We start from the raw sequence: 109,409 nt of genomic DNA, 5'->3' as shown, positions 1-109,409 counted from the left end.
CGGATCCAGACAGGGATCTCACGGATGTCTCCCGGTCGGGCGGCGCCCGCTCGAAAACGGGGGCGCTCGACCCGGAACCGAACGGAAGGCCGACAGCGAGACCGTTTGCCGCCCACGCACGGGAGCCCGGGCATCGACCGCCTCCGGCACGACCTTCATCCGGGGAACCGGTGCCCGGTCCCGCGGTCGCCGTGTCTCCCGTCGTGCCGCCGGCCGGCGCCCGCCGGGAGGCGTCACACCAGGTTGACCGCCACCCCGGTCTCCGGCAGTTCGGTGCCGAAGCAGCGCTGGTAGTATTCGGCCACCGTCGGCCGCTCCACCTCGTCGCACTTGTTGAGGAAGGTGATGCGGAAGGCGAAGGCGACGTCGCCGAAGATGTCGGCGTTCTCGGCCCAGGTGATCACCGTGCGCGGGCTCATCACCGTCGAGATGTCGCCGTTGACGAAGCCCTGGCGCGTCATGTCGGCCAGGCGCACCATGGCGCTCACCGTGTCGCGCCGCTCCGGCGTGTCGTAGGACGGCGCCTTGGCCAGGATGATCTCCACCTCCTCGCGGTGCGGCAGGTAGTTGAGCGTCGCCACGATGTTCCAGCGGTCCATCTGGCCCTGGTTGATCTGCTGGGTGCCGTGGTAGAGGCCGGTGGTGTCGCCCAGGCCGACGGTGTTGGCGGTGGCGAACAGCCGGAAGGCCGGGTGCGGCCGGATCACCCGGTTCTGGTCGAGCAGGGTCAGCTTGCCCTCGACCTCCAGCACGCGCTGGATGACGAACATGACGTCGGGGCGGCCGGCGTCGTACTCGTCGAAGACCAGGGCGCAGGCGTGCTGCAGCGCCCAGGGCAGGATGCCTTCGCGGTATTCGGTCACCTGCAGGCCGTCGCGCAGGACGATGGCGTCCTTGCCCATCAGGTCGATGCGGCTGATGTGGCTGTCCAGGTTGACGCGGATGCACGGCCAGTTGAGGCGGGCCGCCACCTGCTCGATGTGCGTCGACTTGCCGGTGCCGTGGTAGCCCTGCACCATGACGCGCCGGTTGTGGGCGAAGCCGGCGAGGATGGCCAGCGTCGTCTCGCGGTCGAAGCGGTAGGCGTCGTCGACGTCGGGGACATGGTCGGTGCGCTGGCTGAAGGCCGGCACCTGCATGTCGGACTCGATGCCGAAGGTCTGGCGCACCGACACCTTGATGTCCGGCACGTGATCGAACAGGGCCGAAGCGGCCGGCGTAGCTCCTTGGGATGGCATGAGGCGATCTTGTTCGTTGCAGCGAGAGGTCCGGTCCCCGGCCGGCGGCGAAGGCCGCCGGCGGCTGTCAGGTCCTACACACCATAACAGCCTTTCAGCGTGTTGTAGGCCTGATTGATGACTTTCAGCTTTTCTTCCGCATCGCGGTTTCCGCCGTTGGCGTCGGGATGGTGGATCTTGACCAGTTCCCGGTACCGCGCCTTGATGCGGGCGAAGTCGACCGGCGGCGTCAGGTCGAGGACGATCAGCGCGTCCTCCTCCGGAGTGCGGGCGGCCTGGCGGCGCTGGGGCTGTTCCTCGCCGGGATTGCGGCCGAACTCGAAGCCGAAGCCGCGGGCGGCGCGGTCGCGCAGGAACTTCTCCTGGGCCTGCCAGTAGCCGAGCGGCCAGCTCGGCCGTTGCCACGTGGTGTCGCGCCGGGTCTCCGCCTCGATCTGCTCCGACGTCATGCCGGCGTAATAGTCCCAGGACGCGTTGTAGGCGCGCACATGGTCGAGACAGAACCAGAAATACTCGTTGAGCCGGTCCCGGCCCTTGGGCGCACGATGCTCCCCTTCCGCGGTACATCCCGGGTGTTCGCACACCCGCAGGGCCGGGCGGCGCGGTTCCTCGTACAAGCGGGTGGACGTTCGTGCACGATTGCGTTGCATCGGCAAAGTATGGGGAGATGCGGGGCCGCTGGCAAGCACGCCGGGCCGGCGCCGGGCCGGGTTCCGCACGCATATCGGCCTTGACAGGACGGCCGCGCGGCGCCCACGTGGAGCCCGCCCGCTACCCCTTCGCGCCCACCCCTTCGAGGAGTGCCCGATGACATACGCCGAACGCATCCGCCGGAAGCTCACCGACGGCCTCGCCCCGACCCGGCTGGAGGTGGTCGACGAATCCGGCCGCCACGCCGGGCACGCCGGCGCCCGTCCCGAGGGCGAGACCCACTTCAACGTCACCGTCGTCTCGCCGGCCTTCGCGGGCAAGTCGCGGGTCGAGCGGCAGCGCATGGTCTACGCCCTGCTCGCCGACGAGCTGGCCGAGCGGGTGCATGCCCTGGCGCTCACCACCGCCGCCCCGGACGAGGGGCGCTGATCCGCCCGCGCCCGACCGGGGTGCATACGAATGTGTGCAACTATTGCGGGATAAAATGAGCCAAACTTGGCATCATCTGCGCAGCGCGGGTTGCATTTCGCGCCATATTTAGTACATTGCGCGTTATGCAACCGATGCCCTGCCCGGCCCGGCCGTTCCGCCGCCCGGGCCGGGCGGAGAAAGGGCCGCCGATGCCGAAGCGAGGGCCAAAGCGCAAGACCGCGTCCGCTCTGGGGGTCGAGCCCTTGCGGAGCCAGAACGTCATGGTCCGCGGCCACCGCACGAGCATGCGGCTGGAGCCGTCCATGTGGGACGCGCTGGAGGAGATCGCCCGGCGCGAAAGCTACGGCGTCAACGACCTGTGCACCCGCATCAAGGACCGCATCGACGAGCAGGCGCGCCAGCGCGGCCTCGCCCCCGAGGAGAGCGACGTCACCCTGACCTCGGCGGTCCGCGTCTTCATCGCCGCCTATTTCCGCCGCGCCTGCACCGAGGACGGCCACTCCCGCGCCCGCCACGGCGAGGGCGATCCGTTCTCCGGGACGCCGTTCGACCTCAAGACGCCGGACGAGGAGCCGCCGCCCTCGACCGGCACGCCGGGCGTCCGGGCGGGCGGCCAGGCGGCGCTGCCGGCGCCGCGCAAGCCGACCGGCTTCGGCGGCGTCCCCGCCGCCGGCCGGCCGGGCGCCGAGGCCTGACGCGGAGTCCGTGGCGGCGCGCGCCCGTCAGTCCGCGGCGTCGGCCGGCCGGTCCCCGGTGTAATGGTCGGGCCACCGCGTGCGCGCCACCTCGCCGTCGCTGGCGAAGATGTGGCACATGTTGAGCAGCACCGGCCGCTGCCGCGGCGCCTCCGGCGCCGTGCCCTCCTCCCTGGCCCGGCGCTCGCGCTCCCGGGTGAGAACGGGATAGATGGTCTGGAAGGCGGTGGTGCCGAGCGGTCCCAGCAGCTCCACCAGATGGGTGCAGCCGTGGACTCCCCCCAGCCGCTCCTTGACCGCCCGCGTCCATCCCTTGGCGACGCTGAGGCCGACCAGCTTCTGGAAGGCGCCGACGATGGCGCCGCAGCCGCCATAGGGGCTCTTGTCGGTGACCGCCTCGACGGCGAGCACCGTCAGGCTGTCGTCGACCGTCAGGCGCAGCCACATCTCGTGGATGGGGTCGCCGGGTTCGAGGCGGCCGCGTTCCTCGGTCGTGAAGGCGTAGGCCTTCACGTCCGTCAGGTGGCCTTCGATGTCCCACAGCCCGTCGGCGCGCCGGTACCCGTTCAACGTCAGGGTCCGGGTGTGGATCGGCTCGCGCGGGGACGGGTCGGTCAGCGGCATGTCCGTGTCTTCACTCGCTGCGGTGCACAGCGAATATCGGCGACCGCCGCGCCGCGGTCAACCCGCCCCCGTCTTTGCGTCCCCGTCTTTGCGCCCCCCGGCCGGCGGCGCCGGGGCGGGCGTCCGGTCACGGCGACTGGACGGAGAACTGCGAGCCGAAGATGAACGCTTCGCGCTCCTTGATCTCCTCTTCCAGATGGTGGCGCACCTCGCTGTAGAGGTCGCGCACCGACACGATGCCGACCACGTTGCCGTCCTGCACCACCGGCAGGTGGCGGTAGCGGTGGCGCTCCATCAGGTCGAGCGCCTCGCTGGCCGGGGCGTCGGGGCCGAGCGTGTCGGGATCGGCGGTCATCACCGCCGACAGCGGCGTGGCGGCGGCGTCCCGGCCGGCGGCGACGACGCGCACGGTGAGGTCGCGCTCGGTGAAGATCCCCTTGAGCACGGTGCCCTCGGTGACCAGCACCGCGGCGATCCGGTGCTGCGCCATCCGCTGCACCGCCTCGCCGACGGAGGCGTCGGGCGGCAGGCACACCAGCGTCTGGTCCTTGATCACGTCGGGAATGATCTTGCGCGTCGGCATCCGTCCCTCCTCGCGTCCCTGTCCGATCGCGGCGGTCTCTCTCAACCATGGGCCGTGCCGGCCTTCTGCCGCTCGCCTACACTGTGCGGGATGCCGGGTTGCCGTTCAAGTCGCTTCCGGCGGCGAGGGGGGAGGGGCGGCGGGAACCGGCGGAGGTGCCGGCGCGGCGGCGGACGCCGGCTTGACGAAGGGCCGCCGCAGCTCCGGCGGCGGCACGACGCGCAGCACCGTGATCTGATGGCGCTGCCGGCGCAGGATCTCGAAGCGGAAGCCGTAGAAGGTGAAGACCTGGCCGACCTCGGGAATGCGGCGGGCCTCGTTGAGCACCAGGCCGGCGATGGTCGAGGCCTTGTCGTCGGGCAGGCGCCATTCGAACTGGCGGTTGAGGTCGCGCAGGGTCACCCAGCCGTCGACGATGTAGGCGCCGTTGGGCTGCGGGCGCACGCCGGCGACCTGCGCGTCCAGCTCGTCGGAGATGTCGCCGACGATCTCCTCCAGGATGTCCTCGAGCGTCACCACGCCCATCAGGCTGCCGTACTCGTCGACCACCAGGGCGAAGTGCTCGCGCCGCTGGCGGAAGGCCTGGAGCTGGTCGAACAGGGTGGTGGTGTCGGGGATGAACCAGGGCCGGGCGGCGATCAGGGCGACGTCCAGGTCGTCCAGGTTGGCGCCGCGCGCCCGCACCTCGCGCAGCAGCGCCTTGGCGTGCAGCACGCCGACGATGTTGTCGGTCTCGTCCTTCCACAGCGGCAGCCGGGTGAAGGGGCTGGCCAGCACCTCGTCGGCGATCCGCGCCGGCGGCTGGCTGGCGTCGATCATCACCACGTTGCGGCGGTGGGTCATGATCTCGCTGACCTCCACCTCGGCGAGGTCGAGGATCGAGCGCAGCATGGCCCGCTCGTGGCGGGTGCCCTCGTCCTCCTGCTCCGCCGAATCCTCGCCGCGGTGCAGCTCGATGGCGCCGCGCAGCTCCTCGGCCGAGCTGCCGACGGCGACGCGCTGGATGTCGGCGCCGAACAGGCGGAACAGCGAGGCGACGATCCAGCCGACCGCCGCCGTCACCGGGCCGAACAGCCAGACCACCGCGGCGATCGGCCGCGCCACCGCCAGGGCCGAACGGTCGGCGTGGTTGAGGGTGTAGGTCTTCGGCATCACCTCGGAGAAGACGACGACCAGCGCCGTCATGCCGAGCGTGGCGTAGGCGACGCCGCGGTCGCCGAACAGGCTGATCAGCACGCTGGTCGCCAGCGACGACGCCAGGATGTTGACCATGTTGTTGCCGAGCAGGATGGCGCCGATCACCCGCTCCTTGCGTTCGCGCAGCCGGTTGACCAGGCCGGCGCGGACGCTGCCCTCCTGCTCGAGCTGGTGCATGCGCGGGCGCGACGCCGCGGTCAGCGCCGTCTCCGCCCCGGAGAAGAAGGCCGACAGCATCAGCAGCACCAGGATGGCGGCGAGCGACAGCCAGAGGGTCAGGTCCATGATCGAGCGGGCCCCACGTCAGCGTCGCACCGCGTCCTCCAGCAGCGCGCGCACCGCATCGGCGGCGACGTCGCGCTGGGTGAAGGCGTGGCCGATGCCGCGGGCCAGCACGAAGGTGACGCGGCCGTCCTTCACCTTCTTGTCCTTGGCCATGTGGCCGATCAGCTCGTCCACGTCCCACTCCACGCCGGGCACCTCGGCCGGGCTCACCGGCAGGCCGACCGCCGCCAGGTGCGCCCGGGCGCGGGCGGCGTCGCCGGCCGGGCAGAGGCCGAGGCGCACCGACAGGTCGAAGGCCAGCACCATGCCGATCGCCACCGCCTCGCCGTGCAGCAGGCGGGCGCCGAAGCCGGTGGCCGCCTCCAGCGCATGGCCGAAGGTGTGGCCGAGGTTGAGCAGCGCCCGCTCGCCGCTCTCGCGCTCGTCGGCGCCGACGATCGCCGCCTTGGCGCGGCAGCTCGCCGTCACCGCGTGGCGGCGGGCGTCGGCGTCGCCGGCCACCACGCGGCCGCCGTGCTCCTCCAGCCAGGCGAAGAAGTCGGGCAGGCGGATCAGCCCGTACTTCGCCACCTCGGCGTAGCCGGCCAGCACCTCGCGCCGCGGCAGGGTGTCGAGGGTGGCGGTGTCGGCGATCACCAGGCGCGGCTGGTGGAAGGCCCCCACCAGGTTCTTGCCGTGGCGGGTGTTGATGCCGGTCTTGCCGCCCACCGAGCTGTCGACCTGCGCGAGCAGCGTCGTCGGCACCTGGACGAAGTCGATGCCGCGCAGGGCGATGGCGGCGGCGAAGCCGGTGATGTCGCCGATCACCCCGCCGCCCAGCGCCACCAGCACCGCGGCGCGCTCGATGCGGCGGCCGATGATGGCGTCCATCAGCCGCTCGAGGTGGGCGAAGTCCTTGGTCTTCTCGCCGGCCGGCAGGACGATCGGCTCCCCCGGCTCCAGTCCGGCGGCGGCGAGGGCGCCGTGCAGGGTGGCGAGGTGCAGCGACGCCACCGTCTCGTCGGTGACGACGATGGGGGGCCGCCCGCCGGTGACGGCGGCGATGCGGTCGCCGGCCCGGCCCAGGATGCCGTCGCCCACCAGGATGTCGTAGCTGCGGGGGCCGAGGTCGACCCGCACGGTGTCGGTCATCGATGCTTCTCCTCCTGATCGCCGGCCGGGCGCAGCGCCAGGCGGAAATGGTCCTCCAGCGCGCCGACGACCCGGTCGACGGTGTGCTCGAGCGGCTGCTCGTCGCTGACCACGGTCAGGTCGGCGTCGGCGTAGACGGGATAGCGCACGGCGATCAGCCGCTCCAGGATCTCCCGCGGGTTGCCCTGCTTGAGCAGCGGCCGGTTGCTGCGCCGCGCCGTGCGGGCCAGCAGGACGTCGAGGTCGGCCTTCAGCCACACCGACACGGCGCGCTCGTGCACGAGCGCCCGGGTCTGCGGGTCCATGAAGGCGCCGCCGCCGGTCGCCAGCACGTGCACCGGGCCCTCGGCCAGCAGCCGGGCGATCACCTTGCGCTCGCCGGTGCGGAAGGCCGCCTCGCCGTCCCGGGCGAAGATCTCCTCGACGGTGCAGCCGGCCGCCTTCTCGATCTCCGTGTCGGCGTCGCGGAAGGGCAGCCCGAGCCGCGCCGCCAGACGGCGGCCGATGGCGCTCTTGCCGGCCCCCATCAGCCCCACCAGCACCACCGTCCGCGGCAGCGCCGGCACCGGCTGCGGCGGGTGCGGGCGTCCGGCGACGGCGGTGGGGGAACGGTCGGTCTTGGGCACGCTGGTCTCCTGGTCACAAACCTGTCCCGCGGGCGCTGTTGCGTCGCGGGAGCCGCTCGGGATAAAGTGGTAACTCCATACGGGCGTCGGCTGGCCGCCGGAGTCGCGGTCGTCAGTGCGTCTTAGCACGAAGTGCGTCCTTGTCCCATCCCGTACGGATAGTCGCCGTGGCACGTTCCCGCTATCGCTCCACCTCCTCCAACTCCCCGGGTTCCATGAGCCGTCTCCTGTCGGTCATCGTCGTCCTCCTGCTGGTCGTGCTCGGCGGCGGCATGGCGGTTCTCGCCACCTGGGACATGCCGGCCCCGTCGAAGACGGTGGAGAAGGTCATTCCGGATGCGCGCTTCCCGCACTGACGCCGGCCCGGCGCCGCCGGGCTGAGGGGAGAGGCGCCCATGGCCCGCCGGGGCAGACCCTGCAAGCCACGCCCGCTGACCCGGTCGCCGCACGTCGACGCCTTCCTCGACATGCTGCTGGCCGAGCGCGGCGCGGCCGCCAACACGCGCGAGGCCTACGACCGCGACCTCGCCGACGTCGCCCTGTGGCTGGCCCAGCGCGGCACGCCGCTGGAGGACGCGTCGAGCGAGGACCTGCGCGCCTATCTCGACCACCTCGTGCGCTCCGGCGCGGCGCCGGCGCCGCGCACGGTGGCGCGCCGGCTGTCGGCGCTGCGCCAGTTCTTCCGCTTCCTGGTGTCGGAGGGGCGGCGCAGCGACGACCCCTCGTCGGTGCTCGACAGCCCGCGCCAGGGCCGGCCGCTGCCGAAGATCCTCAGCGAGGCCGAGGTGCTGGCGCTGATCGACGCGGCGCACCGGCGCGGCGGCCCGGAGGGCATGCGGCTGGTGGCGCTGCTGGAGATCCTCTACGCCACCGGGCTGCGCGTCTCGGAGCTGGTGGGGCTACCGCTGTCGGCGCTGCTGCGCGACGGCCGCGGCCTGATCGTGCGCGGCAAGGGCGGCAAGGAGCGCATGGTGCCGCTGTCGGACCCGGCGCGCGCGGCGATAGCCGCCTACCTGCCGCTGCGCCCCGCCTTCCTGGTGGCGGGCCGCGAGGGCCGGCAGGCGGGCTTCCTGTTCCCCTCGCGCAGTTCGGCGGGCGGCCATCTGACGCGCCAGCGCTTCGCGCAGATCCTCAAGGACCTGACGGTGGAGGCCGGCATCGACCCCGACAAGGTCAGCCCGCACGTGCTGCGCCACGCCTTCGCCACCCACCTGCTGGACCGCGGCGCCGATCTCCGCTCGGTGCAGAAGATGCTGGGCCACGCCGACATCGCCACCACCCAGATCTACACCCACGTGGTCTCCGACCGGCTGCGCCGGGTGGTGGTGGAGAACCATCCGCTGGCGCAGCGCCCGGTGCCCGGCAAGGCGGGCGCGGAGTAGCGCCCTTCCCCCAGCGACATGGCGCGCCTTGGGGCCCCGCCCCCGCCTGTGCTATACGCGCAGACAAAAGGGGCCGCGCCGCGGCGGCGGCCCGACGAACACGGGGGACACGCGATGGCGACCATGATTTCCGGGCTCGAGGTCCGCGGGCCGGTGCGGCCGGGCGACGAACGCCTTCTGACGCCCGACGCGATGGCCCTCCTGGCCGAGCTGGAAGGGCGCTTCGGGCCGGAGCGGCAGCGCCTCATGGAGGTGCGCCGGAGGCGCCAGGCGCTGGTCGACGCCGGCGAGCGACCCGGCGTCCTGCCCGAGACCCGGGCGGTGCGCGAGGCCGACTGGACCGTCGCCACCCCGCCCCACCGCCTGCCGGACGGCCCGGTCGCGGTCGTCGGCCCGGCCGGGCGCGCGGCGATCGGCGCCGCGCTCGACACCGGCGCCCGGGTGGTGGTGGCCGACGTCGAGGACGGGACGGTGCCGACCTGGGCCAACCTGCTGGACGGCCAGGCCGACCTGCGCGACGCGGTGCGCCGGACGACCGCCCTCCCCGCCCCCGCCGTGCTGGCGCTGCGCCCGCGCGGCTGGCCGCGCGAGGAGGGCCACGTGCGCATGGACGGCGTGCCGGTGTCCGCGGCGCTGTTCGACGTCGCCCTCCACCTCGCCGACGACGCGCACCGGCTGCTGGAGCGGGGCGCCGGCCCCTGCCTCTGGCTGCCGAAGCTGGAGAGCCACTTCGAGGCGCGCCTGTGGAACGAGGCGCTGACGGTGGCCGAGGAGTACCTGCGGCTGCCCCACGGCGCCATCCGGACGATCGTGGCCGTCGAGACGATCCACGCCGCCTTCGAGCTGGACGAGATCCTCTACGAGCTGCGCGACCGCGCCGCCGGCCTGACCTGCGGGCACCGGAACCGCATCGTCAGCTTCATCAAGACGTTCGGCAACGACCCCGCCGCCGTCCTGCCGGACCTCGCCGCGGTGACCGGGGCGAGCCCGTTCCTGCGCTCCTGCGCCGTCCTGGCGGTGCGCACCGCACACCGCCGCGGGGTGCCGGTCACCGGCGCCGCCGCGGCCGACGGCGGTGACGGCGCGGTCGCCGCGGCCGATCCGCTGGCCGTCCCCGACGGCCCGCGCAGCGACGCCGGGCTGCGCCAAGCCGTCGCCGTCGGCCTCGGCCGCCTCGAGGCGTGGCTGCGCGGGGTCGGCGCGGTGGATCTGTTCGACCGGACGGAGGACACCGCCAGCGCCGAGGTCAGCCGCGCCCTCGTCTGGCAGTGGCTGCGTCACGGCGCGCTCCTCGACGACGGGAGCCCGGTGACCCGGGGGCTGGTCGAGCGGACCGTCGCCGAGGAGCTGACGGCGTGGCGGCAGCGGGTCGGCGACGCCGCGGCCGACGCCGGCCGCTGGGACGACGCGGCGGCGCTGTTCCTCCGTCTGGCGACGGCGCCGGCGTTCGAGGAGGTCCCGGCGCCGGCCGGTGACGACCGGCCGGCCGGCCGCGAGGCGTGAACGGCAAACCGCGGCCGCGTCCTACGTGTTCTCGTCGATGTAGGCCAGCAGGGCGTCCCAGTCGCCGCGGTGCTCGGCCGCCCGCTTGCCCGTCAGGTCGAACAGGCTGAGGCCGCCGGCCGCCGCCTCGGCGTAGATCTGGCTGTCGCGCAGGCGCGCCACCACGGCGTGGCCGAGGCCGCCGAGGAAGACGTCGAGGCGCTCCGACGCCCGGGTGCGCGCCTTCATGCGGTTGCCCACCACCGCCACCGCCTTCTTGTTCTTGGCGATCGGCTTCAGCTCCTCCAGCTTCTTGAGGAAGCGCTGGGTGGCCTGCTCGTCGAAGGCGCCGGGCAGCACCGGCAGGACGACGATGTCGGCCATCCGCACCAGTTCCTCCACCTGCTTGGCCTTCAGCGCCGCCGGCGCGTCGATGACGAGGCGCTGGGTGCCGCGCGGCGGGTCGCCGAACGCCTTGGCCCAGTCCAGGCCGACCAGGGCCCCGGCGGTGGCCGGGCGGCGCTCCACCCAGCCGAGCGACGAGCGCTGGCGGTCGAGGTCGGCCAGCACGGTGGCGTGCCCGGCGCACGCGTAGGCCGCGGCGAGGTGGGTGGCGATGGTGGTCTTGCCACACCCGCCCTTGATGTTGGCGACGAGGATTGTGCGCATGGTCCGAAGAGGTTACGCCGTCCGGGGCGGCCTTGACCAGAAGGGTTTCGCCGCGGCGAAGCCCTCCCAGGATCGCTGGAGGTGGGGTTCGAGGGCGGTGATGCCGCGGGCGTGCCAGCCGATGACGAGGCCGGCGGCCCGCGCCTCGCCGGGTGCCACGGGGCTGCCGTCCTCGTGCAGCCCGTGCATCAGCCGGGTCGCCGTCGCCACGTCGTTCAGGTGGCCCAGGGAGTCCTGGAAGGCCGACAGCTCCTGGGTGTAGCGCCGCGCCGCCTTGTCGTCGTAGAGGGTGCGGAAGAACTCGGTGGCGTAGCGCAGCTTCTTCAGCGCGATGCGCAGCTGGTGGCGCTCGTCGACCGACAGGTCCTCGAAGCCGCGGCCGGCCTTGCGGGCCTTGCGGTGGCGCTTGGCCAGCAGCTCGTCGGCGAGGTCGACCACCGGGCGGAACAGCCGGGCCGACCGTTCGCTGACCGGCTGGGCGCGCCAGCCCTGGGATTCCAGCCACGCCGCCAGGCGGAGCTGGAAGGCGGAGTAGCGGTCGGACAGGATCGCCTCGCGCACCCCGGCGTAGGCCGTCTCCCGCTTCGCCCGCACCGCCGCCTCCAGCACGTCGAGGTCGGCGAGGAGCGGCTGGCCGTGGCCGTTCGCGTCGGCGAAGCCGTCGCGCACCGGGGCGAACAGCTCGGTCAGGAAGACGTCCCAGTCGCGGGCCGGGCCGAGCACCGAGCCCAGCCACTTCACCTCGCCCACCAGCCAGTCGTACTGGTCGGCCGGCAGGAACGGCCGGAACAGCGCCAGCGCCGAGCGCAGGCGGCGCAGCGCCACCCGCATCTGGTGCACCCCCTCGGGATCGTCGCCGCGCAGGGTGCACGCCTCGTTGACGGCGACGTGGTTGAGGCAGCTGCGCACGATGCGGCCCAGCGCCCCCTCGACCGTGACCTCGCGGTCGAGCTCCACCTTCTCCGCCTTCACCGGCCCGTCCGCCGTGCCGTCGGCCAGGGCGAAGCCGCGCGCCGCCTTGGTGCGCGTCTCCAGCCGCAGCGGCGCCACCTTGGCCAGCTCGCCCGCCAGCTCGAACAGGACGGCGCTGTCGCCGCCCTTCAGCTCCAGCTCCACCTCGGCCACCGCCAGGGACGGGCCGCCGGGCACGCGGATCTCGCCCTCGTCGAAGGCGACCTCGACCCGCGCCGGCGATCCGCCCGCGCCGTTCAGCACGCGCGCGGTGCGCCGGATGTGCGCCTCGAACACCGGGACCAGCGCCGCCGGGTCGATGCCCTCCAGCTGCGCCAGCGCCTCGCCGTCGACGAAGCGCGACAGGTCGAGGCCGGGGCCGTCGACCGGCACCTCCCACTCGCCGCGGGTCAGCCCCGATTCGGGCGACGGCGCCGACTTCACGGTCTGCACGTAGGCGTCGCCCTGCTTGCGCACGCGCAGGCTCACCCGGCGCTTCGACAGGGCGCGGTCGGGCGTGTCGAAATAGACGCTCTCCAGCGCCTGGGTCGTGGCCCGGCCGCGGCCGCGGCCGGACAGGGCCGGAGCGCGGCGCAACGCCTCCAGGTCCCCCGGGCGGACGCTCAGCTTGAGTTCGGTTTCGCGGTTGGTGTCGGCTTGGTCGGTCATGATGGTTCCGGTCGGCGCCCTGAAACGATGTCTCGTGGGAAGGGAATGCGGTCACCGGGTCTGCGGTTCCGCCGGCCGACGTCTGTGGTGGGCGCCGGAGGGCAGCCGGCGCGCAAGGAATGTTTCAGTAATATGACAGTTATGTTACAGCCCTGATCGCGGCGAGGATTTCGCCGACGGACGATTCCATCACGAAGCGCCGGTCTTGGCAAGAACGATCACTTTCGACAGAAAGGCCAGCTCGCACGACCGCACCGTCAGGCCGGCCGCGGCGAACAGCGCCGGCAGGTCGCCGGCCGCGTAGTCCGCGAAGTAGGGCTCGTGGAAGGCCAGCGGGAACAGGCGCAGCAGCCCGTCCATGGCCGGGTCGTCGCCGGTCTGCAGGCTGTCGACGAAGACGGCGATGCCGTCGGGCTTGAGGACGCGGGCGATCTCCGCCGCCACCGCGGCGCGCACCCGGCGCGGCAGCTCGTGGAACAGGTAGACGCAGGTCACCACGTCCTGGCTGGAATCGGGCAGCGGCATGGCCTCGGCCAGGGCCTGCACCACCCGGGTGCTGCGCGCCCACGGCGCCAGCCGGCGCCGCGCCTCGGCCAGATAGGCGTGCGAGAGGTCCAGCGCGGTGGCGTCCAGGCGCGGATGGTTGTCCTTTACGAAGGTGAGGAAGCGCCCCGTGCCGGCGGCCACGTCGAGCAGCCGGCAGTCGGCCTGCCGGCGCTCCCTCAGGTGCTGGTGGATCGGCACCAGGGCCTGGCGGCGCATGGCGTCGGCGCCGCCGCCGAACAGCACCTCGACCTGATGGTCGTAGAGGCGCGCACTCTCGGCCGAGAGATAGCCGTCGGTCTGGAAATGGAAGTTCTGGCGGTAGTAGGCCGGCAGCCGCTCCGACCCCGGCGGCGGCGCCGCGCGCACCTCGCGGCCGATCCGGCCGCGCCGGCGCCGCGCCACCGCCGGCAGGTCGGCGAAGAAGGCGGCCGCGTCGGCCAGCACCCGGCGCGGCCCCGGCAGCAGGTCGTGGGGCATGCGGTAATAGCCCGCCTCGATGTTGGCGAGGTCGCGCGCCAGCAGCGCCCGCAGCCCCCGGAGGATGGCGCCGCGGTCGGGCACCGTGACGCCGGCCGGCCGGCGGGCGGCCGGCAGCGCCGGCCCGCTGAGCCGTGCCGCCAGCGCGTACTGCCCGAAGAACCACGCCACCCGCGCCGCCTGCCCGGCGGTGTAGGCGATCCGCCCGGCCGGGCCGAGCCAGTTCGAGTCCGTCATGACCATCAAGATGGTGCGGCCGAGCCGGCCCTCAATCGCCACCTTCAGGCGCCGGCCTTCAGGCGCCGGCCCTCAATCGCCGGACGGCAGCAGCCGCTTCTTGTAGGCCACGGGGTTCATGTCGCGGACGTCGACGCTGATGCTGGTGACGTCCGGCAGGATGCCCGCCAGCGCCGCCCGCAGGCGCACGGCGAGGTCCTCCTTCTGGGCGTCGCTGCGGCCCTCCAGCAGGAAGGCGCCGACGTGCAGGAACGTCTCGCCGGGGCGGGGCAGCCGGTAATGGTCGAAGGGGATCGCCCGGATCTTGATGTCGTCCGGGTTCATGATGCCGCTGCCGGCGGCGGCGTGGAACACCGTCTCCATCACCGCCGCCGGGTCGGCCATGGCTTCCACCGGCCGGGCGTACTCGATCACGAAATGGGGCATGGCGCGCGCTCCTGGAACGGCCGATCAGAACAGGGAGAAATACTCGCGCTCCTCCCACTCCGACACGGTGGTGAGGTAGCGCTGCCACTCCGCCCGCTTGATGGTCGCGAGGTAGTCGACGAAGGTGTCGCCCAGCACCCGCCGGTAGAAGCCGCCGCCCTGGAAGGCGTCGAGCGCCTCGACCAGGCTGCGCGGCAGCACCTCGGCGTCGCTGTCGTAGGGGCGTTCCACCGGCGGCGGCGGCTCCAGGCCGCGCTCGAGGCCGTCGAGGCCGCTGAGGACCTGGGAGGCGAAGTAGAGATAGGGGTTGGCCGCCGGCTCGCCGATCCGGTTCTCGATGCGGCTGCCGGCGTCGCCGGCGCCGGCCAGCGAGCGGATCATGGCGCCGCGGTTGTCGCGGCCCCACTGGATGCGGTCGGGCGCCAGGGTGAAGGGACGGTAGCGCTTGTAGCCGTTGATGGTGGGCGTCGACAGCAGGCAGCTCTCCCGGGCGTGCGCCAGGATGCCGGCGATCCAGCGCCGCCCCACCGCGGAGATCGGCTCGTCGCCGTCGGGCATGAACAGGTTGGCGCCGCTCCCGGCGTCGACCAGGGACTGGTGCAGGTGCCAGCCGCTCGCCATGGAGTCGGGGAAGCGCGGCCGGCACATGAAGGTGGCGTGCAGCCCGGCGCGCCGGCACACCTGCTTCACCATGGAGCGGAACAGCACCATGTTGTCGGCCTGCGCCATGCCGTCGGCGGGGTCGAAGGTGACCTCGCACTGGCTCGGCCCGAACTCCGCCTCCAGCGAGCGCAGCGGCAGGCCGAGGCCGAGGCCGTTGCGGCGCACCAGGGTGAACACGTCCTCCAGCCGGTCGAAGCGCTCCTCGGTCAGGTACTGGAAGCCGTGGGAGAGCAGTTCGGTGTCGGGCGGCGCCTCGGGCTGGCCGGAATCGGCGACGCCGAGGCGCGGGTCGGTGACGCGCAGGACGTGGAACTCCACCTCCAGCCCGGCGACGAAGCGCCGGCCCGTCGCCTCCAGCCGCGCCAGGGCGTCGCGCAGGATGGTGCGGGTGGACAGGGCGACCGGCCGGCCGTCGATGTGGTAGAGGTCGGCCAGCATCCAGCCGCTCTCCGGCGACCACGGCAGCACCTTGAAGGTGGTGGGATCGGGCACCATCAGCAGGTCGCCGGCCCCGGTCATCTCGCCGGCGCCGAAGCCGGCGTCCTCCTGCCAGACCGGGAAGACGGTGCGGTGCGAGGTGTCCTTGAGCAGCAAGGTGGAGGTGATGGTCACCCCGCTGCGGAAGGTCGAGGCCAGCGCGTCGGCCAGCACCGTCTTGCCGCGCAGCACCCCGTGCTGATCGACGAAGGAGATGCGCACCACCTCCAGCTTGCGCTCCTCCACCGTCCGCAGCGCCGCCTCGGCGGCGGCGTGGGCGGCGTCGGACCACAGGGCGTGGCGCGCGACGAAGCCCGAACGGCCGTAGTTACCCGAATCCCTTGCCATGGCGTCCTTCTCGCGGTTCGGTGTCAGGCGAAAAGCAGATGCATCCGACGGGCCACCGGCCCCGACCCTCCCCGGCGCAGCGGGGGGGTCGGGGTGGGGGCACGAAAACCCCAGCAGCCTCAGAGCGCCGCGTCCCAGGGGCAGGCCTGCCGGCGGGCCGCGTCGCGGGTCTCCCAGCTGGCGCTCCAGTCGTCGCTGGGGGCGATGGCGTCCACCGACACCGGACCGCGCACCGCCGCCGCGCCGTCGCCCCGCAGCGGCAGGGCGGCCGGGTCGCCGCCGTTGGCGACGGTGGCGATGGCGGCGCGCAGCATGCGGCGGTAGCGGACGATGGCGGCGTCGGAGGTCGCCAGGTGCTCCATGGTGCGGTCCTGGATCGGCCCCATGGACTCGCACGCCCACTGGTCGTGCACGTTGATGTCGAGCCCCATGCCGGTGTAGGTCAGCGTCTCCTGCTCGCGGCTGTCGAAGCCGTACTCGTTGCGCTTGTTGCGCAGCGGCGCGTAGTCCGGCAGCGTGTGCTCCTTGAGGCGCTGGGCGCGCATGGTCTCCTTGTCGACCGGCCGGTCGAAGCTGGTGAAGAGCGCGTACCAGTAGCAGCGCTCGTCATCGACCGGGACGTGCCACTGGGTGATCGTCATCTCGTTGGACAGCGGGATGGTGATGGCGCAGGGGAACACCTGGTTGGTCACCCGCACGTGGCTGCTGCCGTTGGCGAGGTCGCGCAGCGCGATGATGCGCAGGCCCCACGCGGTCTCCTCGACCTTCAGCTCCGGCCGCGGGAACTCGCGCAGCACCTTGGTCATCGGCATCGCCGTGTCGGCGGCGGTGTCGCGGAACTGGCGGCCGTAGCTGTCCCTGGGGTCCTCGTCCTGCAGGAAGCGGTGCAGGAAGGAGGCGTGCGCCGGGTCGATGCCGACCTCGAGCGCCTGCAGCCAGTTGCATTCCCACAGCCCCTTGAAGGCGAAGACGTGACTCTCCGGGGCCACGAAGCAGTCGAAGGCCGGGAACGCCGGCGGCTCGCCCGGCCCGAGATAGGCCCAGACGATGCCGTTCTTCTCGACGACCGGGTAGGCGGTGGTGCGGACACGCTCGTGCATCTTCGAGCCGGCGGGCTCGGCCGGCTGCTCGGTGCACTGGCCGGTGGCGTCGAAATGCCAGCCGTGGAAGGGGCAGCGCACGCCGCCGTCCTCGACGCGGCCGTAGCACAGGTCGACGCCGCGGTGCGGACAGTGGCGGCCGATCAGGCCCAGCGCGCCGCCGGGCTCGCGGAACAGCGCCAGCCGCTCGCCCAGCAGCGTCACCGGGACGACGGGCCGGCCGCTCCGCAGCTCCTCGCTGAGCGCCGCCGGCATCCAGTAGCGGCGCAGGAGCTCGCCGGCCGGCGTGCCGCGGCCGACCCGCGTGATCTCGTCGTTGCGCTCTTTGCTGATCATCGACGCATCTCCTCAATGCTTATGCTTGTTCGGCGCCTATGCCTGTTCGGCGAGGGCGGCCGGCACCCTCACGCCACGTCCTTCAGGCGCGCCTCGGGATCGGCGGCGGTCGCCTTGGGCAGGCGGGTGCCGGCGCCGACCAGGCGGCGGGCGGCGATGTGGTCGGTCGGCCGGTTGACGGAATCGACGCGGACCAGGCGGTCGCCGCGGTAGTGGAAGAGCGAGAACCGCCCCTCCTCCAGACGGCCGCGGCACACCACGTCGTCGGCGTCCAGGGCGTCGCCGACCATCTGGATCTTGAGGTCGAGCTGGTCCGACCAGAACCAGGGCGCGGCGCGCGGCGGGCGCGGCGCCCCGGCGATGGCGGCGGCCGCGGTCTTGGCCTGGTCCACCGCGTTCTGCACGGATTCCGTGCGGCGCACCGCGCCGGTCAGCGGGTCGGCCCAGGCGGCGCAGTCGCCAGCGGCGAAGACGCCGGGCACGGCGGTGGCGCAGTCGGCGTCCACGGCGATGCCGTCGCCGCCGGGCAGGCCGACGGCGCCGGCGAGGGCCGCCTGCGCGACGGCGCCGATGCCCACCACCACCAGGTCGGCATCCAGCGCCCGCCCGTCGGCGAGGACCACGCGGCGGCGCCCTTCGGCGGCGGGCTCGACCGCGGCGACGCGGGCGGCGAACAGGAAGGCGGTGCCGGCGGCGCGGTGGCGCGCCTCCAGGAAGTCGGACAGCACCGGCGGGAAGAGGCGCGCCAGCACCCGCCCTTCGCTCTCCACCACCGTCACCGCCTTGCCGAGCGCGCGGGCGGTGGCGGCGACCTCCAGGCCGATGAAGCCGGCGCCGACCACCACCACCGCCGACGCCGCCGCCAGGCGGCGGCGCAGGGCGTCGGCGTCGGCGAGCGTGCGGAGCGTCGCCACCGCCGCGTCGTCGCCGCCCGGCACCGGCAGCGGCCGGGCGACGGCGCCGGTCGCCAGGACCAGCCGGTCGCAGTCGATGCGCTCGGGCACCGCGCCCGCCGCACCCGCCGCCGGTTCCACCAGGAGCCGCCGTCCCTCGCCCTCCACTGCCCGCACCCGGGCGCCGGCGATCAGCTCGATGCCCTTGGCGGCGAAGAAGTCGGGGCCGCGCAGGGCGAGCGAGTCGGCGGCCGCGGCGCCGGCGAGATAGGCCTTGGACAGCGGCGGCCGCTGGTAGGGCAGCGCCGTCTCGGCGTGGAGCAGCCGCACCGGCCCGGCGTAGCCCAGCTCGCGCAGGCTGACCGCCGCCTGCACCCCGGCGTGGGAGGCGCCGACGATCGCCACGCCGCCCGCCGTCGCGGCGCTCACGACTGCCGCTCCGGCACCGTGAAGACGGCGCCGGCCAGCCCGGGCACCACCGGGATCTGGCAGCTCAGCCGGCTTTCCGGGCGCCGCTCCGCCGCCGTCTCGCCCAGCATCGCCTCCTCCTGCTCGTCCGGCGGGGCGAGGCGGGCGGCGACGGCGGGATCGGCGTAGAGGTGGCAGGTGGCGCACATGCAGCTGCCGCCGCACTCCGCCTCGACGCCCTCGACGTTGTTGAAGACGGCGGCCTGCATGACGCTCTGGCCGACCGGGGCGTCGACCTCGACGAGCGCGCCGTCGGGCAGCCGGAACGTGATCTTGACCGTCTCGCTCATGGTGCGTCCTTTGGGATCGGGAATCAGCCGCCGCCGAGCAGGCGGGGCAGGAACAGGGAGATCGCGGGGAAGGCGACGAGGATGCAGAGGCGCACCACGTCGGCGAGGACGAAGGGCAGCACCCCCGCCATCACGTCGCCGAGCCTCAGGTCCTCCACCGCCCCCTTGACCACGAAGAGGTTCATGCCGACCGGCGGCGAGATCAGGCCGGTCTCCACCGTCACCACGGCGATGACGCCGAACCAGATCGGATCGAAGCCGCTGGCCATCACGACGGGGAAGAAGATCGGCACCGTCAGCAGGATCATCGCCAGGCTCTCCAGGAAGCAGCCCATGACGAGGTAGAAGACGATGATCGCCGTCATCACCTGCCACGGCGCCAGCCCGTACGCCTTGATCATGTCGACCATGGCGAAGGAGATCTGGCTGACCGACAGCAGGAAGCCGAAGACCTCGGCGCCGATCAGGATGACGAAGATGGTCGCGGTCACCGCCACCGTCTCCACCACCGCCTCGCGGAACCCCTGCCAGGTGAGGCCCCGCCACAGCGCCAGCAGCAGGGCCAGGAAGGCGCCGACCCCGCCCGCCTCGGTGGGGGTGAACAGGCCGCCGTAGAGGCCGCCCATCACCAGGCCGAACAGCAGCGCCACCGGGGCGAACTGGCGCAGCGCCGTCCCCAGGGTGCCGGCGACGTCCTCGGCGGCGGCGCCCGCCGCCACCGCCGGGTCGGGGCGCCAGTGGCGCGCCATGATCATGACGGTGACGAGATAGAGGGAGTAGGCCAGCAGGCCCGGCAGGAACCCGGCGAGGAACATGTCGCCGACCGACGTCTCGGTGATCAGGCCGTAGAGCAGCAGCGCCACCGACGGCGGGATCATGATGCCGAGCGTGCCGCCGGCCGCCAGCGCGCCGGCGGCGAGGCGCGGGTGGTAGCCCTGGCGCCGCATCTCCGGGTAGGCGACGCGGGTCATCGTCGAGGCGGTCGCCAGGGACGAGCCGGACACCGCGGAGAAGGCGGCGCTGCCGGTCACCGCGGCCAGCGCCAGGCCGCCGTTCCAGCCCCGGGTGAAGAAGCGGGCGGCGTCGAACAGGTCCTTGGACAGGCCCGCCCGCGACGCCAGGCTGCCCATCAGGAGGAACAGCGGGATCAGGGTGAAGGAATAGTTGGAGGCGGTCTCGAAGGCGCCGGTCTCGATCACCTGCAAGGCCGGGGCGACGCCGACGATGGCGGCGAAGCCGCCGGCGCCGACGAGGATCATCGACAGCCCGACGGGGCAGCCGACGGCAAGCAGCGCCAGCACGGCGGCGATGCCGATCAACCCGATCGTCAATGGCTCCAAGGATCAGACTCCCGTGGGCTTCGCCGGCTGGAACCGCCTGAGTGCCAGCCACACGCCGGTGGCGGCGAGCCCGAGGCAGAACAGCGTCAGCGTCCCGTAGATGAGGTAGAGCGGCACCTCCAGATCCTGGGTGGCGTCGCCGCGCGCGGCCATCGTCAGCGTCTTCTCGCCGAACAGCCAGGCGAGGATCCCGCCGAAGGCGGCCAGCGCCAGGTCCCAGGTCCTTTCCAGGGCCCGGCGCAGCCACCCCGGCAGGGCGCCGACCAGCAGGTCGACGCTGACCAGCCCGCCGAGCGCCGCCCGCGGCAGCGCCGCGAACACCAGGATGAGCAGGAAATAGCTCGCCAGCTCGATGGCACCGGGGACGATCAGGTTGATCTCTCCCCCGGTGGCGTCGAACAGGGCGCGCGCCGCCACGCTCTCGACGACGACGGCGAGCATCGCCACCGTCGCCGCGAACGCGATCCCGTCAAAGAGCCGGATCACGCGTTCCATGGAGCGGCCCGCCCTTCGTCAGAGCTCGGCCTTGCAGTCGGCCACGTAGCCCTTGACCTTCTCGTAGGTCGCGGTGCCCGGCAGCCCCTGGGCGTCCAGCTTGTCGAGGTAGGCCTTGGCGGCGCGGGCGGCGGCGGCCTCCCAGGCCGGGCGCTCGGCCTCGCTCAGGGTGTGGATCTGCCCGCCGGTCTCCTTGATCTTGGCGATGCCGTCCTTGTCGCCCTCGTCGTAGCCGCGCCCGGCGACGACCGCCCACTTCATGCCGGAGTTGTCGTCGATGACCTTCTTCAGGTCGGCCGGCAGGGCCTCGTACTTCGCCTTGTTCATGGTGACGACGAAGGCCAGGGAGTAGAAGCCGAAGTCGGTGTGCTGGCTGCCCACCTCGTAGGTGCGGAAGCTCTCGACCGACTCCCACGGCAGCATGTAGCCGTCGATGGCGCCGCGCTGCATCGCCTCGTAGGTGGCGGGGGCGGGCATGCCGACGGGCTCCGCGCCGAGCTGGCTCAGCAGCTCGCCGACCACGTCGGTCGGGCGGCGGATCTTCAGGCCCTTCAGGTCGTCCAGCGTGGTGACGGCCTTGTCCTTGGTGTGCAGGTGCCCGGGTCCGTGGGTGTGGACGTAGAGGACGTGGGTCTCCTTGTACTCCCCGTCCAGGGCGCCGCTGTCGTACAGCTTCTGGAACGCGCAGGAGCCGACGGCGCCCGTCTCGAACAGGCCGGGCAGCTCGACGATCTGGCTCAAGGGAAAGCGGTTGGCCGTGTAGCCCTGGACCGTCCAGGCGATGTCGGTGATGCCGGTCTTGGCGTTGTCGTATCCCGCCGGCGCCTTGCCCAGGGTCTGGGCGGGGAACACGGTGACGCCGATGCGCCCGCCGGACTCCGCCGCGACCGCCTTGGCCCAGGCGTCGAACATCTTCTCGTGCTGCCAGCTTCCCTGCGGCATGAAGTGGGCGTAGCGCAGATTGACGTCCGCGGCGTTCGCGGGGACGACGCAGGACATGCAGATGGCGCTGCCGACGATGGCGGCGGCCGTGAAAGCCTTCGATGCGGTCATCATAACCCTGTTCCCTTTTTTTGGTTGCTCGCCGGAAATCTGTTGTTTGCCAGCCTCGCGTGAGCGATTATCGATCAATGGAGCTATTATCGCTCACATGCCCGATTATAGGAGTCGGGAAAGGGCTTTCGTCAAGCGCCATGTTGGAACGATTCTGATGAACACCCCCCTCTCGGATAAGGATATTTCGCTGACCTTCGCCAAGGGGCTGGAGGTCGTGGAGGCGTTCGGCCAGGGCGAGCCGGCGATGACCATTCCCGACATCGCCCGCCGCACCGGCATCAACCGCACGGTGGCGCGCCGCCTGGTGCTGACCCTGGAGCATCTGGGATATCTGGAGTGCCGCAACCGCGTCTACACGCTGACCCCGCGGGTGCTGCGGCTGGCCGCCGGCTTCCTGCAGGGGCGGCAGGTCGGCAAGGCCATCGTGCCGATCCTCAACGGCTACTCGGCCAAGCTCGGCGAGGCGATCTCCTTCGCCATGCTCGACGGCCACGAGGCGGTGTACGTCGCCCATTCGCCGGGCGAGCCGCACATGATCACGCTCGGCTTCACCATGGGCACCCGCCTGCCGCTCCTGCCGACCGGGCTGGGGCGGGCGCTGCTGGCCTTCGCCCCGCCGGAGACGCGCGAGCGGCTGCTCGCCGAGGCGCCGCTGCAGCCCTACACGCGCACGACCAAGCGGTCGCTCGAGGCGGTGCGGCGCGACCTGGCGGAGACCGCGGAGCGCGGCTACGCCTACGTCGAGGGCGAGTTCGAGGAGGGGGTGTCGTCGCTCGCCGTGCCGGTCCTGCGCGGCGGCACGGAGCTGGTCGGCGCGCTCGGCGTGGTCGGGCCGAGTCCGCGCTTCGCCGACGAGGGGGCGCGGCGCCTGCGCGTCGCCGCGCTCGGTGACTGCGCCCACGCCGTGGCCGCCGCGGTGTGACGCCACCCGGCCGGTGCGGGCGTCCCCACCCCCTTCGGGCAGGGTCCGCCGCCGCCGCCGGGCTGCGACCCGGCGGCCGTTGCAAAGCGGCGCCTCCTGTGCTTCGGTGCCGCGAAACTCGACCCTCTGGGAGTTCGCGGCCATGCCTGATTTCAACACCATCGACGACCTCGACGTGAACGGCAAGACGGTGCTGGTGCGCGCCGACCTCAACGTCCCCGTCAAGGACGGCCAGGTCAGCGACACCACCCGCATCGACCGCCTCGCCCCCACCCTGACCGAGCTGGCCGCCAAGGGCGCCAAGGTGGCGATCCTGTCGCACTTCGGCCGGCCCAAGGGCGGTCCCGACGAGAAGAACTCCCTGCGCCAGGTGCTGCCGGCCCTGTCCAAGGCGGTCGGCCAGCCGGTCGCCTTCGCCGAGGACTGCGTCGGCCCGGCCGCCAAGGCCGCCGTCGACGCCCTGCAGCCGGGCGGCATGCTGCTCCTGGAGAACACCCGCTTCCACGCCGAGGAGGAGAAGAACGACCCGGCCTTCGCCACGGCGATGGCCGCGTTGGGCGACCTCTACGTCAACGACGCCTTCTCCGCCGCCCACCGGGCGCACGCCTCCACCGAGGGTGTGGCGCACCACCTGCCGGCCGCCGCCGGCCGGCTGATGCAGGCCGAGCTGGAGGCGCTGGGCAAGGCGCTGGAGAAGCCGGAGCGGCCGGTCTGCGCCGTCGTCGGCGGCGCCAAGATCTCCACCAAGCTCGACCTGCTGGGCAATCTGGTGAAGAAGGTCGACATGCTCGTGCTGGGCGGCGGCATGGCCAACACCTTCCTCTACGCCCAGGGCACCGACGTCGGCGCCTCGCTGTGCGAGAAGGACATGGCCGACCAGGCCCGCGCCATCATGGACACCGCCAAGGCGTCGGGGTGCGAGCTGCTGCTGCCGGTCGACTTCATGGTCGCCAAGGAGTTCAAGGCCGGTGCCGCCAGCCGCGACGTCGCCGCCGACGCCATCGGCGCCGACGAGATGGCGCTGGACGTCGGCCCCAAGACCGTGGAGTTCCTGACCCTGAAGATCCAGGGCGCCAAGACGGTGGTGTGGAACGGCCCGCTCGGCGCCTTCGAGATCGCCCCCTTCGACGCCGGCACCAACGCGGTCGCCGGGGTCGTCGCCAAGCGCACCCAGGACGGCCAGCTCCTGTCGGTGGCCGGCGGCGGCGACACCGTGGCGGCGCTCGGCCAGGCCGGTGTGGAGTCCGCCTTCACCTACGTGTCCGCCGCCGGCGGCGCCTTCCTCGAATGGCTGGAAGGCAAGACCCTGCCGGGCGTCGCGGCACTCGCGAAGAAGTAGCCGGGGACGGCGGTGCGGGAGGGGGCGGGCGTACCCCTTCCGCACCGCCCCTACCCGGCGGGAGTCCCATGGCCTACCGCGCCTGCGCGCGGGCACTCCGAGCGATCGGGGAGTACGTTTGTTTACAACCTCCACCAAATGCCCGGCATCCCCGATGCACCAGATCGCCCCCGTCCTGGCACCGCCGCCCGTCATGTCCGACCGGGCCGCCGGCCCGCGTCGCGCTCCCGGTGCCGACCTCCGCACCATCCTCCTGAACCAGCCGGAGCCGCAGGTGGAGTCCTTGCGCGGCGTCCGTCTCGTCCTGGCGTGGCTGGCGATGCTGGCCGCCTCCTGGCTGGTCGCCGTGGTCCTGGGGTACGGCCTGTTCGCCCTGCTGCGCGCGCTGGCGGAGTAGCCGCCCCCCTTGGAGGCCGCCTCTGGAGACGGCCGCGGAATGCTGCTAGGGTCCCGGGCGACACGCACCCCGAGGGACCAGCATGACCGCAGCGGCTTCGCCCATCTTCTGCGCCGTCGACACCACCGATCCCGCCGCCGCCCGCGGCCTCGCCGGCGCCGTCGCCGGGCTGGTCGGCGGCATCAAGCTGGGCCTCGAGTTCTTCATGGCCAACGGGCCGGACGGCGTGCACGCGGTGATCGGCGCCGGCGGGCCGCCCCTGTTCCTCGACCTCAAGCTGCACGACATCCCCAACACGGTGGCCGGCGCGGTGCGGGCCGTGCTGCCCCTGGCGCCGACCTTCCTCACCGTCCACGCCTCCGGCGGCCCGGCCATGCTGCGCGCCGCCGTCGAGGCCGCCGCCGCGGCCGGCCCGGCGCGTCCGAAGCTGCTCGGGGTCACGGTGCTGACCAGCCTCGACGACGGCGACCTCGCGGCGGTCGGCCAGGCCGCCCCGGCCGGCGCCCAGGTGGAGCGGCTGGCCCGGCTGGCCCGGGAGTGCGGCCTCGACGGCGTGATCTGCGCGCCGGGCGAGGTGGCGGCGCTGCGCCGCGCCTGCGGCCCCGGCTTCGTGCTGATGGTGCCCGGCATCCGCCCGGCCTGGGCGGAGGCGGGCGACCAGAAGCGGGTCATGACGCCGGCCGAGGCGCTGGCCGCCGGCGCCGACCATCTGGTGATCGGCCGGCCGATCACCGGCCAGCCCGACCCGGCGCAAGCGGCGCGGCGCATCGCCGCCGAGATCGCGGAGGGCGCGCCATGAGCGTCCAGGCCAAGATCTGCGGCATCACCGAGCCGGACGCCCTGCGCGCCGCCGTGGAGGGGGGTGCCCGCTGGATCGGCTTCGTCTTCTACGCCCCCTCGCCGCGCTCGATCGCCCCGGCGATGGCGGCGGAGCTGGCGCGGCTGGTGCCGACCGGGGTGCGCACGGTGGGCCTGTTCGTCGACGCCGACGACGAGTTCCTGGAGCACGTCGTGGGCCAGGTGCCCTTTGACCTGCTGCAGCTGCACGGCGGCGAGACGCCGGACCGCGTGGCGGCGGTGAAGGCGGCCTTCCGCATCCCGGTGATGAAGGCGATCAAGGTGGGCGCCCCGGAGGACCTGGAGCGCGCCATGGGCTACGCCGCGGCGGCGGACTGGCTGCTGTTCGATGCCAAGCCGCCGGCCCGGGTGGCCGCCCTGCCCGGCGGCAACGGCATCGCCTTCGACTGGACCCTGCTGCACGGGCGCACCTGGCCCAGGCCCTGGATGCTGTCGGGCGGCCTCACCGGCGACAACCTCGCCGCGGCGGTGCGCGAGACCGGGGCGACGGCGGTCGACGTCTCCTCCGGCGTCGAGGACCGGCCGGGCCACAAGGACCCCGCCCGGGTGCGCGCCTTCCTCGACCGGGCACGGTCGCTGTGAGCGCGCGGCTGTCGCGCCTCGCCCTGCTGGCGGGGGTGGCCCTGTTCTTCACCCTGGTGGCGCTCGGCAACGTCACCGACTACGGCTCCAACTTCGCCTTCGTGCAGCACGTCCTGATGATGGACACCACCTTCCGCAGCCCCAACCTGATGTGGCGGGCGATCGACGCGCCGGCGCTGCACCACGCCGCCTACCTCCTCATCATCGCCTGGCAGATCCTGACGGCGGTCCTGTGCTGGTGGGGAGTGGCGCGGCTGTGGCGGGTGCGGCGGCTGGAGGCGTCCATCGTCGAGCGCGAGAAGCGCGTCGGCATCGCCGGCCTGACCGCCGGCTTCCTGCTCTATGCCGTCGGCTTCGTCGCGGTGGGCGGCGAATGGTTCGCCATGTGGCAGTCGTCGACCTGGAACGGCCAGGGCAGCGCGGCGATCTTCTTCACCCTGATCGGCATCGCCCTGCTCCATCTCTGCGGCGCGGAACGGGACGGTGGCTGACGGGGGCACCCCGCCGGTGACCGTCGGGCGGCCCCCGGACGGCCACGGGTGCCCCTTCGGCTGAACCCGCCCGGCCGCATGGCGGTGCCGCGCGGTCCGGTATAGGATGCGGCCACGCCGCCGCCCGCACGCCCCATGGAGGCCCATGAGCGAGTCCGACAGCCCCCAGTCCTGCGTCGAAGGGCTCGGCCTGGTGCTCGACGAGCACCTGCGCTGGGTCGGGCAGTGGCACCGCGCCGCCTTCTACCGCCGCGGCCGCGGCGGCGACCACGCCGCGGCCCCGGCCGCCTTCGCCCGCTGGTGCGCCGCCGTGCGCAAGGAGGACCTCACCCACCAGCCGGCGATCGAGAAGCTCGTCACCGTGCACGAGCAGATGCACCGCCAGGCCCGGCTGGTGCTGCTGAAGGCCGCCAACGGCGAACCGCCCAGCGAGGCCGAATACGAATCCGTGATCGGCCGCTTCGAGGAGTTCGCCAAGCTGCTGCGCCGCATGGAACGGGCCTTCGGCGCCGCCGCCTCGGGCCTCGACCCGCTGACCGGCCTGCGCTCGCGCCGCGGCATGCAGGAGGCGCTGGAGCGCGAGATGAACCGCTTCCGTCGCACCGGCCAGCCCTTCTGCCTCGCCCTGTGCGACATCGACCGCTTCAAGTCGGTCAACGACACCTACGGGCACGACGTCGGCGACCGCGTGCTCGCCGCCATGGCCGCCGTCGTCAGCCGCAGCATCCGCAGCTTCGACGAGGCCTTCCGCATGGGCGGCGAGGAGTTCCTGGTGTGCCTGAAGGAGACCGTGCTGGAGGACGGCTGGCAGGTCGTCGAACGCCTGCGCGCCGACCTCATGGCGACGCCGATCGTCCTGCCCGACGGCCGCGTCCTCCGGATCACCGCCTCGTTCGGCCTGGTCGAGTCCGGTCCCGACACCGCCGTCGACGACCTCGTGGTGCGGGCGGACCGGGCGCTCTACCACGCCAAGAACAGCGGGCGGAACCGGGTGGTGCGCTACGGCCTCGACATGCCGGACGCCGGCGCCGCCGCGACCTCCCCGGCCTGACCCCGCAACGCCGACTACCGCCGGCCGGCCGGGCACGCTAGGATCGGCGAGGCACCGGACGCGACACGGGGATCTGATGCGCACCCATCCCGACTTTCCCAACCTCTTCATCCTCGACCACCCGCTGATCCAGCACAAGCTGACCCTGATGCGGGACAAGCAGCGCTCGACCAGCGGCTTCCGCAACCTGCTGCGCGAGATCTCGCTGCTCATGGGCTACGAGATCACCCGCGACCTGCCGATGACCACCGAGCGCATCGAGACCCCGCTGGAGGCGATGGACGCGCCGATGCTGGCCGGCAAGAAGCTCGCCATCGTGCCGGTGCTGCGGGCCGGCCTCGGCATGGCCCAGGGCCTGCACGAGCTGGTGCCGTCGGCGCGCGAGGGGCACATCGGCCTCTACCGCGACCCGCAGACCCACATGCCGGTGGAGTATCTGGTCAAGCTGCCGGAGGCGGAGGGGCGCCTGTTCATCGTCGTCGACCCGATGCTGGCCACCGGCAACTCGGCGGTGCACGCCTGCGACGTGCTGAACCGCCACGGCGTCGACGACGACAACATCCGCTTCCTCGCCCTGGTCGCCGTGCCCGAGGGCATGCGGGTGTTCGCCGCGGCCCACCCCCGCATCAAGGTCTTCACGGCCTCCCTGGACAGCCACCTCGACGACCACGACTACATCGTCCCCGGCCTCGGCGACGCCGGCGACCGCATGTTCGGCACGAAATAGGCACCCCGCCGGGGCGTCCTCCCCCGCCACCCGCGACCGGTTGCTGCCGTCTCCGTCCACCCCATAGTTATGGAAAAGGAGGAGACGAACCATGGTCGCTCAGGCACCGCCGGGGACCCGTCCCGACTACACCATCGACCAGGACTGGGAGTCCTACACCGAACAGGACCACGCCACGTGGCGCACCCTGTTCCGCCGCCAGGAGGAGATCCTGAAGGGGCGCGCCGCGCCGGAGTTCCTCGACGCCATGCGGGACCTCGCCATGGCGGCGGACCGCATCCCCGACTTCGGCCGGCTCACCGCCCTGCTGGAGCCGGCGACCGGCTGGCGGATCGTCGCCGTGCCCGGGCTGGTGCCCGGCGACATCTTCTTCGAGCACCTCGCCAACCGCCGCTTCCCGGTCACCGTCTGGATCCGCCGGCCGGAGCAGATGGACTATCTGGAGGAGCCGGACCTCTTCCACGACACCTTCGGCCACGTGCCGCTGCTGATGAACCCGGTCTTCGCCGACTTCATGCACGCCTACGGCCGCGCCGGACAGGAGGCGACGCGGCTGGGCTGCCTCGACTTCCTCGGCCGGCTCTACTGGTACACGGTGGAGTTCGGGCTGATCCGCAGCGGCGGCAGCCTGCGCATCTACGGCGCCGGCATCGTCTCGTCCAAGGGCGAGTCGATCTGGAGCCTCGAGGACGCCTCGCCGCACCGCATCGGCTTCGACCTCGACCGGGTGATGCGCACCCTCTACCGCATCGACGACTACCAGGAGACCTACTTCGTCATCGACGACTACGACGCGCTGTTCGCCGCCCTGAAGCAGGACCTGCGGCCCGTCTACGACCGGCTGAAGCGCCAGCCGGTGCTCGACCCCGGCACGGTGCTGCCGGACGACACGGTGTTCCAGCGCGGCACCGGCCGCTACCACCGCGCCAAGCGGGCGGCGGCGGAGTGACGCGGCGGGGTGGTCGCGGCGGGGGCGTCGCGGCGGAGTGGTTGCGGCGGTCCCCCACCCAACCCTCCCCCACTTTCGCGGGGGAGGGCTCATTCCTCCCCCCGCGAAGTGGGGGGAGACTAGGAGGGGGGTCCGCCGCGACGCCCCCGCCGCACCCCCTCAGCGCACCCCCTCAGCGCACCGCCGTCGGCGTCCGGCGGGCGGCCAGCTTGTCCAGCAGGTCGGTGATGAACACCTCGTCGGTCTTGCCGGCCAGCGCCGCCAGGCTCTGCAGCATGGCGCCGCCGAACTTCAGCACACCGGTGAGGTCGATGCGCCACTGCCCGCCCTCGCGCACGAAGTCGGCGGGCACCGGGGAAGGCTTGTTCTTCACCAGCAGCAGCGCCGAGGCGCGGTCGCCGCGCACCCGGACGGGACCCAGCGCGCTCTGGGCGATGACGTTGGGGCCGAGCCAGCCCTTGGCCAGCGCGTGGTCGGCGATGTCCGCCGCCTTCATCCGCCGCAGCTCGGCCGGGCTGAGATAGCGGCGCAGGCCGAGTGCGGCGAACTTCTCCGCCGGGCCCAGCTTGGCCAGGCTGGCGCGGTCGCCGGCGCGCGCGGCGCGGCGCACGTCCTCCAGCGCCGCCGCGCTGTCGCGCGACAGCAGCGGCAGCACCGCCGCACCGCGCCCCTCGGCCAGCGCGGCGCGCGCCTTGTCGAAGACGGCGGCGACCGCCCGCTCCTCGGGCGACGGTTCGGGGGCCGGGGCGGCGGCCGCCGCCGGGAAGGCGAGGACGACGAGGACGAGAAGCAGGGAAAGAAGGCGCATCGCTGACCGTTCCGCGTGGCGGCTCATTTCGCCGGGGATTCGACGCCGAAGAACTCCAGCTGCCAGTGCATGTCGTCTTCGGACAACGGGTAGTGAACACCGTCGCGGGCGTTCAGTGCCGCCTTGGGCGAAATCTGCGCCAGCCGCAGCTGCACCTGGCGGGCGAAGCGCATGGACAGGCCGGTCCGCCAGACCAGCGCCGTCACCGCCCGCGGCGCGTGGGTGGCGACGATGCGGTCGACGGTGGCGGCGGGGACGCCGGCGAGTTCGCCCAGCGCCGCCAGGACGAAGGCGCGGTCGCCTTCCAGCATCGCCCCCTCCAGCAGCTTCTCCGTCAGCTTGCCCTCCTTGTGGAGGCGGGCGGCGCGCTCGCCGGGGCGCTCCGGCGTCTCGCCCTTGTCCTCGCCGGCCCAGAGGTCGACGGGCCCGCCGGCGTGGTTGCCGCCGGCCATCCCCTTGCCCACCCGCTCGCGCACCGCGTCGGCCAGCTTCTGCGCCGCCGCCGGGTCGAGGTCGGTGCGCTCCTGCAGCGCCTTCAGCAGGTTGTCGGCGACGAAGCTGGCCAGCCGCACCACGACGCGGGCCGGCAGCCGCGGGCGGCGGACCAGCGGGGCGTGCCAGGGCTCGTGCCGGGGCGCCTCGTCGACGATGCGGTCGAGCGTCTCCTCGCGGATCTGCGCCGAGGGGTTGGCGAGCAGCGCCGCCACCGCCGCCTCGTCGTCGGAGCGGGCGATGGCGTCGGCCACCGACGCCGACACCTCGCCCCGGCCGGCGATCGCCGACAGAGCGCCGGCCACCGGCCCCGACAGGATGATGTCGAGCAGGTCCTCCTCGGTGAGGATCGGCGAGTGCCGCAGCACCGGCCCGCAGACCTGGAGCTCGACGTCGCGGGCCAGCGCGTTGATCACCGCGTGCGGCGCGTTGGGCAGGTCCTTCAGGGCCTCGGCGAGGATGCCGCGGACCGCCGAGGCCTGGTCGCGCGCGAGCGTCTCCAGGCACTCCATGGTCATGCGCCCGATCTGCGAGAGCTGGCTGGCCGGCAGGTCGGGCACCAGCCGGGCGATCTTGCCCGCCAGCGCGCCGCGGACCGATTCCTCGCGGTCCTTGGCCAGCAGCAGGTCGGCCTGGCGCGGCGTGCCGGCGTTGGTGGCCAGCGCCCGGCGCACCTCGGCCGCCGTGTCGGCGGCGAGGAAGTAGAGCAGCTCCGGGCGGGCCTCGGGATGCTCGGCGACGCGGCGGCGCACCTCGGGGTCGGTGCTGCGCACCATCTCCTTGGCGGCTTCGTAGTCGCTGGGGTCCAGGGTGGGGGAGCGCGGTGTCACGGGGCGGTCTCCGGCACGGCGGCGTGATCGGCCGCGACGGTGTAGGAACCCTTGCCGCGGGCCTTGGCGGCGTACATGGCGGCGTCGGCCCGGGCGGTCAGCTCCTGCACGGTCTCGCCGCGGCCGGGCCAGTGGACGGCGATGCCGATGGACAGGCCCAGCGGCTTGTCCGGGCCGGCCGAGAGGTGGCGCAGCTCGGCGACGCCGGCCAGCAGGCGGTCGGCCACGGCGCGGGCGCGGTCGGCGTCGGTGCGGCCGAGCCACAGCACGAACTCGTCGCCGCCGAGCCGCCCCGGCAGGTCGCCCGGGCGCACGCCGGTGGTCAGCAGGGTGCCGATCGCCTTGAGCACCTGGTCGCCCTGCTGGTGGCCGTGCAGGTCGTTGACCGCCTTGAAGTTGTCGAGGTCGACGTAGAGCAGGCTCGACGGCCCCGTGTCGGGGCGGCCGAGCTGCTCCTCCAGCCGCTCGAAGAAGGTGCGGCGGTTGAACAGGCCGGTCAGCCCGTCCCGCTCCGACAGGCGGTGCAGCCGCTCCTGGTAGGCGAGGTGGGCGTGGACGATGCCGATGTGGTCGGCGACGCCGGCGATGAGCTGGGCGTCCTCGTCGTCCCAGGGGTCGGCGTCGTCGCCGCGCCACACCAGGACGGCGCCGTTGACCGCGCGCTGGTGTTCGGTGCGGCAGGCCAGCAGCCGGTTGCCGCCGAGCGTCGCCACCACCGGCTCGGGCGCCGCCATCACCCGCGCCAGGGTCTCGCCGAGGGCGGCGTGCTCCAGCTCGGCCGGGATCTCGCCGGCGAAGTCGGTGACCGGCAGCGGCGCGCCGGCCTCGCCGACCCGCAGGATGCGGCAGCCGTCGGCGCCGAGCGCCCGCGCCGTCTCGGTCGCCGCCACCCCCAGCGCCTCGGCGGCGTCGAGGCGGTTGCGCAGGGTGTGGACGAGGTGGCCCAGCATCTTCTCGCGGTTGCGCACGCGGGCCAGCTCGGCGGCACGCACCACCTGCTCCGTGACGTCGCGGCACACGCCGCGCGCCCCGCCCCACTGCCCGTCCGCGCCGTACAGCGGCAGCGCCGAGGCGACGACGCAGGCGGCGGCGCCGTCGGCGCGCTTCAGCCACAGCTCGCTCTGGTCGACCGGCCGGCGGGTGTCGAAGGGCAGCGGCAGGTCGCCCCACTCCTCCACCGCCAGCTCCCGCGGGTCGCGGCCGATCAGCGCCTCGGCCTCGTAGCCGAGCGCGCCCTTCGGCGTGACGAAGACGAACCGCCCGTCGGCGCCGGTCTCCCAGGCGAAGTCGCTGGACACCTCGACCAGGTCCTTGTAGCGCCGCCGCGACTCGGAGAGGGTCTGGCGGAGCTGGCGCTCCAGGGTGGCGTCGCGGCCGAACAGCAGGGTGGTCCCGTCGGGCAGCGGCGAGGCCGCCCACTCGACGATCATGACGCCGCGCGCCGCCTCGACCGGCGTCGACCGCAGGCCCGGGGCGACGCTGGCCCCGCCCAGCCACGACCGCACCTCGTCCAGCCAGTGGGGATCCTCGTCCAGCAGCCGCTCGGCGGCGGCGTTGGCGGCGGCCAGCGCGCGGTCGGCGCCCAGCCAGAGCGCCGGGCCGGGGAAGGCGGCGAGAACGGCGCGCGGGTCCGCGCCGGCGGCGGGGCGCGGGGGCGGTTCGGTATCCACGGACGCGTACGGCGGCTGCATGATCGGCGGAACACCCATCAAAGGCTGACCCGGTCGGGCGCGGCCGGGCGGCCGGCGACCGACGCGACGGGCGCGGAACCGCGAATCGGCCTTGCCCGACCGGACGCGCTCCCCCATTGTCTCGGCATGACCGTCGCCCTTCCCGACGTCGAGGTGTGGATCTTCGACCTCGACAATACTCTTTACCCGGCCTCCTGTAACCTGTTCGCGCAGGTCGACCGGCGCATCGGCACATTCATCGCCGAGCGCTTCGGGATTCCCTTTGAGGAGGCGCGGACGATGCAGAAGCGATTCTTCCGCGAACACGGAACGACGTTGCGCGGACTCATGGTTGAGCACGACGTCGACCCCGTGCCCTTCCTCGACTACGTCCACGCCATCGACATCACGCCGGTGCCGCCCAGCCCGCGGCTCGACCGCGCGCTCGACCGGCTGAAGGGGCGCAAGATCGTCTACACCAACGGCTCGGTCCGGCACGCCGCCAACGTCACCGAACGCCTCGGCATCAGCCGCCATTTCGACGCCGTGTTCGACATCGTCGAGGCCGGCTACGTGCCGAAGCCCGACCCCCGCCCCTACCGCGACCTTGTGGCGCGCCACGGCATCGACCCGGCGCGCGCCTGCATGGTCGAGGACATCGCCCGCAACCTGGCGCCGGCCCACGCCATGGGCATGACCACGGTGTGGGTGAAGACCGAGGCGGACTGGGCGCGGCCGGACCGCGGCGGCGTCGGAACCGGCGACCACATCGACCACGAGGTCGAGGATCTCGTGGATTGGCTGGAGCGGGTGGCCGGATAGGCACCGATCACCGGGCTGCGCGTTCCTCGATCAGGTCCCACCGGTTGCCGAAAGCGTCGCGGAACACCGCCACTCTCCCATAGGGTTCCACACGCGGGGATTCGAGGAACTCCACTCCGGCCGCGGACAGCCGTTCGAAGTCGCGGCCGAAGTCGTCGGTCCGCAGGAACAGGAAGACGCGTCCGCCGGCCTGTGCGCCAATGGCGGCGTGCTGCTCGGGCGTTGCCGCCTTGGCCAGCAGCAGCGCCGTTTCCGTGGCGCCGGGTGGGGCCACCCGCACCCAGCGCTTGTCGCGGGTGATTGGCGTGTCCTCCAGCAGCGAAAAGCCGAGCGTGCCAACGAAATATGCGATCGCCGCGTCGTAGTCGGGCACCACCAGAGCAACCAAGGCGATCGACCGCTTCACGTCAGCTCCTCTGCCCCGATGATCGCCGCCTCCGCGCCGCAACCGGTTGCGCCGGCGGAATCCAGGGCGGTAGACGCAAAAAATGGCGAGAAGGTCTCGACCTTCTCGCCATCTTCCGGGCATCTCCGGGAAACCGGTCAGGTTGCCCAATAGGTCGGCACCCTTGAGGGCGCTCGATTTGGTGACGTTCCTCCCCAACTCGGGCCTTGACGACGCAAGCGTCACTGTCGACGGCAATAGTCCAGATAATCGGCATGCGATGCAAGCGGAATCGCCATGGCCGCCGCTGATTTTCAGAAGAAGCCGGAAAGCGGCGGCGGCGAATTCGGCAGCGATACGGGAGTATGCTCTTTTCGACGGACCCGGCCCGAAAGTAATGCTGCGCCGCAGCAAGTGGTTTTCAGTCGCTTTCTTTGCCGCGACCATCCGGCGACTCGGCGACAACTCGTATGGTAGTAGGCCGCAGCCGCGCCGCTGGCCGGTTGACAACGCGCGCTCCCCCGGCCCATGTTTCGCCGCTTTTTCGCCTCCAGCCGCCAGGGGTTCGCCATGACCGACGCCCAGCTCCAGTCCGCCATCGACACCGCGTGGGAGACCCGCGAAACCCTCAGCCCGTCCACCACCGGCACCGTGCGGGACGCGGTGGAGCAGGCGCTGGCCGGCCTCGACGCCGGCACCCTGCGCGTCGCCGAGCCGGCCGACGGCGGCTGGCGGGTCAACCAGTGGCTGAAGAAGGCGGTGCTGCTGTCGTTCCGCCTCAACGACATGGCGGTGGTCGAGGGCGGCCCCGGCGGGGCGACCTGGTTCGACAAGGTGCCCTCCAAGTTCGCCGGCTGGGGCGAGCACCGGTTCCGCGAGGCCGGCTTCCGCGCCGTGCCGGGCAGCGTCGTGCGCCGCTCCGCCTACGTGGCGCCCGGCGTGGTGCTGATGCCCTCCTTCGTGAACCTCGGCGCCTACGTCGACTCCGGCACCATGGTCGACACCTGGGTGACGGTCGGCTCGTGCGCGCAGATCGGCCGCAACGTCCACCTCTCCGGCGGGGTCGGCATCGGCGGCGTGCTGGAGCCGCTGCAGGCCAACCCGGTGATCATCGAGGACGACTGCTTCATCGGCGCCCGCTCCGAGGTGGTCGAGGGGGTCATCGTCGAGCGCGGCTCGGTGCTGTCCATGGGCGTCTTCATCAGCGCCTCGACCAAGATCATCGACCGCGCCACCGGCGAGGTGTTCGTCGGCCGGGTGCCGGCCTATTCGGTGGTGGTGCCCGGCAGCCTGCCCGGCAAGCCGCTGCCCGACGGCACGCCGGGGCCCAGCCTCTACTGCGCCGTCATCGTCAAGCGGGTCGACGAGCAGACCCGGGCCAAGACCTCCATCAACGAACTGCTGCGCGACTGATGCCCCCGACCGTCCCGCCCGCCCGGCTCGACGACCCCGTCGCGCTCGCCAGCGCCCTCATCCGCTGCCCCAGCGTCACGCCGGCCGACGCCGGCGCGCTGGACGTCCTGGCGCAGGCGCTGGAGCGGCTGGGCTTCGCCTGCCACCGCCTGCGCTTCGAGGAGCCGGGCGAGGCGGCGGTGGACAACCTCTACGCCCGGCTGGGCGGGCACGGCCCCAACTTCTGCTTCGCCGGCCACACCGACGTGGTGCCGCCGGGCGACCCGGCGGGCTGGTCGGTCGACCCCTTCGGCGCGGAGATCCACGCCGGGAACCTGTACGGCCGCGGCGCCGTCGACATGAAGGGCGCGGTCGCCTGCTTCGTCGCCGCGGTGGCGCGGTCGCTGTCGCACTCCGGCCCGCCGGCCGGCTCGATCAGCCTGCTGATCACCGGCGACGAGGAGGGCATGGCCGTCAACGGCACCCGCAAGGTGCTGGACTGGCTGCACGCGCGCGGCGAGCGCATCGACGCCTGCCTGGTGGGCGAGCCCACCAACCCGCGGCGCCTCGGCGACATGATGAAGATCGGCCGGCGCGGCAGCTTCACCGGCCGGCTGACGGTGCACGGGGTGCAGGGGCACGTGGCCTACCCGCACCTCGCCGACAACCCGCTGCCGCGCCTGGTCCGCATGCTGGACGCCATCGCCCGCGAGCCGCTGGACGCCGGCAACGCCCATTTCCAGCCCTCGTCCCTGGCGCTGACCACCATCGACGTCGGCAACCCCGCCAACAACGTCATCCCGCGCCAGGGCAAGGCGACCTTCAACATCCGCTTCAACGACATGCAGAACCCGGCCGGGCTCGAAGCCTGGCTGCGCGCCCATTTCGACGCGGTCGGCGGCTCCTACGACCTCGACTGCCACTGCAGCGGCGAGTCGTTCCTCACCCCGCCGGGGCCGCTCACCGAGCTGGTGGCCGACGCGGTGGCGGCGGTGACCGGCCGCCGGCCGGAGTACTCGACGACCGGCGGCACCTCCGACGCCCGCTTCATCAAGGACCATTGCCCGGTCGTGGAGTTCGGCCTGGTCGGCCAGACCATGCACAAGGTGGACGAGCACGTCGCCCTCGACGATCTCGCGGCGCTGACCGACATCTATGGGGCGATCGTCCGGGACGCCTTCGCCCGGCTGCCCGCCCCGTGACCCCGCCCCCGGCCCCGCCCAGGACGCTGCCCGCATGACGACCCTGACCGTACGGGACATCGCCTATTCGGTGGTCGGCGCCTTCCGGCTGGCCCGGTTCGACGCCACCGGACACGAGTGCTTCGACCGCTCCCCCGAGGGCGCGGCGAAGTCCTTCTACGCAGCCCTGCTGGTGCTGCCGGCCTACGCCGTGCTGCTGGTCCTGCGCCTGTGGGAGGAGATGCAGACGGCCCCGACCCTGCAGTTCGTCGCCGTCGAGGCCGTCGCCTACGTGATCAGCTGGACCGCCTTTCCCGTGGCGATGATCTCCGTCTCGGCCATGCTCGACCGCGCCGACCGCTATCCCGGCTTCGTCTGCGCCTACAACTGGTCGTCCGTCGTGCAGATGAGCGTCTATCTCCCGGCCGTCCTGCTGGCCGAGAGCGCCCTGCTGCCCCCCGGGATCGCCGAGGGGCTGGTGTTCGGCGTGATGATGGCGATGCTGACCTACCAGTGGTTCGTCATGCGCACCGCCCTCGACATCGCCGGCGCCACCGCGGCGGCGCTGGTGCTGCTCGACCTCTTCCTGTCGGCCCTGATCACCGACTACGCCGACGGGCTGCTCTGACCTCTCCGAGCGGGTCGCCCCCGAAGACCCCTTGCCCGGCGCAAACTATCAACGTTACGATTCGATGACGTTTCGATGGCACGCGGTCTGTCCGGTCAGGGAGGTCGGGGGCATGTTCGAGCTGTTCGTCGTCGGTTGCGTGGCGCTGCGGGCCTGCGAGTACGTCACCGTCCCCATCATCTACCCGACCGAGGCGCGCTGCGCCCAGCAGGCGGCCATCGTCGCCGGCATGGTCGGCGCCCGCTTCCCGTTCCGGGAGCTGAGCTACGAGTACAGTTGCCGCCCCGCCGACCGTCCGCGGGCCGCCCGGACCGCGGCGGCGGAGCCGGACGGCGAGCGGTGACCGGTGCTCAGCCCGCGGTCTTCCCGCTGACCCCGGCCTCGGCGAAGGTCGCCATGCCGGCGTGGCAGACGGCGGCGGCGCGCAGGAGGGGGATCGCCAGGGCGGCGCCGGAACCCTCGCCGAGACGCATGCCGAGGTCGAGCAGCGGCTCCTTGCCGAGGATTCCGAGGAGTCGGGCGTGGCCCGGCTCGACCGAGCGGTGGGCGACGACGCAGTGGTCGAGGGCCCGGCGGTCGGCCTTGTGGAGCACGGCGGCGGCGGCGGTGCAGGCGAAGCCGTCCAGCACCACCGGCACCCGGGCCATGCGCGCCGCCAGGATGGCGCCGGCGATCGCCGCCAGCTCGTAGCCGCCGAGCCGGCGCAGCGCCTCGAAGGGGTCCTCCCGGGCCTCGGGGTTGGCGGCCAGCCCGGCCTCCACCGCCGCCACCTTGCGCTCCAGCCCGGCGTCGTCGACGCCGGTGCCGCGCCCCACCCAGTCGCGCGCCTCGCCGCCGAACAGGGCGGCGGCGATGGCGGCGGCGGCGGTGGAGTTGCCGATGCCCATCTCGCCGAGCGCCAGCAGATGGATGCCCATCTCCACCGCCATCATGCCGTAGGCCATGGCGCGGCAGCACTCCTCCTCGTCCATCGCCGCCCCTTGCGTGAAGTCGCGGGTCGGGTTGTCGAGGTCGAGCTCGTAGACCCGCAGGTCGGCGTCGGCCATCTCCGCCAGCTGGTTCACCGCGGCGCCGCCGTTCTGGAAGTTGGCGACCATCTGCGCCGTCACCTCCGCCGGGAAGGCGGAGACGCCGCGCGCCGCCACGCCGTGGTTGCCGGCGAACACCGCCACCCGGGGACGCTGGAGCTGCGGCGGGTGCTGGCCCTGCCAGGTCGACAGCCATTCCGCCAGGCTCTCCAGCCGGCCCAGCGCGCCGGGCGGCTTGGTGAGCTGGCGCTCGCGCTGCACGGCGGCGGTGCCGGCGCCGAGGTCGGGGCCGGGCAGGTTGCGCACCAGCGCACGGATCTCCTCGAACGACAGGGCGGGCTGGGGATTGCTCATGGCGGGTACCGCAGGGAAAGACGGGAAAGGCCGGGACATTGGCAGGAAACCCCCCGCCCGTCAAAGGCGATGACCCCGGTCGGCGGCCGGGTCAAGGATCGCGGCGGCGCAGCAGGGCCTTGCGCGCCTCGTCCGCCGCCGCCATGGCGGCGACCACCGGGAGCCCCGTCAGCCACGCCCACCACGGCAGCGGCGCCGCGCCGAACAGCAGGTGGCCCGGCGGCGTGCCGACGATGGCGAGGAGCAGCGCCAATTCCGCAGCGATGCCCCAGAGGACCAGGCGGTTGCGCGGCAGGCGGCGGTCGAGGGCCGAGGCGCGGTCGTCGCGCCACAGGAACAGGTTGACCACCTGGGCCAGGACGATGGCGGCGAGGCAGGCGGTGGTGGCGGCGCGGTAGAGAGGGTCGGCGGCGCCCAGCGGCTGGCCCCACGACCAGCCGCCGGCGTACAGCACGGCCCCGTAGGCGGCCATCGCCGCCGCCGCCTCGAACGGCCCGAGGAAGAGATAGGCCCGCGCCAGCAGGCCTGGGGTCAGCAGGCGCCGGCCGCCGCGGCGCGGCGGGCGGCGCATGAGGTCGCGGTGCGGCGGCTCGGCGCCGAGCGCCAGGGCCGGCAGCATGTCGGTGCCGAGGTCGACCGCCAGGATCTGGATCACCGTCAGGGGCAGCGGAAGGCCCAGCAGCACGAAGGCGAGGTAGGGCACGATCTCCGGGATGTTGGAGGTGAGGATGTAGCCCATGAACTTGCGGATGTTGGCGAACACCGCCCGCCCCTCCTCGACGGCGTGGACGATCGAGGCGAAGTTGTCGTCCAGCAGCACCATGTCCGCCGCCTCGCGGGCGACGTCGGTGCCGCTGCGGCCCATGGCGACGCCGATGTCGCCCTGGCGCAGCGCCGGCCCGTCGTTCACCCCGTCGCCGGTGACGGCGACGATGTCGCCGCGCCGCTGCAGCGCCTGGACGATGCGCAGCTTCTGGTCGGCGCCGATGCGGGCGAAGACGATCTCCTCGGCGTCGAGCAGCAGGGTCAGGTGGGTGTCCGACAGGGCCCGCAGCCGGTCGCCGGTCACCACGGTGGGATCGTCGCCGCGCACCAGCCCGACCTCGCGGGCGATGGCGAGCGCCGTGTGCGGGTGGTCGCCGGTGACCATGACGACGCGGATGCCGGCGGCGCGGGCCCGCGCCACCGCCGCCGGCACCTCCGGCCGCGGCGGGTCCTCCAGCCCGACCAGCCCCGCCAGGGTGAGGTCGCGTTCCGGATCCCCGCCGTCCGCGTCGTCCCGCCACGCCAGCGCCAGCACGCGCAGGCCGCGGTCGGCCATCCGCTCCTGCTCGGCCAGCACCGCCCGGCGGCCGGCCTCGTCCAGCGCCGCCGCGCCGTCCGCGGCGGCGCGGCGGGTGCACAGGGGCAGCACCGCTTCGACCGCGCCCTTGGTGTAGACGACGCGGCGCCCGTCGGCTGCCGCGTGCACGGTGGACAGGCGCATGCGCTCGCTGTCGAAGGGCACCTCGTCGACCAGCGCCAGCCGCGGACCGGGGCCGGCGTGCTCGACCAGCGCCACCTCCATGGGGTCGCCCAGCCAGCGGCCGCGGCCGCCGGCCTTCAGGGTGTGGCAGTGGCGGGCCACCGCGGCGAGCGGCCCGGCCGGCCCGTGCGCCTCCTTCACCGCCATGCGGTTGCGGGTCAGCGTGCCGGTCTTGTCGGTGCAGATGACGGTGGCCGAGCCGAGCGTCTCCACCGCCGGCAGGTGGCGGATCAGCACCCGCCGCCTCGCCATCCGCCGCGCCCCCATGGCGAGCGCCAGGGTGACCGTGGGCAGCAGGCCCTCCGGCACGTTGGCGACGATGATGCCGATGGCGAAGACGAAGGCCCCCCACACCGGCATGCCGGCACGCACGCCGACGACGGCGAAGACGACGCCCAGCAGGGTGGCCAGCGCGGCGATCACCCGGCTGACCGTGGCGATCTCGCGCAGCAGCGGCGAGCGCACCCGCTCCTCGCCCTGGGTCAGGCGGGCGATGCGGCCGAACTCCGTGTGGGCGCCGGTGGCGAAGACGACCGCCCGCCCCTCGCCGGCGACCACCGCGGTGCCGGCCAGCACGAGGTTGCGCGCGGCCAGGGGGTCGCCCTCCTCGGTCGGCTCGGCGTCGCGCAGGACCGGCACGGACTCGCCGGTCACCGTCGCCGTGTCGACCCGCAGCCCGCGCGCCTCGACCAGCCGCGCGTCGGCCGGCACGCGGTCGCCCTCGCCCAGCAGGATCACGTCGCCGGGCACCAGCTCGGTCGCCGTCACCGGCAGCAGGGTGCCGCCGCGCAGGGTCTTCACCCGCTGCGGCAGCAGCTGGCCGAGCGCCGACAGCTCGCGCTCCGCCCGGTAGTCCTGCCAGAAGCTGAACAGCCCGTTGACCAGCACCACGCCGACGATGGCGGCGGCCAGGGTGGCCATGCCTTCGCCCGGCTGGTGGGCCTCGGCCACCAGGGCCAGCCCGGCGGCCAGCCACAGCAGCAGCGCGAAGAAATGGATGAAGCTGCGGCCCAGCCGCGCCAGCGGCGCGCGGCGCCGGGCCGGCTCCAGGGCGTTGCGCCCGAAGGTGCCGAGGCGGCGGCGCGCCTCGGCGGCCGACAGCCCCTGCATGCCGCTGCGCAGGCTGCCCAGGGCCTCGTCGGGCGACAGCTTCTGGATCCGCATGGCGGACCTCCGGCATGGTCCGGCCCACTCTAGCCCGGCCGCGCGGGTCCGGCCATTGGACAGATCGCCCCGCGGCCGCCACATTGCTGGCGGGCCCACCGGCGGAGGAACGGGATGGCGGACGGGACGGACCGCGCGGTGCGCGCGCACATCGGCGGACGGGTGCAGGGGGTGTGGTACCGCGGCTGGACGGTCCGGCGGGCGACCCAGCTCGGCCTGCGCGGCTGGGTGAGGAACCGCGCCGACGGCTCGGTCGAGGCGCTGTTCGCCGGACCGCCGGCGGCGGTGGACCGCATGCTGGCCGAGTGCCGCGACGGGCCGCCGGCGGCGCGCGTCGACGCGGTCACGGTGGAGCCCGCCGCGGACCCCGGCCCCGGCCCCTTCGCGCAGCGGCCGACGGTGTAGATCGGGAGCCGTGTGGATTAGGATTCCGTTAGCCATGTCCGGCTAGAGTCGCCGGGCGGTGCGGCGTGCGGAGGCTGACCATGGGCAAGGACATCAGGACGATCCGCGACCGGCTGTCCGCCGCCTTCCGGCGGGCGGCGGCGGGCAAGGTCGCGGGCAAGGTCGCGACCCGGGCGGCGGGCGACGGCCGTCCGGCGGAACGCGCCGCGACGCCGGCGGTCCGCCTCGGCCCGGCGCTGACCCGCCGCCTCGCCGCGGCGGGCGACGCCGCCACCGCGGCCGATGCTCCCGGCGGCATCGACATCCGCACGTGATGGGACGCGCCCGCACCCGTCGCCGGCGCGCGGCGCTGGCCGCCCTGCTGCTGGCAGGCCTGCCGCCGGCCGCCCTGCCGACGGCCGAGCCGGCCGCCGCCGGCCCGCTGGAGCGCACCGACCCGCACCACCTGGCGCCGGTGCCGCCCGGCGGCTACGACCTGCCGCTGGCGCCGCCGGTGATGCGCTTTCCCCTGCCGCCGCAATGGGTGACCATCCGCTCCGACGAGGACTGGCGCAGCGCCGGGCGCATCGACAAGGAGCTCTCCAAGGCCTGCGCCGAGCGGCGCTTCCGCGAGATGGTGCCGATGCGCTTCCGCGCCGTCTTCGGCCGCGACGTGCTGGGGGTCGCCTTCGGCCACGGGCTGAACCTGAGCGACGCCGGCAAGCTCGCCGATCCGCGGATGATCTACCTGTTCCGCAACGGCGACAGCACCGGATGCGTGGTGGTCGCCATGACCAACGAGGACGCCCGCGTCCTCCAGCGCACCGCCGGCCCGGCGACGCCGGCCCGCGGCGCCGCGCGCTAAGCAGGTTTGCCCAGGCCGGGCCACCGATGGCCCGGCCTGGGCAAACCTGCGGACTCCCTGGTTTTGCAGGTTTTCCGAGCCCGCCCAAAGGTGGGCGGAGTGCGGGAAACCTGCTTAGCTCTCGGCCAGAACGGCGCCCGGCGGCAGGTTGACCCCCGACACCCGCCAGGCCGGCGGCTGGTCGTCGACGGCGATGTGGTCGAGCCGGGTCAGCGACAGCGTGTCGATGCGGAAGCGCAGGGCGGCCTCGGGGTCGAGATGCAGGGCGTGGGTCAGGGCGGCGCGGATCGGCCCGCCGTGCACCACCGCCACGACGTCGCGCCCGGCGTGCGCCGCGGTCAGCCGGTCCAGCGCCGCGGCGACCCGCGCCACCACGTCGGTGAAGCTCTCGCCCTCGGGCGGCCGCTCGCTGGCCGGGGCGATCCAGAAGCGGTGCGCGGCGGCGGGCTGGCGGGCGTGCAGCTCGTCGTGGGTGAGGCCGGTCCAGGCGCCGAAATGCTGCTCGGCGAGGGCGGCGACCGGCTCCGGCTCGGGCGGCGGCTCGGCGCCCCAGGCGGCGCGGATGGCGGCGGCGGTGAGGCGGGTGCGGGCGAGCGGGGTGGCCAGCCACACGGCACCGCGCGGCAGGCCGGCGGCGAGCGCCGCGAACGACGCCGAGTCGGCGGTGTCGCAGTCGATGTCGGTCTGGCCGTAGATGCGCCGGTGCGGGTTCACCACCGGGGCGTGGCGGATCAGCCACCAGCGCGTGGTCACGACGTTCATGCCCGTCCTCTCTCCTCCTCGCCTCAGCGCAGCGCCACCAGGACCAGCAGCCCGGCGACCTCCGCCGCCTGCTGCGCCGATCCCAGCACGTCCCCGGTGTAGCCGCCGACCTGCCGCGACGCCAGCCCGCCGACCGCCGCGGCCGCCAAGGCGGCGGCCAGCACCACCACCGGGGCCGCCGCGCCGGCGCCGGCGAGCGCCAGCAGGGCGGCCAGCAGCACCGCCAGGACCGCCGATCCCACCGGCGGCCGGCCCTGGGTGGCGGCCAGGCCGTCGCGGCGCGCCGGCGGCATCGTCCGCGCGAGCACCGGCAGCACGGCCCGCGAGCACGCCCCGGCGGACACCAGCGCCGCCGCCACCGCGGCCGGCGCCGCCAGCGCCGCCAGCGCTGCGGCGCGCAGGCCGAGGACCAGCAGCAGCGCCAGCGCGCCGTAGCTGCCGATCCGGCTGTCGCGCATGATCTCCAGCTTGCGCGCCCGGTCGCGCCCGCCGCCGAAGCCGTCGGCGACGTCGGCCAGCCCGTCCTCGTGCAGCGCCCCCGTCACCCACACGGTGGTGCCGAGCGCCAGCAGCGCCGCCACCGGCGGCGGCAGGTTGGCGGCCGCCGCCAGCGCGTAGGCCGCGGCCCCCAGGGCGCCGACGGCGGCGCCCACCAGGGGGAACCAGCCCATGGCGCGGCCCAGCGCGTCGTCTCCCGGCGTCCGGCGCAGCCGCAGCGGCAGGCGGGTCAGGAAGACGACGGCGAGCGCCAGGTCGTCGAGCCGGGCGGCGAAGCGGGAGGGAGCGGCGGCGGTGGCGGGCATGCCCCTTTCCTAACGGAAAGCGCAAGCGGGGGCAAACGCGCCCTACCCGCCCCGCTTCAGCAGCCCCATGGCGTAGGCGGCGTGCACCGCCAGCGGGGCGCCCCAGCCGACCAGCGGCACCAGGAACCAGGGTGTCTGCGGGTCGACCAGCACGTTGACCGGCACCGCCACCACCATCACCGCGAAATAGGCGATGAGGTGGTTGAGGAAGCCGCGCAGGCGCCGCCGCGCCTCCGGATCGGGGTCAGCCACGGGCCTCGCCACGGCGCGCCTCCTCCTCGTCCAACAGGGCCTTGCGCGACAGCTTGCCGATCATCGTCTTCGGCAGGCTGTCGCGGAACTCGACGATCTTCGGCATCTCGATGGGCGACAGCTTGTCCTTGAGGAACGCCGCCAGCTCCTCCTCGCTCAGCGACCGGCCGTCGCAGACGCGGATGTAGGCCTTCACGGTCTGGCCGCGGTAGTCGTCGGGCAGCCCGGCGACGACGCACTCGGCGACGGCGGGATGGAGGTAGATCGCCTCCTCGACGTTGCGGGGATAGACGTTGAAGCCGCTGCACAGGATCATGTCCTTGATGCGGTCGACGATGAAGGTGTAGCCGTCCTCGTCCATGATGCCGACGTCGCCGGTGTGCAGGCGGCCGTCCTGCAGGGCCAGCGCGGTCTCCTCCGGCTTGTTCCAGTAGCCCTTCATCACCTGCGGCCCGCGCAGGCAGACCTCGCCCCGCTCGCCCGGCGGCAGCACGCGCCGCGGCTCGTCCAGGCTGACGATCTCGACGACGGTGCCGGGCAGCGGCAGGCCGATGGAGCCGGTCTTGTTGATCCCGTTCATGGGATTGCAGCAGGCCACCGGCGAGCTCTCCGACAGCCCGTAGCCCTCCACCAGGGTGCAGCCGGTGTTGCGCTCGAACGCCTCCTTCACGTCGAGCGGCAGCGGCGCGCCGCCCGACAGGCACAGGCGGATCGACGACAGGTCGAACTCCTTCAGCCGCTTGTGGTGGTTGATGGCGGTGTAGATGGTGGGCACCGCCGGGAACAGCGTCGGCTTCTTGCGGTGGATGGTCTCCATCACCTGGTCCAGCTCGAAGCGCGGCAGCATGACGATCTCGGCACCCAGCCGGATCGACAGGTTCATCACCACCGTCATGGCGAAGACGTGGAAGAAGGGCAGCACCCCCAGCATGCGCTCCTCCCCCGGCCGGGCACCGGCGAACCACAGGGCGCTCTGCACCGTGTTGGCATACAGGTTGGCGTGGGTGAGCATCGCCCCCTTCGGGACGCCGGTGGTGCCGCCGGTGTACTGCAGCACCGCCACGTCCTCGGCCGGGTCGATGGCGACCGGCGCGGGGCGGCCGTCGTTGGCGACGAGGGTCCCGAACGGCACGTGGCGGGCGTCGTCCGGCACCCGCGCCCGCTCCTTGCGCTTGACCAGGGGGAACAGCCAGCTCTTGGGGAACGGCAGGATGCCGGCCATGGGGCAGACGACGATCCGCTTCGGCCCGGCCCCGTCGGGCAGCCGCATCAGCTTGTCGTGCAGGACCGCCAGGTCGAGGGTCACCATCAGGTCGACGCCGGAATCGGCGATCAGTTGCACCAGCTCGCGCTCGGCGTAGAGCGGGTTGACGTTCACCACCGTGCCGCCGGCCTTCAGCACGCCGTAGAAGGCGATGACGAAATAGGGCGTGTTGGGCAGGAACAGGCCGACCCGCACCCCCTTGCCGACGCCGAGCTGCTGGAACCCCTTGGCGGCGCGGTCGACCAGCGCCCCCACCTCGGCGTAGGTCGAGCGGCGGCCGAGGAAGTCGAGGAAGGGCCGCGCGGCGAAGCGACGCACGGCCTCGTCCAGCAGCGCGAACAGCGGTGCCGCGGGGAGCGGCGCCTGCCAGTCGACGTCGGACGGATAGCAGCGCGCCCAGGGGAAGGACGGCTGGGCTGCGGCGGCTTCGGCCATGGTTCGTGCATCCACCGGTTGGACCTCCCCCGCAGATGGGCAGCGCCGCCGGCCTGGGCAAGCGCGGCATGCCCGGCCAGACTGCATCTACCGCCTTGTCCGTCAAGAAAAAGACGCTGGAGACTCCGCTTGCACTGTGCCTACAATTCGCGTCGGGGCGGTGCCGGGCGCGCCCGGCATCTCTCCTTGGAATCATCCGCGCGTGGCGCCGGGTTCAGGGGTTGGCGGACGTGTCTCGCTTCGGTCAGAACGGCCTGGTGACGTCGGACGACGCTGTCCAGGTTCGCGCCCTGGTGAAATGGTTCAACGTCACCAAGGGTTTCGGCTTCGTGGCTCCGGTCGACGGGTCGCCGGACGCCTTCCTTCACATCTCGGTGCTCAACCGCGCCGGCCTGCAGGAGATCGGCGACGGCGCCGAGGTCGTCTGCACCGTCGGACCGGGCTCCAAGGGACCGCAGGTCCTGCACCTCGTCGAGGTGGTCAGCGCCGGCGCGGCGTCGGGCGCACCGGCCGCCGCCCCGGCCCGACCGCGCGGCGGGCCGGAGACGGAGGTCTCGGGCACCGTCAAATGGTTCAAGCCGGACAAGGGGTTCGGCTTCGTCACCGCCGACGACGCCGCCAAGGACGTGTTCGTCCACAAGAGCGTGCTGCGGCGCTGCCACCTCGCCGATCTCGAGCCCGGCCAGCGGGTCCACATGCGCGTCCAGGATGCGGCCAAGGGGCGCGAGGCGACGTGGGTCACCCTGCTCTGACGCCAAGCACCTTTGCCCAGATCGGGGCCCCTGTGGCCCGGCCTGGGCAGACGGGCGGACCTTACGGTTTCGCAGGATGTCCGGGCCCGCCCATGGGTGGGCGGGCCCGGACATCCTGCCGAGACGGCCGGCAGGGCGCCCATGCGCCGGCACGGCTGCGGTTTGGCTCGACTTCGGCCGGGCCGTGCGTCTAGAACCGGTGGGATCATAATCGGCTGTTCCCCGTTGCGTCCGGGCTGGCACCCGTGCACGGGGCCAAAACGACCAGAGCTAGCGAGGAAATCCACGATGGCGAGCCAGGGCGAGAACAAGTGGGTCTACAGCTTCGGCGCCGGCAAGACCGAAGGGCGGGCCGACATGAAGAACCTGCTGGGTGGCAAGGGCGCCAACCTGGCGGAGATGGCGAACCTCGGCCTGCCGGTGCCGCCGGGTTTCACGATCACGACCGAGCTCTGCACGTACTTCTACGCCAACGGCCGGAAGTATCCCGATGACCTGCGCGGCCAGGTGGACGAGGCGCTGGGACGGCTGGAGCAGGCGATGGGCGCCACGTTCGGCGACCCCGCCAACCCGCTCCTGGTGTCGGTGCGCTCCGGCGCCCGGGCCTCGATGCCCGGCATGATGGACACGGTGCTCAACCTCGGCCTCAACGACACGACCGTGCAGGGGCTGGTGGAGCGCTCGAAGGACCCGCGCTTCGCCTACGACAGCTACCGCCGCTTCATCCAGATGTACGGCAACGTCGTGCTGGGCGTCGAGCACCACCACTTCGAGGACATTCTCGAGTCGCACAAGCGCGACCGCGACAAGCATTTCGACACCGACATGACGGCCGAGGACTGGCAGTCCGTCATCGCCGGCTACAAGGCGATGGTGGAGCACGAGCTCGGCCATCCCTTCCCGCAGGACGTGCAGGAGCAGCTGTGGGGCGCCATCGGCGCCGTCTTCGGCTCGTGGATGAACGCCCGCGCCATCACCTACCGCAAGCTGCACGACATCCCGGCCGACTGGGGCACCGCCGTCAACGTGCAGTGCATGGTGTTCGGCAACATGGGCAACGACTGCGCCACCGGCGTCGCCTTCACCCGCAACCCGTCGACCGGCGAGAACCTGTTCTACGGCGAGTATCTGGTGAACGCCCAGGGCGAGGACGTGGTGGCCGGCATCCGCACGCCGCAGCACCTCACGATCGCCGGCAAGGAGACCAACAAGTCCGACCTGCCGGCCATGGAAGAGGTCATGCCGGAGGTGTTCAAGCAGCTCGACGGCGTCCGCCTGACGCTCGAGAAGCACTACCGCGACATGCAGGACATCGAGTTCACGGTGCAGCAGGGCACGCTGTACATGCTGCAGACGCGCACCGGCAAGCGCACCGCGGCGGCCGCCCTGAAGATCGCCGTCGACCTCTGCCGCGAGGGGGTGATCGACAAGGCCGAGGCGGTGAAGCGCATCGATCCCGCCTCGCTCGACCAGCTCCTCCACCCGACGCTCGACCCCAAGGCCGACCGCAAGGTCATCGCCAAGGGCCTGCCGGCCTCGCCGGGCGCCGCCTCGGGCAAGGTGGTGTTCACCGCCGACGAGGCGGAAAGCCAGGCCGGCCTCGGCGACGCCGTCATCCTCTGCCGCATCGAGACGAGCCCCGAGGACATCCACGGCATGCACGCCGCCCGCGGCATCCTGACCACCCGCGGCGGCATGACCAGCCACGCCGCCGTGGTCGCCCGCGGCATGGGCCGGGCCTGCGTCGCCGGCGCCGGCGAGCTGCGGGTCGACTACAAGAACAAGGTCATGTCGGTGCGCGACGTGACGATCCGGGAAGGCGACATCGTCACCATCGACGGCTCGACCGGCGAGGTGATGCTGGGCGAGGTGCCGACCATCCAGCCCGAGCTGTCCGGCGACTTCGCCACCCTGATGGGCTGGGCCGACGAGATCCGCCGCCTGGGCGTGCGCGCCAACGCCGAGACGCCGCTCGACGCCCGCACCGCCCGCAAGTTCGGCGCCGAGGGCATCGGCCTGTCGCGCACCGAGCACATGTTCTTCGACCCCGACCGCATCCTGGCGGTGCGCGAGATGATCCTCGCCGAGACCGAGGAGGGCCGCCGCAAGGCGCTGGCCAAGCTGGAGCCCTTCCAGAAGCAGGACTTCGTCGAGCTGTTCGAGATCATGGCCGGCCTGCCGGTGACGATCCGCCTGCTCGACCCGCCGCTGCACGAGTTCCTGCCCAACACCGAGGCGGAGATGGAGGAGGTGGCCCGCGCCGCCGGCACGGACCCCCTGCGCGTCCATCACCGCGCCGCCCAGCTGCACGAGGCCAACCCGATGCTCGGCCATCGCGGCTGCCGCCTCGGCATCACCTATCCCGAGATCTACGAGATGCAGGCCCGCGCCATCTTCACCGCCGCCGCCGAGGTGGAGACGAAGACGGGCGAGACCGTGATCCCGGAGGTGATGATCCCGCTGATCGGCACCAAGAAGGAGCTCGACATCCTGAAGGCGGTGGTCGACCGGGCGGCCGAGCAGGTCAGGGCGGCGACGGGCCGCACCGTCACCTACCACGTCGGCACCATGATCGAGCTGCCCCGCGCCGCCCTGCGGGCCGACGAGATCGCCGAGACGGCCGAGTTCTTCAGCTTCGGCACCAACGACCTGACGCAGACGACGTTCGGCATCAGCCGCGACGACGCCGGCAGCTTCCTGCCGGACTACGAGCGCGCCGGCATCCTCGAGCACGACCCGTTCGCCACCCTCGACGCCGAGGGCGTGGGCGAGCTGGTGCGCATCGGCGTCGAGCGCGGCCGCAAGGTCCGCCCCGACCTGAAGCTCGGCATCTGCGGCGAGCACGGCGGCGACCCGGCGTCGGTGACCTTCTGCGAGAAGGTCGGCCTCGACTACGTGTCGTGCTCGCCCTACCGCGTGCCGATCGCCCGCCTGGCGGCGGCCCAGGCGGCGCTCGACAGCGACACCGTCAAGCGCGACTGATCCGGCATCCGACCAGCCCCCTCCGGAGATCCCCTCCGGAGGGGGTTTTTCGTGCGGCTGCCCTGCGCCGGACGACGCCTCGCCGCCCTGCCCTGATGCGCATGTCATGCTAATATGCAGCCTCGGGGACGGCATGGGGAAAGCGTTCGCCGATGACCGCACACGCGACACTCGTCTGGACCGACGCTCTCGCCACTGGGGTGCCGGCGCTCGACCGCGAGCACGCCGCGCTGGTCGCCCTCGTCCAGCGCCTGGACGACCCCGCCCGCGCCGACGGCCGCGCCGCCGTGCGGGCCCTGCTCGACGCCCTCACCGCCGAGATCTGCCGCCACTTCGACGAGGAGGAGCGGCTGATGCACGCCAGCCGCTACCCGGACACCGCCGCCCACGAGGAGGCGCACGCGCTGCTGCTGAAGCAGCTCAACAACTTCGTCGCCCTGCAGGACACCCAGGCCGAGGGATGGGCGAACGCCCACGTCGTCGACTTCGTCGGCCGCTGGCTGATCGACCACATCCGCGAGGACGACGGCCGTCTCGGCCGCTTCCTCGCCGGCCGCGGCGGCTGACACCCGTCGAGCGGAATGGCTGACCCACCTCCGGCCCCCACCCTCCCCACGGCTCCGCCGCGGGTCCCCTCCCTCCCCTGCGAAGCGGGGGAGGGCCGGGGTTGGGGGCACTCGTGTGTCTGGGTTTCCGCTCGGGGGCATGACTCCCGTAGGAACGCGGAAACCGGCCGCGCTAGCCGATGTCCTCGCCGTCCGGCTGGTCCTCGGACAGGCACAGGCGGAAGATGGTGCCCGGCCGGCCGGCCGGCGGGCCGTCCGGCGGGCCGTTCTCCAGCGTGTAGCGGCCACCCGCCTGCTGCACCAGCCGGCGCAGCAGGGTGCGGCCGATGCCGGAACGGCCCGCCGGGCCGGCGTCGCCGCCCAGCCCGACCCCGTCGTCCCGCACCTCGACGACCGTGCCGTCCCGGTCGCGGTGGACGCGCACGGCGATGGTGCCGCGGCACCCTTCGGGGAAGGCGTGCTTGATGGCGTTGGTGATCGCCTCGTTCACGGCGAGGGCGGCGGGCACCGCCCGGTCGAGGGGGAGGGCGCACGGCTCGGCCGTCACCACCAGGGCGATGCCCCGCTCGTCTAGCGCGAAGGCGTCGGCGAGCTGCTCGCACAGCTCCTCCAGATAGGCGCCGAAGGCGACCCGGTCGGCCTGGTCGGTGCGGTAGAGGACGCGGTGCAGGAGCGCCATCGAGGCGACCCGGTTGAGCACCGACTCGAAGGCGTCGCGGGCCTCGGCGTCGCCCGTCCGGCCCGCCTGCAGGCGCAGGAGGGCGGTGACCACCTGCAGGTTGTTGGTGACCCGGTGATGGACCTCGCGGAACAGCACCTGCTTCTCGGCCAGCGTCGCCGCCAGCCGGCGGTTGCTGGCGTCGAGGGCGACGTTCGCCTGCTCCAGCTCGGCGCGCACGCCGACTTCGCGGTCGAGGCCGCGCAGCAGCAGGGCGAACAGCGCGCCGGCCACGGTCAGGCCGGCCGCGGCCAGGGCGGCGACCCACGCGGCGCGGACGCGCCAGCGGACGAACACGTCGTCCATCGCCAGCGAGGCGAACGCCACCACCGGCAGGCGCTCCGCCGCCCGGTAGGCCATGAGGCGGTCGATGCCGTCCACCACCGAGGCGCCGCGGTACACGCCGGCGGGGCTTTGCGCGAGGTAGCTCCGGAACAGCGGCGAGTCCGCCAGCGAGCGTTCCGCAACCGTCGCCGGCATCGGCTGGCGGGCGATGAGCGTGCCGTCCTGGCGGCCGACGGCGAGCACCGCCGAGGGCCCGAGCCCGGTCTTCCCGTAGGCCTCGGCGAAGTAGTTGGCGTCGACGGTGACCGCCACCAGACCGGCGAAGCTGCCGTCCGGCGCCTCCAGCCGGCGCGACACGGTGAAGACGGCGCGCTGGCTGCGGCGGGCGATGATGGTGGCGCCGATGAAGAGATCGTCCTCCTCCGCCGCCTTGGCCGCCGCGTGCGCCTTGAAGTAGTCGCGGTCGCGAACGTCGATCCGCCGCGACGGGAAGGCGACGGAGCTCAGCGCGGTGAAGCCGTCGCGGTCGACCACCAGGATCGACGACACGTACGGCAGCGAGTCGGCCATGGCCTTCAGCTCGGCCCAGTCGCCACGGTCCTCGCGCATGGTGGCGAGGTCGCGGCCGCCGATGAACTGCATGGTCCGCCGGACCATCTGGTCGGCGGACAGGAGGATGCCGGTGGCGTGCGCCTCCACCAGGGCGGCGGCGGAGCGGAGCTGCTGTTCGGCGTGGCGCCGCGTCTGCTCGTGGTCCTGCCACACCGCCAGGACGGCCAGCGCCACACCGAGCGACGCGGCGAGGACGAACGCCCCGACCAGCAGGCGCCGCAGGCCGACCGGCCTGCGCGTATGGACGACCGACATCCCGCTGGAACTCCGATCCCCGTCCGTTGCACGCGGCGGTCATCGTACAGCACGGCGGCCGGAAAGTATCGTATCGTTGCGAGTCGCTATCGAAAGGGGCAGGTGGCCGGCGGTCGGCGACGGGGCGAACGGAAACGGGCGGTCCCCGCCGTCGCCGGCGGGGACCGCCCGTCGACCGGACCGCCCGGCCGCCCGCGTCAGCCTTCGATGCGCGAGAAGTCGGCGACGGCGTTCAGGGTGGCGCGGATCTGGCTCAGCAGGCGCAGACGGTTGGCCCGCAGGGCCGCGTCGTCGGCGTTCACCGTGACCTTGTCGAAGAAGGCGTCCACCGGACCGCGCAGGCGCGCCAGCGCGCCCATGGTGCCGGCGAAGTCCTCCGCCGCCAGCAGCGGTGCCGCCGCCGCCGCGGCCTCGCCGAGGGCGCCGTGGAGGTCCTTCTCCTCCGCCTGGTGCAGGAGGGCGGGATCGACCGGCTGGTCGTACACCGTCCCGTCCTTCTTCTCCTCGATGCGCACGATGTTGGAGGCGCGCTTGTACGCGGTCAGCAGGTTGGCGCCGTCCTCCGAGCCGACGAAGGCCTGCAGCGCCGTCACCCGCGCCAGCAGACGGACCAGATCGTCCTCGCCGCCCAGCGCGAACACCGCGTCGATCAGGTCGTGGCGCACGCCCTGGTCGCGCAGCACCACCTTGAGACGGTCGGCGAAGAAGGCCAGCAGCTCGTCCGCCACACGGTCGGCGGCGGCCAGCCCGTCCACGCCGTACAGCCGGTGCCCGGCCCGGAAGACGGCGAGCAGCTCGAGGCGCTGCCCGTTCTCCAGGATCAGGCGGATGATGCCGAGCGCCGCGCGGCGCAGGGCGTACGGGTCCTTGGAGCCGGTGGGCTTCTCGTCGATGGCGAAGAAGCCGATCAGGGTGTCGATCTTGTCGGCCAGCGCCACCGCCACGGAGACCGGCGCCGACGGGCAGCTGTCGCCGGGGCCGAGCGGCTTGTAGTGGTCGGCGATGGCGGCCGCCACCTCCGGCCGCTCGCCCTCGCCCAGCGCGTAGTAGCGCCCCATGATGCCCTGCACCTCGGGGAACTCGCCCACCACCCCGGACACCAGGTCGGCCTTGGCGAGCAGGGCGGCGCGGGTCGCCGCGTCGACGTCGGCGCCGATGGCGCGGGCCAGCTCGCCGGCCAGGGTCTGCACGCGGGTGACCTTCTCCGCCAAGGTGCCGAGGCGGGCGTGGAAGGTGATGTCGGCGAGCGCCGGCACCCGCTCCTCCAGGCGCACCTTGCGGTCCTGGTCCCAGAAGAACTTGGCGTCGGACAGGCGGGCGCGCAGCACGCGCTCGTTGCCGGCGACCACCGCCCTGCCGCCGTCCTCGGTCGCCATGTTGGCGACGACGACGAAGCGCGGCGCCATGCGGCCGTCCTCGTCCAGCACGGCGAAGTATTTCTGGTGCGTGCGCATGGAGGTGATCAGCACCTCCTGCGGCACGTCCATGAACGCCTCGTCGATGCGGCCCATCAGCACCACCGGCCATTCCACCAGGCCGGCGACCTCCTCCAGCAGCCCCTCGTCGGGCTTCAGCACCAGCCCCTCGGCGGCGGCCAGCGCCTCGGCGTCGGCCTTGATCTTCGCCTTGCGCTCGGCGCGGTCGAGCACCACGTGGGCGGCGCGCAGCTTGGCGGCGTAGTCGGCGAAGGACGTCACCGCGAACGGCTCGGGCGACAGGAAGCGGTGGCCGCGGGTGGTGTCGGTGAAGGCGAGCTCGCCCTGGCGGGCGCCCAGCGCCACCGTCCCCTGCAGCGTGCGCCCGCCGAACACCGCGAGCACGGCGTGCAGCGGCCGCACCCAGCGCACGTCGGTCTGCGACCAGCGCATGGACTTGGGCCAGGGGAACTCGGCCATCACGGCGGGGATCGCCTCGGCCAGCACGGCCGCGGTGTCGCGGCCCGGCTTCTCGGTCACCGCGAAGTAGAACACGCCCTTGCCGGTGTCGCGCTGCTCGCACTGGTCGAGCGACGTCAGGCCGGCGGACTTCAGGAAGCCCTGCACCGCCTGGTCGGGCGCGCCCAGGCGCGGGCCCTTCTTCTCCTCGCGCACGTCGGCGGTGCGCTCGGGCAGGCCGTCGACGACCAGGGCGAGGCGGCGCGGTGTGGCGTGGGCCTCGGCCCTGTCGAAGGTCAGGCCGGCGGCGGTGAGCTTCTCCGTGACGAGGCGCTTGAGATCGTCCGCGGCGCGCGCCTGCATGCGGGCCGGGATCTCCTCGGAGAAGAATTCGATCAGAAGTTCGGGCATGTTACCTGGCCCCTCCGGCGATCCACGCCTCGCAGCACGCCTTGGCCAGCGCGCGGACGCGGCCGATGTAGGACGCGCGCTCGACCACGCTGATGACGCCGCGCGCGTCGAGCAGATTGAAGAGGTGGGAGGCCTTGATGCACTGGTCGTAGGCCGGCAGGGCGACGCCGCGGCCGACCAGCGCCTGGCACTCCGCCTCGGCGTCCTTGAAGTGCTGCAGCAGGGCGTCGGTGTTGGCGTGCTCGAAGTTGTACGCGGAGTACTCCACCTCGGCCCGCTTGAAGACGTCGCCGTACCGCACGCCCTGGCCGTTGAAGTCGAGGTCGTAGACGTTCTCCACGCCCTGCACGTACATGGCGAGGCGCTCCAGCCCGTAGGTCAGCTCGACCGCGACGGGGTCGCACTCGATGCCGCCGACCTGCTGGAAATAGGTGTACTGGGTGACCTCCATGCCGTCGCACCAGACCTCCCAGCCCAGCCCCCAGGCGCCCAGGGTCGGGCTCTCCCAGTCGTCCTCGACGAAGCGGATGTCGTGCAGGCGGGGATCGATGCCCAGCACCTCCAGGCTCTTCAGGTACAGCTCCTGGGCGTTGGCCGGCGACGGCTTCAGGATCACCTGGTACTGGTAGTAGTGCTGCAGGCGGTTCGGGTTCTCGCCGTAGCGGCCGTCCTTGGGCCGGCGCGAGGGCTGCACGTAGGCCGCCTTCCACGGGTCGGGACCGAGCGCCCGCAGGGTCGTCGCGGGATGGAAGGTGCCGGCGCCCACCTCCATGTCGTAGGGCTGCAGGATCACGCAGCCCTGTTCGGACCAGAACTGGTGGAGCCGGAGGATGAGGGCCTGGAAAGGCAGGGGGGAGGAGTTCGCGCTGTTCGGCGCCATGGGCGGCCACGTGAGGTTCTTGTTGAGGCGCGCCGCACCATACGCGGCACTCCCCCCCGAATCAAGCGCGCCTCAGCGCCCGTACGGGCACCCCGGCCGGCCGCAGGAGGCGGCCGAGCGCGGCGCCACGTAGGCCCCGCACTCCGGGCATTTCTCCATGTCCTCGGCCGTCTCGCCGGCCCGCCCGCCGCGGGCCGACGCCGTCGCCGCCCCGCCCCGCCCCTGCGGCGCCGGCCGCTCGCCGCGCTCGCGCAGCCGCTCGCGCCCCACCGCCTCGACGCGCTTCAGCCAGCGCCAGCCGAAGAAGGCGAAGACGACCACCAGGACCAGCAGGAGGAGCTTGGAGAAGGACAGCATGCGGCAGGATTAGGGGGTGGCGGCGCGGCGGTCAAGGCTGGAGGGCGACCGCATACGCAGCCACGGACGCGGTCGCCCGATGCGCCGACTGGACAATATACGCCGGCGAACCCACGGTTTCATGCTCTCCCACGTTCCCGCCACGATCATGGAGACGTCATGGACAGCCGCGCCTACCCCGTCATCGTCCGCCCGGTGCCGCCCGAGGACGGGACCGGCTACCGCGCCGACGTGCCCGACCTGCCGGGCTGCACCGCCGGCGGGGCCACGCCGGCCGCGGCGGAGGCCGCCGCCCGCTCCGCCATCGACGCCTGGGTCGCCGAGGCCACGGCCGCCGGGCGGCCGGTGCCGCCGCCGTCGGACCGGCTGGGCACGGTCACCCAGTAGACCGCGGACCCCGTGCACGGTCCGCCGCGTTGATGGTCGAGACCATGGTCGCGCACGCGAAAGGAAGATCCCATGCTGAACCGCATCCGTGCCCTGTTCGACGACTGGGACGGCCGGCCCGAGGAGAAGCGCCGCCGGCGCCTCGGCCACGACGAACTGCAACTCGCCGCGGTGGCGCTGCTGGTCGAGGCGGCGCGCACCGACGACCGCATCGGCCCGGAGGAGCGCGCCCGCATCGTCGCCGTGGTGCGCCGCCGCTTCGACCTGGACGAAGCGGACGCCGGCGAGCTGCTGCGCGCCGCCGAGGCGGAGACGGAAGGGGCGGCCCACCACTACGACTACGTCCGTCCCATCATCGACCACTGCCCACCCGAGGAGCGGCTGTGGATCGTCGAGATGCTGTGGGAGGTGGCCTACGCCGACGGCGACCTCAACGACCTCGAGGCCAACCTGATGCGCCGCCTCGCCGGCATGCTGGCGGTGCCCGACCGCGAGGTGGGCGCCGCCCGCCTGCGGGTGGTCGAGCGGCTGGGCATCCCGCGGGACAAGGGGCTTCTCTAGGCCGGCGCCGCCATGGCAGCCCCCGCCGGGCCTTCCCGTGCCGCCTTCGCGTCGCGCACCGGCGGCAGGCCGAACATCCGGCCGTACTCGCGGGTGAACTGGGACACGCTCTCGTAGCCGACGGCGAACGCGGCGCCGCTGGCGCTCGCCCCTTCGGACAGCATCAGCCGCCGCGCCTCGATCAGCCGCAGGTGCTTCTGGAACTGCAGGGGCGAGAGGGAGGTCGCGGCGCGGAAGTGCTGGTGGAAGGACGACGGGCTCATCCCGGCGACGGCGGCCAGGCGCTCGACCCGCAGCGGGCGGGCGAAGTCGGCCCGCAGCACCGCGACCGCGCGCGCCACCCGCTGCGCGTGGCCGCCCGGCCAGCCGAGGCGCCGGATCGCCGAGCCGTGCCGGCCGATCAGCAGCCAATAGTGCAGCTCGCGCACGAGCTGCGCGTGCAGCACCGGCACCGACGCCGGGCGGTCGAGCAGCCGCATCAGCCGCAGCGCCGCGTCGGCCACCTCGGCGTCGGTCGGGTCGACCCGCACCGGCGCGTCGTCGGCCGCGAGCGCGGCGCCCGCCTGCGCCGCCAGATCGGCGATGACGGCGAGGTCGAGCTCCAGGACGAGCGACAGGTAGGGGGCGGCGACGCTGGCGCGCGTGATCTGGCTGACGGTCGGCACGTCCGCCGTGATCAGTAGCGAATCGCCGGCGGCGAACGCGAAGGCCTGCGTCCCCATCGTCACCTGCTTGCTCCCCTGCAGCACGAGGCAGACGAGCGGCCGCGAGATGGCGTAGACGAGGCCGCTGGGCGCCGTCGCGCGCACGGCCGTGAGGCCCGGGATCGGGGTCTGCGCCAGGCCGTCCGCGTCGGCGTGGGCCTCGGCGTGGCGGCGGACGGCGTCGAACAGCGTGGTCATGGGGCGAGCCTGCTCCGTCGCCACGGCGATGCGCGGCATCTTGGAGGAACAGGCAAGGATTGTCGAGGTTCCGGCAACAAAGGCCGGCGTCCCCGCCCGATATCGGAGTGGTCACGCCACAGGGGCCACCCACAGGAGTCGGACCATGACCACGATCACCCTCATCACCGGCGCCAGCCGCGGGCTCGGCCGCAGCGCCGCGCTCGCCGTCGCCCGCCGCGGCGGCGACGTCGTCCTCACCTACCGGAACCGGGCCGAGGACGCCCAGGCCGTCGTCGCCGAGATCCAGGCGATGGGCCGCACGGCGGCCGCCTTCCCGCTCGACGCCGGCGACGTCGCCGCCTTCGCGCCGTTCGCCGAGCGGCTGCGGACGACGCTGCGCGACACCTGGTCGCGCGAGACGTTCGACCACCTCGTCAACAACGCCGGCCATGGCGACTGCGCCCTGATCGGCGAGACCACGGAGGCGCAGTTCGACCGCCTGGTCGACGTCCACTTCAAGGGCGTCTACTTCCTCACCCAGACGCTGCTGCCGCTGATCGCCGACGGCGGCCGCATCGTCAACCTGTCCTCCGGCCTCACGCGGGTGTCCTTTCCCGGCTACGCCGCCTACGCCGCGGTGAAGGGCGCGGTCGAGGTGCTCACCCGGTACATGGCCAAGGAGCTGGGCGGGCGCGGGATCGCCGTCAACACGGTGGCGCCGGGCGCCATCGAGACCGACTTCGGCGGCGGCGCCGTCCGCGACGACGCCGCGGTCAACCGGCTCTTCGCCGGCATGACCGCGCTCGGCCGCGCCGGCGTGCCGGACGACATCGGGCCGATGATCGCGAGCCTGCTGTCCGACGACAACCGCTGGGTGACCGCGCAGCGGATCGAGGTCTCCGGCGGCCAGGGCATCTGATACGGGTCGCGGATGATCGGTGCGATCATCCGCGACCCATAAAACCCGGCAGATCAATGCAATAGCATTGATCGAGAGAGGCATACGAATGAAGCCTTCAGGCGGAATTCGTATGACCGCGGCGCTCCGGAGCGCCGGCCCGCCCGGCCGTCACAGGCCGAAGCGGGCCCACAGCGCCCGCTCCTCGACCGCCGTCAGGGCCGCGTCGACCAGCCCGGCGGCGAGCCCGGCAGGGAGTGCCGGGGCTGGCGCGGCCGCGTCGACGCGCAGGCGCATGCGGCGCAGCAGCCCCTTGTTCTCCTGCACCGGCCGCAGCCGCACCGTGTCGCCGAAGCGGGCGCGCAAGGTGCCCCGCAGGTCGCCGATGCCGTCGATCAGCCCGAGGTCCAGCGCCCGGCGCCCGGCCCAGAAGGCGCCGGAGAACAGCTCCTCCTCCGGCGCGTTGAGGCGGCCGTCGCGGCGGCCGCGCACCATCGCCTTGAAGGCCTCGTGGATCTCCGCCTGGATCGACTTGAGGTGGGCGATGCCGTCCTCGCGCTCCGGCGAGAAGGGGTCGAGCAGCACCTTCTTGTCGCCGGCGGTGTGCAGGCGCCGTTCCACCCCGTGCTTCTCGATGAAGCCGTGCAGGCCGAAGCCGGAATAGACGACGCCGATGGAGCCGACGATCGAGCTCTCGTCGGCGAAGATCTCGTCGGCGGCGCAGGCCAGCCAGTAGCCGCCGGACGCCGCCACGTCCTCGCAGAAGGCGATCACCGGCACCGTCTTCTCCGCCGCCAGGTCGCGGATGCGCTTGGCGATCAGCGAGGACTGGACGGGCGAGCCGCCGGGCGAGTTGACGACGAGCGCCACCGCCGCCTGCTGCTTCGGCGCGAAGGCGCGTTCCAGGAGCGGCGCCACACTGGCCAGCGTGAGGCCGCGGCGCAGCGGGCCGACGTCGCCGATGACGCCGTTCAGGCGCACCACGGAGACCAGCGGCCCGCGCGTGCGCCACGGGCCGAAGGGGAGCTTGGCGAGGAGGGAGCGGTTTTCGGTCATGGCTTTCCAACGGTGAGCCTCCCCAACATGGGGACGGCCCCGCTGAAGATCAAAGGCGTCACCCCGGGGCGTCACCCCGGGGCGTCACCCCGGGGCGTCACCCGGCCAGGGCGGCGGCGTCGCGCAGCACGGCGTCGGCCTCGGCCGTGAAGGCGCCGTCGGGGCCGTGCAGCGCCAGCCCCGGCGCCAGCCGCGCCGGGCCGCGGCCGCCGCGCTGGGCGGCGACCAGCAGGCGCTTGGCGTCCTCCCCCGCCTTGGGCCACAGCGGGAACAGCAGCACGCCGCCGAAGCGACCGTGCAGCAGGGCCAGCACCTCGTCCAGCCGGTCGGCGCGGTGCACCAGGGTGAGCCAGCCGCGGGCCCGCAGCATGGCGGCGGCGAAGGCGATCCAGTCGGCCAGGCGCGCCTCACCCTCGACGTTGGCGGCGGCCTTCCAGGCGCCGGGCGGCGGCGTCGCCGCGTCGGCCCGGAGATAGGGCGGATTCATCATCGCCCGGTCGAAGGAGCCGGGGGCGAGGATCGGCGGCGGCCGCAGCAAATCGCCCGCATAGACCATCACCCGCCCCTGCATGCCGTTGCGTGCGGCGTTGTGCCGCGCCGCCTCGGCGATCTCCGGCTCCTTCTCCAGCGCCATGATGCGCACGCCCGGCACCCGCGCCGCCAGGCACAGCGCCGCCGCCCCCGTCCCGGTGCCGACGTCGAGCACCCGCTCGCCCGGCTGGGCGGCGGTGAAGGCGGCCAGCAGGACCGGGTCGATGGCGGCGCGGTAGCCGTGGCGCGGCTGCACCAGGCGCACCCGGCCGCCCAGCAGCAGGTCCTCTTCGAAACCGTCCGGCACGTCGGCGCTCATCGCGGCACCTTTGCGCTCATGGGCCGGCCTCCTCGCCCGCCTGGGCCAGCACGCGCCGCGCCAGCGCCTCGTCCTCGGCGAGGACCATCAGGCGGCGGGGGATGGCGCCGATCGAGCCCTCGAGGACGCTGGTGTGGGTGTCGAGCACCACCGCCGCGACCCCGGCGTCGGCCAGCAGGGCGGTCAGCCACGACAGCCGGACGGCATCGGTCGTCCGCAGGATTTCCCTCATGCCGTGCCGTTCCCCCCTGCCCCGCCCCTTTTCCCCGAGGGCGCCGCCGTGCAGCAGACTTGACCGAAGAGGCGCCGCCAGTATGCTCGCTGCCGGGTACAGCCACGTCAATCATCATTGGAGTCGGCCTTGGCGGTCGTCACGAATCTCGATCCGCACCGGCGCAAGTCTTCGACGACGCCGCTCGACGACCTGACGGCCCTGGTCGCCGACGATCTGGCGGCGGTCAACGACATCATCATCGCCAACATGCAGTCGCCGGTGGCGCTGATCCCGCAGCTCGCCGGCTACATCGTGGCGGCCGGCGGCAAGCGGCTGCGCCCGGTGCTGACCCTGGCGTCGGCGCGGCTGTGCGGCTACGGCGGCGAGCACCACCGGCTGCTGGCGGCGGTGGTGGAGTTCATCCACACCGCCACCCTGCTGCACGACGACGTGGTGGACGAGAGCGACCTGCGCCGCGGCCTGGCCTCGGCCAACGCCGTGTTCGGCAACAAGGCCAGCGTGCTGGTGGGCGACTTCCTGTTCTCCCGCTCCTTCCAGATGATGGTCGAGGTGGGCTCGCTGGACGTGCTGCGCATCCTCGCCAACGCCTCGGCCGTGATCGCCGAGGGCGAGGTGCTGCAGCTGCAGACCAGCAACGACACCGAGACCAGCGAGCAGGCCTACCTGGAGGTCATCAAGGGCAAGACGGCCGAGCTGTTCGCCGCCGCCTGCCGGGTCGGCGCCGTCGTCGCCGGCCGCCCCCAGGCCGAGGAGGCGGCGCTCACCGACTACGGCATGAATCTCGGCATCGCCTTCCAGCTCGTCGACGACGTGCTGGACTATTCGGCCAAGCAGGCCAAGCTGGGCAAGACGGTGGGCGACGATTTCCGCGAGGGCAAGATCACGCTGCCCGTCGTGCTCGCCTTCCGCCGCGGCAACGACGAGGAGCGCGCCTTCTGGCGCCGCACCATGGAGGAGTTGGAGCAGCGCGACGGCGACCTGGAGCGCGCCCAGGAGCTGATGGCCCGTCACGGCGCGCTCAAGGACACGGTCGAGCGGGCCCGCCACTACGGCGCCATCGCCCGCGATTCCCTGCGCCTGTTCGCCGACGCGCCGGTCAAGCGGGCGATGCTGGAGGTCATCGATTTCGTCATCGATCGCGAATTCTGAGGCGCGCCATTTTGCGCTTGCGCGCCCCAGACCGAGCCGCTATATACGCGGCCTCACCGGGACGGACCGCTGACCCGCGGCCCCGACCGGAACGGACCGGAGAGTAGCTCAGCCTGGTAGAGCACTGCTTTCGGGAGGCAGGGGCCGGAGGTTCGAATCCTCTCTCTCCGACCAACAGGACAACGCCCGGCGGTTCCACGGAACCGCCGGGCGTTTTCGTTTCGCAGTCGCATTCCGGGCCAGTACGGTACGGTGCAGCCCGCAAAGGGTGGCTACCCCAGCGCGGCTTCGCGCAGCTTGGGGCCGGAAACCTCGACGGTCATGCCCACCCTGTCCCGCATTGCCTTTTTTGTACGTACGAAAGGTCCGTGCCCGCCGGATTTTTGTATGGACGATAAATCCCATGAACATCACCTTCGCCCCCCGTCAAGCGTGACAACACCCCGACGGAGCGGGGCTTGGACGTCGCCGACGCGGTGGAGGTGTTCGCCGATGTGACCGTCGACATCCCCGATGGGCGGCGGGACTGTGGCGAGGGCCGCATCGTTTCGATCGGACACCCGGGGGGGGGGGCCGGATGGTGGTGATCGTGTGGACGCCGCGCGGCGACGCACGGCACGTCATTTCCATGAGGAAGGCCAATGACCGGGAAAAAGCGCGCTTTGGGCAGCGACTTGGCGAAGGTTGACGCTCACGTCATCCAGCCCGAGGAGTACGAGGAGGTGCCGGAGGTCACCGATGAGATGTTCGCCCGCGGCACCGTCACGGAAGGGGGCAAGCCGGCACGGCGCGGACGGCCACCGGCCGACGCAACGAAGACGCCGACGACGATCCGTCTGGACGCCGACGTGTTGGCCCATTTCAAGGCCACCGGGCCGGGCTGGCAGACGCGCATCAACGAGGCGCTGCGCCCGGCCGCCGGCCTGTCCTGACGTGGCGGATGGCGCACCGGGGCGCCGTTCAGCGGGAAACGCCGGCCGCCGCCCATTCCCGCAGCGCCGCGGCGACGCGGTCGACCACCTCGGCCCAGTCGCCGGGGGCGCGCTGGTGGAACAGGCGCAGGGTCGGGTACCAGGGGCTGTCCTCGCGGTCGAGCAGCCAGCGCCAGCAGCCGCCGAAGCGCGACAGCACCCACACCGGCCGGCCCAGCGCCCCGGCAAGGTGGATCACCGAGGTGTCGACGCCGATCACCAGGTCGAGGTTGGCGACCAGCGCCGCCGTGTCGGCGAAGTCGGCGACCCCGCCCATGGGGTCCACGAGGTCCATCCCGGCGGGCGGCGCCTTGGCCTGCTTCGCCGCCTCGCCGTCCTTCTGCAGGCTGTAGAAGCGCACGCCGGGAATGCCGGCCAGCGGCGCCAGCTGGGCCAGGGTCATCGAGCGGCGGCGGTCGATGGCGTGGGCGGAGGGCAGCTCCGTGCGCGGGTTGCCGGCCCACACCAGGCCGACCCTGAGGCCGGGCGCCGCGGCCAGGCGGGCCCGCCACGCCTCGGCCAGGGCGGGGTCGGCCCGCAGGTAGGGCACGCGGGCGGGAACCGTCGCCAGGCGCGTGCCGAGGGCCTGGGGCAGGCTGAGCAGCGGCGCGTGCAGGTCGGCCTCGGGCGGCGGCGTGCCGGTCGCCACCACCGCCTCGACCCCCGGCAGGCCGCTGAACAGGCGCACCAGCGGGGCCGGCACGTCGAGGATCACCCGCCCGCCCGCCTCGGCCACCAGCGGCGCGTAGCGCACGAACTGCAGGCAGTCGCCGAGCCCCTGCTCGCCGTGCAGCAGGATGCGCCGGCCCTCCAGCGGCTCGCCGCGCCAGGCCGGCTGGGCGAAGCGGCGCAGGCTCGGCCGCATGGAGGCGAGCAGCCAGCGCCACTCGTACTTGGGCCAACCCCGCTCGAAGTCGCCGAGCGCCAGCAGCGCCAGCGACAGGTGCCACTGCGCCTGGACGTGGCGGGGATCGCGCGCCACCGCCCGCTCCAGGCAGGCGACGGCATCCGCCGCCCGCCGCTGGTCGAGCAGGCAGACGCCGAGGTTCGCCAGCACGTCCGGGTCCTCGGGGGCGCGGTCGAGCGCCCGGCGGTACCACGCCTCGGCCTCGGCGAAGCGGTCGGCCTCGCGCAGGGCGTTGGCGTAGTTGACGAGGACGTGGGCGCCGGCGCCGGGCTGGACGGCCAGCGGTTCGAGGAAGGCGATGGCCTCGCCGGCCCGGCCGGCGTCGACCAGGGCGCCGCCGAGATTGCCGCGGGCGTCGGCGTGGGCGGGATCGTTGCCGAGCGCCCGGCGGAAGAAGGCGATGGCCTCGTCGCGCCGGCCGCGCGCCTGCATGACCATGCCCAGGTTGTTGAGGACGTTGGGATCGTTGGGCGCCATGCGCTGGGCGCGGCGCAGCAGGGCCTCCGCCTCCTCGTGCCGCCCCCGGGCCTGGAGGATGGCGCCGAGGTTGACGTAGGCCGGCCCGGTCTCCGGCCGCCGCGGCGCCGCCTCGATCTGCCGCCGGTACAGGGCCTCGGCCTCGTCGATCCGGCCGGCCTGGTGGAGCCGGATGGCGGTGGCCATGTCGGCCGGTGCCCGGTCGGCCGAAGCCCTGTCGGTCGGTGCCCTGTCGGTCGGTGCCATGAGCGGTGCGTCGTCTGCGGCGGCGGTGAACGGGTGCGGCCCCTCTATAGCAGATCGCCGCCGCCCCGGCGAACCCTTCGCCCGGGAGCGCTCAGGAGGCCGCCGCCAGGGGAAGGTTGACCAGCAGGTTCTGCGGCTTCAGGCGCACCCGCCGGTCCGCCGTCATGGCGAGCGCCAGGTAGACCGGCCGGCCGGCGATGTCGGCGCGCATGGCGGCGGGATCGGCGAACTCCAGGCGGAACAGCGCCAGCACGCGGGCCAGCCGCTCCTCCTCCACCGCCGCCCCGTGGTAGAGGTCGTTGAGGATGGCCGAGCCCTCGGCGTCCAGCCCGACGTGCCACACCCAGCGCTCGTCGCGGATCGTCTGCACCGGCTGGATGCTCACCCGGACGGCCAGGAAATGGGCGACCCAGGCCTCCAGAACCCGGGCCAGCGCGTCGAGCCCGGCGGCGCCGAAGGTGATGTCGAGCACGGTGTCGTAGCGCCCGCTGCGCGCCCAGTACGCCTCCTGGGAGCGTTCGTCGAGCACGTCGAGATCCACCGAGCGCGGCGCCGTGCCGGCCTCCACCACCAGCCGGCCGAGGCTGCCGAAGCCGCCGGAGGCGGCGTGCATCGCCACCGTCTCGGCGTCGGCCAGGCGCACCCGGCCGTCCTGGAGGGCGACGGTCTGGGCGCGGAACAGCAGCTCGCCCGCCCGCGCCCGCAGGCCGGACGGCGTGCCGTCCAGCACGCCGCGCAGGATGGCGTGGACGAGATGGTCGACGAACAGCCCCGGGACGCCCCGCGCCGCCGCGCGGAACAGGGCGAGATAGGCAGCCTCCAGGGTGCCGGCGGCGAGCAGGCGGTCGCGGAAGGCCAGCCACACCCGCCAGTTCTCGCGCGCGTCGGCGTCGGCCAGGGCCGCCACCTCGGCCGCCGCCACCGGGCGGGCCGGCGCGGCGTCCAGCGCGGCGTGCAGCGCCCGCTCGGCCGGGCAGCTCTCCGCCACCGGCGCCATCTCCGGCCGGTTCAGGTAGGCGCGCAGGAAGTCCTCGGTCACCGTCAGCCGGCCGTCGGCGTCGCGGCCGAGGAGGTGGTAGCCGGACTCGGTCCAGAAATCGGGCATGGTCATCCTAGGAAGCGAGCGTGGGGGCGAGGAACGCGTCGACGTCGCGCCACACCCGGTCGCGGATGGCGTCGCGCTCCATCAGCACCTCGTGGCGGGCCTCGGGATAGAGGGTCACGGTGCAGCGGCCGAAGCGCCGCGCCACCGCGGGGTGGGCCGCGGCGTCGACGATGCGGTCGCCGGGGGCGCTGAGGAGCAGCACCGGATGGCGCACCCGCCCGAGCGGCAGGGTCGTGCGCACCGCGGCGGCGGCGCGGAAGGCGGCGCGCAGCCAGCCGTAGGTGACGCCGCCGACCCGCAGCTCCGGCCGGGCGCGGTAGGCGTCGTGGAAGACGGCGTAGCGGGCGGGATCGCCGGTGATCGGGTTGTCCGGGGTGAAGGCGCCGTCGCGGGCGGGATCGTAGTCGCGCTGCCCCGGCGCGTAGGCGGTGGCGAAGCCGGCGGCGCAGGCGCCGGCCGCCAGCGGCGGCGCCAGGCGCGCCGTCCAGGGTCCCAGCGCGATGCCGAACATCGGCGCCGACAGGACCGCGGCGGCGAAGCGGTCGGGCCGGTCGGCGAGGTGGAGCGTCGCCGCCATGCCGCCCATGGAATGGGCCATCAGCAGCAGCGGGCCGGCGGCCCGCGGCAGGACGACGCGGTCGACGAACAGGGCGAGGTCGTCGCGCAGCACCGCGAAGTCGTCGAGATGGTGCTTCTGCGGGTTGGCCAGCGGCCGCGACGACAGTCCCTGATTGCGCCAGTCCAGCGAGAACACCTGCAGGCCGCGGCGCAGCAGCGTCTCCGCCGTTTCCTGGTACTTCTCGACGAACTCGGCGCGGCCGGTCAGCAGCACCACGGTGCCCCGCGGCGGGCCGGCCGGACGCCACCGGGCGGTTCGCATCACCGCGCCGTCGGCCGCCTCCAGGCTGCCGAACTCCGGCGCCGCTCCCACCGCCGCCGCTGCCATCGCCTCCGCCATGACGTCCTCCGCCGCCGCACTGGCGCGGATTGAAGCATCCCCGCCCCCGCCGGTCCAGCCCGCAGGCCGCCGGGCGCCGGATCAGCGCTCCACGGCGGCGAGGTCGGCGTCGAGGTCGCGGCTGCGCTCCATGGTCAGGAAATCGAGGGTCATCGGCATCTCCAGCCGGACCGCCGCGGCGTGCTGCAGCCGCACCGTGACGTCGCGCGCCGCCGCCGCCAGCAGGTGGCCGCCGTGGCGGCGGTCGTCCGACAGGAAATGGAGATGGAAGCCCGGCACGTGCAGGGAGCTCAGGAACCCCGGCGTCCAGAAGCCGACCAGGGTGCCGTCGAGGTCGGCGTGCTCGAACACCGTCTGGGTCTTCGCCACCTCGGCCAGCGGCCGGTAATTGTCCTGGCGCGGCACCGAGCGCACCCGCACGGCGTCGAACCGCCCCTCGACGCGCACCGCGTAGACCAGGTTGTCGGTCGGCAGCAGGCGGTGCAGCGCCGCCTCCAGCCGGTCGGCCGGGATGGGGTCGGCGAGGCGTTCGGCGGTGTCGCCGACGAAGGTCGTCACGCAGGCGAAGGGCGTCTGCACGGCGTCGTCGACGGTGGCCGCCGTGCCGTCGGCGCGGAGCTGCCAGACCGTGCCGTCCAGCACCACCATCTCGCCGTCCAGGTCGTTGAAGGTGCCCAGGCCGAAGTCGCCGTTGGCGCGCACCCGGCCGACGGTGGTGTCCTCGCGGTAGATCCCTTCCACCAGCGCGGCGATGGGGGCCGAAATGTAGAGCGGCGGGCGCGGCGGGGTGGTGGCCATGGCATCCTCGGCGGCTGTGGGAGGGACGGCCGCAGAGTGCCACGGGCGGGCGGCGGCGGCACGACGATGTCGCACCGCGTCCTTGCGAAATCGATCCCCGGTTCTGCGGGAGTCGCTCCGGGTGCCGGCCTTGACAGCGGCCCGAGCGATGGAAGAAATGGGAGCCGAACCGGCGTCGCCGGCCAGGTCCAGGGGATGCGCGAGCGTGCGGCCCGGTGACGACGACCGTGCAGCCATGCCCGTCCCGCCCCGCGTCGGCACGATCGGCGGACCGGATGCCCGGTCCGGCTCCCATGGCAACCTGCGCCTGCGGTGGCGCCGGCCGGGCATGAAGGACACGTCACGATGAGCGACGCAGAGGCGAATCGGGGCCGGGGCGCGGCCGGGCTCGGGCTTCGCGGCCGGCTGCTCCTCGGCTTTCTCGTGTGCGTGCTGCTGGTCGCCGGCGTCGGCGGCTTCGGCTGGTACCGGCTGGACCGCACGGTCGAGCTGTCGCGGACCTTCTCCGACTTCGCCTCGCCCCTGCTGCACGAAAGCGGCGGGGTGGCCAACGACCTCGCTCGCGCCGAGCTGGTGGTCGCGCTGGCGCTGCGCGAACGGGCCACCGGCGACACGACGGCCGTCGCCGAGATCGACGCCCTCGCCGCCGCCTCCGACCGCCACCTCGCCCGGATGGCCGCGCTGGCGGCGGCGTTCGACGGGCGGATCGCCGTCGACGACACGGCGGGCCTCGCCCGGACCTTCTTCGCCCAGGCCCGGGCCACCCTGGCGAGCCGCGCCGACAGCAACCGCAAGGAGGAGGTCGCCGACCGCCGGCGGCAGGACTTCGACTGGCTGCTGGTCGACGTCAGCCGGCGCATCCGCCGCGTCGTGCAGGGCCTGGAGATCCGCATCAACGAGCTGGAGGACGGCACCCGCACCACCATCCAGGCGGGTCGCGCCTCGGTCGACGACCTCGGCGACCTGATCGGGACGATCTTCTACGAGCTGTTCCAGTCGCTGCAGAACGCCAACCGCAGCCTGGAGTACCTCGGCGAGGTCGACGCCGCCGTCGCCGGCTACATGACGGAAACCAACGGCGAGCGCTTCGCCGCCCTCGACGGGAAGCTGACCGCCGCGCTGGACGGTCTGGAGGCGCGCACCCGGCGCCTCGTCGCCCGGCTGCGCGGCGGCGACCAGGCCGCCTCGGTCGACGGCCTGGCCGAGGACGTCGCCGCGCTGCGCGCCGGGCTGTTCGGGGAGGCCGGGCTGATCGCCGCCCACCGCGCGTTCGTCGCCGCCAACCGGACGGCGCGGGGGGAAGAGGCGGCGCTGGGCGCCACCGGCGCGCAGCTCGCCCCGCGCCTGCAGGCGCTGCGGAGCACGGCGCTGGCCATCAACGACGAGACCAGGACCAGGCTGGCCGCCGGTTCGCTGTCGGCCAGCGTCACCATCCTCGCGGTGGTGCTGGCGGCCTCCCTCGCCGCCGTCGCCTTCTCCGTCCTCTCCGCCGACGCCCTGACCCGCCCGCTGCTCGCCCTGAAGCGGGCCATGGACCGTCTGGCCGGCGGCGATTACGCGGTCGCGGTGCCGTCCGGCGGCGGCGTGCGCGAGGTCGCCGCCATGGCGCGCGCGGTCCAGGTGTTCCAGCAGCACATGCAGCAGCGGGTGCGGGCCGAGGCCGCGCTGGCCCAGGCCAAGCAGGCGGCCGAGGCGGCCAGCCGCGCCAAGAGCGACTTCCTGTCCAACATGAGCCACGAGATCCGCACGCCGATGAACGCCATCATCGGCTTCTTCTACCTGCTGGAGCAGACGGAGCTGCAGCCGCTGCAGAAGGACTACGTGGGCAAGGCGCGCATGTCGGCGCAGTCGCTGCTCGCCATCCTCAACGACATCCTCGACTTCTCGAAGATCGAGGCCGGCCGGATGGAGCTGAGCGAGGAGTCGTTCCGCCTCGACGACCTGATGAAGACGCTGGCGGCGATGACCGCCGTCAACGCCCGCGGCAAGGACATCGAGGTGCTGTTCCGCATCGCGCCGGGCACGCCGCTGTCCCTGGTGGGCGACGCGCTGCGCCTGCAGCAGGTGCTGACCAACCTGGCCGGCAACGCCATCAAGTTCACCGAGCGGGGCGAGGTGGTGCTGTCGGTCGAGCCGCTGGAGACCCGGGACGGCCGCACCCTGCTGACCTTCGCCATCCGCGACACCGGCATCGGCATCCCGGCCGAGCACCAGCGGATGATCTTCGACGCCTTCTCGCAGGCGGAGAGCACCACCAGCCGCCGCTTCGGCGGCACCGGCCTCGGCCTGGCGATCTGCCGGCGCCTGGTCGAGCTGATGGGCGGCACCATCGCGGTGGAGAGCGAGCCCGGCCGCGGCAGCACCTTCCGCTTCACCGTCCCCTTCGCCTGCGGCCCCGCGGCCTCCGAGGCGCCCGACCCGGTCCGCCGCGTGCCGCGCAACCTCAAGGTGCTGGTCGCCGACGACAACCCGGTCGCCCGCGAGGTGATGGCGGCGATGATCGCGCCTTTCGGCTGGACGGTCGTGGTCGCCGGCTCCGGGCGGGAGGCGCTGGCCGCCGTCGCCGAGGCGGCGGCCGGCAAGCCGTTCGACCTGCTCCTGCTCGACTGGTGCATGCCCGAGGTGGGTGGGCGCGACATCGTCCGCCATCTGCGGGAACACTGCCGGCCCGAGGAGGTCCCCCTGATCCTCGTGGTCACCGCCTTCGAGTACGAACGGGTGCGGCGCGAATCCGGCGGCGACACGCTGATCCGCGACATCCTGACCAAGCCGGTGACGCCGTCGGTCCTGCTCGACGCCGTCGCCGGCGTCTGCGCGGTGCGCGGCGTCGCGGACCCGGCGCCGGCGCCGGCGGCCGCGGAGTCCGCCGCCGCGCTGGACGGCCTGTCGCTCCTGCTGGTCGAGGACAACACCATCAACCAGGTCGTCGCCTGCCGCATCCTGGAGAGCGCCGGCGCCCGGGTCACCGTCGCCGCCAGCGGCCACGAGGCCGTCCAATGCCTCGCCGCCCCCGCCGCCGCGTTCGACGCCGTGCTGATGGACATCCAGATGCCCGGCATGGACGGCTACGAGGCCACCCGGGCCATCCGCGACGACCTGGGGCTCGGCGAGCTGCCGATCATCGCCATGACCGCCAACGCCATGGCGGCGGACCGCGAACGCTGCCTGGCCGCCGGCATGAACGACCACGTCGGCAAGCCGTTCGAGGTCGCCGCGATGCTGCGGGTGGTGGCGCGCCACGCCCGCCGCCCGGCCGCCGCGGAGGCGGCGGAGGCCGCGGACGCCGGCGTTCCGGAGATCGACCTGGACCGGGCGCTGGCCACCACGGCCGGCGACCGCGATCTCATGCAGCGGCTGATGGCGATCTTCGCCGACACCTACGCCCCCCTCGTGGCGGCGCTGCCGCGGATGCTGGCGGACGGCGACCTCGCCACGGTCGGCGTCAAGGCCCACGACCTCAAGGGCGTTGCGGGCAACGTCGGCGCCATCGGCCTGTCGGCGGCGGCGGAGCGGCTGCTGGTGGCGGTGCGGACCGGCGACCGCGGGGCGGCGGAACGGGCCGGCGAGGAGGTCTGCCGCCTGCTGCCGGTCGTCGTGCGGTCGACGCGCCGGCTGGCCGATCGCCGGCCGGCGCTGCCGTGACGCCGCCCGCGCCGGGGGCTCAGCGGTGGGCGAACTCCCAATAGAGGGCCCGCGCCCGGGCGGCCATCGGGCCGGGCTGGACGTGGCGGTCCTCGACCCGCGTCACCGGCACCACCTTGGCGTAGTTGCCGGTGGAGAACACCTCGTCGGCGTCCAGGACGTCGCGGAACGACAGGGTGCGCTCCTCAACCGGCACGCCGGCGTCGCGCAGCAGCCCGATCACCCGCTGGCGGGTGATGCCGTTGAGGAAGGTGCCGTTGGGAACCGGCGTGGACACCACCCCGTCGCGCGCGATGAACAGGTTGGCGGTGGCGAACTCCGCCACGTTGCCGATGGGGTCGAGCATGATGGCGTTGTCGAAGCCGCGCTCGCGCGCCTCCTTCAGCGCCAGGCCGGCGTTGGGATAGAGGCAGGCCGCCTTCGCCTCGGTGGGCGCGCTGCCCGGGGCGGGGCGGCGCCGGCTCGACAGGCAGGCGGTGAAGCCGGTCGCCGCCGGCAGCGCCATCTCGTGCAGGGTGAGCGCGAACACGGTGCTGTCCGGGTCGGGGGCCACGAACCCGGACTCGGCGTAGAACATGGGCCGGATGTAGAGCGCCGCGTCGCGGGGGAAGCGGCGGATGCCCTCCCAGCACAGCTCCTCGATCTCGCCGGCCGTCACCATCGGCGCCAGCCCCATGGCGTGGGCCGAGCGGATCGCCCGCTGGCAGTGGAGGTCGAGATCGGGCGCCACCCCCTCGAAGGCCCGCGCGCCGTCGAACACGGTCGACGCCAGCCACATGGCGTGGTCCATGGGGCCGACGATGGCGGGGTTCCCCTCCAGCCACTCCCCGCGGAAATAGGTGAGCGCGTGCGCAGCCTCACCGTTGCCGTGCCCGGCCATTGGATTCCTCCCTTCGTGTGCGGCGGCTTGTCCCGGAAAGCATACCCCCTCATCGCGGTCGGTCAACGGCGACCGAAGGCCCATTCGTCTGTTGAGCGGATCCCTGCCGAACGTCAGAGGAGGACCGATCCCATGCCGATCCCGCAGACCCCGCGCCCGCTTCGCCCCGCCCAGCCTCCCAACGAGGACCTGCCGACCCGCCGGCCGGCCACCGACAACCCCGACCTCGCCAACCCGGGCCCCGGCCTCGGCGACGTCCCCAGCCCGGCGACCGACGTGCCGCCCGCCGTCGACCCCGGAAGGGTCTGACGTCAACAGCGCGGCCCGTCCTTGGTTCGCGCCCGCCCCCCCGGCCTTACGAGCCGGGTGCGCGCGGCGCGCTCCAGTTGCGCAGGACGCTGACCACCCGCAGCAGGAAGGCGGCCGCCACGGCGACCGCCGCCACCGGCAGGTCGGGCAGGTCGAGGCGGCTGCCGGCGATCACCACCAGCGCCGCCAGCAGGGCGGCCGAGGCGTAGATCTCCTCGCGCAGGACGCGGGGGATCTCGCTGACCAGGACGTCGCGCAGCACGCCGCCGCCGATGCCGGTGATCACCGCGATCACCGCCGCCGGCAGCGGCGCCAGGCCGTAGAGCAGCGCCTTCTGGCAGCCGGCCACGGCGAACAGGCCGAGCCCCAGGGCGTCCAGCACCATCACCGGCTTGCCCAGCCGGTTGACCACGGGATGGAAGAAGAAGGCCGCCAGGCCCGACGCGACGGCCGCCCAGAGATAGCGGTCGTCGCGGAAGGTCGCCGGCGGCACCGAGCCGAGGATGGCGTCGCGCACCACGCCGCCGGCGAGCGCCGCCGCCATCGCCAGAACCAGCACCCCGAACACGTCGAGCCGGTGGCGCACCGCCAGGGTGCCGCCGCTCAGGCCGAAGACGAAGACGCCGATCAGGTCCATCCACAGCAGCAGGGTGGGCACGTCGAGCGCGGCGGGAAGGGCGACGGGAAGCGGTTCGGGCATGGCGGGCGTGCGGACGGCGGTGGGGATCGGATGGCGCCTTGATAGCGCGCTTTCACGCACCTGTCGAAGCGTCAGCGGCACTGGTCCGCCACCGGCATCGGGCGTACTGTTCGGCGAGCCGCGAAGGAGACGTCCGCCATGAACGCCGCACCGCCCGTGATCGACCACATCGATCTCATCGCCGAGCACGTCGCGCTGAAGGGATGCCGCGCCGTCGACATCGGCTGCGGCAAAGGGGCGCTGGTCCGCCAGCTGGCGGCGCGCGGCGCCGACGTGACGGGCATCGAGATCTCCGCCGGCAAGCTGGCGGCGGCCCGGGCGGTCGCGCCGGAGGCCGGCGAGCGCTACGCCGAGGGGCTGGCCGAGGCCCTGCCCTTTGCCGACGCCAGCCTCGACCTCGCGGTGTTCCTGTTCAGCCTGCACCACGTCCCCGAGGCGGTCCACCGCGACGCCCTGGCCGAGGTGCGCCGGGTGCTGGTGCCGGGCGGCCATCTCTGCATCGGCGAGCCGCTGCCGGCCGGCCCGTTCTTCGAGCTGCTGCTGCCGGTGCACGACGAGACGGCGGTGCGCGCCGCCGCCCAGCACACGGTGGCGCTGGCCCCGTCCCTCGGCTTCGCGCCGGTGGCGACGCGCTTCTACTCGCGCCCCCGGGCCTTCGACGATTTCGCCGCCCTGAAGACGCACGTGCTCGCCGTCGATCCCGCCCGCGGCCCGGCCTTCGCCGCCCATGAGGGCACGCTGCGGGAGGGCTTCCACCGTCTGGCGGAACCCCTCGACGGCCGCTGGGTGCTCGACCAGCCCTGCCGGATGGACGTGCTGCGCCGGCTGTAGCGCGTGCGGTCGCTTCCTTGACGCACTGCGGTGGCTTGCATATTTTTCTCGTTTCAATCTCCACAGCACCCGTTCGGACCCCATGGCCACCCTGCCGATCCTCATCGCCCCCGACCCGCGCCTGAAGCAGAAGGCGAAGCCGGTCGACGCCGTCGACGCGCGCATCGCCAAGCTGATGGACGACATGCTGGAGACGATGTACGACGCCAACGGCATCGGCCTGGCGGCGCCGCAGGTCGGCGTGCTGGAGCGGGTCATCGTCGTCGACGTCCACGAGCGCGACGAGCCGCCCAGCCCGCTGCAGATGGCCAACCCGGAGATCGTCTGGTCGTCCGACGAGATCGTGCCCTGCGAGGAGGGCTGCCTGTCGATCCCCGACCAGTACGCCGAGGTGATGCGGCCCAAGGCCGTGCGCGTGCGCTACCTCGACAAGCGGAACGAGGTCCAGGAGCTGGCGGCCGACGGCATGCTGGGTGTCTGCATCCAGCACGAGATCGACCACCTCAACGGCACCCTGTTCGTCGACCGGCTGTCGCTGCTCAAGCGCAACATGATCATGCGCAAGCTGCAGAAGCAGCAGCGCCAGAAGGCGACCGCCTGATCCCCCCGTCCCAGTCGAGCGTCCCGATGCCCCCCCTTCGCCTCGTCTTCATGGGCACCCCCGACTTCGCGGTGCCCAGCCTGCGGGCGCTGATCGACGCGGGGCACCAGGTGGTGTGCGTCTACAGCCAGCCGCCGCGTCCGGCCGGGCGCGGCCAGCAGGTGCAGCCGTCGCCGGTCCACCGCTTCGCCGAGGCGCACGGCATTCCCGTGCGCACGCCGAAGTCCCTGCGCAACGCCGAGGCCCAGGCCGAGTTCGCGGCGCTCGCCGCCGACGCCGCGGTGGTCGCCGCCTACGGGCTGATCCTGCCGCAGCCGGTGCTCGACGCGCCGCGGCTCGGCTGCCTCAACGTGCACGGTTCGCTGCTGCCGCGCTGGCGGGGCGCCGCCCCGATCCAGCGGGCCATCCTCGCCGGCGACGGCGAAACCGGCATCACCATCATGCAGATGGACGCCGGCCTCGACACCGGGGCGATGCTGCTGGCGGAATCCGTGCCCATCACCGGCACCACCACCGCGGCCACCCTGCACGACGCCCTGGCGGCGCTGGGGGCGCGGCTGATCGTCGCCGCCCTGGACGGGCTCGCCGCCGGACGCCTGACGCCCCGCCCGCAGCCGCAGGAAGGCGTCACCTACGCCGCCAAGCTCACCCGCGAGGACGGACGGCTCGACTGGAACGGCGACGCCGCCGCCATCGACCGGCAGGTGCGCGCGCTGACGCCGTGGCCCGGCTGCTGGTTCGAGGCGGCCGGCGAGCGCATCAAGGTGCTGGCCGCCGAACCCCTGGACGGGGCGGCGGACGGGGCGGCTCCGGCCGCCCCCGGCACCCTGCTGGACGAGGCGCTGACCGTCGCCTGCGGCCGCGGCGCGGTGCGGCTGACCCGGGTGCAGCGGCCGGGCAAGGCGGCGGTCGACGGCGCGGCGTTCCTGCGCGGCTTCTCGCTGTCCCCCGGCAGCGTCCTGGGCGGGCCGCCGTGGCGCGCTGGAAGCTGACCGTCGAGTACGACGGGCGCCCCTTCTGCGGCTGGCAGCGGCAGGACAACGGCCCGTCCGTGCAGCAGGCGCTGGAGGAGGCGTTCGCGCGCCTGACCGGGACGGCCGTGCGCGTCCACGGCAGCGGGCGCACGGACGCCGGCGTGCACGCCCTCGGCCAGGTGGTCCATGCCGACGTCGACAAGCCCTTCACCCCGGACAAGATCCGCGACGCCCTGAACTTCCACCTGCGGCCCTGGCCGGTGGCGGTGCTGCTGGCCGAGCCGGCCGCCGAGGAGTTCCACGCCCGCCTCAGCGCGCTTGGCCGCAGCTATCTCTACCGCATCCTCAACCGCCGGCCGCCGCCCACCGTCGACGCCGGGCGGGTCTGGCACGTGCAGCGCCGGCTCGACGCCGCGGCGATGGACGCGGCCGCCCGGGTCCTGGTGGGACGGCACGACTTCTCCAGCTTCCGCGCCTCCCTGTGCCAGGCGCGCTCGCCGGTGAAGACGCTCGACCGGCTGGAGGTGGTCCGCGCCGGCGACGAGGTCCACGTGCACGCCGCCGCCCGTTCCTTCCTGCACCATCAGGTGCGCAACATGGTCGGCACCCTGGAGCTGGTGGGCGCCGGCAAATGGACGGCGGACGACGTGCGCCGGGCGCTGGAGGCCCGCGACCGCAGCAAGGCGGGTCCGACGGCCCCGCCCGACGGGCTCTACTTCGTCGCCGCCCGCTACTGAGCGCGGCGGGGGCGCGCCTCTCCAAACGGCGAATCACCTTCGGAGAGATTGCCGCCGGCCCCCGCCCGGATCATACCGGAGCCTTCGATCTTCGACGAAGGAGGCCGACCATGATGGACCGGCTGTTGACTCTCGGCACGTTCGCCACCGTGGCCCTGCTGTTCCCGGTGATCTGGGCGGTGACGTCGCGCGACGACCGGCCCGTGGCCCCCGTGCCGCCGCCGGCCTGAGCCGCCGCCGTTACCATCCGTTACACGAGGCCGGTCCGCCGGACACACTCCCGTTACCGAAGCGGCGTTCAATGGCGTCATGACGCCAACGTCGAAAGGGAGTGTGTCATGAACCGCATCCTTCGCATCGCCATGCTGGCCGGTACGGCCATCGTGCTGGCCGGTGGCATCGCCGTCGCCACCGATGCGGCGGCGCGCGGCGGCTCTCCCGGCGGCTACGGGGCGGGCGGCTGCTGGCAGACCGCCCAGGCGCAGCCGGGCATGGGCCAGGGCCGCGGCATGGGGCCGGGCGCCGGCGCCGGTGCCGGTCCGGGCCGGATGTTCACCATGCTGGACGCCGATGGGAACGGTGCCGTCAGCCTGCCGGAGTTCCTGGCCGGGCCGCAGGGCCGCTCGGGGGTCGATCCGCAGCTCATGGCCCAGCACCGCACCCAGCGCTTCCAGCAGTTGGACCGCAACGGTGACGGGTCGCTGACCCCGGACGAGCTGGGGCCGGGCGTCCAGCTGCAGTAGACGGCGGGAACTGGCGGACCGGCCGGGGGCGCTGATAAGCTGGCGTCCCCAACCGTCCGAGTGCCGTCCTTGGCCCGTCCGCCTCCCGCCTTGCTGCTGCTCCTCCTGCCGGGACTCGCCGCGTGCGGCGTCGACCGCGACCAGGCGCAGGCGTGCCGCCGCTTCATCCCCGCCTTCGAGGCCGACCCGGCGGCCGTCCGCGTCGTCGAGGAGGCCTACGTCGACGACGCCCTGCGGCTGCGCTACACCACCGGCGGCGGCGAACACTGGATCGCCTGCCGCTTCGCCGGTCGCTACCTGGACCAGGGGCGGCTGGAGGTCACCGGGGTGGCGACCGACCGCACCGGACCGCTGACCGGCATGCGCTTCCTGATGCTGCGCCTGTGGGCCGAGCTGCCGGCGCACGGGCGGCCCGGCCCGGCCGTCGACGCGGCGGCGGACCGGCCGGAGGCTCCGCCCAGCCGATGGGCGCCGGCGGCGTTCTTCGCCCAGCAGACCGTCAACGCGGCGACCTTGGCCTGCGTCTACGGGCTGCTCGCCATCGGCTACACCCTGGTCTACGGCATCCTCGGCCAGATCATCCTGGCGATGGGCGAGCTGACGATGATCGGCGCCATGCTGGCCGCCATGGCGGCGGCCGGGCTCGCCGTGCTCGGGCTGGCGACCTTGCCGGCGGCGCTGCTGGCGGCACTGGTGCTGGTGATGGCGTTCACGGCGGTCCACGGCTGGACCATGGACCGGCTGGTGTTCCGCCATGTCCGCGGGGTGCACACGCACACGCCGCTGATCGCGGCGATCGGCCTCTCCATCGCCCTGCAGGAGGGCGTGCGCCTGCTGCACGGTGCGCGCGAATGGTGGCCGCGCCCGGTCTTCGCCACCCGCCACGACCTGTGGACGGCCGGCCACTTCACGGTGACGGCGCTGACCTCGCAGGCGGTGATCCTCGCCCTCACGGCGCTGCTCTATCTCGGTCTGCGCCGGGCCATGGCGCGCACGGCGTACGGCCGCGCCCACCGCGCCTGTGCCGACGACGTCGGCGCCGCCGCCCTGATGGGACTCGACATCGACCGCACCGTGGCGGTCACCTTCGCCGTCGGCGGGGCGTACGCCGCGGCGGCCGGCTTCGTGATCGCCCTCTACTACGGGGGGATCAACTTCTTCACCGGCTATCTCATCGGCTTCAAGGCGCTGGCCGCGGCGGTGGTCGGCGGCATCGGCTCGATCCCCGGCGCCCTGCTCGGCGCGGCGCTGCTGGCCCTGCTCGAGACCTTCTGGTCGGCGTACGGGCCGCTCGCCTACAAGGACGTCGCCGGCTTCGCCCTGCTGACCCTGTTCCTCATCCTGCGCCCGCACGGCCTGCTGGGCACCCGCGCCGGCCGCGGCGACTGATACGGTTGGCGGATGATCGGTTCGCTCATCCGCGAACCGTAAAACCCGGCAGATCAATGCAACAGCATTGATCGAGAGGAGCATACGAATGACGCCTTCAGGCGGAATTCGTATGACGCGGGAAGAAGGGCGCCCCGCCGGGAAGCGGGGCGCCCGGGCCGCCCTACAGCGACCGCACGTCGGTGAGATGGCCGGTCACCGCCGCCGCCGCCGCCATCGCCGGGCTGACGAGGTGGGTGCGGCCGCCGCGCCCCTGCCGTCCCTCGAAGTTGCGGTTCGAGGTGGAGGCACAGCGCTCGCCCGGCGACAGCCGGTCGGCGTTCATCGCCAGGCACATGGAACAGCCGGGCTCGCGCCACTCGAAGCCGGCCTCGGTGAAGACCTTGTCCAGGCCCTCCTCCTCCGCCTGCTCCTTGACCAGGCCGGAGCCGGGAACGACCAGGGCGCGGATGCCCTCGGCCACCTTGCGGCCCCGGGCGACCGCCGCGGCGGCGCGCAGATCCTCGATCCGGCCGTTGGTGCAGGAACCGATGAAGACCGTGTCGACCTTCACCTCGCTCAGCGCCTGGCCCGGCGTCAGCCCCATGTACTCCAGCGACCGCTGGACGGCGGCGCGCTTGCCGGCGTCGGCGATGTCGGCGGGATCGGGGATCACCGCGGTGATCGGCAGCACGTCCTCCGGGCTGGTGCCCCAGGTGACCTGCGGGACGATGTCGGCGGCGTTCAGCACGACCGTGGTGTCGTAGCTCGCCCCCTCGTCCGAGGGAAGGGTCTTCCAGTAGGCCACCGCCTGCTCCCAGGTGCCGGCCTTGGGCGCCAGGGGACGGCCCTTCAGGTACTCGAAGGTGGTCTCGTCCGGGGCGATCAGGCCGGCGCGCGCACCTCCCTCGATGGCCATGTTGCAGACCGTCATGCGGCCTTCCATGGTCAGGCCGCGGATCGCGTCGCCGGCGAACTCGATGACGTGGCCGGTGCCGCCGGCGGTGCCGATGCGGCCGATCACGGCCAGCACGATGTCCTTGGCGGTGACGCCCGGCGGCAGCGCGCCGTCGACCCGGACCAGCATGTTCTTGGCCGGCTTCTGCAGCAGGGTCTGGGTGGCCAGCACGTGCTCGACCTCGGAGGTGCCGATGCCGAAGGCCAGCGCGCCGAAGGCGCCGTGGGTGGCGGTGTGGCTGTCGCCGCAGACGATGGTGGCGCCGGGCAGCGTGAAGCCCTGCTCGGGGCCGACGATGTGGACGATGCCCTGGCGGACGTCGTCCATCGGGAAGTAGCGGATGCCGAAGTCGCGGGCGTTCTTGTCGAGCGCCGCCACCTGGATGCGGCTCTCCTCGTCGTCGATGCCCTTGGAGCGGTCGGTGGTCGGCACGTTGTGGTCGGGCACCGCCAGCGTCTGCTCCGGCTGGCGCACCGCGCGGCCGGCCATGCGAAGCCCCTCGAACGCCTGCGGGCTCGTCACTTCGTGGACGAGGTGGCGGTCGATGTAGAGGATGCAGGTGCCGTCATCCTGGCGATGGACGACGTGGCTGTCCCAGATCTTGTCGAAAAGCGTGCGGGGCTTGGACATGGTGGCTTCTCTCTGGCGGAGCACTGGCCGGACCTTCGGTGGTAAACGGTCCGGGGATCGCACAATAGCCATGTGCATCCCGCCCGACAAGCGATCAGCCTCGGGCGCTCACGCCGACGGTCCTGGACAGGAGCGGCGCGGTCGGGCAAGACGGGGCGACGTCCCGCCGCCCCGAGAAGCCCGCCCGACGATGCCCCGGCCGCCGCTCCTGATCGAAAGCCCGCAGAACCCGCGCTTCAAGCTGTGGGAGTCGCTGCTGGAGAGCCGCGGCCTGAAGAAGCACGGCCAGTTCCTGCTGGCCGGCCTGAAGACGGTGCCGGAGGCGCTGGCCCGCCATCCCGACCGCTTCACCGCCGTGCTGAGCGACGCGCCGGAGCGGCTGGCGGGCTGGCCGCTGCCGGCCGGCCTGGAGGTGGTGCAGCTCGCCCCGGCCCTGTTCCGCCGCCTCGACGCCGCCGGAACGGGCTTCCCGCTGCTGCTGGGCCGCGTCCCCGCCATGCCCGCGGCCGACCTCGCCCGCCCGCCGCAAGGGCTGGAGCTGGTCTGCGCCCTGAGCGATCCCAGCAACCTCGGCGCGCTGCTGCGCAGCGCCGCCGCCTTCGGGGTGCGGCGGGTGGTGCTGCTGGAGGAATCGGCCCACCCCTTCCATCCCAAGTGCCTGCGCGCCGCCGCCAACGCCCAGTTCGCCCTGACCCTGCTGCGCGGCCCCCGCTGGCCGGCCCTCAACGATGCCGCCGGTCCGCTGGTGGCGCTCGACGGCGGCGGCGCGGATCTCACCCGCTTCGCCTGGCCCGCCGACCTGCGCCTGGTCCTCGGCGAGGAGGGCCAGGGGGTGCCGGCCGGCCTGCCGGCGCTGCGCCTGGCGGTGCCGACCACCGGCGCGGTGGAGTCCCTCAACGCCACCGTCGCCGCGAGCGTGGCGCTGTTCGCCTGGCGGGCGGCGACGAACGTGTGACGGCGGCACCGATCGACGACGATGTGCCTCAGGCCTCGTCCCCAGGCGGAAGCCAAGCCTGCGGCTCCATCCTTTCGTGGAGCAGTCTGAGCAGTTGCACGACGCGCCCACCGCCGAGCAGACGATAGAACACCACGTGCCGCGGTCGTCGGATGCGCTCGTCGTCGGGCGTCGCACGGCGGCTGTGGCGGATGTGGTAGGCGTACACCCCGTCGCGGCCAGGCACAGGCCTGGCCCCGGTTCGGTTCGGATCGCTTACGATGTCCTTGAGGGCCTGCTTGAGCAGGCCCGCGCAGCGGCGCCGGCCGAGAGGCCCGAAGCCTTCGCCACGTTCCGCCAGGACGCATTCCTGATCCCGTGCGAAGGCGGCGGTGCGTTGCAGGCTACGCACCGGGTCCCGTCTGATCGTGCGCCTCGCCCGCTTCCATGCTCGCAACCACATCGTCGACGAAGCGATCGATGCCGTCGATCTCCGCAACATCACCGCGGTCTGCCTCGGCGATCGCCACGTCGAGCGCGGCGTGCAGCGCCTGGAGGCGCAGGGTTTCTTCGCGCCGGCGCTGTTCGAACAGCCTCAGACCGGCGCGAACGACCTCGCTGGCGTTCTGATGGCGTCCGGAGCTGACCTCCTCGTCGATGAGGCGGTCGAGAGTGTCCGTCAGATTGATGTTCCGTGTCGGCACGGCGGACGCCCCTTGCCTGTCCCTGGAGGAATATTGGCAATCCTTGTCAGAGGGTCGACGCCGAACCAGTCGCCCCTCAGCTCCGCCCCCCCGCCCCCGGGGTCGGGAACAGCGCCGAGGTGATGTCGCCGACGAGGTGGCGCAGCCGGGGATCGTTCGGTCCCTGCGGCTCGTCGAGCCAGCCGGTGGCCGAGGTCAGCGTCCGCCCCTCGCGGCAGAAGGCGGCCTGGACGGTCAGGGTCTCGCCGGTCGGCCGGGTCGGCACCGGACCCATGGCGCACAGCCGGGCGTTCAGGGTCGGCTGCACCGGCTCGAAGACGACGACGACGCGGTAGTCGGGCCGCGCCGAGGAATCGGGCTGGACGGTGGGGTTGGTGCGGATGCCGGCGATGCGCTTGCCCATCACCGTGGTCACGGTCTGCGCCAGCTCCGCCGGGGTGGCGGCGAAGGGATTGCCCTGCACCACCACCCGCAGATCGCGGTCGGCGGCGGCGTAGGCCAGTTCCCCGAAATTGTAGGCGGAGTCCGGCTCGTCGCCGACGACGCGGCTGCCGTCGCAGGCCGCCAGCGCCAGGGCGGCAAGGCCGGCCGCCCCCATCCTGGCCGACCCCTTCTTGAACACTGTCGCCCGCGCCATGCCGCTCCCCGTGGTCGTCCGCTCCGACGCCCTATCTGGGGATGCCGGCGGCCGGCGCCAGCGGGAAAAACGGATGGTGCTCAGGCGCTCTCGGTGGTCTCGGCGAGGCGGCCGCGGTCGACGACCTCGACCATGCCGCCTTCCAGCAGGCGGATGGTGCCGCTGGTCTTCAGCTTGGTGAAGGCGCGCGACACCGTCTCGGTGGTCAGGCCGAGATAGTCGGCGATGTCGCAGCGGCTCATCGGCAGGCGCACCCGGCGGCCGTCGGCCTGGGCCCGCTCGGCCAGGCGCAGCACGAAGGAGGCGACCCGCTCCACCGCCGTCTTGCGGCCCAAGAGCACCATGTGGTCCTGGGCGGCCACCAGTTCGGTGGCGATGCGGGCGCTGAGGCGGCGGGCGAGCGCCGGCTGCGCGTCCATGACCGCCTCGAAGCGGGCCCGCGGGAAGCGTTGCAGGGTGCAGGCGGTCACCGTCTCGGCGGTGTAGAGCTGGCAGGGGCCGAGGGTCAGGCCCATCATGTCGCCGCCCTGGAGGAAGCCGACCACCTGGCGCCGGCCGTCGGGCAGCAGCTTGTAGACGCGGACCATGCCGTCGACCACGCGGTAGACGTCGCCGGCGCTGTCGCCCTCGGCGAACAGCATCGTCTCGCGGTCGGCCACCACCGTCTCGGCGATCGCCTCCAGCGGGTCGCTGGTGCGCGGGTCGGGGAAGGAGACCACGGTGCCGCCGACCGACCGCACGCTGCGGCGGGCCGGGGCCGCCGTCGGCACGAAGGCCGGGCGGGCGGAAACGGCGCTGTCGAGGGTGGCGAGATGAGCGGCCATGGTGGTGTCTCCTGCAATCGGCGGCGGCGCCTCCTTGGGTTCCGCCTCGTTGGTCCCGATCCGAAATCTAGGAGGTTTTGGCCGTTCCGCGTAGTTCGGAACACTACGTAAGGGCGACTACGTATATGACGTCATATTACGTACGCAGTAGCCCTGATGACCCGTCAGGCCACCAGCGCGCTCTCGATGGCGTCGAGCAGCGCATCGTCCTCGAAGGGCTTCTCCAGGACGGTGACGACGCCGGCGTCGCGCACCCGCGCGCTGGTGGCGGCGTCGCTGCGCCCGGTGATGAGGATCACCGGGATGCCGTGGAGATCGGCGCCGTGACGCTCCATGAACTCCAGCCCGCTCATCACCGGCATGTGGAGGTCGAGCAGCAGGCAGCGCTTGGGGCTGTGCGCGCCGGCATCCTTGAAGCCGTCCATGAAGGCGCTGCACGAGGGGTAGTCCTGCACCCGATAGTCGCACGTCTCAAGCAGCGTGCGGACCGAATCGCGGACCGGCTCGTCGTCGTCTATGAGATAGACGAGTTTCTCGTCCGTGCCGTCCAAAACCGCCTCCAGAGCCTACGGGGGTCCGGGGCGCGTGACGTCACCGGAACGGACGGAAAGATAGTCCCCGGACGCCAGGCCAGAAATACGGGTTTCCCCGTACGGCCGCACTCTTGATCGAGATCAGCCCTCCTCGGGGGCGATGCCGGCGGACAGCGACATGCGCACGAGTTGCGGCAGGCTTTCGGCCTGCATCTTCTCCATCACCCGGGCGCGGTGGATCTCCACGGTGCGCGGGCTGATGGACAGGTCGTAGGCGATGATCTTGTTGGACTTGCCGGCCACCATGCCGCGCAGCACGTCGTGCTCGCGCGGCGTCAGGCTGGCGAAGCGGTCCAGCACCTCCGGCGGGCAGGCCGGGGCCGCCGGCACGGGGCCGGCGGGCGGCGGCGCCTCCGCGGCGGCGGCACGGGCCAGCGCCGTGCGCACGCCGGCGATCAGCGTGTCCTCGTCGAACGGCTTCTCGATGAAGTCGACCGCGCCCGACTTCATGGCGCGCACCGCCAGCGGCACGTCGGCGTGCCCGGTGATGACGATCACCGGCTTCGCGTCGCCGCGCCGCGCCAGCGTCTCCTGGAGGTCGAGCCCGCTCATGCCCGGCATGCGCACGTCGGTCACCAGGCAGCCCGGCCGGTCCAGCGCATCGGAGTCGAGGAAGGCGGCCGGCGAGGCGAACCCCTCGACGGCGAAACCGGCGCTCTCCAGCAGGACCAGCAGGGAATCGCGCACCGCGTCGTCGTCGTCGATGACGAAGACCGTCGGATCAGCCGTCATGCTCCGCTCCCTTGTCGCCGTCGGGGATCTCGGCGGACTGCACGGTGAAACGGAACACCGTGCCGCCGTCCGGGTTCGGCTGCGGCCACAGCCGGCCGCCGTGGGCCTCGACGATGGAGCGGCAGATCGACAGCCCCAGCCCCATGCCCTTCTCCTTGGTGGTGATGAAGGGCTGGAAGAGCTGGGTCATCACCGTCGGGTCGATGCCGGGCCCGGTGTCGGACACCGCGACCTCCATCAGGTCCGCCGCACCGTCGTGCGGCCCGGTGGCGATCAGCAGGTCGCGCCGCGCCGACCCGGCCATCGCCTCGGCGGCGTTGCGCACCAGGTTGAGCACCACCTGCTGGATCTGCACCTTGTCGATCAGCACCGGCGGGTCGACGGGGTGGAAGTCGAAGTGGACCCGGATCCCCGTCTCCTTGGCGCCGACCAGGGCCAGGGCGGCCGCCTCCTCCACCACCTTGTTCAGTGGCTCCACCGTGCGCTCGGTGTGGCCCTTCTCGATGAAGGAGCGCAGGCGGCGGATGATCTGCCCGGCCCGCGTCGCCTGGGCCACCGCCTTGTCCATGGTGTCGGCCACCTTCGGCACCGCCGGCCCCTCCAGGGTCGCCAGCATGCGCTTGACCGCCTTGGCGTAGTTGATGACGGCGGTGAGCGGCTGGTTCAGCTCGTGCGCCAGGGTCGAGGCCATCTGCCCCATGGCGCTGACCCGGCTGACGTGCAGCAGCTCCGCCTGCAGCTCCTGCAGGCGCTTCTCCGTGGCCTGGCGTTCGGTGAGGTCGCGCACGAACCCGGTGTAGAGGCGCCGGCCGCCGATCTGCACCTCGCCCACCGCCAGCTCCATGGGGAAGACCGAGCCGTCGGCGCGCCGTCCCGAGACGACGCGGCCGATGCCGATGATCCGCCGCTCGCCGGTGGCGACGTAGCGCGCGAGGTAGGCGTCGTGCTGCTCGCGGTAGGGCGACGGCATCAGCAGGCTGACGTTCTGGCCGGCGATGTCGGCGGCGGCGTAGCCGAACAGCCGTTCCGCCGCCGGGCTGAAGGATTCGACGAGGCCGCGCTCGTCGATGACGATGATGGCGTCGGGCACCGTCTCGAGGATCGAGGTGAGGCGCGCCTCGCGTTCGCGCCGCTCGGCCTCGATGCGCTTGCGCTCGGTCAGGTCGCGGACGATGCCGATGAAGGCCGGCGGCCCGTCCTGCCCGGCCTCGCCCACCGCCAGCTCCATGGGGAAGGTGGAGCCGTCCTTGCGCAGGCCGGTGACCTCGCGGCCGATGCCGATGATCCGCCGCTCGCCGGTCGCGAGGTAGCGCGCGAGGTAGCCGTCGTGCTCCTCGCGGTAGGGCGACGGCATCAGCATCGACACGTTGCGGCCGAGCACCTCCTCCGCCCGCCAGCCGAACAGCCGTTCACATGCCGGGTTGTAATTCTGCACCGCCCCCGCGGCGTCGATCACCATCACGCCGTCGGGCACGGTGTCGATCATCGCCTGGAAACGCGCGAACAAATTGCCGGCACGGTCGCCGTCCTCTCCCCTCACCGTCCTCACCGTTTGCGTGTCGCTCCCACCGGGGCTTAAGCATAGTTGCCTCTCCTGCGGGGTCAACGGCGACCGTGGGAAACGCCCCCGGGAGGGCGGCATGTCCCAGCGGGACAGTGCGGTAAAAATGTCGCGCCGGCCGGCTTGACCAGCGTCAAGCCGGCCCGGGCCCCCGGCATGACACTTCCTCCGACGCCATCGTCCGCCAAGCCGCCGAGCGCCGCGGTCTCGTCCCCTCGGGGACGGGCCGCCAACAGGAGAGACGTGTCCCATGGCCGGGTTCAGCCGCGCCGATCTGTTCCGAGGACGCCGCACCGCCGAGCCGGCGGCGGTCCGCCCGCCCTGGGCGCTCGCCGGTGCGGCCGCCTTCGCCGCCGCCTGCGACGGCTGCGGGCGCTGCGCCGGCGCCTGCCCGGAGCGGATCGTCGGCCGCGACCCCTCGGGCCGGCCGGCGCTGGATTTCGCCACCGCCGGCTGCAGCTTCTGCGGCGCCTGTGCCGACGCCTGCCCGACCGGCGCCCTGGACCGCCGCGGCGGCGGCGCGCCGTGGCGCCTGACGGCGGCGGTCGGCCCGCGCTGCCTCGCCGTCGCATCGGTGGAGTGCCGCGTCTGCGGCGAGCACTGCCCGGCCGGCGCCATCCGCTTCCGCCCGCTGGGGCGCGGGCGCTGGCTGCCCGACATCGACGGCGCCGCCTGCACCGGCTGCGGCGCCTGCGTCGGCCCCTGTCCGACCGGCGCCGTCGCCCTTCGTCCCACCCCAGCCACACAGGAGATGGCCGCATGCGGGTGACCCGCTTCGTCGAGGAGGCCGTCCGCCCGCCCGCCGGGCACACCAGCTGCGGGCACAACGTCTGCGGCGTCCTCGTCCACGCCGATCCGAACCGCCTCGACACCGCCCGCCGCCGCCTGCGGGCACTGCCCGGCGTGGAGATCCACGGCGAGGGCGGCGACGGGCGCCTCGTCGTCACCGTCGAGGACACCGACGAGGCGCCGGCGGCGCTCACCCTGAAGACCCTTGTCGAGATCGAGGGCGTCGCCTCGGCGGCCCTGGTCTACCACCACTGCGAGACGGACGGACCGACGTCCGGGGAGATGCCCTCATGACACTCAACAGGCGCGACTTCGTAAAGGCCAACGCCGTCGCCGCCACCGCCGCGGTGGCCGGCCTGCCGGTCTCGGCCCAGGTGGCGGCCGCCGCCGGGCGCGACGGCATCCGCTGGGACAAGGGAGCCTGCCGCTTCTGCGGCACCGGCTGCGGCGTGCTGGTCGGCGTCAAGGACGGCCGCATCGTCGCCACCCAGGGCGACCCCGACGCCCCCGTCAACCGCGGCCTGAACTGCATCAAGGGCTACTTCCTCTCCAAGATCATGTACGGCGAGGACCGCCTGACCCGGCCGCTGCTGCGCAAGCGCGACGGCAGGTACGCCAAGGACGGGGAGTTCGAGCCGGTCTCCTGGGACGAGGCCTTCGACGTCATGGCGGCGAAGTGGAAGGAGACGCTGAAGGCGTCCGGCCCGACCGCCGTCGGCATGTTCGGCTCCGGCCAGTGGACGATCTGGGAGGGCTACGCCGCCGCCAAGCTCTACAAGGCCGGCCTGCGCTCCAACAACCTCGACCCCAACGCCCGCCACTGCATGGCCTCGGCGGTCGCCGGCTTCATGCGCACCTTCGGCATCGACGAGCCGATGGGCTGCTACGACGACCTGGAGCACGCCGACGCCTTCGTGCTGTGGGGCTCCAACATGGCGGAGATGCACCCCATCCTGTGGTCGCGCCTGACCGACCGGCGCCTCACCCACAAGGGCTGCACGGTGGCGGTGCTGTCGACCTTCGAGCACCGCTCCTACGAGCTGGCCGACATCCCCATCACCTTCGCGCCGCAGACCGACCTGGCGATCCTCAACTTCATCGCCAACCACATCATCCAGACCGGCCGCGTCGACGAGGAGTTCGTCGCCAAGCACCTGAACTTCAAGCAGGGGGTGACCGACATCGGCTACGGCCTGCGCCCCGACCACCCGCTGGAGAAGGATGCCAAGGACACCAAGGACACCAACGCCTCCACCCCGATCGACTTCGCCGCCTTCAAGGCCTTCGTCGCGGAGTACACGGTGGAGAAAGTGGCCAAGCTGTCCGGCGTGCCCGAGGACAAGCTGCTGGCGCTGGCCGAGCTCTACGCCGACCCGGCCGTCAAGGTCGTGTCCTACTGGACCATGGGCTTCAACCAGCACACCCGCGGCACCTGGGCCAACAACCTCGTCTACAACGTGCACCTGCTGACCGGGAAGATCTCCAAGCCCGGCTGCGGCCCCTTCTCGCTGACCGGCCAGCCCTCGGCCTGCGGCACGGCGCGCGAGGTCGGCACCTTCGCCCACCGCCTGCCGGCCGACATGGTGGTGAACAACCCCGAGCATCGCGCCATCGCCGAGCGGATCTGGAAGTTGCCGGAAGGCACGATCCCCGAGAAGGTCGGCTACCACGCCGTGCTGCAGAGCCGGATGCTCAAGGACGGCAAGCTGAACTGCTACTGGACGCTCTGCACCAACAACATGCAGGCCGGGCCCAACGTCAACGACGAGATCTATCCGGGCTGGCGCGACCCGCGGAACTTCGTGGTGGTGTCCGACGCCTACCCCACGGTGTCGGCGCTGTCGGCCGACCTGATCCTGCCGACCGCCATGTGGATGGAGAAGGAGGGCGCCTACGGCAACGCCGAGCGGCGCACCCAGTTCTGGCGCCAGCAGGTCAAGGCGCCGGGCGAGGCGCGCTCCGACCTGTGGCAGATGATGGAGTTCTCCAAGCGCTTCACCGTCGAGGAGGTGTGGCCCGAGGAGCTGCTCGCCAAGACGCCGGAACTGCGCGGCAAGACCCTGTTCGAGGTGCTCTACGCCAACGGCAGCGTCGACAGGTACGGCCTCGACGAGCTGCAGCCCGGCTTCGACAACGACGAGTCCCACGCCTTCGGCTTCTACGTGCAGAAGGGTCTGTTCGAGGAGTACGCCGCCTTCGGCCGCGGTCACGGCCACGACCTCGCCGACTTCGAGCTCTACCACAAGGCGCGCGGCCTGCGCTGGCCGGTGGTCGACGCCAAGGAGACGCTGTGGCGCTTCCGCGAGGGCTACGACCCCTACGTCAAGCCCGGCGAGGGCGTGCGCTTCTACGGCCACAAGGACGGCCGCGCCAACGTCTTCGCCCTGCCCTACCAGCCGGCGGCCGAGAGCCCGGACCAGGAGTTCGACCTGTGGCTGGTCACGGGGCGCGTGCTCGAGCACTGGCACACCGGCTCGATGACCCGGCGCGTGCCGGAGCTGCACCGCGCCTTCCCCAACGCCGTGGTGTTCATGCACCCCGACGACGCGGCGGCCCGCAACCTGCGCCGCGGCATGGTGGTGAAGCTGTCGACCCGGCGCGGCGTGGTGACCACCCGCGTCGAGACGCAGGGGCGCAACAAGCCGCCCAAGGGCGTGGTGTTCATCCCCTTCTTCGACGAGAGCCAGCTCGTCAACAAGCTGACCCTCGACGCCACCTGCCCGATCTCCAAGGAGACGGACTTCAAGAAGTGCGCCTGCAAGGTCGAGAAGACCGAACAGGTGTGAGGCGGCGTGGCCGCACCGGCCCCCCACCCAACCCTCCCCCACTGACGCGGGGGAGGGCTTTCTCCTCCCCCCGCTCTCGGCGGACCAAAGGTCCGCCTGACGCGTCAGCGCAAACCTCCGGTTTGCGCGAGAGCGAAGTGGGGGGAGGTCGGGAGGGGGGATCGACGCGACCGCGCCCCCTTGTCAGCCGGAGTGCTCCCCCATGAGCGCAAGCCACGACAAGCCCGCCCCCGACCGCCGGCGCGTCCTCGCCGGGGCGGTGGCGGCCGCGTGCGGCACCGGATGCCTGGCGCTGCTGCTGGGCCGGGTCGCCGCCCCGGCCCGCAGCCTGGCGGCGACCGCCCTGCGGCCGCCCGGTGCCCTGGCCGAGGCCGACTTCCTGGCAGCGTGCGTGCGCTGCGGCCTGTGCGTGCGCGACTGCCCGTACGACACCCTGCGGCTGGCCGAGCTCGCCGACGAGGCGGCCGCGGGCACGCCCTACTTCGTGGCCCGCGACGTGCCGTGCGAGATGTGCGAGGACATCCCCTGCGTCGCCGCCTGCCCCACCGGAGCGCTGGACCACGCGCTGACGGACATCGACGACGCCCGCATGGGCAGCGCCGTGCTGGTGGGGCACGAGACCTGCCTCAACGCGCTCGGCCTGCGCTGCGACGTCTGCTACCGCGTCTGCCCGCTGATCGACAAGGCGATCACGCTCGAGCTGCGCCACAACGAGCGCACCGGCCGCCACGCCTATCTCATCCCGGTGGTGCACACCGACGTCTGCACCGGCTGCGGCAAGTGCGAGGCGTCGTGCGTGCTGGAGGAGGCCGCCATCAAGGTGCTGCCGAGCGCGCTGGCGCGCGGCCGCATCGGCGAGCACTACCGCCTCGGCTGGGAGGAGCAGCAGCGCCAGGGCAAGTCCCTGGTCGACGGCATCATCGACCTGCCCGACCGCGGCTACACCCCGCCGGCGCTGAACGGGGAGTTCCGGCCATGAGCGCCCCGTCCAAACGGCGGCCGGGACCGGCCGCCATCGCCGCCAAGGGCTGGCTGCGGGCGCACCGCTGGCTGCTCCTGCGCCGCTCCGCCCAGCTCGCCTTCCTCGCCCTGTTCCTCAGCGGGCCGCTGGCCGGCGTCTGGATCACCCGCGGCACGCTGGCGTCGAGCGAGACCCTGGACGTCCTGCCGCTGACCGATCCGCTGATCCTGCTGCAGGCGCTGCTCGCCGGCCACGCGCCGGAGGCGACGGCGCTGCTCGGCGCCGCCCTGGTGCTGGGCGCCTACGCGCTGCTGCGCGGCCGCCTCTACTGCTCCTGGGTGTGCCCGGTCAACCTCGTCACCGACGCCGCGGCGGCGCTGCGCCGCCGCCTCGGCCTCAAGGAGGGCACGGCGCTGAACCGCCGCCTGCGCCTCCACCTCCTGGCGGCGGTGCTGCTGGCGAGCGCGGTGACCGGCGTGGTGGCGTGGGAGGCGGTCAACCCCGTCACCCTGCTGCACCGGGCGCTGGTGTTCGGCACGCTGTTCGCCGGCGGGCTCGCCTGGGCGGTGGTGGCGGCCATCTTCCTGTTCGACCTCGCCGTGGCACCCCGCGGCTGGTGCGGCCACCTGTGCCCGGTCGGCGCCTTCTACGGGCAGCTCGGCCGCTTCGGCCGGCTGGCGGTGGCGGCGCCGCGCCGCGCCGCCTGCGACCACTGCATGGACTGCTTCCAGGTCTGCCCCGAGCCCCACGTCATCGCCCCCGCCCTCAACCCCGCCCTCGACGGGCCCGGCGGCGGCGTCATCCTGTCCCCCGACTGCACCGCGTGCGGGCGCTGCGCCGACGTCTGCCCGCACGACGTGTTCGCCCTCGCCCTGCGCCTTCCCCATGGGCCGGCGGCCGGCGCGCAGCCCCTTCGCCAAGGAGATCCCACGTGAAAACCCCCATGACGTTCATCGCCGCGGCGGCCGGACTGGCGCTGGTGTCCGCCATCGCCCTGACCTCCGGGGCCCTGCCGGCCGGTGCGCTGGCCGACGAGGTGCAATCGCTGCGCGGCGCGGTCGAGGTGCCGGCCACCGACCAGGCGCCGGCCATCACCGTCTTCAAGTACCAGGAGGGCGGCGCCTACAGCCGCAACTTCCGCCAGCAGCCGCCGCTGATCCCGCACCGCGTCGAGAAGTACCAGATCGACCGCAACGTCAACCAGTGCATGACCTGCCACGACTGGTCGACGGCCAAGCGCATGATGGCGCCGCAGATCAGCGAGACCCACTACGTCGACCGCGAGGGCAACCGCCTCGACACCGTGGCCGGCACCCGCTGGTTCTGCACCCAGTGCCACGTCCCGCAGACCGACGCCAAGCCGCTGGTGGACAACGCGTTCGCCCCGGCGCCGACGATCCGCTGACGAAGGAGCACGGGCCATGACCACCGAAACCCGCGACGCCGGCGGCACCGCCGCCGCCCGGCCGGGCCGCCTCGCCCGCCTGTGGCACGCGCTCTGGCGCCCCTCGCTGCGCTGGTCGCTGGGCGTCCTGCTGATCGCCGGCGCCGTCGGCGGCGTGCTGTTCTGGGGCGGCTTCAACTGGGCAATGGAGGCGACCAACAACGAGGCCTTCTGCGTCTCCTGCCACGAGATGCGCGACAACGTCTACGTCGAGTACCGCGGCAGCGTCCACGACAGCAACCCGTCGGGGGTGCGCGCCACCTGTCCCGACTGCCACGTGCCCAAGGACTGGACCCACAAGGTGATCCGCAAGATCCAGGCGTCCAAGGAGCTCTATCATCACGTCCTCGGCTCGATGCAGACCACCGAGGACTTCGAGGCGCAGCGCCTGCGGCTGGCCGGCAACGTCTGGCGGACGATGAAGGCCACCGATTCCCGGGAATGCCGCAACTGCCACAACTTCCGCGCCATGGACGTCGCCCTGCAGGGCGAGCGCGCCCGCCACCTGCACCTGGCCGCCCAGGACAAGGGGCAGACCTGCATCGACTGCCACAAGGGCATCGCCCACAACCTGCCGGCCGGCGCCCTGGAGGCGGCGCGGGCCCTGGACGGCGAGGCGGCACGCTGAACCGGACGCCGGCCTCAGCGCGGACCGGCGGGCGCGCCGCGCCCCCGGCCGCGGCACGCTGCATCTCCTCCAGGCCCACCGGCGCCCGGCCAGGCCGTTTGAGAACGCCGCGCGCCGCCGCCACCTCCGGCTCGGCACGCATGGATCGCAGTTCGGCCCGCCCGTCGGGGCGCAGCGTGACGCTCACCCGGTCGCCGGGCGCAATCCCCAGATGAACGAGCACCGCTCGCCGCAGGGTGATCTGGCCTTTCGCCGTCACCGTCAGTTCGATGCTCTTGATGCCCCCCCGACATACGGTCCATTGATGACAAGGCAAGGCACGTTCAACCTTACGCCAAGTCACCCGTGCGGGTCTCCCTTGCGCCGCGGCGCCGAATCCGCACAGTCTGCGCCCTCTGCGGAATTCCGGAAGGGCGGGGCGATGGACCGCGTCGACTGCGTGGTGGTGGGGGCCGGGGTGGTCGGGCTGGCGGTGGCGCGGCGGCTGGCCATGAGCGGGCGCGAGGTGGTGGTCCTGGAAGCCGCCGAGGCGATCGGCACCGGCACCAGCTCGCGCAACTCCGAGGTCATCCACGCCGGCATCTACTATCCCGCGGGCTCGCTGAAGGCGCGGCTGTGCGTGGCCGGCCGCGACGCGCTGTACGCCTACTGCGCCGGGCGCGGCATCGCCCACCGCCGGCTCGGCAAGCTGATCGTCGCCACCGACGAGGAGCAGGTCGCGAATCTCGCGGCGATCCGCCGCCAGGCCGCCGCCAACGGCGTCGACGACCTGCAGAGCCTCGACGCCGGCGCCGTCCGCGCCCTGGAGCCGGACCTGCACGCGGTGGCCGCCCTGCTGTCGCCGTCCACCGGCATCGTCGACAGCCACGGCCTGATGCTGGCCCTGCAGGGCGAGGCGGAGGGGCACGGCGCGATGGTCGCCTTCCACAGCCCGCTCCTCGGCGCCCGCGTCGCCGGGCGGGGCCTGGAGGTCGCGGTCGGCGGAGCCGAGCCCATGCGGCTCGCCTGCACCGTCCTGGTGAACGCGGCCGGGCTGGGCGCCTGGCGCGTGGCGCGGGCGGTCGAGGGCCTGCCCGCCGCGGCGGTGCCGCCGCAGCATCTCGCCAAGGGCAACTACTACGCGCTGGGCCACGGCCGCGCGCCGTTCCGGCACCTCGTCTACCCCGTGCCGGAGGACGGCGGCCTGGGCGTCCACCTGACCCTCGACCTGGCCGGCCAGGCGCGCTTCGGCCCCGACGTGGAATGGCTGGCGGGCGCCGACTACGACCACACGGTCGACCCGCGCCGCGCCGACCGCTTCTACGCGAGCATCCGCCGCTACTGGCCGGGGCTGCCCGATGCGGCGCTGGTGCCGGCCTATTGCGGCATCCGCCCCAAGCTGTCCGGCCCCGGCGCGCCGGCCGCCGACTTCCTCGTCCAGGGGCCGCGCGACCACGGCGTTCCCGGCCTGGTCAACCTGTTCGGCATCGAGTCGCCGGGTCTGACCGCCTGCCTGGCGCTCGCCGATGCGGTGGCCATGGCCCTGGAATGACACGACGCCCGCCGGTGTCCCGGCGGGCGTCGGTCGCTGTGTCCCAAGCGCCGCGGACGATGCGGCGCGGACGCTTACTGCGAGTCGGGGGTGGACGGGTGGACGGCGCCCGAGCTGTTGCCGCTCACCGCCTCGCCCTCGCGGCCGGTCAGCGACGGCGCCTCGGACTTGCCGCTCATGCCGGTCAGGCCGGACGTGCCGGTGCCCACCGACGGGCCGGCGCTGCCGCCCGAGCCGTAGCTGTTGGACGAGAACGAGCCGCCGGCGCTCTGCTCCAGGGCGGCGATGGTGCCCTTGTCGGGCAGGCCGGTCACCGGCAGCCCCTGCGAGCGCTGGAAATCGGACAGCGCGGCCTCGGTCTCGTCGCCCCAGCGGCCGTCGACGGTCACCTCGTGACCGGCGTTGTTGAGGGCGTTCTGCATGTCGCGGACCTCGATCTCGGTGAGGGCCGTGTCCGGCGAAACACCGGTGGTCACCACGTCGGCGCTCGTGCCCATGCTGCTGCTGCCGGCGGCGAGGGCGACGCCCGAAACGGACAGGGCACCGGCGGCCGCGGCGGCCAGGATGATACGGCGTGCACGCATGACTGCATTCCTCCAGTCGACAAAAACGGTACCGCCCCTCCAGCCGTGAGATGGCCGGCGGCGGTGAGCGAAGGGACAACAAGCGGCGGGGCGGATGTCGTCGGCTCTCTTTGGGGTTACGCTCGAAGGGACAGGTGGCGGGCGGCCCGACCTTGACCGCCCGGGTGGATCCCCCCATCTATTGGAGCGACGGCGGCGCCGGGTGGGCCCGGGCCGCCGTGACACGCACCGGGCGCCGCTGAAATGGGCCCTCCTGCAACTCGCTCGCTTCCGAGGAGGATGCGCCATGTCGACTCGCCTCTCACTCTTCAACAGCCCGCTGCTGCTCGGCTTCGACCAGTTCGAACGCACCCTCGACCGCATCGCCAAGAACTCGGCCGAGGGCTATCCGCCCTACAACATCGAGCAGATCGGCGACGATGGCCTGCGCATCACCCTGGCGGTGGCCGGCTTCACCAACGACGACCTGTCGGTGCAGATCGAGGACAACCAGCTCGTGATCCGCGGCCGCCAGCAGGACGACAAGACGCGCGTGTTCCTGCACCGCGGCATCGCCGCCCGGCAGTTCCAGCGCAGCTTCGTGCTCGCCGAGGGAATCGAGGTCGTCGGCGCCACCCTGGACAACGGCCTGCTCAACATCGACCTGGTGCGGCCGATGCCCGAGCCCAAGGTGCGCACGATCGCCATCAAGCAGGCGGGCAAGGCGGGCGGCCGCGCCGCCGGGCCGCAGCAGATCGACGTCGCCCCCGAACCCGCGTCCTCCGCCCCGCCGGAGGCGTGACGGGCCGGTACCCCCCGGCGCTCCGCCCCGCAAGAGACACCTTTCGACGAAAAGAGTCCGACATGAACACGGCCACCCAGACCCTGCACCTCCTCTCGGCCGAGGACTTCGCCGCCTTCGGCGTCGACCACGTCGCTTATATCAAGCGGGTCGAAGCCGACGGTGCCGTCACCTTCGCCGTGCACGCCGCCGACGGCACGCCGCTCACCGTGCTGCCCGATCGCGACATCGCCTTCGCCGCCGTGCGCCAGCACGACATGGAGCCGGTCAGCGTCCATTGAGCGCGCCGGCGGGTCCGCCCGAACGGGGCGGGCTGCGTCCGTACGCCGCCAGGGTTGAGGCTCCGGGGGTTTGCCGTGCATAGTTGCGGCGTGCGATATTGATACGCACGCTGTCATGCGCCGGCGGCGCCCGCCGGCCCGCCGGAAGCCATCCGGACGGTGCGGCGTGCGGCTGGACGGGGGGATGGGGAGAGTGGTCGTGGATGGCGGTCAGACGTCGAGCGAACCGGACATCCGCGACGACGAGCAGGCCGCCGCCGGCAAGCGGCCGCGCGCGGCGTGGGACGACGAGGCCCGCGATGCCCTGCACATCCTGCCCCTCTCGGCCATCCCGCTGGAAACGCCCGGCCTGCAGCACGCGCGCCTGATCAAGAACGTCCGCCTGCAGACCGTCATCGAGATGTTCAACGACGTCCAGACCGGCAGCGGCCAGGTGACGCCGCACCAGGTGGGCGTCTATTTCGAATCCTACAAGGACGAGTTCGAGCGCGATCTGGTCAAGATCGACCGCATCGCCCAGGCCGCCAGCTTCGACGTCTACACCTCGCGCATCGAGCTGCGCCGGCTCAACATCAAGGTCAACGACCATCAGGCGCTGACCCTGTCCGCCAAGAAGCGGGCGGAGCTGACGCAGTACATGCGCGTCTTCACCCGCCCGCTGATCGAATACGTCTACGGCGGCGACGAACTGCAGATCGGCGACGTCGATGACCTCATCGGCATGTTCGCCAATCCCAACCGCGAGGACGCCCTGCGCAACCTGCGCACGATGGCCGACCGCCTCGACATCGGGCTGATGGACATCCCCAACTTCCTGGAGGACTACGGCGACATCTTCCTGTCGCTGGCCTATTTCCGCAAGTGCCTGGACGCCATCGTCCCCGAGGTCCAGCGCTTCCTCACCTGGGTCTCCGAAGTGCGCGGCTCCGCCGAGATCAAGCGCGACTTCCGCCAGAGCAAGATGCTCGACGACATCGCCCGCGACCTCACCGACATCTCCACCTCGATCACCGGCCGGTTCGAGAGCTTCGACAACCGCACCAAGGACTTCTGGCGCGACATCAACGCCGACACGTTCCGCTCGATTCGCGAGCTCATCACCTCCCACCACGTCACCATCGGCGGCGTGCTGTGCGGCCTGGCGGTGAAGATGGACCTGTGGAAGACCCGGTTCGCGCGCGGCGGCGGCGGCCCCAACCGCCGGCTGGAATTCATCAAGTCGGAGATCCTGCCCGGGCTGTCGCACATCAAGTCGCTGGAAAACTCGGCCCGCGTGGCCCGGGTGTGAGGGACCGGAGGCGCATCCCGATGACCGCTTCCCCCGACGCCGGCGACCGCTGGGCACACCTGCGCCGCTGGTTCGCCCGCATCCCCTATGCCGAGCGGATCGGCCTCGGCACCCTGGTGCTGCTGCTGCTGGCGGCGGGAAGCATCTGGTCGTTCGTCGTGCTGGCCGACGAGGTGGCCGAGGGCGAGACCCAGGCCTTCGACCGCGCCGTCCTGCTGGCCCTGCGCACCGCCCAGGACCCGTCCGACCCGCTGGGGCCGCGCTGGCTGGAGGAGCTGGGGCGCGACATGACGGCGCTCGGCAGCATGGGCTTCCTCACCCTGCTGACCCTGGCGGTGATCGGCTACCTGGCGATGCGCCGGCTGTGGCGGGCCATCGCGCTCCTGGTGGTGTCGGTGGGCGGCGGCATGCTGGTCAGCACCGTGCTGAAGATGGTGTTCGAACGGCCGCGACCCGACCTCGTGCCGCACGGCGCCTACGTCTACACCGCCAGCTTCCCCAGCGGCCATTCGATGATGTCGGCGGTGACCTACCTGACCCTCGGCGCGCTGCTGGCGCGCATCGAGCCGAACCCGCGCATCAAGGCCTACGTCCTCACCATGGCGGCGGTCGTCGCCGTGCTGGTCGGCATCAGCCGGGTCTATCTCGGCGTCCACTGGCCGACCGACGTGCTGGCGGGATGGACGGTGGGCGCCGGCTGGGCGCTCGCGGTGTGGCTGGTGGCGCGCTGGCTGCAGCGCCACGGCGAGGTGGAACGGGCCAACGGCGCAAGCAACGGCGAAACCTCCTGACACCACGCTGTCAGGAGGGGGGTGGTAGAGAAGGGGCGTGCCGGCACGCGACCCACCCACAGCAGCGAAGGACCGCTCCGATGACCACCGCCAACGTCGCCGTCTGGTTCGAGATACCGGCCAGCGATTTCGCCCGCGCCGTCCGCTTCTACGAAACCGTCTTCCAGGTCCGCCTCGTCGAGGAGCGCTGCCCGCGGACCGGCACCGTGATGGGCATCTTTCCCGCCGAAGGGGCGGCGGTGAAGGGCTGCGTCGTCGCCGGCGAGGGCTACGTGCCCGGCGCCACGGGCAGCGTCGTCTATCTCAACGGCGGGGACGATCTGGCCGGGCCGCTGTCGCGGGTCTGGGAGGCGGGCGGCCGCGTCGTCGTGCCGAAGACGTTGATCGACGAGTCGATCGGCCATTATGCCCAGTTCACCGACAGCGAGGGCAACCGGATCGGCCTGCACTCGCTGCGGTAGGCAAGTCCACGACCTCGTCGTAGGCTCCGGCGGGCCGGGCCGGGGGTCCGGCCCGCCCTTCCCTTTCCCGCACCGAGGCCCCCCGTGCGCCGCGCCGACCGCCTGTTCCAGATCGTGCAGATCCTCCGCAAGGGGCGGCTCGTCACCGCGGCGACGCTCGCCCGCGGGCTGGAGGTGTCGGAACGCACCATCTACCGCGACCTGCGCGACCTCGCCGCGTCGGGCGTGCCGGTGGAGGGCGAGGCCGGCGTCGGCTACATCCTGCGCGAGGGCTACGACCTGCCGCCGCTGATGTTCACCCACGACGAGATCGAGGCGCTGGTGGTGGGGGCGCGGCTGGTCGGCGCCTGGGCCGGCGGCGCCCTGGCCGACGCGGCGGCGCAGGCGCTGGAGAAGATCGAGGCGGCGGTGCCCGACCGCCGCCGCGGCGACCTCACGGCGTCGCGCCTGTTCGCCCCCGACTTCGCCATCCCGCGCGAGCTGGGCGAGCGTCTGGACACGGTGCGGCGGGCGATCAACGCGCGGCGCGCCATCGCCTTCGCCTACACGCGCGAGGACGGCGGCACCGCCACCCGCTCGGTGCGGCCGCTCGGCCTGTTCTTCTGGGGCAAGGTGTGGACGCTGGCCGGCTGGTGCGAGCTGCGCGACGACTTCCGCACCTTCCGGATCGACCGCATGGCCGGCCTGCTGGTGCTCGACCGCGGCTTCGCCGAGACGCCCGGCCAGGGGCTGGAGGACTACATCGCCCGCTGCCGCCCGGCGTGACGGCGCGGCGGCGGCCCGGCGCCGCCGCCGCGCCGGACCTACGCCGCCTGGGCCAGGTGGCGCAGGACGAAGTTCAGCACGCCGCCGTTGCGGTAGTATTCGACCTCGTCCAGCGTGTCGATGCGGCAGAGCAGCGTCACCGTCTCGGTGCTGCCGTCGGCCCGGGTGATGGTCATCGTCACGTCCTGGCGCGGCTTCAGCCCGGCGGCGATGCCGGCGATGTCGAAGGTCTCGCTGCCGTCGAGCCCGAGGGTCTGGCGCGTCGCCCCATCCTTGAACTGCAGCGGCAGAACGCCCATGCCGACCAGGTTGGAGCGGTGGATGCGCTCGAAGCTCTCGGCGATCACCGCCCTGATGCCGAGCAGCATGGTGCCCTTGGCCGCCCAGTCGCGGGACGAGCCGGTGCCGTACTCCTTGCCGGCGACGACCACCAGCGGCACGCCCTCCTCGGCGTAGCGCATGGCCGCGGTGTAGATCGGCATCCGCTCGCCCGAGGGGAAGTGCCTGGTCTCGCCGCCCTCGACGCCGGGCAGCAGCTCGTTGCGGATGCGGATGTTGGCGAAGGTGCCGCGCATCATCACTTCGTGGTTGCCGCGGCGCGAGCCGTAGGAGTTGAAGTCCTGCGGCCGCACCTGGTGGCTCAGCAGGTACTCGCCGGCCGGGCTGGTCTTCTTGATGGAGCCGGCGGGCGAGATGTGGTCGGTGGTGATGGAATCGCCGAGCAGCGCCAGCAGCCGCGCGCCGGCGACGTCCTCGGCGGGCTTGGGCGTGCGCGGCATGTCGGCGAACAGGGGCGGCAGCTTCACGTAGGTGGACCCGGCCTGCCACTGGTAGGTCTGGCCCTCGGCGGTGGCGATGGACTGCCACTCCGCCGGCCCCTTGAAGACGTCGGAGTAGCGGGCGCGGAACATCTCCGGCGTGACGTTGGCGGCGATCGCCTCGTTCACCTCCCGGGTGGTCGGCCAGATGTCCTTGAGGTAGACCGGCTGGCCGTCGTGGCCGGTGCCGATCGGGTCCCGCGTCAGGTCGACGTGCATGTTGCCGGCCAGCGCGTAGGCGACGCAGAGCGGCGGCGACGCCAGGTAGTTGGCCCGCGTGTGCGGGTTGACGCGGCCCTCGAAGTTGCGGTTGCCCGACAGCACCGCGGCGACCACCAGGTTGCCCTCCTCCACGGCGGCGGCGATCGGCTCCGGCAGCGGGCCGGAGTTGCCGATGCAGGTGGTGCAGCCGTAGCCGGCCAGCGCGAAGCCCAGCTTGTCCAGGTAGGGCTGCAGCCCGGCCTTCGTCAGGTAGTCGGTCACCACCTGGGAGCCGGGGGCGAGCGAGGTCTTGACCCACGGCTTGGTCGCCAGCCCCTTCTCGACCGCCTTCTTGGCGACGAGGCCGGCCGCCATCAGCACCGCCGGGTTGGAGGTGTTGGTGCAGGAGGTGATGGCGGCGATCACCACCGCCCCCTGCTCCAGCGCGTGGTCCGTCCCCTCGACCTTGACGGCGCGGGCGGGGTCCTCGGCCTTGAAGGTCTCGGTCAGGTCCTTGGCGAAGGAGGCGGCGACGCCGGACAGCGCGATGCGGTCCTGCGGGCGCCGCGGGCCGGCCAGCGAGGGCTCGACGTCGCCGAGGTCGAGGTCGAGGGTGTCGGAGAACACCGGGTCGGCGGCGCCGGCCTCGCGCCACATGCCCTGGGCCTTGGCGTAGGCCTCCACCAGCGCCACCCGCTCCGGGTCGCGGCCGCTGAAGGTGAGATAGCGCAGGGTCTCGGCGTCGACCGGGAAGATGCCGCAGGTGGCGCCGTACTCCGGCGCCATGTTGCCGATGGTGGCGCGGTCGGCGAGCGACAGATGGTCGAGGCCGGGGCCGAAGAACTCCACGAACTTGCCGACCACGCCCTTCCTGCGCAGCATCTGGGTGACCGTCAGCACCAGGTCGGTGGCGGTCGAGCCCTCCTTCAGGCGGCCGGTCAGCTTGAAGCCGATGACCTCGGGGATCAGCATGGAGATGGGCTGGCCGAGCATGGCGGCTTCCGCCTCGATGCCGCCGACGCCCCAGCCCAGCACGCCCAGGCCGTTGACCATGGTGGTGTGGCTGTCGGTGCCGACCAGGGTGTCGGGGTAGGCGACGGTGCGGCCGGCGGGGTCGCGGTCGGTCCACACGGTCTGCGCCAGGTATTCCAGGTTCACCTGGTGGCAGATGCCGGTGCCGGGCGGCACCACGCGGAAATTGTCGAAGGCCTTCTGGCCCCAGCGCAGGAAGGCGTAGCGCTCGTGGTTGCGCTCGAACTCCATCTCGACGTTGCGCTTGAAGGCGTCCGGGCTGCCGAAATAGTCGACCATCACGGAATGGTCGATGACCAGGTCGACCGGCACCAGCGGGTTGATCTTCTTGGGATCGCCGCCGAGGTCGGCCATCGCCTCGCGCATCGCGGCGAGATCGCAGACGGCCGGCACGCCGGTGAAGTCCTGCATCAGCACGCGCGCCGGGCGGTAGGCGATCTCGCGGTCGCAGCGCTTGTCCTTCAGCCAGGCGGCCAGCGCCTTGACGTCGTCGACCGTCACCGAGCGCCCGTCCTCGAAACGCAGAAGATTTTCGAGCAGGACCTTCATCGAGAACGGCAGCCGCGACACGTCGCCCAGTCCGGCGGCCTGCGCCGCCTCGAGGCTGAAGTAATCGTAAGTCTTGCCGCCTGCGGTCAGCGTCCGGCGGGTGTTCAAACTGTCCTGACCGGTGAACGTCGTCACGGGAACGCCTCCTTCTCTTCGGTGGGGCTTCTTCGATGGGCTCCGATTCGGCCTCCCGCGGTGAGAGGCGGTGGCAGCCGGAACCGCTGCCGTCACGACGGTGATATGGCGCGGTCCGAGCCGGAATCAAAGGGACGGGCGGCGCGCCGCCGCCGCATGGCAGCGGCACGCGCATCGGCCGTTGCCGGGGCGCTCCGGCGCTCCCGCCGCCGGGACGCCCCGGCGCGGCGTCAGCGCCGCAGCTCCCGCAGCACCGGGTCCCAGACCTGGGCGTAGAGGCCGAGCTGCTCGCTGTCGCAGGAGCGGAAGAAGCGGATGCGCACGTGCGACGGCACGATCACCTCCGGCGCGTTCAGCAGGTCGGCGTCCATCCACGCGTCGGAGCCGCGCACCGCGTTGGCGTAGCGGGTGAAGTTGCTTTGCAGCGCGGCGTTCTCCGGCTCCAGCATGAAGTCGATGAAGCGCAGCGCCTCCGCCCGGTGCGCCGCCCCCTTCGGCACCACCAGCGTGTCGGACCAGATGATCAACCCCTCCTTGGGGTAGAGGTAGCGCAGGCTCGGCCTGCGCTCGCGCGCCTTCAGCGCGTCGCCGTTCCAGGCGATGCCGACGGCGATGCGGCCGCTGGCCAGCGCGTCGGCGGCGTCGGAGATGGTGTAGGTCCGCTCCGCCGCCAGCAGCGGCCGCACCAGCGCCAGCGCCTGTTCGAGGTGGGCCGGGTCCGAAGTGCACTGGGGCAGCCCGAGGTGCAGCAGCGCCAGGCGCAGCGTCTCCTCCGCGCCGACCAGGAAGCCGGTCTTGTCCTTCAGCGCCGCCGGCGGGTCGAACAGCAGCGAGACGCTGTCCAGCGGTCCCGACCACTGGTCGGTGTCGACCACCAGCGAGGTGGTGCCCCAGAGGAAGGGAACGCTCCATTCGTTCTTGCGGTCGTAGGGCGGCGACCGCCAGCCGTCGAGGATGTTGGCGTAGCCGGGCAGGCGGGAGGCGTCGATCTGGTCGAGCAGGCCCTCGCGGGCGAGGATCGGGATCTCGTAGTCGGCCGGGTTGACGAGGTCGTAGGCCGTGGGATCGGCCCGGAACTTCTCGCGCATCTCGGAGATCGAGACCACGGGGTCGACGACGATCCGGATGCCGGTCTCCCGGGCGAACTTCTCCACCACCGCCGGCGCCAGATAGTCGGCCCAGGTCAGCAGCCGGATCTCCGCCGCGCGCGACGGCATGGCCAGAAGAACCCCCAGCACCACCAGAAATGCCCGAAGCATACCTTTGCGCCTCCGGTCACACGAGTTTTCAGATGATCCTTGCTCTTGGGATGATACAATCTTACGCGCCGCCGCCCCACACCGAATCCGGACGATCCGGCGCGGGCGGTTCCAGGGAGACGTGGCACGCGGATGTGGCACCGCCGCCAACACAGCGTTCGCGCCGCCGTCGTGGCGGCGGCCTGCGTGGTCGCCGCGATGACCGTCGTCGCCGGCGCCGTCAGCGGCTTCTTCTACGCCCGCGTCGAGTCGCTCCTGCTGACGGTGGCCGAGGAACAGTCGGCGGCGCTGGCCTACGCCCTGCGCCTCGCGGAGACCTCCAACCGCTACGCCGCCGGCGGCGGCGAGATCGAGGCGGCGCGCAACCAGCTGCAGCGGCAGAACGCCACGGTCGCCCTCGCCCAGCACGCCCAGGGCCTGTACGAGGTGATCGCCGCCCTGCGGCGGGTCGCGCTGACGGCGGCGCAGATGGACGGCATCGAGGCGCTGGTGACGGCGCTGGAGAACAACCTGTTCCAGATGAACCGGCTGGTCGAGCGGCGGATCGAGCTGGAGGCGGCGGAGCGGCGCAACCGCGCCGAGCTGGAACAGGCGCGCGCGGCGCTCGATTCGCTGCTCGCCCGTCCGGCGACGGCGGCCGGCGACACCGGAGGCTCGCTGGAGGCCGCCGGGGCCCGCGTCATGCTGCACCTCTACGAGGCCGGGCAGAGCGACCGGCCGGCGGCGGTCCAGGCGGCCCGGACCGCCTTCGGCGCGGCGCGCGCCCACCTCGACGACGCGCTCGCCGCGCACCCCGAAGGCGCCGCCGCGGCCGGCGGCGGCAGCGGCCCGCTCACCCGGCTCGACCGGGCGGCGAGCGGCCCGGACGGCATCTTCGCCGTGCGCGAGTCCCTGCTGAACGCGCACGCCGGCATCGCCCGCCACGCCGTCCTCGGCCGGGAGATCGTCACCAAGCTGGGCATCGCCGTCTCCCGCCTGGTCGCCACCGTGGAGGGGGAGGCCGAGGCCACCAAGGCCGCCGCGGCCGCCCAGATCGACGCCGGCCGGCGCTGGCTGCTGGTGGTCGCCGCCCTGACCTTCGTCGGGCCGCTGGCCATCGTCTGGCTGGCGGTCAGTCGCACCATCGTGGCGCCGCTGGCGCGGCTCGCCGCGGCGACGCGGCGGATCGCCGACGGCGAGCTGCACACCCCGATCCCGCCCGCCCGCCACCGCGAGTTCCACGAGATCGCCGAGGCGCTGGCCGTGTTCCGCGACACCACGGCGGCGCTGGCCGAGCGCACCCGCGCCCTGGGCGCCAGCGAGGAGGCGCAGCGCCAGGCCCGCGAGGAGGCCGAGCGCGCCCTCGCCGACCTGCGGGCGGCGCAGGAGCAGCTCATCCAGAGCGAGAAGATGGCGGCGCTGGCCAGCGTCGTCGCCGGCGTCGCCCACGAGGTGAACACCCCCGTCGGCATCACCCTCACCAGCGCCAGCCTCCTCGAGGAGGAGCTCGCGGGCATGGCGGCGCGGCTGCGCGACGGCACGCTGCGCCGCTCCGAGTTCGAGCAGTTCCTCGACCGCACCCGCGAGATCGCCGGCCTCATCCAGACCAACATGGACCGCGCCGCCGGGCTGATCCAGGCGTTCAAGCAGGTGGCCGCCGACCAGTCCAGCGAGCGGCGGCGCCTCTTCGACCTCGGCGAGACGATCGAGCACACGCTGGTCAGCATCCGGCCGGCCTGCGACCGCGCCGGACACGCCATCCGCTGGCGCTGCCCGCCGGGGCTGACGCTGGACAGCTATCCCGGCGCGCTGAGCCAGGTGCTCACCATCCTGGCGATGAACTCCCTCGACCACGCCTTCCCGCCGGGCCGCAGCGGCACCGTCAGCATCGCCGCCGAGGCCGACGGGCCGGACGCGGTGCGGATCGACTACCGCGACGACGGGACCGGGGTCCCCGCCGCGCTGCGCCGGCGGGTCTTCGAGCCGTTCTTCACGACCCGCCGCCACCAGGGCAACACCGGGCTCGGCCTGCACATCGCCTTCAACGTGGCGCAGCAGACCCTGCGCGGGCGCCTGGAGCTGCACGCCGCGGAGGCCGGCGGCGGCGTCCACTTCACGCTGCGCATCCCCACCACGCTCGGCCCGACCAGCCCGCCGGACGGGCCGGCGCGCCCGGCGGAGGTCGCCCAACAGAACCGGCCAACCGAGGACGTCGACCTGCCATGACCATCCCGTCCGATACCGCCATCGCCGTCGCCGGCATCCTGGGGGCGCTGACCGTCGGCGCCGTCAGCCCGGGGCCCAGCTTCGTGCTGGTGGCCCGCACCGCGGCCGCCGAGTCGCGCCGCGCCGGGCTGGCGGCCGCCCTGGGCATGGGGGCCGGCGGGCTGGTCTTCGCGACCCTGGCGCTGATCGGGCTGCACGCCGTACTGGTGCGGGTGGACTGGCTGTACGGCGCCTTCAAGCTGGCCGGCGGCCTCTACCTGCTCCACCTCGGGGTGCGGCTCTGGCGGGGCGCCGGGACGCCGCTGACCGTTGCCCCGGTCGGCGCTCCGGTGGGCACCCCGGCGGATGGGGCGGCGCAGGGGCCGGCGGCGGGAACCGGACGGCCGTTCGCCCTCGGCCTGGCGACGCAGCTCAGCAACCCCAAGACGGCCGTGGTCTACGCCGGCATCTTCGCCGCCCTGCTGCCGGCCGGGGCGCCGGCCTGGGCGGCGGCCGTGCTGCTGCCCGGCGTCTTCGCGATCGAGGCGGGATGGTACGCGGTGGTCGCCGTGGCCTTTTCCGAAGCCCGGCCGCGTGCCGCCTATCTGCGCTCCAAGAGGTGGGTCGATCGCGCCGCCGGGGCGGTCGTCGGCGCGCTCGGCGCCCGGCTGGTGGCCGACGGCCTGACAACCTGACGACCTGACCGCCTGAGGCCCCTTACGCCGCCCCGCCGGACCGGCGGCTTACGCCGCCCCGCCGAGCCAGCGGCTTACGCCGCCCCGCCGAGCCAGCGGCTTACGCCGCCTCGCCGAGCCAGCGGCGGCGGAACGCATGGGCGTCGTCCGGACGCTGGAAGTCGAAGCCGAAGCACCGGCGCCCGAGCAGGTCCCGCCCGTGCAGCGGGATGAACTTGCCCGCAATGCTCTCCTCCGCCCAGCGCAGGATCGCCTTGCGCGTGTCGAGGTCCGGCGTTTCGGGGAACTGCACCGTCGTCCAGACGCCCATTTCAGCCTCCCCATCGCTTCCGACACCCTGGTCGGTGTTGCCCTGACCACACAATACAAGCGGCAGGCTGTGTCCGTAAAGCCAAAACACATTACATCGAAGCAATGAAGGCGCCATTTTCGCAACAGCAGCAAAGGACGGCCATTGCAGACAAAGATGCGAAAATGCGATGGACTGACGGTACGGAAGACCGCGCCGGCGCATTCTGCCGCCGGCCGGGCGCTCTTGCTCAGGCCGGCCGCAGCGCCACGAAGCGCACGAAGCTCAACCCACGCCCCAGCACGCGCAGCCGCGCCCACCACAGCGCCAGCTCCCGCGCCAGCCCGGCGAGCAGACGCCCGTCCGGCGCCGACAGGGTCTCCAGCCGCTCGGCGAGATGGCGCACCCGTTCGAGGATCTGCCAGCGGTGCTGCAGCGTCAGATCCTCCTTGACGCGCAGATCCATGTTCCGCTGCGTCAGCTCCTCGATCAGGCGCCGCGTCGTCCAGGGATAGAGGTCGACCGGCTCTTCCGAGCGCCAGTTGGCCCACGCCTCCGGCGAGGTCGGCACGCCGTCGGACACGTAGTCCATCAGCAGGATGCCGCCGCGCGGCTTCACGCAGCCGCAGAGCTGGTCGAGATACTGATCCTTGTCGCGCACCCGGTGGACGATGCGGTCGGCCACCACCAGGTCGTAGTTGCCGGTCGGCCGGAACGTCTCGGGATCATAGGCGGCGACCGGCGCCTTGCGGTCCAGGCCGAGGAACTGGGAGCGCTTCATCGCCATGCGCGCCAGCACCGGCGACGGCTCCAGCCCGGTCACCCAGGTCTCGTAGGCGCCGGCGATGGCGCGCGCCGCGCCGCCCAGGCCGGCGGCCACGTCGAGCACGCTCTTGGCCGGGTCGAGGCCGAACTGCCGCACCGCGTCGACCGCCCAGGCACCGTCGCCCGGGGCGACGAACTCGTCGCCCCACAGCATCTGCGCCCCCTGCACCCGCTCCACCGACCACAGCGGCCAGCCGCGCCGGTCGAGCTGCAAATCCTCCAGGGCCCGCACGTCGGTGTCGCCGTCGACGACGCTCGCCGCCACCGCCGCGGCGGCCGCCTGCGCCGCCTCGGCCACCACCGCCGGGCCGGCGATCTCGAGGTGGCGCAGCGAGGACCGCCGGCTCTCGGCGCGGCGCGCCCGCTGGGCGCGGGCCTTGCGCTGCAGGCCGTCGAGGTCGTAGCCCTCCCACCAGGCGAGCAGACGCGCCCGCCAGTCGGGATTCAGCCACCGCTCGAGTTCCTGCGCCCGCACAATCCGCCCCTGCCAAATCCGGCATTTTAAGGGAATGCGAAATACTTTCACTACTCCCTTATAATGGAGTATGGACACGTCGAAAGAACAGTCAAGAAATAATGTTTTATACAAACATCTGGCAATCTCCGCCATCGCGACTTGGCATTTATTGTACAATTTTATCGATCCGCGGCACGGCCGGCCCCCCGCCGGGGCGGCGGCCGGCGGCGGCCGCCTTGACACCGGTCGGCCAAGCTCTCTAAGTGCAGGCCGGGGGTGACCTCGCAGGGAATGCCTATGCTCGGCCTGATCGACGCGGTGGAACTGGGACACGTGCACGGCTGGCTGTGGGACCCGCAGCGGCCGGAGGTCCGGCAGACGGCGGTCGTGTGGGTCGACGGCGAGGAGGTCGGCCGCAGCCTCGCCGACCGGCCGCGGCGCGACCTGGCGGCCGGCGGCATCGGCGACGGCGCGCACGCGTTCACGATCGCCCTGCCGCGCCGGCTGCTGGACAACCGCTTCCACCGGTTCGCCGTGTCGGCCGGCGAGTCCGGCCTGCGGGTGGGCGGCGAGATCCGCGCCTGGCTGCTCGACGAGGAGGCGGAGCGCTGCCCGCCGGTGGCGGTGGTCGAACGCCCCAAGCCCCACTACCTCACCGTCTGCGCCATCGCCCGCGACGAGGGTCCCTACCTCCTGGAGTGGATCGCCCACCACCGCGCCGTCGGCGTCGACCATTTCGTGATCTTCGACAACGACAGCCGCGACGACACGCCGGCCCTGCTGGCCCGCCTCGCCGCCGCCGGCATGGTCACCGCCGTGCCCTGGCCCGCCACGCCGTTCGCCGCCGGGCCGCAGATCCCGGCCTACGTGCACGCCGTCCACCGTTTCCGCGACATGACGGAATGGCTGGCCTTCATCGACGTCGACGAGTTCCTGGTGCCCAACGCGGCGGCCGACCTGCCGTCCCTGCTGCGCCGCCTGCCCGACGTCACCGGGCTGGCCGGCTCGTGGCGGGTGTTCGGCACCTCGGGGCGGCGGGACCACGAACCGGGGCTGGTGATCGACCGCTTCCGCCGCTGCGCCCCGCCGGACCACCCGCTGCACCGCCACGTCAAGAGCATCGTGCGCGCCGACTACGTCGCCAAGCCGGCGGTCCACGCCCACCTCATGCGCGAAGGCGCCGTCGTCGACGAGACCGGACGGCCGGTGCCGCTGACCCGCGGCGGGACGCGCGCCGGCACCTCCGTCGCCCTGCTCCAGGTCAACCACTACGTCACCAAGTCGATGGCGGAATGGGAGGTCAAGCGGGCCCGCGGCAAGGCCGACCGCGACGCGCTGGCCGCCGACTTCCGCCGCGAGGAGGCGGAGCTGGAGCTGCACGACCGCAACGAGGTGGAGGATTCGGCCATCCTGCGCTTCCGCGACGCCGCGGTCGCCGAGCTCGCGCGCCTGCGCGCCGCCGTCGCCGCCCCGCCTCCCGGCGCCGCGGCGGCGCTGGCCGGCACGCCGCTCCCCCTGCCGCCGCCGGAGCTGACGGCGCTGGTCGGCGGCGGCGACGACTTCGCGGCGGTCGGCGAGGCGCTCGCCCGCCTGCTGGTGGAGCACGGCGGCCTCCGGCCCGACGACGCGGTGCTGGAGATCGGCTGCGGCGTCGGCCGGGTGGCGCGGGCGCTGGTCGGCCACATCCGCCCGCCGGGCCGCTACGAGGGCATGGACGTCCACCGCCCGCACATCGACTGGTGCGCCGCGCAGATCACCCCGCGGCACCCCGGCTTCCGCTTCCACCACGCCGACATCCGCAACGCCGCCTACAACCCGCTCGGCACGCGCGACGCCCTGGGCTACCGGTTTCCCTTCGGCGACGCCAGCTTCCGCTTCGTCTTCCTGCTGTCCGTCTTCACGCACATGCTGGAACCGGAGATCGCCGCCTATCTCAAGGAGATCCGCCGGATGCTGGCGCCCGACGGGCGGCTGCTGGCCAGCTTCTTCCTGCTCAACGCCGGGTCGCGGCGGGCGCTCGACGGCGGCGGCGGCCGCCTCGCCTTCGACTACCGCGGCGACCGCTGCTGGACCCATTCCCAGGAGCTGCCGGAGGTCGCCATGGCCTTCCCCGAGGAGGTGGTGCACGAGCTGTTCGCCAACGCCGGGCTGCACGTCCAGCGCATCGACTTCGGCGACTGGACCGGGCGCCGCCCCGCCATCACCTACCAGGACAT

112 protein-coding genes and 1 tRNA gene (1 of these 113 only partly in view) are annotated in these 109,409 nt (G+C 72.9%); 58 read left to right on the top strand and 55 right to left on the bottom strand.

The window, feature by feature from the left end; translation table 11 throughout:
- Positions 1 to 233: 233 nt before the first annotated feature.
- Complete coding sequence (gene cobS, locus ACSBPG_RS10965) at positions 234 to 1,238, bottom strand: cobaltochelatase subunit CobS (protein ID WP_435537197.1); 1,005 nt, start codon at positions 1,236 to 1,238, stop codon at positions 234 to 236.
- Positions 1,239 to 1,312: 74 nt separating this feature from the next.
- A complete protein-coding gene (locus tag ACSBPG_RS10960; RefSeq protein ID WP_435537196.1) occupies positions 1,313 to 1,855 on the bottom strand; it encodes a J domain-containing protein in 543 nt (180 codons plus the stop codon).
- Positions 1,856 to 2,045: 190 nt separating this feature from the next.
- Between ACSBPG_RS10960 and ACSBPG_RS10955 the strand changes: the two genes are divergently transcribed.
- Positions 2,046 to 2,318: a BolA family protein gene (locus ACSBPG_RS10955; protein ID WP_435537195.1), complete on the top strand. Its 273-nt coding sequence runs from the start codon at positions 2,046 to 2,048 to the stop codon at positions 2,316 to 2,318.
- 263 nt (positions 2,319 to 2,581) lie between these two features.
- A complete protein-coding gene (locus ACSBPG_RS10950; protein ID WP_435537194.1) occupies positions 2,582 to 3,016 on the top strand; it encodes a ribbon-helix-helix domain-containing protein in 435 nt (144 codons plus the stop codon).
- A 27-nt stretch (positions 3,017 to 3,043) separates the two neighbouring features.
- Here the strand turns inward: ACSBPG_RS10950 and ACSBPG_RS10945 are convergent, their stop codons facing one another.
- The 5 genes from ACSBPG_RS10945 to ACSBPG_RS10925 form a co-directional block, all read right to left on the bottom strand.
- Entirely contained in the window at positions 3,044 to 3,640 is a 597-nt protein-coding gene (locus tag ACSBPG_RS10945) for a DUF2889 domain-containing protein (RefSeq protein WP_435537193.1), read from the bottom strand.
- A gap of 127 nt (positions 3,641 to 3,767) precedes the next feature.
- Positions 3,768 to 4,223, bottom strand: coding sequence for a CBS domain-containing protein (locus tag ACSBPG_RS10940; RefSeq protein WP_435537192.1), 456 nt, complete (start codon positions 4,221 to 4,223; stop codon positions 3,768 to 3,770).
- A gap of 105 nt (positions 4,224 to 4,328) precedes the next feature.
- Entirely contained in the window at positions 4,329 to 5,705 is a 1,377-nt protein-coding gene (locus ACSBPG_RS10935; protein ID WP_435537191.1) for an HlyC/CorC family transporter, read from the bottom strand.
- An 18-nt stretch (positions 5,706 to 5,723) separates the two neighbouring features.
- Positions 5,724 to 6,836 carry a 3-dehydroquinate synthase gene (gene aroB, locus ACSBPG_RS10930; protein WP_435537190.1) on the bottom strand — a complete coding sequence of 371 codons (1,113 nt, stop codon included), beginning with the start codon at positions 6,834 to 6,836 and terminating at the stop codon, positions 5,724 to 5,726.
- Complete coding sequence (locus ACSBPG_RS10925) at positions 6,833 to 7,402, bottom strand: shikimate kinase (RefSeq protein ID WP_435537254.1); 570 nt, start codon at positions 7,400 to 7,402, stop codon at positions 6,833 to 6,835. Before ACSBPG_RS10925 ends, aroB begins: the two co-directional genes overlap by 4 nt.
- A 227-nt stretch (positions 7,403 to 7,629) precedes the next feature.
- Between ACSBPG_RS10925 and ACSBPG_RS10920 the strand changes: the two genes are divergently transcribed.
- The 3 genes from ACSBPG_RS10920 (at position 7,630) to ACSBPG_RS10910 (ending at position 10,347) form a co-directional block, all read left to right on the top strand.
- Positions 7,630 to 7,818: a hypothetical protein gene (locus tag ACSBPG_RS10920; protein ID WP_435537189.1), complete on the top strand. Its 189-nt coding sequence runs from the start codon at positions 7,630 to 7,632 to the stop codon at positions 7,816 to 7,818.
- A 39-nt stretch (positions 7,819 to 7,857) separates the two neighbouring features.
- Positions 7,858 to 8,844 carry a site-specific tyrosine recombinase XerD gene (locus ACSBPG_RS10915; RefSeq protein ID WP_435537188.1) on the top strand — a complete coding sequence of 329 codons (987 nt, stop codon included), beginning with the start codon at positions 7,858 to 7,860 and terminating at the stop codon, positions 8,842 to 8,844.
- 114 nt (positions 8,845 to 8,958) lie between these two features.
- Entirely contained in the window at positions 8,959 to 10,347 is a 1,389-nt protein-coding gene (locus ACSBPG_RS10910; RefSeq protein WP_435537187.1) for a malate synthase A, read from the top strand.
- A 21-nt stretch (positions 10,348 to 10,368) separates the two neighbouring features.
- Here ACSBPG_RS10910 and ACSBPG_RS10905 read toward each other — a convergent pair whose 3' ends face one another.
- The 11 genes from ACSBPG_RS10905 to ACSBPG_RS10855 all read right to left on the bottom strand — a co-directional run bounded on the left by ACSBPG_RS10905 (position 10,369) and on the right by ACSBPG_RS10855 (position 21,767).
- Positions 10,369 to 10,995, bottom strand: coding sequence for an AAA family ATPase (locus tag ACSBPG_RS10905; protein ID WP_435537186.1), 627 nt, complete (start codon positions 10,993 to 10,995; stop codon positions 10,369 to 10,371).
- Between the two features lie 12 nt (positions 10,996 to 11,007).
- Positions 11,008 to 12,615, bottom strand: a complete 1,608-nt coding sequence (locus ACSBPG_RS10900; protein ID WP_435537185.1) for a CHAD domain-containing protein — start codon at positions 12,613 to 12,615, stop codon at positions 11,008 to 11,010.
- A 189-nt stretch (positions 12,616 to 12,804) separates the two neighbouring features.
- Positions 12,805 to 13,875, bottom strand: coding sequence for a class I SAM-dependent methyltransferase (locus ACSBPG_RS10895; RefSeq protein WP_435537184.1), 1,071 nt, complete (start codon positions 13,873 to 13,875; stop codon positions 12,805 to 12,807).
- A gap of 72 nt (positions 13,876 to 13,947) precedes the next feature.
- The gene (locus ACSBPG_RS10890; protein WP_435537183.1) at positions 13,948 to 14,301 is read right to left on the bottom strand and encodes a 5-carboxymethyl-2-hydroxymuconate Delta-isomerase; all 354 of its coding nucleotides are present in this window, start codon (positions 14,299 to 14,301) and stop codon (positions 13,948 to 13,950) included.
- A gap of 24 nt (positions 14,302 to 14,325) precedes the next feature.
- Positions 14,326 to 15,789 (bottom strand): glutamine synthetase family protein, encoded by a 1,464-nt coding sequence (locus ACSBPG_RS10885; RefSeq protein ID WP_435537182.1) that lies wholly within the window; start codon positions 15,787 to 15,789, stop codon positions 14,326 to 14,328.
- A 119-nt stretch (positions 15,790 to 15,908) separates the two neighbouring features.
- Positions 15,909 to 17,225, bottom strand: a complete 1,317-nt coding sequence (locus ACSBPG_RS10880; RefSeq protein WP_435537181.1) for a Rieske 2Fe-2S domain-containing protein — start codon at positions 17,223 to 17,225, stop codon at positions 15,909 to 15,911.
- Positions 17,226 to 17,293: 68 nt separating this feature from the next.
- Positions 17,294 to 18,547, bottom strand: a complete 1,254-nt coding sequence (locus tag ACSBPG_RS10875; RefSeq protein ID WP_435537180.1) for an NAD(P)/FAD-dependent oxidoreductase — start codon at positions 18,545 to 18,547, stop codon at positions 17,294 to 17,296.
- Positions 18,544 to 18,876, bottom strand: a complete 333-nt coding sequence (locus ACSBPG_RS10870) for a 2Fe-2S iron-sulfur cluster-binding protein (RefSeq protein WP_435537179.1) — start codon at positions 18,874 to 18,876, stop codon at positions 18,544 to 18,546. Before ACSBPG_RS10870 ends, ACSBPG_RS10875 begins: the two co-directional genes overlap by 4 nt.
- A 23-nt stretch (positions 18,877 to 18,899) precedes the next feature.
- Entirely contained in the window at positions 18,900 to 20,216 is a 1,317-nt protein-coding gene (locus ACSBPG_RS10865; RefSeq protein ID WP_435537178.1) for a TRAP transporter large permease, read from the bottom strand.
- 3 nt (positions 20,217 to 20,219) lie between these two features.
- Positions 20,220 to 20,711, bottom strand: coding sequence for a TRAP transporter small permease (locus ACSBPG_RS10860; RefSeq protein ID WP_435537177.1), 492 nt, complete (start codon positions 20,709 to 20,711; stop codon positions 20,220 to 20,222).
- Positions 20,712 to 20,729: 18 nt separating this feature from the next.
- Positions 20,730 to 21,767, bottom strand: a complete 1,038-nt coding sequence (locus ACSBPG_RS10855; RefSeq protein WP_435537176.1) for a TRAP transporter substrate-binding protein — start codon at positions 21,765 to 21,767, stop codon at positions 20,730 to 20,732.
- Between the two features lie 154 nt (positions 21,768 to 21,921).
- Here ACSBPG_RS10855 and ACSBPG_RS10850 point away from each other — a divergent pair, with 154 nt between their 5' ends.
- The 9 genes from ACSBPG_RS10850 (at position 21,922) to phhA (ending at position 29,083) form a co-directional block, all read left to right on the top strand.
- Complete coding sequence (locus ACSBPG_RS10850; RefSeq protein ID WP_435537175.1) at positions 21,922 to 22,689, top strand: IclR family transcriptional regulator; 768 nt, start codon at positions 21,922 to 21,924, stop codon at positions 22,687 to 22,689.
- 142 nt (positions 22,690 to 22,831) lie between these two features.
- Complete coding sequence (locus ACSBPG_RS10845) at positions 22,832 to 24,028, top strand: phosphoglycerate kinase (RefSeq protein WP_435537174.1); 1,197 nt, start codon at positions 22,832 to 22,834, stop codon at positions 24,026 to 24,028.
- A gap of 154 nt (positions 24,029 to 24,182) precedes the next feature.
- Positions 24,183 to 24,425 carry a hypothetical protein gene (locus ACSBPG_RS10840; protein ID WP_435537173.1) on the top strand — a complete coding sequence of 81 codons (243 nt, stop codon included), beginning with the start codon at positions 24,183 to 24,185 and terminating at the stop codon, positions 24,423 to 24,425.
- Positions 24,426 to 24,507: 82 nt separating this feature from the next.
- Positions 24,508 to 25,224, top strand: coding sequence for an orotidine-5'-phosphate decarboxylase (gene pyrF / locus ACSBPG_RS10835; protein WP_435537172.1), 717 nt, complete (start codon positions 24,508 to 24,510; stop codon positions 25,222 to 25,224).
- Positions 25,221 to 25,865, top strand: coding sequence for a phosphoribosylanthranilate isomerase (locus tag ACSBPG_RS10830; RefSeq protein ID WP_435537171.1), 645 nt, complete (start codon positions 25,221 to 25,223; stop codon positions 25,863 to 25,865). The genes pyrF and ACSBPG_RS10830 overlap by 4 nt, the downstream gene beginning before the upstream one ends.
- Positions 25,862 to 26,356 (top strand): DUF2165 family protein, encoded by a 495-nt coding sequence (locus ACSBPG_RS10825; RefSeq protein WP_435537170.1) that lies wholly within the window; start codon positions 25,862 to 25,864, stop codon positions 26,354 to 26,356. Before ACSBPG_RS10830 ends, ACSBPG_RS10825 begins: the two co-directional genes overlap by 4 nt.
- Before the next feature lie 145 nt (positions 26,357 to 26,501).
- Positions 26,502 to 27,407, top strand: coding sequence for a diguanylate cyclase (locus ACSBPG_RS10820; RefSeq protein ID WP_435537169.1), 906 nt, complete (start codon positions 26,502 to 26,504; stop codon positions 27,405 to 27,407).
- Between the two features lie 76 nt (positions 27,408 to 27,483).
- Positions 27,484 to 28,134 (top strand): uracil phosphoribosyltransferase, encoded by a 651-nt coding sequence (gene upp, locus ACSBPG_RS10815; RefSeq protein ID WP_435537168.1) that lies wholly within the window; start codon positions 27,484 to 27,486, stop codon positions 28,132 to 28,134.
- A gap of 91 nt (positions 28,135 to 28,225) precedes the next feature.
- Entirely contained in the window at positions 28,226 to 29,083 is an 858-nt protein-coding gene (gene phhA, locus ACSBPG_RS10810) for a phenylalanine 4-monooxygenase (protein WP_435537167.1), read from the top strand.
- A gap of 172 nt (positions 29,084 to 29,255) precedes the next feature.
- Here the strand turns inward: phhA and ACSBPG_RS10805 are convergent, their stop codons facing one another.
- Genes ACSBPG_RS10805 through ACSBPG_RS10795 form a run of 3 tightly spaced genes read right to left on the bottom strand, consistent with a single transcriptional unit; the run spans position 29,256 to position 32,904 of the window.
- Positions 29,256 to 29,891, bottom strand: a complete 636-nt coding sequence (locus ACSBPG_RS10805) for a hypothetical protein (RefSeq protein ID WP_435537166.1) — start codon at positions 29,889 to 29,891, stop codon at positions 29,256 to 29,258.
- A gap of 23 nt (positions 29,892 to 29,914) precedes the next feature.
- Entirely contained in the window at positions 29,915 to 31,213 is a 1,299-nt protein-coding gene (locus tag ACSBPG_RS10800; RefSeq protein WP_435537165.1) for a DUF2336 domain-containing protein, read from the bottom strand.
- Complete coding sequence (locus tag ACSBPG_RS10795) at positions 31,210 to 32,904, bottom strand: sensor domain-containing diguanylate cyclase (RefSeq protein WP_435537164.1); 1,695 nt, start codon at positions 32,902 to 32,904, stop codon at positions 31,210 to 31,212. The genes ACSBPG_RS10800 and ACSBPG_RS10795 overlap by 4 nt, the downstream gene beginning before the upstream one ends.
- A 126-nt stretch (positions 32,905 to 33,030) precedes the next feature.
- Here ACSBPG_RS10795 and ACSBPG_RS10790 point away from each other — a divergent pair, with 126 nt between their 5' ends.
- Positions 33,031 to 33,705: a pyrimidine 5'-nucleotidase gene (locus ACSBPG_RS10790; RefSeq protein WP_435537163.1), complete on the top strand. Its 675-nt coding sequence runs from the start codon at positions 33,031 to 33,033 to the stop codon at positions 33,703 to 33,705.
- 7 nt (positions 33,706 to 33,712) lie between these two features.
- Here the strand turns inward: ACSBPG_RS10790 and ACSBPG_RS10785 are convergent, their stop codons facing one another.
- Positions 33,713 to 34,537, bottom strand: coding sequence for a VOC family protein (locus tag ACSBPG_RS10785; RefSeq protein WP_435537162.1), 825 nt, complete (start codon positions 34,535 to 34,537; stop codon positions 33,713 to 33,715).
- A gap of 123 nt (positions 34,538 to 34,660) precedes the next feature.
- Here ACSBPG_RS10785 and dapD point away from each other — a divergent pair, with 123 nt between their 5' ends.
- The 4 genes from dapD (at position 34,661) to ACSBPG_RS10765 (ending at position 37,634) form a co-directional block, all read left to right on the top strand.
- Positions 34,661 to 35,503, top strand: coding sequence for a 2,3,4,5-tetrahydropyridine-2,6-dicarboxylate N-succinyltransferase (gene dapD, locus ACSBPG_RS10780; protein WP_435537161.1), 843 nt, complete (start codon positions 34,661 to 34,663; stop codon positions 35,501 to 35,503).
- Positions 35,503 to 36,684, top strand: a complete 1,182-nt coding sequence (dapE, locus tag ACSBPG_RS10775) for a succinyl-diaminopimelate desuccinylase (protein ID WP_435537160.1) — start codon at positions 35,503 to 35,505, stop codon at positions 36,682 to 36,684. Before dapD ends, dapE begins: the two co-directional genes overlap by 1 nt.
- A 34-nt stretch (positions 36,685 to 36,718) precedes the next feature.
- Positions 36,719 to 37,291 (top strand): hypothetical protein, encoded by a 573-nt coding sequence (locus ACSBPG_RS10770; protein WP_435537159.1) that lies wholly within the window; start codon positions 36,719 to 36,721, stop codon positions 37,289 to 37,291.
- 112 nt (positions 37,292 to 37,403) lie between these two features.
- Positions 37,404 to 37,634 carry a hypothetical protein gene (locus ACSBPG_RS10765; RefSeq protein WP_435537158.1) on the top strand — a complete coding sequence of 77 codons (231 nt, stop codon included), beginning with the start codon at positions 37,404 to 37,406 and terminating at the stop codon, positions 37,632 to 37,634.
- Positions 37,635 to 37,641: 7 nt separating this feature from the next.
- Here ACSBPG_RS10765 and cobT read toward each other — a convergent pair whose 3' ends face one another.
- Both cobT and ACSBPG_RS10755 read right to left on the bottom strand, forming a co-directional pair.
- Positions 37,642 to 38,673 carry a nicotinate-nucleotide--dimethylbenzimidazole phosphoribosyltransferase gene (gene cobT / locus ACSBPG_RS10760; protein ID WP_435537157.1) on the bottom strand — a complete coding sequence of 344 codons (1,032 nt, stop codon included), beginning with the start codon at positions 38,671 to 38,673 and terminating at the stop codon, positions 37,642 to 37,644.
- A 91-nt stretch (positions 38,674 to 38,764) separates the two neighbouring features.
- A complete protein-coding gene (locus tag ACSBPG_RS10755) occupies positions 38,765 to 41,362 on the bottom strand; it encodes a cation-translocating P-type ATPase (RefSeq protein WP_435537156.1) in 2,598 nt (865 codons plus the stop codon).
- 114 nt (positions 41,363 to 41,476) lie between these two features.
- On the opposite strand from ACSBPG_RS10755, the gene ACSBPG_RS10750 reads away from it, so the two are divergent.
- The 3 genes from ACSBPG_RS10750 (at position 41,477) to ACSBPG_RS10740 (ending at position 42,611) form a co-directional block, all read left to right on the top strand.
- Positions 41,477 to 41,767, top strand: a complete 291-nt coding sequence (locus tag ACSBPG_RS10750) for an acylphosphatase (protein WP_435537155.1) — start codon at positions 41,477 to 41,479, stop codon at positions 41,765 to 41,767.
- A gap of 80 nt (positions 41,768 to 41,847) precedes the next feature.
- Positions 41,848 to 42,081 carry a hypothetical protein gene (locus ACSBPG_RS10745; RefSeq protein WP_435537154.1) on the top strand — a complete coding sequence of 78 codons (234 nt, stop codon included), beginning with the start codon at positions 41,848 to 41,850 and terminating at the stop codon, positions 42,079 to 42,081.
- On the top strand, positions 42,081 to 42,611 hold the full coding sequence (locus tag ACSBPG_RS10740; protein ID WP_435537253.1) for a hypothetical protein: 531 nt from the start codon (positions 42,081 to 42,083) through the stop codon (positions 42,609 to 42,611). The genes ACSBPG_RS10745 and ACSBPG_RS10740 overlap by 1 nt, the downstream gene beginning before the upstream one ends.
- A gap of 114 nt (positions 42,612 to 42,725) precedes the next feature.
- Here the strand turns inward: ACSBPG_RS10740 and ACSBPG_RS10735 are convergent, their stop codons facing one another.
- Genes ACSBPG_RS10735 through ACSBPG_RS10720 form a run of 4 tightly spaced genes read right to left on the bottom strand, consistent with a single transcriptional unit; the run spans position 42,726 to position 46,127 of the window.
- Entirely contained in the window at positions 42,726 to 43,373 is a 648-nt protein-coding gene (locus ACSBPG_RS10735) for a histidine phosphatase family protein (protein WP_435537153.1), read from the bottom strand.
- Between the two features lie 23 nt (positions 43,374 to 43,396).
- Positions 43,397 to 44,176 (bottom strand): adenosylcobinamide-GDP ribazoletransferase, encoded by a 780-nt coding sequence (cobS, locus tag ACSBPG_RS10730; RefSeq protein ID WP_435537152.1) that lies wholly within the window; start codon positions 44,174 to 44,176, stop codon positions 43,397 to 43,399.
- Between the two features lie 42 nt (positions 44,177 to 44,218).
- Positions 44,219 to 44,428 (bottom strand): 2TM domain-containing protein, encoded by a 210-nt coding sequence (locus ACSBPG_RS10725; RefSeq protein WP_435537151.1) that lies wholly within the window; start codon positions 44,426 to 44,428, stop codon positions 44,219 to 44,221.
- Positions 44,421 to 46,127, bottom strand: a complete 1,707-nt coding sequence (locus tag ACSBPG_RS10720; protein WP_435537150.1) for a long-chain-fatty-acid--CoA ligase — start codon at positions 46,125 to 46,127, stop codon at positions 44,421 to 44,423. The genes ACSBPG_RS10725 and ACSBPG_RS10720 overlap by 8 nt, the downstream gene beginning before the upstream one ends.
- A 230-nt stretch (positions 46,128 to 46,357) precedes the next feature.
- On the opposite strand from ACSBPG_RS10720, the gene ACSBPG_RS10715 reads away from it, so the two are divergent.
- From ACSBPG_RS10715 to ACSBPG_RS10705, 3 genes are all read left to right on the top strand, one after another.
- A complete protein-coding gene (locus ACSBPG_RS10715; RefSeq protein ID WP_435537149.1) occupies positions 46,358 to 46,879 on the top strand; it encodes a cold-shock protein in 522 nt (173 codons plus the stop codon).
- 288 nt (positions 46,880 to 47,167) lie between these two features.
- Complete coding sequence (gene ppdK / locus ACSBPG_RS10710; protein WP_435537148.1) at positions 47,168 to 49,861, top strand: pyruvate, phosphate dikinase; 2,694 nt, start codon at positions 47,168 to 47,170, stop codon at positions 49,859 to 49,861.
- Between the two features lie 152 nt (positions 49,862 to 50,013).
- Positions 50,014 to 50,427, top strand: coding sequence for a bacteriohemerythrin (locus ACSBPG_RS10705; protein ID WP_435537147.1), 414 nt, complete (start codon positions 50,014 to 50,016; stop codon positions 50,425 to 50,427).
- 172 nt (positions 50,428 to 50,599) lie between these two features.
- Here ACSBPG_RS10705 and ACSBPG_RS10700 read toward each other — a convergent pair whose 3' ends face one another.
- The 4 genes from ACSBPG_RS10700 to ACSBPG_RS10685 all read right to left on the bottom strand — a co-directional run bounded on the left by ACSBPG_RS10700 (position 50,600) and on the right by ACSBPG_RS10685 (position 55,819).
- The gene (locus ACSBPG_RS10700; protein WP_435537146.1) at positions 50,600 to 52,297 is read right to left on the bottom strand and encodes a sensor histidine kinase; all 1,698 of its coding nucleotides are present in this window, start codon (positions 52,295 to 52,297) and stop codon (positions 50,600 to 50,602) included.
- A gap of 197 nt (positions 52,298 to 52,494) precedes the next feature.
- On the bottom strand, positions 52,495 to 54,582 hold the full coding sequence (glyS, locus tag ACSBPG_RS10695) for a glycine--tRNA ligase subunit beta (protein WP_435537145.1): 2,088 nt from the start codon (positions 54,580 to 54,582) through the stop codon (positions 52,495 to 52,497).
- Between the two features lies 1 nt (position 54,583).
- The gene (locus ACSBPG_RS10690) at positions 54,584 to 55,462 is read right to left on the bottom strand and encodes a glycine--tRNA ligase subunit alpha (protein ID WP_435537144.1); all 879 of its coding nucleotides are present in this window, start codon (positions 55,460 to 55,462) and stop codon (positions 54,584 to 54,586) included.
- Positions 55,463 to 55,534: 72 nt separating this feature from the next.
- Positions 55,535 to 55,819, bottom strand: a complete 285-nt coding sequence (locus ACSBPG_RS10685; protein WP_435537143.1) for a hypothetical protein — start codon at positions 55,817 to 55,819, stop codon at positions 55,535 to 55,537.
- A 159-nt stretch (positions 55,820 to 55,978) separates the two neighbouring features.
- Here ACSBPG_RS10685 and ACSBPG_RS10680 point away from each other — a divergent pair, with 159 nt between their 5' ends.
- Together ACSBPG_RS10680 and ACSBPG_RS10675 are read left to right on the top strand one after the other, a co-directional pair.
- Positions 55,979 to 56,206: a type II toxin-antitoxin system HicB family antitoxin gene (locus ACSBPG_RS10680; RefSeq protein ID WP_435537142.1), complete on the top strand. Its 228-nt coding sequence runs from the start codon at positions 55,979 to 55,981 to the stop codon at positions 56,204 to 56,206.
- Between the two features lie 72 nt (positions 56,207 to 56,278).
- The gene (locus ACSBPG_RS10675; protein WP_435537141.1) at positions 56,279 to 56,767 is read left to right on the top strand and encodes a TerB family tellurite resistance protein; all 489 of its coding nucleotides are present in this window, start codon (positions 56,279 to 56,281) and stop codon (positions 56,765 to 56,767) included.
- On the opposite strand, the gene ACSBPG_RS10670 is transcribed toward ACSBPG_RS10675, so the two are convergent.
- Positions 56,764 to 57,669 carry an AraC family transcriptional regulator N-terminal domain-containing protein gene (locus ACSBPG_RS10670; protein ID WP_435537140.1) on the bottom strand — a complete coding sequence of 302 codons (906 nt, stop codon included), beginning with the start codon at positions 57,667 to 57,669 and terminating at the stop codon, positions 56,764 to 56,766. The two genes, ACSBPG_RS10675 and ACSBPG_RS10670, sit on opposite strands and share 4 nt — an antisense overlap.
- Positions 57,670 to 57,814: 145 nt before the next feature.
- On the opposite strand from ACSBPG_RS10670, the gene ACSBPG_RS10665 reads away from it, so the two are divergent.
- Positions 57,815 to 58,570: an SDR family NAD(P)-dependent oxidoreductase gene (locus tag ACSBPG_RS10665; RefSeq protein WP_435537139.1), complete on the top strand. Its 756-nt coding sequence runs from the start codon at positions 57,815 to 57,817 to the stop codon at positions 58,568 to 58,570.
- Positions 58,571 to 58,720: 150 nt separating this feature from the next.
- Here ACSBPG_RS10665 and ACSBPG_RS10660 read toward each other — a convergent pair whose 3' ends face one another.
- From ACSBPG_RS10660 to ACSBPG_RS10650, 3 genes are all read right to left on the bottom strand, one after another.
- Positions 58,721 to 59,605, bottom strand: coding sequence for a S49 family peptidase (locus tag ACSBPG_RS10660; RefSeq protein WP_435537138.1), 885 nt, complete (start codon positions 59,603 to 59,605; stop codon positions 58,721 to 58,723).
- Between the two features lie 97 nt (positions 59,606 to 59,702).
- Entirely contained in the window at positions 59,703 to 60,455 is a 753-nt protein-coding gene (locus tag ACSBPG_RS10655; protein WP_435537137.1) for a tRNA1(Val) (adenine(37)-N6)-methyltransferase, read from the bottom strand.
- 16 nt (positions 60,456 to 60,471) lie between these two features.
- Positions 60,472 to 60,687, bottom strand: a complete 216-nt coding sequence (locus ACSBPG_RS10650) for a DUF2007 domain-containing protein (protein ID WP_435537136.1) — start codon at positions 60,685 to 60,687, stop codon at positions 60,472 to 60,474.
- Between the two features lie 129 nt (positions 60,688 to 60,816).
- On the opposite strand from ACSBPG_RS10650, the gene ACSBPG_RS10645 reads away from it, so the two are divergent.
- From ACSBPG_RS10645 to ACSBPG_RS10630, 4 genes are all read left to right on the top strand, one after another.
- Complete coding sequence (locus tag ACSBPG_RS10645) at positions 60,817 to 61,839, top strand: polyprenyl synthetase family protein (RefSeq protein WP_435537135.1); 1,023 nt, start codon at positions 60,817 to 60,819, stop codon at positions 61,837 to 61,839.
- Between the two features lie 97 nt (positions 61,840 to 61,936).
- Positions 61,937 to 62,013: transfer RNA gene (locus ACSBPG_RS10640), tRNA-Pro, on the top strand.
- A 284-nt stretch (positions 62,014 to 62,297) separates the two neighbouring features.
- Entirely contained in the window at positions 62,298 to 62,426 is a 129-nt protein-coding gene (locus ACSBPG_RS10635) for a hypothetical protein (RefSeq protein ID WP_435537134.1), read from the top strand.
- 87 nt (positions 62,427 to 62,513) lie between these two features.
- On the top strand, positions 62,514 to 62,771 hold the full coding sequence (locus tag ACSBPG_RS10630; protein WP_435537133.1) for a BrnA antitoxin family protein: 258 nt from the start codon (positions 62,514 to 62,516) through the stop codon (positions 62,769 to 62,771).
- 28 nt (positions 62,772 to 62,799) lie between these two features.
- On the opposite strand, the gene ACSBPG_RS10625 is transcribed toward ACSBPG_RS10630, so the two are convergent.
- From ACSBPG_RS10625 to budA, 4 genes are all read right to left on the bottom strand, one after another.
- A complete protein-coding gene (locus tag ACSBPG_RS10625) occupies positions 62,800 to 64,440 on the bottom strand; it encodes a tetratricopeptide repeat protein (protein WP_435537132.1) in 1,641 nt (546 codons plus the stop codon).
- A 91-nt stretch (positions 64,441 to 64,531) separates the two neighbouring features.
- Positions 64,532 to 65,545 carry a DUF6352 family protein gene (locus ACSBPG_RS10620; protein WP_435537131.1) on the bottom strand — a complete coding sequence of 338 codons (1,014 nt, stop codon included), beginning with the start codon at positions 65,543 to 65,545 and terminating at the stop codon, positions 64,532 to 64,534.
- Between the two features lie 7 nt (positions 65,546 to 65,552).
- A complete protein-coding gene (locus tag ACSBPG_RS10615) occupies positions 65,553 to 66,503 on the bottom strand; it encodes an alpha/beta hydrolase (RefSeq protein WP_435537130.1) in 951 nt (316 codons plus the stop codon).
- 81 nt (positions 66,504 to 66,584) lie between these two features.
- Complete coding sequence (gene budA, locus ACSBPG_RS10610; RefSeq protein ID WP_435537129.1) at positions 66,585 to 67,301, bottom strand: acetolactate decarboxylase; 717 nt, start codon at positions 67,299 to 67,301, stop codon at positions 66,585 to 66,587.
- Between the two features lie 345 nt (positions 67,302 to 67,646).
- On the opposite strand from budA, the gene ACSBPG_RS10605 reads away from it, so the two are divergent.
- A complete protein-coding gene (locus ACSBPG_RS10605) occupies positions 67,647 to 70,943 on the top strand; it encodes a response regulator (RefSeq protein WP_435537128.1) in 3,297 nt (1,098 codons plus the stop codon).
- Between the two features lie 19 nt (positions 70,944 to 70,962).
- Here ACSBPG_RS10605 and ACSBPG_RS10600 read toward each other — a convergent pair whose 3' ends face one another.
- Positions 70,963 to 71,823 carry a branched-chain amino acid aminotransferase gene (locus ACSBPG_RS10600; protein WP_435537127.1) on the bottom strand — a complete coding sequence of 287 codons (861 nt, stop codon included), beginning with the start codon at positions 71,821 to 71,823 and terminating at the stop codon, positions 70,963 to 70,965.
- Positions 71,824 to 71,955: 132 nt separating this feature from the next.
- Here ACSBPG_RS10600 and ACSBPG_RS10595 point away from each other — a divergent pair, with 132 nt between their 5' ends.
- On the top strand, positions 71,956 to 72,132 hold the full coding sequence (locus ACSBPG_RS10595; RefSeq protein ID WP_435537126.1) for a hypothetical protein: 177 nt from the start codon (positions 71,956 to 71,958) through the stop codon (positions 72,130 to 72,132).
- A gap of 46 nt (positions 72,133 to 72,178) precedes the next feature.
- Here ACSBPG_RS10595 and ACSBPG_RS10590 read toward each other — a convergent pair whose 3' ends face one another.
- The gene (locus tag ACSBPG_RS10590) at positions 72,179 to 72,832 is read right to left on the bottom strand and encodes a trimeric intracellular cation channel family protein (protein WP_435537125.1); all 654 of its coding nucleotides are present in this window, start codon (positions 72,830 to 72,832) and stop codon (positions 72,179 to 72,181) included.
- 138 nt (positions 72,833 to 72,970) lie between these two features.
- On the opposite strand from ACSBPG_RS10590, the gene ACSBPG_RS10585 reads away from it, so the two are divergent.
- The 6 genes from ACSBPG_RS10585 (at position 72,971) to ACSBPG_RS10560 (ending at position 78,107) form a co-directional block, all read left to right on the top strand.
- Positions 72,971 to 73,663 (top strand): class I SAM-dependent methyltransferase, encoded by a 693-nt coding sequence (locus ACSBPG_RS10585; protein WP_435537124.1) that lies wholly within the window; start codon positions 72,971 to 72,973, stop codon positions 73,661 to 73,663.
- 82 nt (positions 73,664 to 73,745) lie between these two features.
- Complete coding sequence (gene def / locus ACSBPG_RS10580) at positions 73,746 to 74,264, top strand: peptide deformylase (protein ID WP_435537123.1); 519 nt, start codon at positions 73,746 to 73,748, stop codon at positions 74,262 to 74,264.
- 26 nt (positions 74,265 to 74,290) lie between these two features.
- Positions 74,291 to 75,256 (top strand): methionyl-tRNA formyltransferase, encoded by a 966-nt coding sequence (fmt, locus tag ACSBPG_RS10575; RefSeq protein ID WP_435537122.1) that lies wholly within the window; start codon positions 74,291 to 74,293, stop codon positions 75,254 to 75,256.
- Positions 75,238 to 75,975: a tRNA pseudouridine(38-40) synthase TruA gene (truA, locus tag ACSBPG_RS10570; RefSeq protein ID WP_435537121.1), complete on the top strand. Its 738-nt coding sequence runs from the start codon at positions 75,238 to 75,240 to the stop codon at positions 75,973 to 75,975. The genes fmt and truA overlap by 19 nt, the downstream gene beginning before the upstream one ends.
- A 338-nt stretch (positions 75,976 to 76,313) precedes the next feature.
- A complete protein-coding gene (locus ACSBPG_RS10565; RefSeq protein WP_435537120.1) occupies positions 76,314 to 76,718 on the top strand; it encodes a hypothetical protein in 405 nt (134 codons plus the stop codon).
- A 69-nt stretch (positions 76,719 to 76,787) separates the two neighbouring features.
- On the top strand, positions 76,788 to 78,107 hold the full coding sequence (locus ACSBPG_RS10560) for a branched-chain amino acid ABC transporter permease (RefSeq protein ID WP_435537119.1): 1,320 nt from the start codon (positions 76,788 to 76,790) through the stop codon (positions 78,105 to 78,107).
- Between the two features lie 163 nt (positions 78,108 to 78,270).
- Here the strand turns inward: ACSBPG_RS10560 and leuC are convergent, their stop codons facing one another.
- Positions 78,271 to 79,674 carry a 3-isopropylmalate dehydratase large subunit gene (leuC, locus tag ACSBPG_RS10555; RefSeq protein ID WP_435537118.1) on the bottom strand — a complete coding sequence of 468 codons (1,404 nt, stop codon included), beginning with the start codon at positions 79,672 to 79,674 and terminating at the stop codon, positions 78,271 to 78,273.
- Between the two features lie 190 nt (positions 79,675 to 79,864).
- Between leuC and ACSBPG_RS10550 the strand changes: the two genes are divergently transcribed.
- The gene (locus tag ACSBPG_RS10550) at positions 79,865 to 80,629 is read left to right on the top strand and encodes a TrmH family RNA methyltransferase (RefSeq protein WP_435537117.1); all 765 of its coding nucleotides are present in this window, start codon (positions 79,865 to 79,867) and stop codon (positions 80,627 to 80,629) included.
- Between the two features lie 28 nt (positions 80,630 to 80,657).
- Here ACSBPG_RS10550 and ACSBPG_RS10545 read toward each other — a convergent pair whose 3' ends face one another.
- The 7 genes from ACSBPG_RS10545 to ACSBPG_RS10515 form a co-directional block, all read right to left on the bottom strand.
- On the bottom strand, positions 80,658 to 81,020 hold the full coding sequence (locus tag ACSBPG_RS10545) for a type II toxin-antitoxin system RelE/ParE family toxin (RefSeq protein WP_435537116.1): 363 nt from the start codon (positions 81,018 to 81,020) through the stop codon (positions 80,658 to 80,660).
- Entirely contained in the window at positions 81,013 to 81,312 is a 300-nt protein-coding gene (locus tag ACSBPG_RS10540; protein ID WP_435537115.1) for a type II toxin-antitoxin system ParD family antitoxin, read from the bottom strand. Before ACSBPG_RS10540 ends, ACSBPG_RS10545 begins: the two co-directional genes overlap by 8 nt.
- Before the next feature lie 76 nt (positions 81,313 to 81,388).
- Positions 81,389 to 81,949, bottom strand: a complete 561-nt coding sequence (locus ACSBPG_RS10535) for a hypothetical protein (RefSeq protein ID WP_435537114.1) — start codon at positions 81,947 to 81,949, stop codon at positions 81,389 to 81,391.
- A gap of 80 nt (positions 81,950 to 82,029) precedes the next feature.
- On the bottom strand, positions 82,030 to 82,773 hold the full coding sequence (locus ACSBPG_RS10530; RefSeq protein ID WP_435537113.1) for a helix-turn-helix domain-containing protein: 744 nt from the start codon (positions 82,771 to 82,773) through the stop codon (positions 82,030 to 82,032).
- A gap of 164 nt (positions 82,774 to 82,937) precedes the next feature.
- Positions 82,938 to 83,324, bottom strand: a complete 387-nt coding sequence (locus tag ACSBPG_RS10525) for a response regulator transcription factor (RefSeq protein WP_435537112.1) — start codon at positions 83,322 to 83,324, stop codon at positions 82,938 to 82,940.
- 123 nt (positions 83,325 to 83,447) lie between these two features.
- A complete protein-coding gene (fixJ, locus tag ACSBPG_RS10520) occupies positions 83,448 to 84,098 on the bottom strand; it encodes a response regulator FixJ (RefSeq protein ID WP_435537111.1) in 651 nt (216 codons plus the stop codon).
- Positions 84,088 to 85,638 carry a PAS domain-containing sensor histidine kinase gene (locus tag ACSBPG_RS10515; RefSeq protein ID WP_435537110.1) on the bottom strand — a complete coding sequence of 517 codons (1,551 nt, stop codon included), beginning with the start codon at positions 85,636 to 85,638 and terminating at the stop codon, positions 84,088 to 84,090. Before ACSBPG_RS10515 ends, fixJ begins: the two co-directional genes overlap by 11 nt.
- 271 nt (positions 85,639 to 85,909) lie before the next feature.
- Between ACSBPG_RS10515 and napF the strand changes: the two genes are divergently transcribed.
- From napF to ACSBPG_RS10475, 8 genes are all read left to right on the top strand, one after another.
- Positions 85,910 to 86,428, top strand: coding sequence for a ferredoxin-type protein NapF (gene napF, locus ACSBPG_RS10510; RefSeq protein WP_435537109.1), 519 nt, complete (start codon positions 85,910 to 85,912; stop codon positions 86,426 to 86,428).
- Positions 86,419 to 86,742 carry a chaperone NapD gene (locus ACSBPG_RS10505; RefSeq protein WP_435537108.1) on the top strand — a complete coding sequence of 108 codons (324 nt, stop codon included), beginning with the start codon at positions 86,419 to 86,421 and terminating at the stop codon, positions 86,740 to 86,742. Before napF ends, ACSBPG_RS10505 begins: the two co-directional genes overlap by 10 nt.
- On the top strand, positions 86,739 to 89,234 hold the full coding sequence (napA, locus tag ACSBPG_RS10500; RefSeq protein ID WP_435537107.1) for a nitrate reductase catalytic subunit NapA: 2,496 nt from the start codon (positions 86,739 to 86,741) through the stop codon (positions 89,232 to 89,234). The genes ACSBPG_RS10505 and napA overlap by 4 nt, the downstream gene beginning before the upstream one ends.
- A gap of 202 nt (positions 89,235 to 89,436) precedes the next feature.
- Complete coding sequence (gene napG, locus ACSBPG_RS10495) at positions 89,437 to 90,213, top strand: ferredoxin-type protein NapG (RefSeq protein ID WP_435537106.1); 777 nt, start codon at positions 89,437 to 89,439, stop codon at positions 90,211 to 90,213.
- The gene (napH, locus tag ACSBPG_RS10490; protein ID WP_435537105.1) at positions 90,210 to 91,130 is read left to right on the top strand and encodes a quinol dehydrogenase ferredoxin subunit NapH; all 921 of its coding nucleotides are present in this window, start codon (positions 90,210 to 90,212) and stop codon (positions 91,128 to 91,130) included. The genes napG and napH overlap by 4 nt, the downstream gene beginning before the upstream one ends.
- The gene (locus tag ACSBPG_RS10485; RefSeq protein WP_435537104.1) at positions 91,127 to 91,600 is read left to right on the top strand and encodes a nitrate reductase cytochrome c-type subunit; all 474 of its coding nucleotides are present in this window, start codon (positions 91,127 to 91,129) and stop codon (positions 91,598 to 91,600) included. The genes napH and ACSBPG_RS10485 overlap by 4 nt, the downstream gene beginning before the upstream one ends.
- Before the next feature lie 16 nt (positions 91,601 to 91,616).
- Positions 91,617 to 92,267, top strand: a complete 651-nt coding sequence (locus tag ACSBPG_RS10480; protein WP_435537103.1) for a NapC/NirT family cytochrome c — start codon at positions 91,617 to 91,619, stop codon at positions 92,265 to 92,267.
- A gap of 421 nt (positions 92,268 to 92,688) precedes the next feature.
- Positions 92,689 to 93,798: an NAD(P)/FAD-dependent oxidoreductase gene (locus tag ACSBPG_RS10475; RefSeq protein WP_435537102.1), complete on the top strand. Its 1,110-nt coding sequence runs from the start codon at positions 92,689 to 92,691 to the stop codon at positions 93,796 to 93,798.
- A gap of 74 nt (positions 93,799 to 93,872) precedes the next feature.
- On the opposite strand, the gene ACSBPG_RS10470 is transcribed toward ACSBPG_RS10475, so the two are convergent.
- Complete coding sequence (locus ACSBPG_RS10470; RefSeq protein ID WP_435537101.1) at positions 93,873 to 94,382, bottom strand: peptidoglycan-binding domain-containing protein; 510 nt, start codon at positions 94,380 to 94,382, stop codon at positions 93,873 to 93,875.
- A 286-nt stretch (positions 94,383 to 94,668) separates the two neighbouring features.
- Here ACSBPG_RS10470 and ACSBPG_RS10465 point away from each other — a divergent pair, with 286 nt between their 5' ends.
- The 6 genes from ACSBPG_RS10465 (at position 94,669) to ACSBPG_RS10440 (ending at position 98,749) form a co-directional block, all read left to right on the top strand.
- Entirely contained in the window at positions 94,669 to 95,163 is a 495-nt protein-coding gene (locus ACSBPG_RS10465; RefSeq protein ID WP_435537100.1) for an Hsp20 family protein, read from the top strand.
- A gap of 62 nt (positions 95,164 to 95,225) precedes the next feature.
- Complete coding sequence (locus tag ACSBPG_RS10460) at positions 95,226 to 95,444, top strand: DUF1150 family protein (RefSeq protein WP_435537099.1); 219 nt, start codon at positions 95,226 to 95,228, stop codon at positions 95,442 to 95,444.
- Positions 95,445 to 95,643: 199 nt separating this feature from the next.
- Positions 95,644 to 96,732, top strand: a complete 1,089-nt coding sequence (locus ACSBPG_RS10455) for a hypothetical protein (RefSeq protein WP_435537098.1) — start codon at positions 95,644 to 95,646, stop codon at positions 96,730 to 96,732.
- Positions 96,733 to 96,752: 20 nt separating this feature from the next.
- On the top strand, positions 96,753 to 97,523 hold the full coding sequence (locus ACSBPG_RS10450; protein WP_435537097.1) for a phosphatase PAP2 family protein: 771 nt from the start codon (positions 96,753 to 96,755) through the stop codon (positions 97,521 to 97,523).
- A gap of 80 nt (positions 97,524 to 97,603) precedes the next feature.
- Complete coding sequence (locus ACSBPG_RS10445) at positions 97,604 to 97,984, top strand: VOC family protein (protein WP_435537096.1); 381 nt, start codon at positions 97,604 to 97,606, stop codon at positions 97,982 to 97,984.
- Positions 97,985 to 98,068: 84 nt separating this feature from the next.
- Positions 98,069 to 98,749: a helix-turn-helix transcriptional regulator gene (locus ACSBPG_RS10440; protein ID WP_435537095.1), complete on the top strand. Its 681-nt coding sequence runs from the start codon at positions 98,069 to 98,071 to the stop codon at positions 98,747 to 98,749.
- 38 nt (positions 98,750 to 98,787) lie between these two features.
- On the opposite strand, the gene acnA is transcribed toward ACSBPG_RS10440, so the two are convergent.
- Positions 98,788 to 101,484 (bottom strand): aconitate hydratase AcnA, encoded by a 2,697-nt coding sequence (gene acnA / locus ACSBPG_RS10435; RefSeq protein ID WP_435537094.1) that lies wholly within the window; start codon positions 101,482 to 101,484, stop codon positions 98,788 to 98,790.
- A 230-nt stretch (positions 101,485 to 101,714) separates the two neighbouring features.
- The gene (locus ACSBPG_RS10430) at positions 101,715 to 102,743 is read right to left on the bottom strand and encodes an extracellular solute-binding protein (protein WP_435537093.1); all 1,029 of its coding nucleotides are present in this window, start codon (positions 102,741 to 102,743) and stop codon (positions 101,715 to 101,717) included.
- 132 nt (positions 102,744 to 102,875) lie between these two features.
- Here ACSBPG_RS10430 and ACSBPG_RS10425 point away from each other — a divergent pair, with 132 nt between their 5' ends.
- Both ACSBPG_RS10425 and ACSBPG_RS10420 read left to right on the top strand, forming a co-directional pair.
- Positions 102,876 to 104,948 carry an ATP-binding protein gene (locus ACSBPG_RS10425; protein WP_435537092.1) on the top strand — a complete coding sequence of 691 codons (2,073 nt, stop codon included), beginning with the start codon at positions 102,876 to 102,878 and terminating at the stop codon, positions 104,946 to 104,948.
- Positions 104,945 to 105,622 carry a LysE family transporter gene (locus tag ACSBPG_RS10420; RefSeq protein ID WP_435537091.1) on the top strand — a complete coding sequence of 226 codons (678 nt, stop codon included), beginning with the start codon at positions 104,945 to 104,947 and terminating at the stop codon, positions 105,620 to 105,622. The genes ACSBPG_RS10425 and ACSBPG_RS10420 overlap by 4 nt, the downstream gene beginning before the upstream one ends.
- A 100-nt stretch (positions 105,623 to 105,722) precedes the next feature.
- On the opposite strand, the gene ACSBPG_RS10415 is transcribed toward ACSBPG_RS10420, so the two are convergent.
- Together ACSBPG_RS10415 and ACSBPG_RS10410 are read right to left on the bottom strand one after the other, a co-directional pair.
- Entirely contained in the window at positions 105,723 to 105,932 is a 210-nt protein-coding gene (locus ACSBPG_RS10415) for a hypothetical protein (protein WP_435537090.1), read from the bottom strand.
- 229 nt (positions 105,933 to 106,161) lie between these two features.
- Entirely contained in the window at positions 106,162 to 107,211 is a 1,050-nt protein-coding gene (locus ACSBPG_RS10410) for a methyltransferase domain-containing protein (protein ID WP_435537089.1), read from the bottom strand.
- Positions 107,212 to 107,484: 273 nt separating this feature from the next.
- Here ACSBPG_RS10410 and ACSBPG_RS10405 point away from each other — a divergent pair, with 273 nt between their 5' ends.
- Positions 107,485 to 109,409: the 5' portion of a glycosyltransferase family 92 protein gene (locus ACSBPG_RS10405; protein WP_435537088.1), read on the top strand. It continues 25 nt past the right edge of the window; the window shows 1,925 of its 1,950 coding nt (coding positions 1-1,925); its start codon is at positions 107,485 to 107,487; the stop codon falls past the right edge of the window.

The sequence above is a fragment of the Azospirillum sp. ST 5-10 genome, assembly GCF_051225715.1.
Lineage (GTDB): Bacteria > Pseudomonadota > Alphaproteobacteria > Azospirillales > Azospirillaceae > Azospirillum.
Note: the sequence above shows the minus strand (reverse complement) of the source record. Positions and strands in the feature narration are given on the sequence as shown.

Bases quoted from the DNA above. Each gene is read 5' to 3' on its own strand.
- cobS (WP_435537197.1), bottom strand. From the start codon at position 1,238: ATGCCATCCCAAGGAGCTACGCCGGCCGCTTCGGCCCTGTTCGATCAC.
- ACSBPG_RS10955 (WP_435537195.1), top strand. From the start codon at position 2,046: ATGACATACGCCGAACGCATCCGCCGGAAGCTCACCGACGGCCTCGCC.
- ACSBPG_RS10950 (WP_435537194.1), top strand. From the start codon at position 2,582: ATGGTCCGCGGCCACCGCACGAGCATGCGGCTGGAGCCGTCCATGTGG.
- ACSBPG_RS10945 (WP_435537193.1), bottom strand. From the start codon at position 3,640: ATGCCGCTGACCGACCCGTCCCCGCGCGAGCCGATCCACACCCGGACC.
- ACSBPG_RS10940 (WP_435537192.1), bottom strand. From the start codon at position 4,223: ATGCCGACGCGCAAGATCATTCCCGACGTGATCAAGGACCAGACGCTG.
- ACSBPG_RS10935 (WP_435537191.1), bottom strand. From the start codon at position 5,705: ATGGACCTGACCCTCTGGCTGTCGCTCGCCGCCATCCTGGTGCTGCTG.
- aroB (WP_435537190.1), bottom strand. From the start codon at position 6,836: ATGACCGACACCGTGCGGGTCGACCTCGGCCCCCGCAGCTACGACATC.
- ACSBPG_RS10915 (WP_435537188.1), top strand. From the start codon at position 7,858: ATGGCCCGCCGGGGCAGACCCTGCAAGCCACGCCCGCTGACCCGGTCG.
- ACSBPG_RS10910 (WP_435537187.1), top strand. From the start codon at position 8,959: ATGGCGACCATGATTTCCGGGCTCGAGGTCCGCGGGCCGGTGCGGCCG.
- ACSBPG_RS10905 (WP_435537186.1), bottom strand. From the start codon at position 10,995: ATGCGCACAATCCTCGTCGCCAACATCAAGGGCGGGTGTGGCAAGACC.
- ACSBPG_RS10900 (WP_435537185.1), bottom strand. From the start codon at position 12,615: ATGACCGACCAAGCCGACACCAACCGCGAAACCGAACTCAAGCTGAGC.
- ACSBPG_RS10895 (WP_435537184.1), bottom strand. From the start codon at position 13,875: ATGACGGACTCGAACTGGCTCGGCCCGGCCGGGCGGATCGCCTACACC.
- ACSBPG_RS10890 (WP_435537183.1), bottom strand. From the start codon at position 14,301: ATGCCCCATTTCGTGATCGAGTACGCCCGGCCGGTGGAAGCCATGGCC.
- ACSBPG_RS10885 (WP_435537182.1), bottom strand. From the start codon at position 15,789: ATGGCAAGGGATTCGGGTAACTACGGCCGTTCGGGCTTCGTCGCGCGC.
- ACSBPG_RS10880 (WP_435537181.1), bottom strand. From the start codon at position 17,225: ATGATCAGCAAAGAGCGCAACGACGAGATCACGCGGGTCGGCCGCGGC.
- ACSBPG_RS10870 (WP_435537179.1), bottom strand. From the start codon at position 18,876: ATGAGCGAGACGGTCAAGATCACGTTCCGGCTGCCCGACGGCGCGCTC.
- ACSBPG_RS10860 (WP_435537177.1), bottom strand. From the start codon at position 20,711: ATGGAACGCGTGATCCGGCTCTTTGACGGGATCGCGTTCGCGGCGACG.
- ACSBPG_RS10855 (WP_435537176.1), bottom strand. From the start codon at position 21,767: ATGATGACCGCATCGAAGGCTTTCACGGCCGCCGCCATCGTCGGCAGC.
- ACSBPG_RS10850 (WP_435537175.1), top strand. From the start codon at position 21,922: ATGAACACCCCCCTCTCGGATAAGGATATTTCGCTGACCTTCGCCAAG.
- ACSBPG_RS10845 (WP_435537174.1), top strand. From the start codon at position 22,832: ATGCCTGATTTCAACACCATCGACGACCTCGACGTGAACGGCAAGACG.
- ACSBPG_RS10840 (WP_435537173.1), top strand. From the start codon at position 24,183: ATGCACCAGATCGCCCCCGTCCTGGCACCGCCGCCCGTCATGTCCGAC.
- pyrF (WP_435537172.1), top strand. From the start codon at position 24,508: ATGACCGCAGCGGCTTCGCCCATCTTCTGCGCCGTCGACACCACCGAT.
- ACSBPG_RS10830 (WP_435537171.1), top strand. From the start codon at position 25,221: ATGAGCGTCCAGGCCAAGATCTGCGGCATCACCGAGCCGGACGCCCTG.
- ACSBPG_RS10820 (WP_435537169.1), top strand. From the start codon at position 26,502: ATGAGCGAGTCCGACAGCCCCCAGTCCTGCGTCGAAGGGCTCGGCCTG.
- upp (WP_435537168.1), top strand. From the start codon at position 27,484: ATGCGCACCCATCCCGACTTTCCCAACCTCTTCATCCTCGACCACCCG.
- phhA (WP_435537167.1), top strand. From the start codon at position 28,226: ATGGTCGCTCAGGCACCGCCGGGGACCCGTCCCGACTACACCATCGAC.
- ACSBPG_RS10805 (WP_435537166.1), bottom strand. From the start codon at position 29,891: ATGCGCCTTCTTTCCCTGCTTCTCGTCCTCGTCGTCCTCGCCTTCCCG.
- ACSBPG_RS10795 (WP_435537164.1), bottom strand. From the start codon at position 32,904: ATGCAGCCGCCGTACGCGTCCGTGGATACCGAACCGCCCCCGCGCCCC.
- ACSBPG_RS10790 (WP_435537163.1), top strand. From the start codon at position 33,031: ATGACCGTCGCCCTTCCCGACGTCGAGGTGTGGATCTTCGACCTCGAC.
- ACSBPG_RS10785 (WP_435537162.1), bottom strand. From the start codon at position 34,537: ATGGTCGCGGCAAAGAAAGCGACTGAAAACCACTTGCTGCGGCGCAGC.
- dapD (WP_435537161.1), top strand. From the start codon at position 34,661: ATGACCGACGCCCAGCTCCAGTCCGCCATCGACACCGCGTGGGAGACC.
- dapE (WP_435537160.1), top strand. From the start codon at position 35,503: ATGCCCCCGACCGTCCCGCCCGCCCGGCTCGACGACCCCGTCGCGCTC.
- ACSBPG_RS10770 (WP_435537159.1), top strand. From the start codon at position 36,719: ATGACGACCCTGACCGTACGGGACATCGCCTATTCGGTGGTCGGCGCC.
- ACSBPG_RS10765 (WP_435537158.1), top strand. From the start codon at position 37,404: ATGTTCGAGCTGTTCGTCGTCGGTTGCGTGGCGCTGCGGGCCTGCGAG.
- cobT (WP_435537157.1), bottom strand. From the start codon at position 38,673: ATGAGCAATCCCCAGCCCGCCCTGTCGTTCGAGGAGATCCGTGCGCTG.
- ACSBPG_RS10755 (WP_435537156.1), bottom strand. From the start codon at position 41,362: ATGCGGATCCAGAAGCTGTCGCCCGACGAGGCCCTGGGCAGCCTGCGC.
- ACSBPG_RS10750 (WP_435537155.1), top strand. From the start codon at position 41,477: ATGGCGGACGGGACGGACCGCGCGGTGCGCGCGCACATCGGCGGACGG.
- ACSBPG_RS10745 (WP_435537154.1), top strand. From the start codon at position 41,848: ATGGGCAAGGACATCAGGACGATCCGCGACCGGCTGTCCGCCGCCTTC.
- ACSBPG_RS10740 (WP_435537253.1), top strand. From the start codon at position 42,081: ATGGGACGCGCCCGCACCCGTCGCCGGCGCGCGGCGCTGGCCGCCCTG.
- ACSBPG_RS10735 (WP_435537153.1), bottom strand. From the start codon at position 43,373: ATGAACGTCGTGACCACGCGCTGGTGGCTGATCCGCCACGCCCCGGTG.
- cobS (WP_435537152.1), bottom strand. From the start codon at position 44,176: ATGCCCGCCACCGCCGCCGCTCCCTCCCGCTTCGCCGCCCGGCTCGAC.
- ACSBPG_RS10720 (WP_435537150.1), bottom strand. From the start codon at position 46,127: ATGGCCGAAGCCGCCGCAGCCCAGCCGTCCTTCCCCTGGGCGCGCTGC.
- ppdK (WP_435537148.1), top strand. From the start codon at position 47,168: ATGGCGAGCCAGGGCGAGAACAAGTGGGTCTACAGCTTCGGCGCCGGC.
- ACSBPG_RS10705 (WP_435537147.1), top strand. From the start codon at position 50,014: ATGACCGCACACGCGACACTCGTCTGGACCGACGCTCTCGCCACTGGG.
- ACSBPG_RS10700 (WP_435537146.1), bottom strand. From the start codon at position 52,297: ATGTCGGTCGTCCATACGCGCAGGCCGGTCGGCCTGCGGCGCCTGCTG.
- glyS (WP_435537145.1), bottom strand. From the start codon at position 54,582: ATGCCCGAACTTCTGATCGAATTCTTCTCCGAGGAGATCCCGGCCCGC.
- ACSBPG_RS10690 (WP_435537144.1), bottom strand. From the start codon at position 55,462: ATGGCGCCGAACAGCGCGAACTCCTCCCCCCTGCCTTTCCAGGCCCTC.
- ACSBPG_RS10685 (WP_435537143.1), bottom strand. From the start codon at position 55,819: ATGCTGTCCTTCTCCAAGCTCCTCCTGCTGGTCCTGGTGGTCGTCTTC.
- ACSBPG_RS10680 (WP_435537142.1), top strand. From the start codon at position 55,979: ATGGACAGCCGCGCCTACCCCGTCATCGTCCGCCCGGTGCCGCCCGAG.
- ACSBPG_RS10675 (WP_435537141.1), top strand. From the start codon at position 56,279: ATGCTGAACCGCATCCGTGCCCTGTTCGACGACTGGGACGGCCGGCCC.
- ACSBPG_RS10670 (WP_435537140.1), bottom strand. From the start codon at position 57,669: ATGACCACGCTGTTCGACGCCGTCCGCCGCCACGCCGAGGCCCACGCC.
- ACSBPG_RS10665 (WP_435537139.1), top strand. From the start codon at position 57,815: ATGACCACGATCACCCTCATCACCGGCGCCAGCCGCGGGCTCGGCCGC.
- ACSBPG_RS10660 (WP_435537138.1), bottom strand. From the start codon at position 59,605: ATGACCGAAAACCGCTCCCTCCTCGCCAAGCTCCCCTTCGGCCCGTGG.
- ACSBPG_RS10655 (WP_435537137.1), bottom strand. From the start codon at position 60,455: ATGAGCGCCGACGTGCCGGACGGTTTCGAAGAGGACCTGCTGCTGGGC.
- ACSBPG_RS10650 (WP_435537136.1), bottom strand. From the start codon at position 60,687: ATGAGGGAAATCCTGCGGACGACCGATGCCGTCCGGCTGTCGTGGCTG.
- ACSBPG_RS10625 (WP_435537132.1), bottom strand. From the start codon at position 64,440: ATGGCACCGACCGACAGGGCACCGACCGACAGGGCTTCGGCCGACCGG.
- ACSBPG_RS10620 (WP_435537131.1), bottom strand. From the start codon at position 65,545: ATGCCCGATTTCTGGACCGAGTCCGGCTACCACCTCCTCGGCCGCGAC.
- ACSBPG_RS10615 (WP_435537130.1), bottom strand. From the start codon at position 66,503: ATGGCGGAGGCGATGGCAGCGGCGGCGGTGGGAGCGGCGCCGGAGTTC.
- budA (WP_435537129.1), bottom strand. From the start codon at position 67,301: ATGGCCACCACCCCGCCGCGCCCGCCGCTCTACATTTCGGCCCCCATC.
- ACSBPG_RS10605 (WP_435537128.1), top strand. From the start codon at position 67,647: ATGAGCGACGCAGAGGCGAATCGGGGCCGGGGCGCGGCCGGGCTCGGG.
- ACSBPG_RS10600 (WP_435537127.1), bottom strand. From the start codon at position 71,823: ATGGCCGGGCACGGCAACGGTGAGGCTGCGCACGCGCTCACCTATTTC.
- ACSBPG_RS10595 (WP_435537126.1), top strand. From the start codon at position 71,956: ATGCCGATCCCGCAGACCCCGCGCCCGCTTCGCCCCGCCCAGCCTCCC.
- ACSBPG_RS10590 (WP_435537125.1), bottom strand. From the start codon at position 72,832: ATGCCCGAACCGCTTCCCGTCGCCCTTCCCGCCGCGCTCGACGTGCCC.
- ACSBPG_RS10585 (WP_435537124.1), top strand. From the start codon at position 72,971: ATGAACGCCGCACCGCCCGTGATCGACCACATCGATCTCATCGCCGAG.
- def (WP_435537123.1), top strand. From the start codon at position 73,746: ATGGCCACCCTGCCGATCCTCATCGCCCCCGACCCGCGCCTGAAGCAG.
- fmt (WP_435537122.1), top strand. From the start codon at position 74,291: ATGCCCCCCCTTCGCCTCGTCTTCATGGGCACCCCCGACTTCGCGGTG.
- ACSBPG_RS10565 (WP_435537120.1), top strand. From the start codon at position 76,314: ATGAACCGCATCCTTCGCATCGCCATGCTGGCCGGTACGGCCATCGTG.
- leuC (WP_435537118.1), bottom strand. From the start codon at position 79,674: ATGTCCAAGCCCCGCACGCTTTTCGACAAGATCTGGGACAGCCACGTC.
- ACSBPG_RS10550 (WP_435537117.1), top strand. From the start codon at position 79,865: ATGCCCCGGCCGCCGCTCCTGATCGAAAGCCCGCAGAACCCGCGCTTC.
- ACSBPG_RS10535 (WP_435537114.1), bottom strand. From the start codon at position 81,949: ATGGCGCGGGCGACAGTGTTCAAGAAGGGGTCGGCCAGGATGGGGGCG.
- ACSBPG_RS10530 (WP_435537113.1), bottom strand. From the start codon at position 82,773: ATGGCCGCTCATCTCGCCACCCTCGACAGCGCCGTTTCCGCCCGCCCG.
- fixJ (WP_435537111.1), bottom strand. From the start codon at position 84,098: ATGACGGCTGATCCGACGGTCTTCGTCATCGACGACGACGACGCGGTG.
- napF (WP_435537109.1), top strand. From the start codon at position 85,910: ATGGCCGGGTTCAGCCGCGCCGATCTGTTCCGAGGACGCCGCACCGCC.
- ACSBPG_RS10505 (WP_435537108.1), top strand. From the start codon at position 86,419: ATGCGGGTGACCCGCTTCGTCGAGGAGGCCGTCCGCCCGCCCGCCGGG.
- napA (WP_435537107.1), top strand. From the start codon at position 86,739: ATGACACTCAACAGGCGCGACTTCGTAAAGGCCAACGCCGTCGCCGCC.
- napG (WP_435537106.1), top strand. From the start codon at position 89,437: ATGAGCGCAAGCCACGACAAGCCCGCCCCCGACCGCCGGCGCGTCCTC.
- napH (WP_435537105.1), top strand. From the start codon at position 90,210: ATGAGCGCCCCGTCCAAACGGCGGCCGGGACCGGCCGCCATCGCCGCC.
- ACSBPG_RS10480 (WP_435537103.1), top strand. From the start codon at position 91,617: ATGACCACCGAAACCCGCGACGCCGGCGGCACCGCCGCCGCCCGGCCG.
- ACSBPG_RS10475 (WP_435537102.1), top strand. From the start codon at position 92,689: ATGGACCGCGTCGACTGCGTGGTGGTGGGGGCCGGGGTGGTCGGGCTG.
- ACSBPG_RS10470 (WP_435537101.1), bottom strand. From the start codon at position 94,382: ATGCGTGCACGCCGTATCATCCTGGCCGCCGCGGCCGCCGGTGCCCTG.
- ACSBPG_RS10465 (WP_435537100.1), top strand. From the start codon at position 94,669: ATGTCGACTCGCCTCTCACTCTTCAACAGCCCGCTGCTGCTCGGCTTC.
- ACSBPG_RS10460 (WP_435537099.1), top strand. From the start codon at position 95,226: ATGAACACGGCCACCCAGACCCTGCACCTCCTCTCGGCCGAGGACTTC.
- ACSBPG_RS10450 (WP_435537097.1), top strand. From the start codon at position 96,753: ATGACCGCTTCCCCCGACGCCGGCGACCGCTGGGCACACCTGCGCCGC.
- ACSBPG_RS10445 (WP_435537096.1), top strand. From the start codon at position 97,604: ATGACCACCGCCAACGTCGCCGTCTGGTTCGAGATACCGGCCAGCGAT.
- ACSBPG_RS10430 (WP_435537093.1), bottom strand. From the start codon at position 102,743: ATGCTTCGGGCATTTCTGGTGGTGCTGGGGGTTCTTCTGGCCATGCCG.
- ACSBPG_RS10425 (WP_435537092.1), top strand. From the start codon at position 102,876: ATGTGGCACCGCCGCCAACACAGCGTTCGCGCCGCCGTCGTGGCGGCG.
- ACSBPG_RS10420 (WP_435537091.1), top strand. From the start codon at position 104,945: ATGACCATCCCGTCCGATACCGCCATCGCCGTCGCCGGCATCCTGGGG.
- ACSBPG_RS10415 (WP_435537090.1), bottom strand. From the start codon at position 105,932: ATGGGCGTCTGGACGACGGTGCAGTTCCCCGAAACGCCGGACCTCGAC.